Source organism: Uniformispora flossi, from assembly GCF_049534875.1.
Taxonomy (GTDB): domain Bacteria; phylum Actinomycetota; class Actinomycetes; order Streptomycetales; family Streptomycetaceae; genus Yinghuangia; species Yinghuangia aomiensis.
Genome location: NZ_JBMULZ010000010.1, coordinates 172,598 through 276,345, shown reverse-complemented (window position 1 = coordinate 276,345; position 103,748 = coordinate 172,598). Strand labels below are relative to the sequence as shown.

At 71.8% G+C, this 103,748-nt stretch carries 88 protein-coding genes and 5 tRNA genes; 30 read left to right on the top strand and 63 right to left on the bottom strand.

Translation table 11 applies throughout. The features are described 5' to 3' along the window. Positions 1 to 107: 107 nt before the first annotated feature. Complete coding sequence (locus ACPA54_RS23025; protein ID WP_345673307.1) at positions 108 to 602, bottom strand: DUF3145 domain-containing protein; 495 nt, start codon at positions 600 to 602, stop codon at positions 108 to 110. Between the two features lie 690 nt (positions 603 to 1,292). On the opposite strand from ACPA54_RS23025, the gene ACPA54_RS23020 reads away from it, so the two are divergent. Beyond that, positions 1,293 to 2,273, top strand: a complete 981-nt coding sequence (locus tag ACPA54_RS23020) for an SGNH/GDSL hydrolase family protein (protein ID WP_423532630.1) — start codon at positions 1,293 to 1,295, stop codon at positions 2,271 to 2,273. A 334-nt stretch (positions 2,274 to 2,607) separates the two neighbouring features. Here the strand turns inward: ACPA54_RS23020 and ACPA54_RS23015 are convergent. Further along, positions 2,608 to 2,681 (bottom strand) — tRNA-Ile (locus tag ACPA54_RS23015). Positions 2,682 to 2,905: 224 nt separating this feature from the next. Continuing rightward, positions 2,906 to 2,978: transfer RNA gene (locus ACPA54_RS23010), tRNA-Asn, on the bottom strand. Between the two features lie 291 nt (positions 2,979 to 3,269). Here ACPA54_RS23010 and ACPA54_RS23005 point away from each other — a divergent pair. Then, on the top strand, positions 3,270 to 3,560 hold the full coding sequence (locus ACPA54_RS23005; protein ID WP_423532628.1) for a hypothetical protein: 291 nt from the start codon (positions 3,270 to 3,272) through the stop codon (positions 3,558 to 3,560). Positions 3,561 to 3,621: 61 nt separating this feature from the next. Here the strand turns inward: ACPA54_RS23005 and ACPA54_RS23000 are convergent, their stop codons facing one another. The 3 genes from ACPA54_RS23000 to ACPA54_RS22990 form a co-directional block, all read right to left on the bottom strand. Next, positions 3,622 to 5,094: an FGGY family carbohydrate kinase gene (locus ACPA54_RS23000; protein ID WP_423532626.1), complete on the bottom strand. Its 1,473-nt coding sequence runs from the start codon at positions 5,092 to 5,094 to the stop codon at positions 3,622 to 3,624. Positions 5,095 to 5,223: 129 nt separating this feature from the next. After that, positions 5,224 to 6,345 (bottom strand): RNA polymerase sigma factor, encoded by a 1,122-nt coding sequence (locus ACPA54_RS22995; protein WP_423532686.1) that lies wholly within the window; start codon positions 6,343 to 6,345, stop codon positions 5,224 to 5,226. A gap of 166 nt (positions 6,346 to 6,511) precedes the next feature. Further along, a complete protein-coding gene (locus ACPA54_RS22990) occupies positions 6,512 to 7,252 on the bottom strand; it encodes a TetR/AcrR family transcriptional regulator C-terminal domain-containing protein (RefSeq protein ID WP_423532624.1) in 741 nt (246 codons plus the stop codon). Positions 7,253 to 7,388: 136 nt separating this feature from the next. On the opposite strand from ACPA54_RS22990, the gene ACPA54_RS22985 reads away from it, so the two are divergent. Both ACPA54_RS22985 and ACPA54_RS22980 read left to right on the top strand, forming a co-directional pair. Next, positions 7,389 to 8,042: an NADPH-dependent FMN reductase gene (locus ACPA54_RS22985; RefSeq protein WP_423532622.1), complete on the top strand. Its 654-nt coding sequence runs from the start codon at positions 7,389 to 7,391 to the stop codon at positions 8,040 to 8,042. A 33-nt stretch (positions 8,043 to 8,075) separates the two neighbouring features. Then, positions 8,076 to 9,521: a DHA2 family efflux MFS transporter permease subunit gene (locus ACPA54_RS22980; protein WP_423532620.1), complete on the top strand. Its 1,446-nt coding sequence runs from the start codon at positions 8,076 to 8,078 to the stop codon at positions 9,519 to 9,521. 30 nt (positions 9,522 to 9,551) lie between these two features. On the opposite strand, the gene dnaG is transcribed toward ACPA54_RS22980, so the two are convergent. The 25 genes from dnaG to ACPA54_RS22855 form a co-directional block, all read right to left on the bottom strand. Next, positions 9,552 to 11,447, bottom strand: coding sequence for a DNA primase (gene dnaG, locus ACPA54_RS22975; RefSeq protein ID WP_423532618.1), 1,896 nt, complete (start codon positions 11,445 to 11,447; stop codon positions 9,552 to 9,554). Positions 11,448 to 11,531: 84 nt separating this feature from the next. Next, entirely contained in the window at positions 11,532 to 11,972 is a 441-nt protein-coding gene (locus tag ACPA54_RS22970) for a GNAT family N-acetyltransferase (RefSeq protein WP_423532616.1), read from the bottom strand. Positions 11,973 to 12,135: 163 nt separating this feature from the next. After that, on the bottom strand, positions 12,136 to 13,491 hold the full coding sequence (locus ACPA54_RS22965) for a deoxyguanosinetriphosphate triphosphohydrolase (protein WP_423532614.1): 1,356 nt from the start codon (positions 13,489 to 13,491) through the stop codon (positions 12,136 to 12,138). A 120-nt stretch (positions 13,492 to 13,611) separates the two neighbouring features. Continuing rightward, the gene (locus ACPA54_RS22960) at positions 13,612 to 14,412 is read right to left on the bottom strand and encodes a YdcF family protein (RefSeq protein ID WP_423532612.1); all 801 of its coding nucleotides are present in this window, start codon (positions 14,410 to 14,412) and stop codon (positions 13,612 to 13,614) included. Between the two features lie 135 nt (positions 14,413 to 14,547). Beyond that, on the bottom strand, positions 14,548 to 15,390 hold the full coding sequence (gene whiG, locus ACPA54_RS22955; RefSeq protein WP_423532610.1) for an RNA polymerase sigma factor WhiG: 843 nt from the start codon (positions 15,388 to 15,390) through the stop codon (positions 14,548 to 14,550). Beyond that, entirely contained in the window at positions 15,365 to 16,408 is a 1,044-nt protein-coding gene (locus ACPA54_RS22950; RefSeq protein WP_423532608.1) for a tyrosine recombinase XerC, read from the bottom strand. The genes whiG and ACPA54_RS22950 overlap by 26 nt, the downstream gene beginning before the upstream one ends. Before the next feature lie 591 nt (positions 16,409 to 16,999). After that, on the bottom strand, positions 17,000 to 18,193 hold the full coding sequence (gene dprA / locus ACPA54_RS22945; RefSeq protein WP_423532606.1) for a DNA-processing protein DprA: 1,194 nt from the start codon (positions 18,191 to 18,193) through the stop codon (positions 17,000 to 17,002). A 4-nt stretch (positions 18,194 to 18,197) separates the two neighbouring features. Then, entirely contained in the window at positions 18,198 to 19,898 is a 1,701-nt protein-coding gene (locus ACPA54_RS22940) for a YifB family Mg chelatase-like AAA ATPase (protein ID WP_423532604.1), read from the bottom strand. A 1-nt stretch (position 19,899) separates the two neighbouring features. Then, a complete protein-coding gene (locus ACPA54_RS22935) occupies positions 19,900 to 20,364 on the bottom strand; it encodes a YraN family protein (protein ID WP_423532684.1) in 465 nt (154 codons plus the stop codon). 274 nt (positions 20,365 to 20,638) lie between these two features. Beyond that, positions 20,639 to 20,965 (bottom strand): DUF2469 domain-containing protein, encoded by a 327-nt coding sequence (locus ACPA54_RS22930; RefSeq protein ID WP_345673291.1) that lies wholly within the window; start codon positions 20,963 to 20,965, stop codon positions 20,639 to 20,641. A gap of 76 nt (positions 20,966 to 21,041) precedes the next feature. Continuing rightward, entirely contained in the window at positions 21,042 to 21,626 is a 585-nt protein-coding gene (locus tag ACPA54_RS22925) for an NUDIX hydrolase (protein ID WP_423532602.1), read from the bottom strand. Between the two features lie 94 nt (positions 21,627 to 21,720). Beyond that, a complete protein-coding gene (lepB, locus tag ACPA54_RS22920; RefSeq protein ID WP_423532601.1) occupies positions 21,721 to 22,917 on the bottom strand; it encodes a signal peptidase I in 1,197 nt (398 codons plus the stop codon). Between the two features lie 88 nt (positions 22,918 to 23,005). Next, positions 23,006 to 24,061: a signal peptidase I gene (gene lepB / locus ACPA54_RS22915; protein ID WP_423532599.1), complete on the bottom strand. Its 1,056-nt coding sequence runs from the start codon at positions 24,059 to 24,061 to the stop codon at positions 23,006 to 23,008. Beyond that, positions 24,054 to 24,764: a signal peptidase I gene (gene lepB / locus ACPA54_RS22910; protein WP_345673538.1), complete on the bottom strand. Its 711-nt coding sequence runs from the start codon at positions 24,762 to 24,764 to the stop codon at positions 24,054 to 24,056. Before lepB (ACPA54_RS22910) ends, lepB (ACPA54_RS22915) begins: the two co-directional genes overlap by 8 nt. Before the next feature lie 2,541 nt (positions 24,765 to 27,305). Next, the gene (rplS, locus tag ACPA54_RS22905; RefSeq protein ID WP_345673537.1) at positions 27,306 to 27,674 is read right to left on the bottom strand and encodes a 50S ribosomal protein L19; all 369 of its coding nucleotides are present in this window, start codon (positions 27,672 to 27,674) and stop codon (positions 27,306 to 27,308) included. A gap of 161 nt (positions 27,675 to 27,835) precedes the next feature. Beyond that, a complete protein-coding gene (trmD, locus tag ACPA54_RS22900) occupies positions 27,836 to 28,645 on the bottom strand; it encodes a tRNA (guanosine(37)-N1)-methyltransferase TrmD (protein ID WP_423532597.1) in 810 nt (269 codons plus the stop codon). Continuing rightward, positions 28,642 to 29,238: a ribosome maturation factor RimM gene (gene rimM / locus ACPA54_RS22895; protein ID WP_423532595.1), complete on the bottom strand. Its 597-nt coding sequence runs from the start codon at positions 29,236 to 29,238 to the stop codon at positions 28,642 to 28,644. Before rimM ends, trmD begins: the two co-directional genes overlap by 4 nt. Positions 29,239 to 29,395: 157 nt before the next feature. Then, on the bottom strand, positions 29,396 to 29,635 hold the full coding sequence (locus ACPA54_RS22890; RefSeq protein ID WP_235052715.1) for an RNA-binding protein: 240 nt from the start codon (positions 29,633 to 29,635) through the stop codon (positions 29,396 to 29,398). A gap of 4 nt (positions 29,636 to 29,639) precedes the next feature. Continuing rightward, positions 29,640 to 30,098 (bottom strand): 30S ribosomal protein S16, encoded by a 459-nt coding sequence (gene rpsP / locus ACPA54_RS22885; protein WP_345673285.1) that lies wholly within the window; start codon positions 30,096 to 30,098, stop codon positions 29,640 to 29,642. Between the two features lie 206 nt (positions 30,099 to 30,304). Then, positions 30,305 to 31,717 carry a proline--tRNA ligase gene (gene proS / locus ACPA54_RS22880; protein WP_423532592.1) on the bottom strand — a complete coding sequence of 471 codons (1,413 nt, stop codon included), beginning with the start codon at positions 31,715 to 31,717 and terminating at the stop codon, positions 30,305 to 30,307. Positions 31,718 to 31,792: 75 nt separating this feature from the next. Then, positions 31,793 to 32,341: a GNAT family N-acetyltransferase gene (locus ACPA54_RS22875; protein ID WP_345673283.1), complete on the bottom strand. Its 549-nt coding sequence runs from the start codon at positions 32,339 to 32,341 to the stop codon at positions 31,793 to 31,795. Between the two features lie 125 nt (positions 32,342 to 32,466). Then, the gene (gene ffh, locus ACPA54_RS22870; protein ID WP_423532591.1) at positions 32,467 to 34,014 is read right to left on the bottom strand and encodes a signal recognition particle protein; all 1,548 of its coding nucleotides are present in this window, start codon (positions 34,012 to 34,014) and stop codon (positions 32,467 to 32,469) included. Positions 34,015 to 34,124: 110 nt separating this feature from the next. After that, positions 34,125 to 36,494, bottom strand: a complete 2,370-nt coding sequence (locus ACPA54_RS22865; protein ID WP_423532589.1) for a [protein-PII] uridylyltransferase — start codon at positions 36,492 to 36,494, stop codon at positions 34,125 to 34,127. Positions 36,495 to 36,711: 217 nt separating this feature from the next. Then, positions 36,712 to 37,050, bottom strand: a complete 339-nt coding sequence (locus ACPA54_RS22860; RefSeq protein ID WP_345673280.1) for a P-II family nitrogen regulator — start codon at positions 37,048 to 37,050, stop codon at positions 36,712 to 36,714. After that, complete coding sequence (locus tag ACPA54_RS22855) at positions 37,047 to 38,387, bottom strand: ammonium transporter (RefSeq protein WP_423532587.1); 1,341 nt, start codon at positions 38,385 to 38,387, stop codon at positions 37,047 to 37,049. The genes ACPA54_RS22860 and ACPA54_RS22855 overlap by 4 nt, the downstream gene beginning before the upstream one ends. A 705-nt stretch (positions 38,388 to 39,092) precedes the next feature. Between ACPA54_RS22855 and ACPA54_RS22850 the strand changes: the two genes are divergently transcribed. The 8 genes from ACPA54_RS22850 (at position 39,093) to ACPA54_RS22815 (ending at position 51,566) form a co-directional block, all read left to right on the top strand. Continuing rightward, a complete protein-coding gene (locus ACPA54_RS22850) occupies positions 39,093 to 40,064 on the top strand; it encodes an ABC transporter permease (RefSeq protein ID WP_423532585.1) in 972 nt (323 codons plus the stop codon). Next, entirely contained in the window at positions 40,061 to 40,969 is a 909-nt protein-coding gene (locus tag ACPA54_RS22845; RefSeq protein ID WP_345673277.1) for an ABC transporter permease, read from the top strand. Before ACPA54_RS22850 ends, ACPA54_RS22845 begins: the two co-directional genes overlap by 4 nt. Positions 40,970 to 41,007: 38 nt before the next feature. Beyond that, positions 41,008 to 42,084, top strand: a complete 1,077-nt coding sequence (locus tag ACPA54_RS22840; RefSeq protein WP_423532583.1) for an ABC transporter ATP-binding protein — start codon at positions 41,008 to 41,010, stop codon at positions 42,082 to 42,084. Further along, complete coding sequence (locus tag ACPA54_RS22835) at positions 42,081 to 43,499, top strand: ABC transporter ATP-binding protein (RefSeq protein WP_423532581.1); 1,419 nt, start codon at positions 42,081 to 42,083, stop codon at positions 43,497 to 43,499. The genes ACPA54_RS22840 and ACPA54_RS22835 overlap by 4 nt, the downstream gene beginning before the upstream one ends. A 331-nt stretch (positions 43,500 to 43,830) precedes the next feature. Then, positions 43,831 to 45,450, top strand: coding sequence for an ABC transporter substrate-binding protein (locus ACPA54_RS22830; RefSeq protein ID WP_423532579.1), 1,620 nt, complete (start codon positions 43,831 to 43,833; stop codon positions 45,448 to 45,450). Positions 45,451 to 45,862: 412 nt separating this feature from the next. Then, entirely contained in the window at positions 45,863 to 47,494 is a 1,632-nt protein-coding gene (locus ACPA54_RS22825) for an ABC transporter substrate-binding protein (RefSeq protein ID WP_423532577.1), read from the top strand. 395 nt (positions 47,495 to 47,889) lie between these two features. Beyond that, positions 47,890 to 49,503, top strand: coding sequence for an ABC transporter substrate-binding protein (locus tag ACPA54_RS22820; RefSeq protein WP_423532575.1), 1,614 nt, complete (start codon positions 47,890 to 47,892; stop codon positions 49,501 to 49,503). Positions 49,504 to 49,976: 473 nt separating this feature from the next. After that, the gene (locus tag ACPA54_RS22815) at positions 49,977 to 51,566 is read left to right on the top strand and encodes an ABC transporter substrate-binding protein (RefSeq protein WP_423532573.1); all 1,590 of its coding nucleotides are present in this window, start codon (positions 49,977 to 49,979) and stop codon (positions 51,564 to 51,566) included. Between the two features lie 89 nt (positions 51,567 to 51,655). Here the strand turns inward: ACPA54_RS22815 and ACPA54_RS22810 are convergent, their stop codons facing one another. Beyond that, positions 51,656 to 53,215: an NsdA family TPR-like regulatory protein gene (locus tag ACPA54_RS22810; protein ID WP_423532571.1), complete on the bottom strand. Its 1,560-nt coding sequence runs from the start codon at positions 53,213 to 53,215 to the stop codon at positions 51,656 to 51,658. A gap of 297 nt (positions 53,216 to 53,512) precedes the next feature. On the opposite strand from ACPA54_RS22810, the gene ACPA54_RS22805 reads away from it, so the two are divergent. Continuing rightward, complete coding sequence (locus tag ACPA54_RS22805) at positions 53,513 to 54,178, top strand: bifunctional DNA primase/polymerase (RefSeq protein WP_345673269.1); 666 nt, start codon at positions 53,513 to 53,515, stop codon at positions 54,176 to 54,178. Between the two features lie 89 nt (positions 54,179 to 54,267). Here ACPA54_RS22805 and ftsY read toward each other — a convergent pair whose 3' ends face one another. Beyond that, positions 54,268 to 55,476, bottom strand: a complete 1,209-nt coding sequence (ftsY, locus tag ACPA54_RS22800; protein WP_423532569.1) for a signal recognition particle-docking protein FtsY — start codon at positions 55,474 to 55,476, stop codon at positions 54,268 to 54,270. A gap of 667 nt (positions 55,477 to 56,143) precedes the next feature. Here ftsY and ACPA54_RS22795 point away from each other — a divergent pair. After that, complete coding sequence (locus tag ACPA54_RS22795) at positions 56,144 to 57,136, top strand: LLM class flavin-dependent oxidoreductase (RefSeq protein ID WP_423532568.1); 993 nt, start codon at positions 56,144 to 56,146, stop codon at positions 57,134 to 57,136. A gap of 167 nt (positions 57,137 to 57,303) precedes the next feature. Here ACPA54_RS22795 and smc read toward each other — a convergent pair whose 3' ends face one another. From smc to ACPA54_RS22780, 3 genes are all read right to left on the bottom strand, one after another. Next, positions 57,304 to 60,936 carry a chromosome segregation protein SMC gene (gene smc, locus ACPA54_RS22790; protein WP_423532566.1) on the bottom strand — a complete coding sequence of 1,211 codons (3,633 nt, stop codon included), beginning with the start codon at positions 60,934 to 60,936 and terminating at the stop codon, positions 57,304 to 57,306. A 283-nt stretch (positions 60,937 to 61,219) separates the two neighbouring features. Then, the gene (locus ACPA54_RS22785) at positions 61,220 to 61,414 is read right to left on the bottom strand and encodes a hypothetical protein (RefSeq protein WP_345673265.1); all 195 of its coding nucleotides are present in this window, start codon (positions 61,412 to 61,414) and stop codon (positions 61,220 to 61,222) included. A 654-nt stretch (positions 61,415 to 62,068) separates the two neighbouring features. Beyond that, the gene (locus tag ACPA54_RS22780; RefSeq protein ID WP_423532564.1) at positions 62,069 to 62,536 is read right to left on the bottom strand and encodes a hypothetical protein; all 468 of its coding nucleotides are present in this window, start codon (positions 62,534 to 62,536) and stop codon (positions 62,069 to 62,071) included. On the opposite strand from ACPA54_RS22780, the gene ACPA54_RS22775 reads away from it, so the two are divergent. Next, the gene (locus ACPA54_RS22775) at positions 62,529 to 62,924 is read left to right on the top strand and encodes a CAP domain-containing protein (protein WP_423532563.1); all 396 of its coding nucleotides are present in this window, start codon (positions 62,529 to 62,531) and stop codon (positions 62,922 to 62,924) included. The two genes, ACPA54_RS22780 and ACPA54_RS22775, sit on opposite strands and share 8 nt — an antisense overlap. A 37-nt stretch (positions 62,925 to 62,961) precedes the next feature. On the opposite strand, the gene mutM is transcribed toward ACPA54_RS22775, so the two are convergent. The 9 genes from mutM to ACPA54_RS22730 form a co-directional block, all read right to left on the bottom strand. Further along, the gene (gene mutM, locus ACPA54_RS22770) at positions 62,962 to 63,846 is read right to left on the bottom strand and encodes a bifunctional DNA-formamidopyrimidine glycosylase/DNA-(apurinic or apyrimidinic site) lyase (protein ID WP_423532561.1); all 885 of its coding nucleotides are present in this window, start codon (positions 63,844 to 63,846) and stop codon (positions 62,962 to 62,964) included. 1 nt (position 63,847) lies between these two features. Then, positions 63,848 to 64,672, bottom strand: coding sequence for a ribonuclease III (gene rnc / locus ACPA54_RS22765; RefSeq protein ID WP_423532559.1), 825 nt, complete (start codon positions 64,670 to 64,672; stop codon positions 63,848 to 63,850). 20 nt (positions 64,673 to 64,692) lie between these two features. Next, positions 64,693 to 64,866, bottom strand: a complete 174-nt coding sequence (rpmF, locus tag ACPA54_RS22760; RefSeq protein ID WP_281472365.1) for a 50S ribosomal protein L32 — start codon at positions 64,864 to 64,866, stop codon at positions 64,693 to 64,695. A gap of 2 nt (positions 64,867 to 64,868) precedes the next feature. Continuing rightward, positions 64,869 to 65,465, bottom strand: coding sequence for a YceD family protein (locus ACPA54_RS22755; RefSeq protein ID WP_423532557.1), 597 nt, complete (start codon positions 65,463 to 65,465; stop codon positions 64,869 to 64,871). A 151-nt stretch (positions 65,466 to 65,616) separates the two neighbouring features. After that, complete coding sequence (locus ACPA54_RS22750; RefSeq protein ID WP_345673259.1) at positions 65,617 to 66,540, bottom strand: ATP synthase subunit B family protein; 924 nt, start codon at positions 66,538 to 66,540, stop codon at positions 65,617 to 65,619. Between the two features lie 70 nt (positions 66,541 to 66,610). Then, positions 66,611 to 67,093, bottom strand: coding sequence for a pantetheine-phosphate adenylyltransferase (gene coaD / locus ACPA54_RS22745; RefSeq protein WP_345673258.1), 483 nt, complete (start codon positions 67,091 to 67,093; stop codon positions 66,611 to 66,613). A 47-nt stretch (positions 67,094 to 67,140) separates the two neighbouring features. After that, complete coding sequence (gene rsmD, locus ACPA54_RS22740) at positions 67,141 to 67,710, bottom strand: 16S rRNA (guanine(966)-N(2))-methyltransferase RsmD (RefSeq protein ID WP_423532554.1); 570 nt, start codon at positions 67,708 to 67,710, stop codon at positions 67,141 to 67,143. Positions 67,711 to 68,116: 406 nt separating this feature from the next. After that, positions 68,117 to 70,414, bottom strand: coding sequence for an ATP-dependent DNA helicase RecG (gene recG, locus ACPA54_RS22735; protein WP_423532552.1), 2,298 nt, complete (start codon positions 70,412 to 70,414; stop codon positions 68,117 to 68,119). 126 nt (positions 70,415 to 70,540) lie between these two features. Further along, complete coding sequence (locus ACPA54_RS22730; protein ID WP_423532550.1) at positions 70,541 to 72,220, bottom strand: DAK2 domain-containing protein; 1,680 nt, start codon at positions 72,218 to 72,220, stop codon at positions 70,541 to 70,543. A gap of 283 nt (positions 72,221 to 72,503) precedes the next feature. On the opposite strand from ACPA54_RS22730, the gene rpmB reads away from it, so the two are divergent. After that, the gene (gene rpmB, locus ACPA54_RS22725) at positions 72,504 to 72,698 is read left to right on the top strand and encodes a 50S ribosomal protein L28 (protein WP_425584759.1); all 195 of its coding nucleotides are present in this window, start codon (positions 72,504 to 72,506) and stop codon (positions 72,696 to 72,698) included. A gap of 151 nt (positions 72,699 to 72,849) precedes the next feature. Here the strand turns inward: rpmB and thiD are convergent, their stop codons facing one another. Beyond that, positions 72,850 to 73,644: a bifunctional hydroxymethylpyrimidine kinase/phosphomethylpyrimidine kinase gene (gene thiD, locus ACPA54_RS22720; RefSeq protein WP_423532548.1), complete on the bottom strand. Its 795-nt coding sequence runs from the start codon at positions 73,642 to 73,644 to the stop codon at positions 72,850 to 72,852. An 80-nt stretch (positions 73,645 to 73,724) separates the two neighbouring features. Next, positions 73,725 to 74,672, bottom strand: a complete 948-nt coding sequence (locus ACPA54_RS22715) for a thiamine-phosphate kinase (protein ID WP_423532546.1) — start codon at positions 74,670 to 74,672, stop codon at positions 73,725 to 73,727. A 258-nt stretch (positions 74,673 to 74,930) separates the two neighbouring features. Between ACPA54_RS22715 and ACPA54_RS22710 the strand changes: the two genes are divergently transcribed. Both ACPA54_RS22710 and ACPA54_RS22705 read left to right on the top strand, forming a co-directional pair. After that, entirely contained in the window at positions 74,931 to 75,167 is a 237-nt protein-coding gene (locus ACPA54_RS22710) for an Lrp/AsnC family transcriptional regulator (RefSeq protein WP_345673536.1), read from the top strand. Between the two features lie 101 nt (positions 75,168 to 75,268). Further along, positions 75,269 to 75,913 (top strand): DUF3515 domain-containing protein, encoded by a 645-nt coding sequence (locus ACPA54_RS22705; protein ID WP_423532544.1) that lies wholly within the window; start codon positions 75,269 to 75,271, stop codon positions 75,911 to 75,913. 40 nt (positions 75,914 to 75,953) lie between these two features. Here ACPA54_RS22705 and ACPA54_RS22700 read toward each other — a convergent pair whose 3' ends face one another. The 3 genes from ACPA54_RS22700 to ACPA54_RS22690 all read right to left on the bottom strand — a co-directional run bounded on the left by ACPA54_RS22700 (position 75,954) and on the right by ACPA54_RS22690 (position 79,124). After that, positions 75,954 to 77,093 (bottom strand): D-alanine--D-alanine ligase family protein, encoded by a 1,140-nt coding sequence (locus ACPA54_RS22700; protein WP_423532542.1) that lies wholly within the window; start codon positions 77,091 to 77,093, stop codon positions 75,954 to 75,956. A 61-nt stretch (positions 77,094 to 77,154) separates the two neighbouring features. Next, the gene (locus ACPA54_RS22695; protein ID WP_423532540.1) at positions 77,155 to 78,171 is read right to left on the bottom strand and encodes an NAD(P)H-dependent glycerol-3-phosphate dehydrogenase; all 1,017 of its coding nucleotides are present in this window, start codon (positions 78,169 to 78,171) and stop codon (positions 77,155 to 77,157) included. After that, positions 78,168 to 79,124 carry a lysophospholipid acyltransferase family protein gene (locus ACPA54_RS22690; RefSeq protein ID WP_423532538.1) on the bottom strand — a complete coding sequence of 319 codons (957 nt, stop codon included), beginning with the start codon at positions 79,122 to 79,124 and terminating at the stop codon, positions 78,168 to 78,170. The genes ACPA54_RS22695 and ACPA54_RS22690 overlap by 4 nt, the downstream gene beginning before the upstream one ends. A gap of 366 nt (positions 79,125 to 79,490) precedes the next feature. On the opposite strand from ACPA54_RS22690, the gene cofC reads away from it, so the two are divergent. Together cofC and ACPA54_RS22680 are read left to right on the top strand one after the other, a co-directional pair. Then, positions 79,491 to 80,129, top strand: coding sequence for a 2-phospho-L-lactate guanylyltransferase (cofC, locus tag ACPA54_RS22685; RefSeq protein WP_423532536.1), 639 nt, complete (start codon positions 79,491 to 79,493; stop codon positions 80,127 to 80,129). Between the two features lie 231 nt (positions 80,130 to 80,360). Further along, positions 80,361 to 80,579, top strand: a complete 219-nt coding sequence (locus ACPA54_RS22680) for a cold-shock protein (protein WP_345673246.1) — start codon at positions 80,361 to 80,363, stop codon at positions 80,577 to 80,579. 1,267 nt (positions 80,580 to 81,846) lie between these two features. On the opposite strand, the gene ACPA54_RS22675 is transcribed toward ACPA54_RS22680, so the two are convergent. From ACPA54_RS22675 to leuC, 4 genes are all read right to left on the bottom strand, one after another. Then, a complete protein-coding gene (locus tag ACPA54_RS22675) occupies positions 81,847 to 82,431 on the bottom strand; it encodes an HU family DNA-binding protein (protein WP_345673245.1) in 585 nt (194 codons plus the stop codon). 78 nt (positions 82,432 to 82,509) lie between these two features. After that, positions 82,510 to 82,827 carry an SCO5555 family protein gene (locus ACPA54_RS22670; RefSeq protein ID WP_345673244.1) on the bottom strand — a complete coding sequence of 106 codons (318 nt, stop codon included), beginning with the start codon at positions 82,825 to 82,827 and terminating at the stop codon, positions 82,510 to 82,512. Positions 82,828 to 83,010: 183 nt separating this feature from the next. After that, positions 83,011 to 83,616: a 3-isopropylmalate dehydratase small subunit gene (gene leuD / locus ACPA54_RS22665; RefSeq protein WP_423532533.1), complete on the bottom strand. Its 606-nt coding sequence runs from the start codon at positions 83,614 to 83,616 to the stop codon at positions 83,011 to 83,013. A gap of 5 nt (positions 83,617 to 83,621) precedes the next feature. Then, positions 83,622 to 85,034: a 3-isopropylmalate dehydratase large subunit gene (leuC, locus tag ACPA54_RS22660; protein ID WP_423532531.1), complete on the bottom strand. Its 1,413-nt coding sequence runs from the start codon at positions 85,032 to 85,034 to the stop codon at positions 83,622 to 83,624. A 221-nt stretch (positions 85,035 to 85,255) separates the two neighbouring features. Between leuC and ACPA54_RS22655 the strand changes: the two genes are divergently transcribed. After that, positions 85,256 to 85,981 carry an IclR family transcriptional regulator gene (locus ACPA54_RS22655; RefSeq protein WP_231778302.1) on the top strand — a complete coding sequence of 242 codons (726 nt, stop codon included), beginning with the start codon at positions 85,256 to 85,258 and terminating at the stop codon, positions 85,979 to 85,981. Positions 85,982 to 86,215: 234 nt separating this feature from the next. Here the strand turns inward: ACPA54_RS22655 and ACPA54_RS22650 are convergent, their stop codons facing one another. From ACPA54_RS22650 to ACPA54_RS22630, 5 genes are all read right to left on the bottom strand, one after another. Beyond that, the gene (locus ACPA54_RS22650; RefSeq protein WP_423532529.1) at positions 86,216 to 86,764 is read right to left on the bottom strand and encodes a hypothetical protein; all 549 of its coding nucleotides are present in this window, start codon (positions 86,762 to 86,764) and stop codon (positions 86,216 to 86,218) included. A gap of 303 nt (positions 86,765 to 87,067) precedes the next feature. After that, on the bottom strand, positions 87,068 to 87,661 hold the full coding sequence (locus tag ACPA54_RS22645; RefSeq protein WP_345673240.1) for a GTP-binding protein: 594 nt from the start codon (positions 87,659 to 87,661) through the stop codon (positions 87,068 to 87,070). After that, a complete protein-coding gene (locus ACPA54_RS22640) occupies positions 87,642 to 88,121 on the bottom strand; it encodes a DUF742 domain-containing protein (protein ID WP_423532527.1) in 480 nt (159 codons plus the stop codon). The genes ACPA54_RS22645 and ACPA54_RS22640 overlap by 20 nt, the downstream gene beginning before the upstream one ends. Beyond that, positions 88,013 to 88,435, bottom strand: a complete 423-nt coding sequence (locus ACPA54_RS22635; protein WP_231778306.1) for a roadblock/LC7 domain-containing protein — start codon at positions 88,433 to 88,435, stop codon at positions 88,013 to 88,015. The genes ACPA54_RS22640 and ACPA54_RS22635 overlap by 109 nt, the downstream gene beginning before the upstream one ends. Then, complete coding sequence (locus ACPA54_RS22630; RefSeq protein WP_423532525.1) at positions 88,432 to 92,280, bottom strand: sensor histidine kinase; 3,849 nt, start codon at positions 92,278 to 92,280, stop codon at positions 88,432 to 88,434. The genes ACPA54_RS22635 and ACPA54_RS22630 overlap by 4 nt, the downstream gene beginning before the upstream one ends. 554 nt (positions 92,281 to 92,834) lie before the next feature. Here ACPA54_RS22630 and ACPA54_RS22625 point away from each other — a divergent pair. The 6 genes from ACPA54_RS22625 to ACPA54_RS22600 all read left to right on the top strand — a co-directional run bounded on the left by ACPA54_RS22625 (position 92,835) and on the right by ACPA54_RS22600 (position 95,957). After that, positions 92,835 to 92,999 carry a hypothetical protein gene (locus ACPA54_RS22625; RefSeq protein ID WP_423532523.1) on the top strand — a complete coding sequence of 55 codons (165 nt, stop codon included), beginning with the start codon at positions 92,835 to 92,837 and terminating at the stop codon, positions 92,997 to 92,999. Positions 93,000 to 93,123: 124 nt separating this feature from the next. Further along, positions 93,124 to 93,906, top strand: a complete 783-nt coding sequence (locus ACPA54_RS22620) for a fumarylacetoacetate hydrolase family protein (RefSeq protein ID WP_423532521.1) — start codon at positions 93,124 to 93,126, stop codon at positions 93,904 to 93,906. After that, complete coding sequence (gene gltX, locus ACPA54_RS22615; RefSeq protein WP_423532519.1) at positions 93,899 to 95,398, top strand: glutamate--tRNA ligase; 1,500 nt, start codon at positions 93,899 to 93,901, stop codon at positions 95,396 to 95,398. The genes ACPA54_RS22620 and gltX overlap by 8 nt, the downstream gene beginning before the upstream one ends. Before the next feature lie 217 nt (positions 95,399 to 95,615). After that, positions 95,616 to 95,687: transfer RNA gene (locus ACPA54_RS22610), tRNA-Gln, on the top strand. Between the two features lie 84 nt (positions 95,688 to 95,771). Beyond that, a tRNA-Glu gene (locus ACPA54_RS22605) sits at positions 95,772 to 95,844 on the top strand. A gap of 37 nt (positions 95,845 to 95,881) precedes the next feature. Continuing rightward, positions 95,882 to 95,957, top strand: a tRNA-Glu gene (locus ACPA54_RS22600). A gap of 132 nt (positions 95,958 to 96,089) precedes the next feature. On the opposite strand, the gene cimA is transcribed toward ACPA54_RS22600, so the two are convergent. The 3 genes from cimA to ACPA54_RS22585 all read right to left on the bottom strand — a co-directional run bounded on the left by cimA (position 96,090) and on the right by ACPA54_RS22585 (position 100,614). Beyond that, positions 96,090 to 97,685 (bottom strand): citramalate synthase, encoded by a 1,596-nt coding sequence (cimA, locus tag ACPA54_RS22595; protein WP_423532517.1) that lies wholly within the window; start codon positions 97,683 to 97,685, stop codon positions 96,090 to 96,092. 449 nt (positions 97,686 to 98,134) lie between these two features. Further along, positions 98,135 to 99,235, bottom strand: a complete 1,101-nt coding sequence (locus ACPA54_RS22590; RefSeq protein WP_423532516.1) for a branched-chain amino acid aminotransferase — start codon at positions 99,233 to 99,235, stop codon at positions 98,135 to 98,137. Positions 99,236 to 99,561: 326 nt separating this feature from the next. After that, complete coding sequence (locus tag ACPA54_RS22585) at positions 99,562 to 100,614, bottom strand: 3-isopropylmalate dehydrogenase (protein WP_423532514.1); 1,053 nt, start codon at positions 100,612 to 100,614, stop codon at positions 99,562 to 99,564. Positions 100,615 to 100,721: 107 nt separating this feature from the next. Here ACPA54_RS22585 and ACPA54_RS22580 point away from each other — a divergent pair, with 107 nt between their 5' ends. From ACPA54_RS22580 to ACPA54_RS22570, 3 genes are all read left to right on the top strand, one after another. Beyond that, the gene (locus tag ACPA54_RS22580) at positions 100,722 to 102,047 is read left to right on the top strand and encodes a hypothetical protein (RefSeq protein ID WP_423532512.1); all 1,326 of its coding nucleotides are present in this window, start codon (positions 100,722 to 100,724) and stop codon (positions 102,045 to 102,047) included. A 125-nt stretch (positions 102,048 to 102,172) separates the two neighbouring features. After that, entirely contained in the window at positions 102,173 to 103,063 is an 891-nt protein-coding gene (locus ACPA54_RS22575) for a helix-turn-helix domain-containing protein (RefSeq protein WP_423532510.1), read from the top strand. Further along, positions 103,060 to 103,242, top strand: coding sequence for a DUF397 domain-containing protein (locus tag ACPA54_RS22570; RefSeq protein WP_423532508.1), 183 nt, complete (start codon positions 103,060 to 103,062; stop codon positions 103,240 to 103,242). Before ACPA54_RS22575 ends, ACPA54_RS22570 begins: the two co-directional genes overlap by 4 nt. A 58-nt stretch (positions 103,243 to 103,300) precedes the next feature. Here the strand turns inward: ACPA54_RS22570 and ACPA54_RS22565 are convergent, their stop codons facing one another. Further along, positions 103,301 to 103,489 carry a hypothetical protein gene (locus tag ACPA54_RS22565; protein ID WP_423532681.1) on the bottom strand — a complete coding sequence of 63 codons (189 nt, stop codon included), beginning with the start codon at positions 103,487 to 103,489 and terminating at the stop codon, positions 103,301 to 103,303. Positions 103,490 to 103,748 lie beyond the last annotated feature (259 nt).

Sequence of the window (103,748 nt, the reverse complement as noted above, 5' to 3'; positions counted from 1 at the left end):
TGCCCCCCCCCGGGCTGGACCCCACCACAACCCCCCCAATCACGCGGCCCCGGGGGGGGGCCCCCCCCCTAGGGCCCCCCCCCCCACCGGCGTTTTCGTCCTCCCGCTCACACCACCTGGTGCAGCCACCTCACCGGCGCACCCTCACCCGCGTACCGGAACGGCTCCAGCTCGTCGTCCCACGGCTTGCCGAGCAGCCGCTCGATCTCGCGCTGCAGGTCGACCTCGCCGCGGGCGGCACGTGCCAGCACCGCGCGCAGCCGGTCCTCGGGGATCAGGATGTCGCCGTGCGCACCCGTGACCGCGTGGAAGATGCCCAGATCCGGGGTGTTGCTGTACCGCTCGCCCTCGGCGCCCGGCGACGGCTCCTCGGTCACCTCGAACCGCAGCAGATGCCACCCGCGCAGCGCGGACGCCAGCTTCGCCGCGGTCCCGGGGCGGCCGTGCCACGACATTTCGGCACGCAGCATCCCCGGCGCGGCCGGTTGGCGGACCCAGTCCAGGCTCAGGCGCACACCAAGAACGCCCTGTGCGGCCCACTCGACGTGGGGGCACAGCGCGCGCGGCGCGGAGTGCACGTACAAGACTCCACGTGTCGTCACTGGGACCTCCAGGCTAAGGACGAGGTTCGCCTTCCCCAGCGGCCTCGGTCTTGCCTTGGTCTCGTGCGCGACGCGGGTGTCCGTCGTTGCGTCCGTCTGCTGCTTGTCCCGCTGCTCCTACGATTCGGCCAGTGTGCTTCCTACGTGCGGTTTGCGCCTTTCATTGTGCCTCACGCATCCCGGAAGCACCACGCGGAACAATCACTCTCCGTGTGCACTGCCCGTGTGCTGCTAGGAATACACCGCTCATCCGACAATCAAACGTCACGCACAGTCTCGGAACTGTGAGTCACTGCACTCACCCTGCCCCTCGCTGTGCATCCTCATCCCTCGACAATCGAGCATTCACCCGAAGGGATGACATACCGTCAAGAGGGGCCGTGGCAGGCAACCTCCTGCGGCAGCCCCGGATTTCGGGCGGCTCCTCCGAGAGTAGGGGCCGCCGCGCGGATCCGCAGGGGTATCCCTCCGCGAATCCGCACCCGGCGACGACGAGTGCGGCACCACAGCCGCACCGCGACGGCGCGCGACAGGACGCGCGGCGAGCACCTGGGAGGGGAAAACGTGGGCGGGGGCATCACCGGGGGAACCGCACGCACGCGCGGGACCGACACCACAAACACAGCACACCGTCCGACAACACAGCTGCAGGGCGACCGAAGCGGCACCGGCCGCGTCCGGATCCCCCGCATGCGCATGGCCGCCGCCTGCCTGGCACTGACCGCGACGGCGACCGCCTGCTCCGACGCGACGAGCGGTCCCCGCGCCGCCTCCCAGGCCGGCTCCCAGGCCGCCTCGGGCCCGCAGAGCGCCCAACCGGCCGCCGGTACACCCACGATCCCCGCCCAGGCCGCCCCCGGTGCGCGGGCGGCCTCCCAATCCCCCGCGGCCGCGGCGAAGCCGACGGTCTACCCGTCCACCCGCGCGGCCGCCGCGCCGCTCGCCAAGCCCCGGTCGATGGCCGCGCTGGGCGACTCGATCACCCGCGGCTTCGACGCCTGTTCCCTCCCGTTGAAGGACTGCCCCTCGAAGTCGTGGGCGACGGGCGACGACGTGGACAGCCAGGCCAAGCGCCTCGGACTGCCGTCGAACGCGGTCTTCAACGACGCGCGCACCGGCGCCCGGATGTCCGAACTGGCCGACCAGGCCAGGGTCGCGGTCGGCCAGCGCGTCGAATACGTCACTGTGCTGATGGGTGCCAACGACGCGTGCCGGGACAAGGACGCCGACATGACGCCCGTCGCCGACTACGAACGCCAGTTGCGCAACGGCCTCGGCGTGCTGCGGCAGGGGTTGCCCGGCGTGCACGTCCTGGTGGTGAGCGTCCCCGACGTCGGCCGCCTGTGGGAGGTCGCCCGGGGCGAGTCGTTCGCGCGGACGGTGTGGTCGACGGCCGACGTGTGCCAGTCGATGCTCGCCGACCCGATGGACAGCCACCCGGACTCGCTGGCCCGGCGGCAGCGGGTGCGCGACCGGATCACCGCCTACAACGATGTGCTGCGCCGGGTGTGCGGCGAGTGGTCCGGGCAGTGCAAGTACGACGGCGGCGCGGTCAACGCGCAGCGGTTCGGCAAGAACGACCTGAGCCACTGGGACTGGTTCCATCCGAACGGCCAGGGCCAAGGCGTCATCGCGGATCTGACGATGCGCGAGGGCTTCCGCTGGCAGTAGTGCCCGCCGCCGGTCTCGCCGCAACCCCGGCCGTGACCCTGGGTGTCCGGCCTGCGGTGCCGGTAACGCTGCAGAGCCGCCTTACGGTCAAACGCCACCCGAACGCCAGACACCCGTTGGAGTGAAAGGTCGCAGACCACAGCAATGCGGGTTGCTAAGCTCGCGGGCGAAGCGCGACAGTAGCCGAACAAACACAATACGTGACCATGTGTGGGTTTCCCGGGCCGGTGCCCGTTGTCGATTCGACGGAAACCCCGCGGTGTCGACGCGTCACGCGCCTCGCTTCGATCGAGGTGCGCTGTCGTGATGCCCGACGGCTGTCGAGTGCTGCGAGTAGGGCGGGTGGGACTCGAACCCACGACCGAGGGATTATGAGTCCCTTGCTCTAACCGGCTGAGCTACCGCCCCGTGCCGTCCGTTACCGGTATCGGCCTCGGCAGCATAGCCGTTGATCGCCTTCCGCTGCGCGGCGGGATTCCGCAGGGGGTCCGTGAACGCCGGTTCCGGCACGGTTTCTCCGTCCCTCGCAGGTGTGAACCTGGCTGTGGGACCCCCGGATTTCCCGGCTTCTCGCGGTGGGCGGCAAAAAGCCCCGGGGCCGTGGGCCGCGGGGCTGGAAGCTTCCTGTGAAGCTCCCCCGACTGGACTCGAACCAGTAACCTGCCGGTTAACAGCCGGCTGCTCTGCCAATTGAGCTACAGGGGATTGCTCTGACCGCTTGGGTTTCCACCGCGGCGGTCGCTGCGTGGAATACATTAGCGCACTCCGGGGGGTGCCTTGCACACCGGTTTCCGGGGCGGACCGGGTGCCCGCGGGAGGCGGGGTGTGCGGGCCCGCGGCGGCCGGACTGGCAGACTCGCGACCGGCCCCGATCCCCGTGCCGGTACCGGGCGGTTTCCGGCGCGGTTGCCCCGTGCCGCCCGCGGGTAGTCGTGCTCACGCGGCACGGGACAGTACGGGCCCCCGCATTCGCACACCACCTCGGAGGGACTCCTCATGGGCACCCGCATCACTTTCGTCGCCGGCCTGGCCGTCGGGTACGTCCTGGGCGCGAAGGCCGGACGCGAGCGCTACGAGCAGCTCGCCAAGGCGACGCGCAGCTTCGTCGACAGCACGCCGGTGCAGAGCGCCGGACATGCCGCGGCGGGCTTCGGGCGCGACGCGAGCGGCAAGGCGGTCCAGAAGATCGGCGAGCACCTGCCGGAGCGCGTAGGCCGCCACCTGCGCCACGACGGGCACTCGCACAACGGCTCGTCGGCCCACGGCCGCTACGACGACGGCCTGTAGAGCCACCGGTCCGGCGAGGCGCCGGTCGGCGAAGGGGCCGGGCCCGGCCGCCCGTTGCGGGTCAGTTGCGGCGGTGCCGTCCGGGGTTGGGGGCCGCGTCCGCGGCGGCCGCCTCGGGGTGCAGCCGGTTGCGGACGTCGCGGTACTGCTCGCGCACGGCCGTGCCGATCGCCGCGTCTTCGTCGGACAGGACGGTGAAGTCGGCGCCGGGGCGCGGCCAGGCCGGGACGTCGGGCTTGCCGGAGAGTGCCCAGGCGGCCTGCCGGGCGACGCCCAGGGCGGCGGCGCGGGCGGAATCGGCGGGGTCGGGCACGGCGACGGGCAATCCGAGCAGCATGGGGGCGACCGCGCGGACGGCGGCGGAGCGGGCGCCGACGCCGACGAGGACGGCGCGTTCGACGGGGACGCCGTTGCGGCGCAGGACGTCGAGCCCGTCGGCGAGCCCGCACATCATGCCTTCGGTCGCGGCGCGGGCGAACGCTTCGGGCGTCATGCTCTCGCGGTGCAGGCCGGTGAGGGTGCCCGCGGCGTGCGGGAGGTGGGGGACGTCTTCGCCGTCCAGGTAGGGCAGCATGACGAGGCCGCAGGCGCCCGGGGTGGAGCGCAGCGCGAGTTCGTCGTAGCCGGCGGTGTCGACGCCGAGCATGGCGGCGGCGCCGCGCAGCACGCGGACGGCGTTGAGGGTGCGGACGAGCGGCATGCGGCGGCCGGTGGCGTCGGCGAGGCAGACCAGGGCGGGTCCGGCGTCGAGGGGGATCTCGTCGTGGACGGCGAAGGCCGCGCCGGAGGCGCCGACGGCCACCACCACGTCGCCGTGTTCGAGGCCGAGACCGAACGCGAGGGCCGCTTCGGCACCGGCGCCGGCGGAGATGAGGACGCCTTCGGGCGTGCGTCCGGCGGCTTCGCCGGGGGCGACGAGGCGGGGTAGGCGCAGGGCGCGGCCGAAGGCGCGTTCGGCGAGGTCGTCGCGCCAGGTGCCGGTTTCCGGGGACCAGTAGCCGGTGGTCGACGCGTCGGACCGGTCGGTGGTCAATTCGGCGGGGCAGCCGAGGAGTTGCCAGGTGAGCCAGTCGTGCGGGAGGGCCGCGGCGGCGACGCGGGCGGCTTCGTCGGGTTCGTGGCGGGCGAGGCGGCGCAGGTGGGAGACGGCGGTGGTGTGCGAGGGGACGAGGCCGGTGGCGTCGTACCAGGCGCCGGGCCCGCCGAGTTCTTCGGCGAGTTCCGCGGCGGAGCCGGATGCGCTGATGTCGTCCTGGGGCAACGGAGGTGCCACGACGACGCCTTGGCCGTCGAGGGCGATGAGGCCGTGGCCCTGTGCGGTGACGCCGATGGCTTCGACGCCGTCGAGGGTTCCGCCGCCGGCGGCTTCGCCGAACGCGCGGAGCCACGAGACGGGGTCGCCGTGGGCGCCGTCGGCGAAGCGGACGACGGTCTGCCGCAGGACGGTGCCGTCGTCGCCGTCGCAGACGACGATCCGGGCGGACCGGTGCGAACAGTGGACACCGGCGACGAGGCGACCGCGCATGCTGACCATGGGCGCAGTTTAGGAGGGCGCGCGGACGCTTTCGGAATGACGGCCGAAGACGTGTGCGGCGGGGTCGATGGGGCTGGTGGGACTACCGGCGGGACTACTGGCGGGACTGCCGGCCGGACGGTGCCCGGACTAGGTGTCGAGATAGCCGCGGAGTTGGTCGGCGTAGGAGCGGTCGCGGAGTTTGTTCAGGGTGCGGGATTCGATTTGGCGGATGCGTTCACGGGTGACGCCGAAGTGCTGCCCGATTTCCTCGAGGGTGTGGGGGCGGCCGTCGGTGAGGCCGTAACGGAGGCGGACGACGTTTTGCTCGCGGTCGCCGAGGGTGGCGAGAAGCGCTTCGAGGTGTTCGCGGAGGAGGATGCCGGCGGCGGATTCGGCGGGTGAGGCGGCGTCGCCGTCTTCGACGATGTCGCCGAGGAAGACGTCGTCTTCGCCGACGGGGGTGTGCAGGGAGACCGGTTCCTGGGCGAGCCGGAGGACTTCCACGATGCGCGTGGAGTCGAGGTCGAGGATGGCGGCGACGTCGGCGGGCGTGGGCTCTTCGCCGCGTTCCTGGGCGAGGCGGCGTTGGACGCGGATGACCCGGTTGATGAGTTCGACGACGTGGACGGGGACGCGGATGGTGCGGGCCTGGTCGGCGAGGGCGCGGCTCATGGCTTGCCGGATCCACCAGGTGGCGTAGGTGGAGAACTTGTAGCCGCGGGTGTAGTCGAACTTCTCGACGGCGCGGATGAGTCCGAGGTTGCCTTCCTGGACGAGGTCGAGGAGGCCGAGGCCGCGGCCGACGTAGCGCTTGGCGATGGAGACGACAAGGCGCAGGTTGGCTTCGATGAGGCGGCGTTTGGCGGCGGCGCCGTCGGCGGCGAGGCGTTCGAGTGCGGCGCGCAGGGCCGGGTCGAGGTCGGGGTCGCGGTCGGGATCGTGGTCGGGGTCGTGTGGGCGCCGGGCGAGTTTCTCCTCGGCGAACAGCCCGGCTTCGACGGCGCGGGCGAGGTCCACTTCATCGGCGGCGGTGAGCAGCGGGACGCGGCCGATCTCGCGCAGGTAGAGCCGCAGGAGGTCGGCGGCGGGCCCGTGGCCTTCGTCGCGGGCGGGGGCCTCGGGAGGGTCGTCGTCGCCGGGTTCCGGTGCCGGGGCGGTACCGGGCACGAGCGGCGGGCCGGGGGGTTCGGGCGCGTCGTCCGGGTGCTGCGGGGGCGGCCGGCCGGGCGCCTCCGCGCGCCGTGGGGTGGGCTGCGGCACGTTCCCCAGTTTGCGCCACTGTGCCCCGGAACCGAAGACTCCGGGAGCGGTGAGATGGGCTAATTTGCCCGTGCCGCAAGGGGACTGGACGATTTCGCGGTTCGGCGTGGCGCGTCGGGCCCGGCCGGTCGGCGGGCGGCCCGGATACGGGGACGGGACTGGGGACGGGCGGGCTCTAGATGCCGAGGCGGGCGGCGAGGCCGTCGAGGACGCAGTCGAGCCCGAAGTCGTAGCGCCACGCGAAGTCGTCTTTGCGGCGGGCGGTTTTGGTGTAGTCGCGGTAGGCGGGGTAGCGGCCGGTTTCCATGAGCCAGTTCATGCGGGGGCCGTAGGCGTCGCGCAAGTCGTCGCCGTCGGACCAGTTCTGGCGTTTCATCAGTTCGCGCTGGCCGATTTCGTCGGCGAGGGCGCCGCGGATGTAGGCGCGGACGGTCTGGACCGCGGCCATGGCGGTGTCGGCGTCGAGGCCGGCCGCGGTGAAGGCGCCGAGTGCGGCGTCGATCTCGGCGACCACGTTGGGGGTCAGGGTGACGACCTGGGTGGCGGTGAGTTCGAGGATCCAGGGGTGCCGCAGGGCGGTGGTGCGGCTGCGTTCGGCGTGGGCGCGCATGGCGCCGCGCCAGCCGGGGGCGGGGGCGGCCGGGGGGCGGGCGGCGAATGCGGTGTCGAGCATCAGCTCGAAGAGTTCGTCCTTGCCCGTGACGTAGCGGTAGAGGGCCATGGTGGTGACGCCGAGGTGGCCGGAGAGCTTGCGCATGGAGACGGCTTCCAGGCCTTCGGCGTCGGCCATTTCGACGGCGGCGGCGGCGATCGAGGCGTGGCTGAGCGTGGTGCGGGGGGCTTTGGCGGGGCGTTCGATGCGCTCCCAGAGGGTGGCCGGTTCGGCGGGCTCGGGATTTGCGTGCTGGGGGGCCATCGGGTGTCCCTTCGGTCCGCCGGCCGGGGCGCCGGTGCGTACACCGTATCAACTGCTGTACACCGTACACAGTGATGTGTACGGTGTACTCACATCGATAACGGTGTACACACAATGCTTGCCCGGAGGTCCTCCCATGTCCGCATCCACCACCACTCCCGCCGCGGTTTCCGTCGCCGCGTCCGCCGCCCCGGCCGGCGGCTCCGCCGACCGGCTGCGTCTCGCGGTGATCGTCGGCAGTACCCGCGGCGGCCGGTTCGGCCCGACGGTCGCGACGTGGCTGTCCGGGATCGCCGCCGAGCGCGACGACCTCGACGTCGACGTCGTCGACCTGGTCGCGACGCCGCTGCCGTCCGCCATGCCCGGCTACGGCCAGGCCCCCGACCCCGCCGACGCGGCGCTGCTGGCCGCGGTGACCCCGCGCTTGGCCGCCGCTGACGCGTTCGTCGTGGTCACGCCCGAGTACAACCACAGTTACCCGGCGGCGCTGAAGAACCTGATCGACCTGCACTTCGCCGAATGGCAGGCCAAGCCCGTCGGCTTCGTCGCCTACGGCGGCCTGTCCGGGGGCCTGCGCGCGGTCGAGCACCTGCGCCAGGTCTTCGCCGAGCTGCACGCGGTGACGGTGCGCGAAACCGTCAGCTTCCACGGCGCCGCCGCGACGTTCGACGGGCCCGAGCCGCGCGATGCCGAGAGCTGCGGGAAGGCGGCACGGACGTTGCTGGACCAGGTCGTGTGGTGGGCGCGGGCGCTGCGGGACGCGAAGGCCGTGCGCCCCTACGGGTCGTGACCGGCAACGGCATCGGCCAGGAGGGGCAGGAACATGGACACGGACGTCAACCGTCCTGAATCGGCGCCGACCGGGGCGCTGCCGTCCGCCGAAACGGAGCCGCTGGAGAGGCGGCTGCTCGCGACCGCGCTCGTAGTCGTCCTCGGTATGGCGATGACCGGGCTCGACATGACGGCGGTCAACGTCGCCTTGCGGCGGCTGTCGGGGGACTTCGGGGCGTCCATCACGACGGTGCAGTGGGTCGCGACCGCGTACACCCTCGCGCTCGCCGCGGTGATTCCGGTGACGGCGTGGGCGATCGGCAGGTTCGGCACCCGGCGGCTGTATTTCGCATCGGTGGGTGCGTTCCTGGCCGGGTCGGTGCTGTGCGGGATGGCGTGGTCGGTGGAGTCGCTGATCGCGTTCCGTGTGGTCCAGGGCATCGGCGGCGGGATGATCATGCCGGTCGGCATGACGATCATGACCCGGCGGGCCGGGAACCAGGTGCCCCGGATCATGGCAATTGTCGGCGTGCCGATGCAGTTGGGGCCGATGCTGGGCCCGCTGGTCGGCGGCTGGCTCGTCGACGCTGCGTCGTGGCGCTGGATCTTCTACCTGAACCTGCCGTTCGCGGTGCTTGCGCTGGTGCTCGCCTCCCGGTTCCTCGACCACGGCGACGCGCAGCCCGGCAAGCCGCTGGACCTGGTCGGCTTGGTGCTCCTCTCCCCCGGCCTGTCGGCGCTGCTGTACGGCCTCACGACGGGCGCGCACCGCGGCGACTTCGGCTCCGTGTCGGCGGCACTGCCGACGGCTGTCGGGGCGGCGCTGGCCGTCGCGTTCGTCGTCCACGCGCTGCGGTCGCGGAATCCGCTGATCGATCTGCGGCTGCTGCGGCGGCCTTCGGTGCGGGCCTCGGGCGGGGCGCTGGTGCTGTTCATGTGCGGGTTCTTCGGGATGCTGCTGCTCGCGCCGCTGTATTTCCAGACGGTGCGCGGCGAAAGCGCCATGGCGACGGGCTTGCTGATGCTGCCGCAGGGCGTCGGCACGCTGGCGACGATGCCGGTGTGCGGGCGGCTGCTCCCCCGGGTGGGGCCGCGACGGCTGCTGCTGTCCGGGCTGTCGCTGTCGGCGATCGGGCTGGGGGCGTTCGCCGTGCAGGTCGGCGCGGGTGCGGACGCGCCGGTGTGGGGACTCGGCGCCGCGCTGTTCGTGACCGGCACGGGCATGGGCTTCACGATGATGCCGACGATGTCGTCGGCGGTGTCCGGCCTGCCGCAGGAGGAGATCCCGGCGGCGAGCACGATGCTGGCGATCACCCAGCAGGTGGGCGCGTCGATCGGGACGGCGTTCCTTTCGCTGATCCTGGCCCGGTCGCTGGCCGGGCAGGCTGCGGCCGACGCGCCCGACGCGTTCCAGGTGGGTTATGCGGCGGGCATCGCGATCCTGCTGCTGGCGCTGCTGCCCGCGACGCGGGTGGCCCGGAGCCTCACCCCGCCCTGAGGCCGCCCCGCAACCGCCCGGGGGCCGCGGCTAGAGCGCCGCGGCGCCGTTGTCGAGAAGGGAACGGCGGTACTTCTCCAGGTCCATCAGTTCCTGGAAGGTCGCCGCGTAATCCTCCGGCGCGGCGGCCGGGTCGAGCCGCTGGAGCCGCGACTTCACGTCGGCGATGCGGGCGTCGGCGGAGTAGACCCGCAGGCTGACCAAGCACCCCCCCGCATAGACGTCGTCCGGCACGCGGGACTGGTAGGGCGCCTCGACCGCCAGTTCCGTGACCAGGGCCCGCACCGTGTCGTCGGCGGCGGCCTCGCGGACTGCCGGGATCCACCCTGTCTCGACGGCAGGGCCGTTGAGGCCGCCGGCGGTGTCCATCGCGGCGCGGACGGCGGCGTAGGGCGGCACCGTGAACTCGTCCACACCGAAGCCGTCGAACGCCCACGCGACCAGCCCCGGGTACTGCAGGGCGAGCTTGAGGACTTCGCGCTGCACCGTCTGGCGCGTGTCGCGGCCGTCCGCCGGGCGGCTGCCGCGCGGCACGGCGGCCGCCCGGTCCGGCGGCGCGCTCTCGGCCGCGGCGCCCTTCGTGGCGCGTTCGCGTTTCCAGCGGGCGAGTTGCGCGACGCGGCCGACGACGAACCGCTCGTCGAGGAACCCGAGCCACGAGTCGAGGCGGACGGCGTAGGTGTGCCGCAGGGCCTGGTCCTTGATGTCCGCGACGATCGGCGCCGCGGCGTCCAGCGCGGCGACGCGGCCTTCCGCGGTGCCCAGGTCGTGGCCTTCGATGCGGCTGCGGATCGCGAACTCGAACAGCGGCACGCGCGAGTCGACGAGGTCGCGGACCGCCTGGTCGCCCTTCGTCTGGCGCAGGTCGCACGGGTCCATGCCGGAGGGCTCGACGGCGACGAACGTGCGGGTGACGAACCGCTGGTCCTCCTCGAACGCGCGCAGCGCCGCCTTCTGCCCCGCCGCGTCGCCGTCGAAGGTGTAGATGACCTCGCCGCGGAAGCCGTCGCTGTCCATGAGGAGGCGCCGCAGGACCTTGATGTGGTCCTCGCCGAACGCCGTCCCGCACGTCGCGATCGCGCCGGGCACGCCCGCGAGGTGGCAGGCCATGACGTCGGTGTAGCCCTCGACGACGACGGCCCGGCCGGACTTGGCGATGTCCTTCTTGGCGAGGTCGAGGCCGTACAGCACCTGCGACTTCTTGTAGATCGGCGTCTCGGGGGTGTTGAGGTACTTCGGGCCGTTGTCGTCGTCGCGCAGCCGCCGCGCGCCGAAGCCGATGACGTCGCCGCCGATGTCGCGGATCGGCCACATCAGGCGGCCCCGGAACCGGTCCATCGGGCCGCGCCGGCCCTCGCTGGCCAGGCCGCCGGTGAGCAGCTCCTGCGGGGTGAAGCCCTTGCCGCGCAGGTAGCGGACGAGGTGCTCCCAGCCGGCGGGCGCGTACCCGATCCCGAAGTGCTCGGCGTCGGCCTGGGTGAACCCGCGGTCGGCGAGGAACTGCCGCGCGATCATCGCCTCGGCCGAACCGAGCTGCTCGGCGAAGAACGCCGCGGCGGCGCGGTGTGCCTCGACGAGACGGGTCCGCTGGCCCTGCTGGCGGCCGGGCGTGTAGCCGCCTTCCTCGTAGCGCAGTTCCACGTTGTACTGCGCGGCCAGCCGCTCGACCGCTTCGGAGAAGGTGAGGTGTTCCACCTTCTTCACGAACTCGATGACGTCGCCGCCCTCTTGGCAGCCGAAGCAGTGGAAGAGGCCTTTGGCGGGGGCGACGTTGAACGACGGCGACTTCTCGTCGTGGAACGGGCACAGGCCTTTGAGGTTGCCGCCGCCAGCGTTGCGGAGCTGGAGGTGCTCGCCGACGACCTCGTCGATGCGGGCCGCCTCGCGGACCCGCTTCACATCCTCGTCCCGAATCCGGCCCGCCATGCGGTCGAGTTTACGGCCCCGGACCGACGGGGCGGACGGGTGGGAGGGGGCGGGCGGAGCCGGTCGGGACCGGTCGGGGACCGGTCAGACGGCGGGGACGTCGTAGGTGAAGACGTAGTGCGGGACGTGGGTGGGCGGAGTGGTGAACTCGTCGCCGACGGCCTTGAAGCCGAGGTGCTCGTAGAACCCGCGGGCGGACGTGCGGCCGTTGCACCACACGAGCGTGGCGCCGCGGGCGGCGCACTCGGCGAGCCCGGCGCGCAGGACGGCGGCGCCGTAGCCCTGCCCGCGGACCTCGGGGTCGCTGGCCATGCCGCGGAAGCGGTGGGCGGGGGTGCCGTCGAGGGGGTCCGGGAAGAACGTGACGCAGCCCACGACCCGGTCGGCGTCGTCGTACGCGGCCAGGTGGAACGTGCCCGGGAGGGCGTCCTCCGGATACACCGCGGTCTCCCGCGGGAGTCCGGCGCGCAGGACCGACCAGCGCAGGTCGAAGATCTCGGCCACGGGGACGGGTTCGATGCGCACGGGGGCTCCGGGTTTTTGCCTGCGGGTTCTCGGGAGGTGCCGGGCCGGGTCGCGGCCGGGCACCATCCAGCGTCGCACAGGCGTCAACCGGGTGGTGCGGGAGGGGCGGGCGGAGTGGGTGGGACAGAGCACGGAGGGGCGGAGGTGATGGGGCGGGTGCGGGTCAGGGCGTGCGGCGGCCGACGGCGCGGTGCAGGACGACGGCGGCCTCGTCGGTGAGCGAGGCGACCTGGTCGACGACCACGCGGAGGCGGGCGGCGGCGTCCGGGGCGGCCGCGTAGTCGGGGCGCAGCGCGGGGTCGAGGGTGTCGGGGGCGCCCGCGGCGAGCATCTCGACGAGTTCGGTGACGATGGTGCGCTGCCGGATGCGGAGCTGTTCGAGGTCGGCGCGGCCCATCACATAGTGCGCGGTGAGGGCTTTGAGGACGGCGCATTCGAGGCGGGCGTCGCGCGGGACGAGCAGGTCGGCGGCGTAGCGGATGCCCGGGACGGGGCCGAAGTAGGCGCGGGTCTCGGTTTCCGCGGCCAGGCACAGGCGGCCGATGAGTTCGCTCGTGGTGTTCTTGAGCCCGGCTTGCGCGCGGCGCGACCCGTCGAAGGCGCCGGGCCAGAACTCGGTGGCGAGGAGGCGGTCCAGCGCGGCGCCGAGTTCGTCGTCGGGGGCGAGGGCGTAGCGGTCGGCGGCGAGCGCGAGGACGGCGGCGCGTTCGCCGGGGGCGGCGAGGCGGTCGAGGTCGATGCGGCCGGAGTAGACGGCGTCCTCGAAATCGTGGACGGAGTACGCCACGTCGTCCGACCAGTCCATGACCTGGGCTTCCAGGCTGCGGCGGCCTTCGGGGGCGTCGGCGCGGATCCAGGCGAAGACGTCGAGGTCGTCGTCGTAGACGCCGTAGGTGCGGACGCCTTCGCGGCGCGGCCACGGGTATTTGAGCACCGCGTCGAGGGCGGCGCGGGTGAGGTTGAGGCCGACGCTGCGGAAGGTGTGGGCGGTCTCGGTTCCGGTTCCGGTTCGGGTTTCGGTTCGGGCGTCGGTCGCGGGTGATGGTGCGGGTGCGGGTGCGGGTGCGGCGAAGGTCTTGGGTTCGAGGCGGGTGAGGAGGCGGAGGCTTTGCGCGTTGCCTTCGAAGCCGCCGCAGGCTTGCGCGGCGCGGTCGAGCGCCAGTTCGCCGTTGTGCCCGAACGGCGGGTGTCCGAGGTCGTGTGCCAGGCAGGCGGTTTCGACGAGGTCGGGATCGCAGCCGATTGCCTGTCCGAGTTCGCGGCCGATCTGACCGCATTCGAGCGAATGCGTCAGGCGGGTGCGCGGCACCTGCCGACCGTCCGGCGGGCTCTCGCCCGGCACCACGACCTGGGTCTTGCCGGCGAGCCGACGGAGGGCCGCGGAGTGCAGGACGCGGGCCCGGTCGCGTTGGAAAGCCGTCCGCCCGGCGCGTTTCCCCGGCTCGGGCACCCACCGCTCCTGGTCGCTCTCGCGGTAGGCGGTCTGGGCGTGGACGGGGAGCCTTATCCGGTCGGACATGCGTCCCACGGTAAGGAGTCGGGCGGACATCGGAGGTCAGCCCACGCCGGAGTCTGCGGGGAATTGATCGGATATGACCGCACGGTCGGCGTGCGGCTCCGGACTTGGCGGCGGGGGCGGTCAGATGACGCCGTGGCCGAATCCGGAACTGCGACGGAAGAGCCACCAGTGCAGGTAGGCCGCGGTCTCGCGGGCGATGTACGCGAGTTGCGTGGCGCGGCTTTCGACGGCGGGGCCTTGCCGGGCCGGCGAGGTGGCGGCGTCCAGGCCGGCGGCGCGGGCCATCGAGTGGGAACGCAAGGCATGCCAGGGGTCGGTGACGATCACCAGGCTGTGCCAGTGGTGGCGGTGCATCGTGGTGGCGACGGCGGCGATGCTCTGCAGCGTGTCGGAGCCGACCGGGACCGCGAGCCTGCTGCTGGGGGCGACTTCGCGGTCGACGAGCCGGCGGCGGCCTGAGCCCGCTTCGATGAAGCGGTCGCCGGGCTGGTTGCCGCCGACGGTGATGATCCGTGGGGCGGCGTTCTCGCGATAGAGCGCCGGCGCGTGCTCCAGGCGGGCGCGGAGGACGGGCGAGGGACGTCCGTCGTTACTGGCTCGCGCCGAGGACGAGGATCGCGTCGACGGACGGGCGGTCGTCCTGGCGGGCGACCCACCAGACGCGGCCGGCGGTGCCGAGGACGGTGGCGAGGAGGGCGCAGAGCGTCCAGCAGGCGATGCGGCGGAGTCGGCGGAGGAGGGGGTGGTTGGCGGGTGGGGCGGCGGCGTTGGTGTCGGGGTCGGCGTCGGCGTGGGTGTCGGCGGTGGTTTCGGTGGGGGCGGGGACGTGGTGGGCACCGTCGCGGGGCAGGCGTGCGCCTTGCGGGTGGCGGGGGGTGCGGTACGGCGCGGGGTGGGGAGGCGGAGACGCGTGCGGGGCATTGGGGGGAGCTTATTGCTTGGGAGTAATCGATCCCTAACAGATTGTGACGATCCGGTCGCCGGGTGGGGTGATGGGTTTGCGACGTGGCGGCACCGGCCGTCCGCGGTGGGCGGACGGGCGGAGGCGGGCGGGGTTCAGCGCATGTCGGCGAGTTTGGTGCGGAGTTGCAGGACGGCCTTGGTGTGGATCTGGCAGGTGCGGCTCTCCGTCACGCCGAGGACGTGGCCGATCTCGGCGAGCGTGAGGCCTTCGAAGTAGTAGAGCGTGACGACGGTCTTCTCCCGCTCCGGGAGGGCGTTGATGGCGCGCGCGAGCAGGTGGCGCATCTCGCGGGCCTCGGCGACCTCGACCGGGTCGTCCGCGGTGGTGTCTTCGAGGGTGTCGACCAGGCTCAGGCGGTCGCCGGTTTCCGACCCGGCGTGCAGGAGTTCGTCGAGGGCCATCACGTTGACGAGGGACAACTGGCTGAAGATGGCCCGCAGATCGTCGAGCGAGATGCCCATTTCGCGGGCGACTTCGGCTTCGGACGGGGTGCGGGTGAGGCGCGCTTCGAGGGTGGCCATCGCCTGCTCGACGTTGCGTGCCTTCTGCCGCACCGAACGGGGGATCCAGTCGAGTGCCCGGAGTTCGTCGATGATCGCGCCGCGGATGCGGCTGATCGCGTACGTCTCGAACTTGATCGCGCGGTCGAGGTCGAACTTCTCGATCGCGTCGATGAGGCCGAAGATGCCGTACGAGACGAAGTCCGCCTGGTCCACGTTCGCGGGCAGGCCGACACCGACGCGGCCCGCGACGTACTTCACCAGCGGCGAGTAGTGCAGGATCAGGCGCTCCCGGAGCCGTGGGTCCCCGGACAGCTTGAACTCGCGCCAGAGGGCGTCCAGCGCGCGGTTCGGGTCACCACCGCGCGTGCCGGCCGCTTCGGGCTCGGACACGGTTGTGGTGGTGCCGTCACGCCCTGGGATGTGCTTGGGCATACGTGGCCTTGAGTCGTTCCACCGAGACGTGCGTATAGATCTGCGTGCTCGCGAGCGTAGCGTGACCGAGCAACTCCTGAACGCTACGAAGGTCCGCGCCTCCTTCGATCAGGTGGGTCGCGGCGCTGTGCCGCAACCCGTGCGGGCCGAGATCGGGCGCGTCCGGCACGGCGGCCAGGCGCCGGTGGACGAGGTCCCGCACGGCCCGCTGGTCGAGGCGGCGGCCCCGGACGCCGAGCCACAACGCGTTGCCGCTGTGCGGCTTGCGGAACTCGGGACGGCCTCGGTCCAGCCAGGCGGACACGGCACGCACGGCGGGGAGACCAAGGGGGACGGTGCGTTCCTTGCCGCCTTTGCCGAGGACGCGTATGACGCGGCGTTCCAGGTCGAGGTCGGATACGTCGAGGCCGACGAGTTCGCCTACGCGGATGCCGGTGGCGTAGAGGGTTTCGAGGAGGGCTTGGTCGCGGAGGGCGAGGGGGGTTTCGGGGGCGGGTTCGGGTTCGGTTTCGGGGTCGCGCATCGCCACCGTTTCGGGGTCGGTCTCCCCCACCCCCGCCTCCGAGCAGGGCTGCGGTTCGGCCGTGTCGGCCCGGCTCGGCCGCGGGCGGTCGAGCAGGGCGCGTGCCTGGTCCTGGCGTAGGACGGCAGGCAGCGGCCGGTGTGCTTTGGGCGTGGCCAGCAGCGCACCCGCGTCGGCGTCGGCGATGCCGTTGGCGGTGAGCCAGCCGGTGAACGCCCGCGCGGCGGCGGCACGGCGCGCGATGGTGGTGCGCGCACTGCCGAGGCTGGTCATGCGGGCCAGCCAACTCCGCAGCACGGCAAGGTCGATCCCGCGCGGCGATGTCACGCCCATCCGGCGGGCGTGCTCGAGCAGCGCGGCAACGTCCCCCGCGTAGGCGCGTACGGAATGCGCCGACAATCCGCGCTCGGCCCGCAGATGCCGCGTGAAGCGTTCGGCGGCATCGGCGAGTTCGGCAGGCATCGGGACAGCGTCGCTGCGCTCTGCGGGGACCATGCCCCAACGTTGATCAGTCGATCGGTCGCGGTCAAGCACCGCCACGGGTAGTGGGCGCGGCCCACGCCCCAGCGCACGCCTCCACGCGCCCCCTCCAGGACTGTTGCCGATCGGCACCATTCCGATCAGGTGCGATCAACTGCGGTCATCGGGCCATCGAGGACCGCCTCCCGGGGAACGCAGCGAGCCGACAATGGCATTTGCATACGTGCTCGCCTCGCAGCTGCCCGTGCTTGGGCGCCTCTGTCGTGTGTCGGACACCACGCGCGGCGCTGCCCGGTCGCCGGGGCACCAGGAACCCCCTTCGACGTCATTCCGGACCGTGGTGTCGTGCACGTGGTGGGGCAAACGAGCCCGGGGACACGAACAGGGCGACTCCGCAGCGCGATTGCCGAAGCCTCCGCACGAACGCAGTGCGCGCGCAGTCCACGCAGGCCCGTCGTGCCGGCTGCTGTACGCGGCGAACGCCTCCGCCCCATCCGGCTCGTGCGCCGACGCGCCGTCCGGACCCCGTGGCGCACGTTCGATTCCCCTGGCGCACGAGTCGGCCGATGACGGGGCCAGCCCCGGCGGCTTACCCGCTCCGGGCCGTCACATCGCCTCGCTTTCGGGTCCGTTCGGCAGCGCGCCGGTTCGGGCCGGGGTGTTGGCATCGGGTGGGGTGGCGCGGAGCCACAGGCGGGTGGGGCCCGGGAGTGTGTCTTGTGGGGTGGCTAGGCCCAGTTCGCGGAGGGCTTCGAGGTAGGTGGTGATGGCTCCGGGGGCGATGCCGGCGGCGCGGGCGATGGCCGGGGGCGGCAGGGGGCGGAACGGGGAGACGGCTTCGAGGACGCGTAGGAGGTCGGGTGGGAGGCGGTCCCAGGGACGGGCCGGGCCGGCTTTGCGGGGGGCGAGGTCTTCGCCGATGCGGCCCAGGTGTTCGAGGACTTCGGCGGCGCTGGTGACCACGTAGGTTTCCTCCTCGCGGAGCAGTTGGTGGACGCCGGCGGATTGCGGCGAGGTGATCGGGCCGGGGACGCCCATGACGACGCGGCCGAGGGCGTCGGCGCGGTGGGCGGTGATGAGGGCGCCGCTGCGTACGGCGGCTTCGATGACGAGGGTGCCGGGGGTGAGTGCGGCGATGACGCGGTTGCGTTCGACGAAGCGGATGCGGCTTGGGGAGCTGCCGGGTGGGAGTTCGCTGACGAGGGTGCCGACTTCGGCGATGCGGGCGAACAGGCGTTCGTGGCCGCGCGGGTACGCCACGTCGATGCCGCAGGCGAGGACGGCGATGGTCAGGCCGCCCGCGGCGAGGGCGCCTTTGTGGGCGGCCGCGTCGATGCCGTAGGCGCCGCCGGAGGCGACGCACCAGCGGGCTTCGGCGAGTTCCCGGGCCAACTCGTAGGCGGCGTAGGTGCCGTAGTCGGTGCCGGCGCGGGAACCGACGACGGCGACGGAGCGGAGGGCGGCGTGCCGGAGTCGGGCGGCGCCGCGGGTCCACAGGCCGAGGGGGCGGGCGTCGCCGAGGTCGTCGAGTTGGGTGGGCCAGCCGCGGTCGCCGGGGATCACGAACTCCCCGCCGAGGCGGGCGACCGCGGCGAGGTCTTCGGCGGCCGCGGCGCCGCCGAGTCGGACGCGGTAGCCGCCCGGGTCGCGGCGCCGGAACTCGGGTGGCAGCGGTCCGTCGCCGTGCAGGACCCGGAGGACTTCCTGCGGGCCGTGGACCCGGACGGCGGCGCCCATGGCGGTGTCGCCGGGTTCGGCGATCCGGGCGAGGGCCGCGCGGGCGACGTGTTCGTCGTTCATGGGGTCACTCCTCGGTGTCCCATTCGGGCCGGTCGCGGCGTTCGCGGTCGGCGTCGAGCGTGGCCAGTTGGGCGAGTGCGGCCTGGGTGGCGTCGGATTCCGGGAGTGCGCCGCCGGCGGGGGCGAGCAACTCGGCGGCGGTGCCGCGCGGTACGCCGGTGCGGAATTCCAGGGCGGCGTCGACGTCGGCCGTGCTCGGCCGGTCGCGGCCGGAGAGGTCGGCGATCGTCCAGGCGACGCGGAGGACGCGGTCGAGGCCGCGGGCGGTGAGCATGCCGCGCTCCAGGTCGCGGGCGGCGGAGGTGAGGGCGTCGGGTGCGAGGCTCCAGCGGGTGCGGAGTTCCCGGCCGGGGACTTCCGCGTTGAGTGCCCACGGGGTGTCCGCGTACCGGCGTGCGGCGCGTTGGCGGGCTTCGAGGACGCGGGCGGCCACGTCGGCGGTGGACTCTCCGTCACCTGTGGGTGCGAAGAGTTCGGCGCGGGACACCGGGTCGACGGTGACGCGGACGTCGATGCGGTCGAGCAGCGGCCCGGACAGCCGGGACAGGTACTTGGCGCGCATCGCCGGCGAGCACGTGCAGTCGAGGCCTTTGCCGGCGAACCTCCCGCACGGGCAGGGGTTCGCGGCGAGGACGAGCAGGAACCGGGCGGGGAATCTGAGGGTGCCGACGCTGCGTGCGACGGTGACCAGGCCGCTTTCCAGGGGTTGGCGCAGGGCGTCGAGGACGCGGGTGCTGAATTCGGGTGCTTCGTCGAGGAAGAGGACTCCGTGGTGGGCGAGGGAGACGGCTCCGGGGCGGGGCAGGCCGTTTCCGCCGCCGACCAGGCTCGGCATGGTGGCCGAATGGTGCGGTGCGCAGAACGGCGGTGCGGCGACGAGCGGCCGGTCGGGCGGCAGGGTCCCGGCGACCGAGTGGACGGCGCTGACCTCCAGGGCGGCGGGCGGGTCGAGGGGCGGCAGCAGGCCGGGCAGGCGCTCGGCGAGCATGGTCTTCCCGGCGCCGGGTGGTCCGAGCAGGTACAGGTGGTGTCCGCCCGCGGCGCACACTTCGAGGGCGCGGCGGGCGCGGCGCTGTCCGGCGACCTCGGCGAGGTCGGGTGGCGGCAGGCCGGGGCCGCTGATCAGCATCGTGCCGACGGTTTCCGGGTCGGGCCCGGTGACCGCCGGGAGCGGCGGTTCGTCGGGCGGCGGGAGGCCGCGCAGCACCGCGAACAGGTGCCGGAGGGATCGGACGCCGAGGACCTCGATGTCCGGCACGAGGCGGGCTTCCACGGCGACGGACTCGGGTACGGCCACCCGGCCGCACCCGGCTGCGGCAGCGGCCATGACGGCGGGCAGGATGCCGCGGACCGCGCGTACCCGGCCGTCGAGCCCGACCTCGCCGATCATGATCAGGTCGGCGAGGAGTTCCGGGTCGATCTTGCCGTTGGCGGCGACGATCGCGCAGGCGACGGCCAGGTCGAAGCCGCTGCCGGTTTTGGGGACGGTGGCAGGGGTCAGGCCGACGGTGATGCGGCGGGGCGGCCATTCCTCGCCGGAGTTGACCAGGGCGGCGCGCACCCGGTCGCGGGATTCGGTGACCGACTTGTCGGGGAGTCCGACGAGGTTGAAGACCGTGAGGCCGGGTTCGATGTCCGCTTGGACTTCGACGACGACGCCGTCGACGCCGAGCAGCGTCACCGAGCGGGTACGGGCGAACACCATGTCAGCACGCTCCCCTCACGTGCTCGACGCGGGCGGCGCCGCGGTGCGAGGGCAGCACGGCGACCAGGTCGATGCGGACGTCGCAGCCGGGGGCGGCGAGGTCGGGGTGTTCGGCGATCCAGCGTTCGGCGAGGCGGCGTAAGCGTTCGGCTTTGCCGGGGGTGACGGCGGCCAGGGGGTGCTCGACCGCGGGGATCCGGCGGGTCTTCACCTCGCAGACGACCAGGGTCGGGCCGTCGCGGACGACGAGGTCCAGCTCGCCCAGGGCGCAGCGCCAGTTGCGGGCGAGGACGACAAGCCCGGCGTCCGCGAGGAAACGGGCGGCGACGCGCTCGCCGTAGTCGCCGATGGCGGCGTTGCGGGTGGTGGGGGTGCGGGTCGTGGGGGTGCGGGGTTTGGGTGTGCGGCCGGCTCCGGGGCCGACGGGGGTCTCGCCGGCGGATTCGGCGCGGGTCGTGGCGCGGATTTCCGGGCTGTGCCGGTCGGGCGTGCGGGTCATGAGGACCACCTCCGCGACGACCATGACGGGTCGGGAGGGAGACACGCAGCTTCAAGATCGCCAAGGCTGTGGACAACCCCAGCCTGTGGATAACTTCCGACGCCGGAACCGGAGATCGGCTACTTTGCGACACGGCGTGACCCGGCGGTCACGGCAGGCCGCGACCGCCGGAAGGTGGGTGGGGGAGGGGGGCCCACAACGCAAGCACAACGCTCAGCTGTCCGCCCTCCCCCGTCTCCCCCTACGTCCCGAACCCCTCATTCCCCGACGGCATCTCCAAGTCGCTCTTCGTCAGCTCCTCGACGTTGACGTCCTTGAAGGTCAGCACCCGCACGTTCTTCACGAACCGCGCCGGGCGGTACATGTCCCAGACCCACGCGTCCGCCATGGCGAGTTCGAAGAACACTTCGCCGTCGGCCGACCGCACGTGCAGCTCGTATTGGTTGGTGAGATAGAAGCGCCGCTCCGTCTCGATGACGTACTTGAAGAGGCCGACGACATCGCGGTACTCGCGGTAGAGCTGAAGCTCCATCTCGGTCTCGTACTTTTCGAGATCCTCCGCACTCATGCGCGCCCCTCGCTCCTGCGCTTCGCTGTCGCATCCATTGTGTACCGGCGGGCGGCCCAGGCCGACGCCCTGCCGCTCAGTTCCACCACTCGAACGGCTCGTCCACCAGTTCCCCGGCCAGGAAGCGGGGCAGCAGCTCGGGCAGCCGCCCCGGGTAGAAATGCTCCCGACTCGACACGATCTCATCCACGGTCCACCAGCGTGCGCCGACATACTCGTCGACTTCCTCCTGGGTCCATCCGTGCGCGTCGATCTCCGGGGCCTCTCCGGCCACGTGCGCCGCGACCACGTATTCGTGCTGTACACGGCGGAACTCGCCGCGTGTCCACGTCGAGCTGCGCCGCCATATGGGTGAACCGACATCGGCGGGTTCCAGGCGTAGGCCGGTCTCCTCGAAGATCTCCCGGACGGCCGCGTCGACGTACGTCTCGCCCGGGTCCAGCCCGCCACCGGGCAGGTCCCACCAGATCGACGGCCGGCTCTGCGCCACGTTGTTGTTGAACAGCAGGACCCGCCCGGACGCGTCCAGCAAAACCACCCGCACGGCCCTGCGCACCAGGTCCACACGCAGGTCGGCCGGATAGTCGGGGACGGGATGCGGCAGCGCCTCCGGCCACGGATTGACGTGGGCCCGGGGCTGCGCGGCGTCGTTCGAAGTCATTCGCCGATTGTGCACCCGACACGGACGGGCGAGGCCGGTCCCGTACGCGTGTACGGGGCCGGCCTCGCCCGGAGGAGTGCGGATGCGGCACCGGTCAGGCCGGCGGCGCCCCCGTCGTGGCGTCGTCGCTGCGCGTCTCGACCCACTTGCGCCGCCACAGCACCATGGGCACCGCGCCGATGAAGCCGAGGGCCAGCGGCGCGGCCGACAGGCCCTTCTGGTCGAAGGTGTCCGGCACGCCGAGCCAGTGGATCCGGCCGAGCGGCCAGATGACGGTGAACGCGCGGCCGATGACCTCGTCCTTGTCGATGGTCGCGGTCATCGCGTCGCCGCCGGTCAGGTGGGCCCGCGAGTCCCGCGAGTTGCTGCGGTTGTCGCCCATCACCCACAGCCGCCCCTTGGGGACGGTGACCTGGAACGGCGTCTCCGACGGGGCGACGCCCGGCTTCAGATAGGGCTCGTTGAGCGGCACGCCGTTGACCGTGATGCGGCCAGCGGCGTCGCAGCAGGCCACGGTGTCGCCGCCGACCCCGATGACGCGCTTGATGAGGTCCTTCTCGTTCGTGGACGGCATCAGGCCGACGAACGACAGCGCCGTCTGCAGACCGCGCACGAACCCGTTGCTCGACTGGTCGGGGGTGCCTTCCAGCCACGGGTCACTGCCGCCCGGATCGTGGAAGACGACGACCTCGCCGCGCTCCGGCTCGGCACCGAACCACGGCGTCAGCTTGTCGACGAGCACCCGGTCGCCGATCTGGATGGTGTCCTCCATCGACGCGGACGGGATGGAGAACGCCTGCACGAAGAAGGTCTTGATGATGAGCGCCAGCACCAGCGCGACCGCGAGCAGCAGCGGAAGTTCTTTCCAGAAAGAACCCTTCTTTGCCGGCTTCTTGGCCCTTCCTTTACGGCCGCCTGGGGCTGCGGGCTCCTCTGTCGACTCCTCGTCGCGCGGCCCGCCGGGCGGGGGAACCGCCGCTCCGCCGTTCTTGCCCAGGTCCACCGGAGTGTCCGCGTCGGGCGCGGCGCCGTTCTCCGACCGGGCCCCGGACTCCCCGGGGGCCTCGCCCGGGTGCGGGACGCCGGGGCCGTCCGCGCCCTCGTCCGGTCCGCCGGACCCGTTCCCGGGCCCTGGACCGGCCGGGCCCGCCGGGCTGCCGGCCGGGGTGCCACCGGGCGTTCCGCCAGGTACGGAGCCGCCCGGCTCGGGCCGCTGCTGCGGCTCGTCGGGCGTACGACCGGGTTCGTCGTCTCCACCTGCGGATCGTGCTCCGACCACGACTTCCCCCACGGCGCCTCCTCGTACCTGTGCCGGCGGCGCCCGGCGCGCGGGCTCGCCGACCATCCGTCCATCGTCATGCTTCGTCTGCGGGCGCGTTTCACGAGCCCGGTCGGTGCGCGTGGACATCCCGGCTCCGCGGGCGCGAGCGTACACGCCGACGGAGCAGGATCACCGGAACGGCACCCGTCAAGCCCATAACGACCGGAACGCTCGGGAGAACCGCGCTCGCAGCACTCGATTGGGTAAATTTCCCGGCGTCCGCGAACGTGCCGGGCACCGGGAGGGTCCGCCAGCGGCCGACCGGCCAGGCGACCGTGAAGGCGCGGCCTACGACGTCGTCCTCCGAGATGGTGCCCTGGTAGGGCCGGTCCTGGTGTGCCCGGGAGTCCGCGGAGTCGCCCCGGTGGTCCCCCATCACCCACAGGCGGCCCTTCGGCACTTTGACCGAAAAAGGCAGATTGGACGGCGCGTTTCCGGGATAGATGTACGGCTCGTCGAGCGGTACGCCGTTGACCGTCACGCGCCCCGACGGATCGCAGCACGCGACCGTGTCGCCGCCGACCCCGATCACCCGTTTGATGAGGTCCTGCTCGTCGTTGGCCGGCGTCAGGCCGACGAAGACCATCGCCTGCTTCAGCTGCTTGATGCCCGGCGGCGGATCGTTCTTCGGCTTGTGCTGGAGCCAGCCGCCCGGGTCGCGGAACACCACCACCTCGCCGCGTTCCGGCGTGGCGCCGAACCACGGCGTGAACTTGTCCACGAGCACCCGGTCGCCGATGCCGATGGTCTGTTCCATCGAGCCGGACGGGATGAAGAACGCCTGCACGAAGAACGTCTTGATGAGCAGGGCGATCACCACCGCGACCACGACCAGCATCGGCAGCTCGCGCAGCAGCGACGCGGGACGGCGCCGCCGCCGGGTCCCGCCGCGGCCCTTGCCGGACGCCTTGGCGCGCGCGGCGGCACGGCCGGGGCGGGCGGTGCCGTCGGCCGCGGGCACCGGGCGGAGCTGCGCCGTGGTCTCCGCCGCGGACGGTTCCGGATCCGGCGGCTCGGGGCCGGCCGGCGGCGGCGGGGCGGGTTCGGGGGCGGCCGTACGCTCGCGTTCCTCCCCGGGACGGGACGACGTGCGGGGCTTGCCGCGCTTACCCACGGCCCCGATCCGACGGCGGCCCCGCCGCCGCGACCGGTCCGGACGCCAGCCGCGGGGGCGGCTCCTGCCGGTCGATACCGGGTTGGGAGAACGTCGCGGGCCGGTGCACCCCGCCCATCCGGCCGATAGGCCAGATGATCCACTCGACGCGGCCGATGACCTTGTCCTCCGGGACGAAACCACCGCCCGGCTGGCCCATGTGCTCCCGCGAGTCCGCCGAGTTGCCGCGGTGGTCGCCCATCACCCACAGCTCGCCGGCCGGCACGACGACGTCGAACGGGATCGTCGACGGCACGTCGCCGGGGTAGAGGAAGTCCTTCTCGTCGAGCGGTACGCCGTTGACCGTGAGGCGGCCCTGCGCATCGCAGCACACCACGTGGTCGCCGCCGATGCCGATCACGCGCTTCACGAAGTCCGTCTCGTCGGACGACCCGAACCCGAACATCGACCCGAACGCGTCGACGGCCTTCCCGATCGGATTGGACGGCCCGCCGCCCTTCCCATCGAACGTGAACACGTCGGTCCCGTCGAACACCACGACGTCACCGCGCTTCGGATGGTCACCGAACGAGTAGGCCAGCTTGTTGACCAGCACCCGGTCGCCGATCTCCAGCGTGTTCTCCATCGACCCGCTGGGGATCACGAACGGCTGCGCCACCCACGTATGCAGGACGAGCACGACGACGAGCCCGAACGCCAGCATCAGCGGCAGCTCGACCCAGGCGGGCAACCGCCGCCGCTTCCGCGGCGCATCGGCTTCGTCGGCGTCGTCGGTGTCCGTGTCGTCGGTGTCCGTGTCGTCGTCAGGTCGGGTCTTGACGAGACTGGCGACGTCGCTGTCCGCCGTCTTGGGCTCGACGACGGGGGCGGCGGAGGCGGACGCGGCAGCGGACGTGGCGGCGGGGGCGGTCGCGGCGGCCGCCTCGCCGACATCCGCATCAGCGGTGCCGCGAGCCGTCTGGGCCGTGCCGGACCGGGTCGCGCCCGCGGACGTGCGCGGGGGTGTGCCGTGGTCGGCACTGTCGGCGGCCGCACGTCCGGTGTCGGCCTCGACAGCGGGCTTCGGCTTGTCGTCGGTGGACCGGGGCTCCTCGGCCTCGGGCTCGGGCTCGGGCTCGGGCTCGGCCTCGGGCTCGGGCTCGGCCTCGGGCTCGGGCTCGGCCTCGGGCTCGGCCTCGGGCTCGGGCTCGGGCTCGGCCTCGGGCTCGGCCTCGGGCTCGGGCTCGGCCTCGGGCTCGGCCTCGGGCTCGGCCTCGGCCTCGGCCGAAACTCCGCTGCCGTCGGCGTCGGACTCGGACGCGTCGGCCGTGGCCTTCGCCTTGCCCTCGGCCGTCGGTGCCGCGTCGGAATCCGGACCGGACCCGTCGACGGCCCCGGTGTCGGCTTCGACTTCGGCACCCGCGGCATCGGAAGCGCCATCGCCCGCAGCGGGCGCGGCATCGCCGGAATCCGCCTCGTCGGACTCGGCGTCGGCGTCGGATTCCGCGTCGTCGCTGACGTCGCCTTCGGGCGGGGCAGCGGCGGCAACGTCATCGTCGTCGGCAGTCTTGTCGACGCCATCGGGCAACGAGCCGTCCGCCGAGGCAGCTTCGGCCGTCTCGGAGCCGTCGTCGGCCTCGCGGCCGTCCGCGGATTCCGGCGCTCCGGCCGCGGCGCCCACCGCGGCGCGCTGTTCCTTCGGCGCGGTTGGCGCAGCAGCCCCCGCGGGGCGGCGGGAGGCCGGCTCCGAACCGGCGGACTTCGGCGGGCGCGCCGCGGCGTCGGAGGAACTCCCCGACACCGCGTCGTCATCGACCGACGCGCGCTCTTCGTCGGCGCGCGCCGTCGGCGTCTCGGCGTCGACGTGTGAAGCCGAGGACTCGTCGCGGGCTTGCGCAGCCCCGTCGCACTCCCCCGACGCCGCACGCGGCCGGCGCGCGGACTCGTCGGCCGAGTCGGCATCACCCGCGCCGGTCACGCCCGCTCCGGTGGGCTTGGCGCGGCCCTCGGAGTCGCCGGACGTTCCCGACGCAGGCACCCGGTCCTGCTCCGCCGTCGCCGGACGAGGGCCCACGCGACGAGCCTTCGGGCGCGCCTTCGGCTGCGTCGCGGGGGCGGCTTCGGCCTTCGTCCCAGCCGAGGCCCCCGCGCCTTCGCGGCGGTCGGCATCCGCGTCGGCAGCCGCGGAGTCCCCCGACTCGGCGGACTTCGACGGCTCGGGCACCCGCCCCTGCTCCGCAGTGCGCGAAGACGGGCCTGCCGCGCGGGTTTTGGGACGCGCACGAGACGTCGTCGCCGTGGCGGCTCCGGCGTCGGCCGCCGTATCGCCGGCCCTCGCCGCCGCGGCCGTCGAGCCCCCACTGCCGTCGGCATCCGGCGCGGCAGCAGCGGACTCCCCCGGTTCGTCACCACCCTCGGAGTCTGCGGACTTCGACGGCTCAGGCCCGAGCCCCTGCTCCGCGGTCGCCGAAGAAGCCCCCGCGCGACGAGCCTTCGAGTGCGGCGTCGACGTGGTCGCTTCGGCGTCGGCGGAACGCGCGGCGGATTCGGCGCCCACGTCCGCACCACCACCGCCGTCGGTGTCGGCGCCCGTGTCCGCCCGACTCCGCATGGCTGCGATCGCCGTAGGACGCCTCCCGTCCGCTGCGGCATCACGCGAGGCGGACGAGGACACCGCGACCTTGTCCGCCGCGACCGTCGAGCCCGCACTGTCGTCGGCGTCGGCGTCGGCGTCGGCGTCGGGCACGGTGGCCGGGCCACTCGCGCTCGCGCGACCGTCGGAGCCCGTGGAGGTGGTCAACGCGCCCGCGGCACCCCCCTCCGCGCTGTCGTCGCCCTCGGCCCCCGCCGACCCAGCCGACCGTTCCCGGGACTTCGCGCTCACGGTCGAACCCTTGCCGTCCACGTCGGCGGCTCGGGGTCCAGACCGGATCACCTCGGTGTCCTCGGTCGCCGACGACCGCACCCGTCGCTCGGTGGCGTCCGCCATCGGCCCGGTCCTCGCTCCCCCGCCGTCTGTGGCCTTCGCCTTGTCCGGATCCGCTTCCGGATCGGGGTCGGAATCCGCCTCGGCCGCCGGTCCCCGGGCATGCGTCGGCCGCGGCTCCGGGGGCCCTCCTTCGGAGGTGCCGGTGGAGCCGCGGCCGGGGGCCGGGTCGGCGGGCTGCGGGGATGTCCCCGTTGCGACCGTGCGCGCTGCGTCGTCCATCGCGGACGAGCCTAGTCGGCTCGTCTTCCCGCCTCTGCGGTACTACGCCAGGTTCGGTCAGACCGTGGTGCGGCCCGAAGCGTCGCGCTTCTCCTTGATCTTCGCGGCCTTGCCGCGCAGGTCGCGCATGTAGTAGAGCTTCGCGCGGCGGACGTCACCGCGGGTGACGACCTCGATCTTCTCGAGGACCGGGGTGTGCACCGGGAAGGTGCGCTCGACGCCGACGTTGTAGCTGACCTTGCGGACCGTGAAGGTCTCGCGCACACCGGAGCCCTGGCGACGCAGGACGAAGCCCTGGAAGACCTGGATACGGGACTTGTTGCCTTCGATGACGCGGACGTGCACCTTGAGGGTGTCACCCGGGCGGAAGGCCGGGATGTCGTCGCGCAGGGAGGCTGCGTCGAGGCCGTCGATGATGTTGGCCATGGTGGCGTCGCTTTCTCGCAGGTGCCACAGGTCACCCACGGATCTCGTGGTGTCTACGGAAGTGGGTCGCAGACCGTCGAGGTGGCACTCCCCCTGTGGCAGGGGCACCTCCGGCACACGTCCTCGCGGGGCGCCGGATCAGGTCGTACGACAACAGCCATTCAGTCTGCCACAGGGGTGGCGTCCGGAAGAAACCGGCCGTCGTGCTCGGTCCAGCCGAGCGCCGCGAGGGTGGCCCGGTCGTGCTTGTCGAGCGTCTCCGCGGCGAGGCGTTCGAGCAGGTCGGGGCGGTTTTCCGCGGTGCGCCGCAGGGCTTGGTCGCGGCGCCAGCGGGCGATCGCGCCGTGGTTGCCGGACAGCAGGACCGGCGGGACGGCGCGGCCGCGCCATTCGGCGGGCTTGGTGTAGACGGGCCCTTCGAGGAGGTTCGCCATGGCGCCGGGGGCGAAGGAGTCGTCGCGGTGCGATTCGGCGTTGCCGAGAACACCGGGCAGGAGCCGGGCGACGGCTTCGACCATGACCAGGACGGCGACCTCGCCGCCGGCCAACACGTAGTCCCCGATGGAGACTTCGTCGACGCGCATGCGCGTGGCGGCGTCGTCCATGACGCGCCGGTCGATGCCTTCGTAGCGGGCCGGGGCGAACACGAGCCACGGTTCGGCGGCGAGTTCGACGGCGAGTTCCTGGGTGAACGGCCGCCCGGACGGAGTCGGCACGATCAGCCGCGGCACCGGGTCGGCGCCGGGCGGAGCGATTTCTTCCAGGGCCGCGGTCCACGGCTCGGGCTTCATGACCATGCCGGGTCCGCCGCCGTACGGGGTGTCGTCGACGGTCTTGTGCACGTCGTGCGCCTGGTCGCGGAGTTGGTGCAGGCGGACGTCGAGGAGGCCCTTGGCGCGGGCCTTGCCGACGAGGGACACGTCGAGCGGGGCGAGGTACTCGGGGAAGATCGAGACGACGTCGATCCTCACGACGTGCCGTCCGCACCATCCGGGGCATCGGGGGCATCCGCAGCGGTCGGGGCCGCGTCGCGTGCCGATGCGACCTCGGCCTCGTCCGGCTCGATCAGCCCCGGCGGCGGCGTGAGGACGAGCCGCTGTTCGGCGAGGTCGATCTCCGGGACGATCTCCTCGACGAACGGCACCATCACCTCGCGCCCGTCCGGCCGCCGCACGATGAGGAGGTCCTGGGACGGCAGGTGCGCGATCTCGTGCACCTCGCCGACGAGCGTGCCGTCGGCCAGCACCGCATCCAGGCCGACGAGCTGGTGGTCGTAGAACTCCTCGGGGTCGTCCGGGAGTTCCTCCGGGTCGACCTCGGCGATCAGCAGCACGTTGCGGAGCGCCTCGGCCGCGGTGCGGTCCGGGACGCCCTCGAAGCTGAGGAGCAGGCGCCCGCTGTGCACCTTGCCGGCCGCGATGGTCAGCGGGCCCGCGGACGGCGGGTCGGTGGCCAGGACGGCGCCCGGCGCGAGCCGGAGCTCCGGTTCGTCCGTGCGGACCTCGACGCTGACCTGGCCGCGGATGCCGTGCGCCCGGCCGATCCGGGCGACCACCAACTGCACTGGATTCTCCTTGCGGGACACGCGGGGTCCCGTGAAAAGGGGTGGGGTCCCGGGAAAAAACGGGTGGCCCCCCACATCGGATGGACAGATGTGGAGGGCCACCCGTGCGTCTGAACGGGTCTGCTCGCTCGCGCCGGCCCGGGAGGCCGGCGGCGGGTCAGCGCACCTGGTCGACGTCGACGAGGTCCACGCGGACCCCACGGCCGCCCAGGGCGGTGACGACGGTGCGCAGCGCCCGCGCGGTCCGGCCGCCCCGGCCGATGACCTTGCCCAGGTCGTCGGGGTGCACGCGCACCTCGAGGATGCGGCCCCGGCGCAGGTTGCGCGCCCGGACCTTCACGTCGTCCGGGTTCTCGACGATTCCCTTGACCAGGTGCTCAAGGGCCTCTTCGAGCATGGGGTCAGCCCTCGCTCGGCGCCGACTCGGCGGACTCGGTCGCCTCGGCAGCGGGAGCCTCGGCCGCGTCGGCCTTCTTCTCCTTCTTCGCCTTCGGCGTGGTGGCGCCGTCCTTCGGCTCGTCCGCGGCTTCCTTGGCGGCGGCCTCGAACACGGCCTTCTTGTCGGCCTTCGGGGCGGCGACCTTCAGCGGCTCCGGAGCCGGCAGGCCCTTGTACTTCTGCCAGTCGCCGGTGAGCTTGAGGATGTGCGCGACCGGCTCGGTCGGCTGGGCGCCAACGGACAGCCAGTACTGGGCCCGGTCGGAGTCGACCTCGATGCGCGAGGGGTTCTCCATCGGGTGGTAGATACCGATCTCTTCGATCGCGCGGCCGTCACGCTTGGTGCGGGCGTCGGCGACGACGATGCGGTAGTGCGGGCTGCGGATCTTGCCCAGGCGCTTCAGCTTGATCTTGACTGCCACGAGTGTGGTGTCTCCTGCATCTTGACGTGGGTGAGCGACCGCGTCGTCACGTGGGGACATGAGGACATACCGGTCGTGGACACGAAGTCATGCGGAGAGAGGGTCCGTCAATGCTCCGGGTACTCAGCGGGCCATTCTGCCAGACGTACGCCCCGGATCCCAATTCGCGGGGTCCGGGGCGTACGTAGGTGCGGCAAGCGGCCCGGTCAGTAGGCGCGGGCCAGGATCGCCACGTTGCCGGGCTGGTCGTCGGCGTCCGGGACGTCGCCGTCGGCGGTGACGAGGCAGCGGACGGACACGCCCTGCTCGGCGAGCTTGGCTTCGCCGGCCGGGCCGAGATCGGCCCACGGCATGCGCGCCCAGCCGGTCGTGGCGGCTTCGACGGCCTCGTCGATCGAGGCGACGTCGACGGTGCGGGCGATGCGCCGCTCGGCGGACTGGCGGAGCAGCAGGTCCTGGTCCTCGGCGAGGACGGCGGCGACGGTGTCGACGGCGGTGTCGAGGGTGACCGGGCTCTTGCCGCCGGCGATGCGGCGGGCCAGCATCGCGGTGCCGCCTTCGAGGTCGCGCGGGCCGATCTCGAGGCGGACCGGGACGCCCTTCAGCTCCCAGTCGACGGCGCGGCGGCCGAACGGGGTGTCGGTCTTGTCGTCGACGACGGCGCGGATCCCGGCCGCCTTGAGGCGGTCGCCGAGGTCGCGGACCGCGGCGAGGACGGCGTCGTCGCCCTTGATCGCCATGACGACGGCCTGCACGGGGGCGAGGCGCGGCGGGATGCGGAGGCCGTTGTCGTCGCCGTGGCTCATGATCAGGCCGCCGACCATGCGGGTGCTGACGCCCCACGAGGTCTGCCACGCGTATTCGCGTTCGCCGCTGTCGGCGAGGTACTGGATGTCGAAGGCCTTGGCGAAGTTCTGGCCGAGTTCGTGCGACGTGCCCATCTGGAGGGCCTTGCCGTCGCCCATCATGCCTTCGAGGGTGAGGGTGTTGATGGCGCCGGCGAAGCGTTCGCGGGCGGTCTTGCGGCCGAGGACGACGTCGATGGCGAGGACGTTGCGCATGAAGTCGCCGTAGACCTGGCGGTGGATGCGCGACGCGTAGGCGCGGGCGTCTTCGTAGGAGACGTGCGCGGTGTGGCCTTCCTGCCACAGGAACTCGGTGGTGCGCAGGAAGACGCGGGGCCGCAGCTCCCAGCGGACGACGTTGGCCCACTGGTTGATGAGGAGCGGCAGGTCGCGGTACGACTGCACCCACTTCGAGATGTACTCGTTGATGATCGTCTCGGAGGTGGGGCGCACCACGACGGGTTCTTCGAGCTGCTTGCCGCCGCCGTGCGTGACGACGGCCAGCTCGGGGCTGAAGCCTTCGACGTGCTCGGCTTCGCGCGTGAGGTAGTTCTCGGGGATGAACATCGGGAAGTACGCGTTCTGCGCCCCGGCGTCCTTGATGCGCGCGTCGACTTCGGACTGCATCCGCTCCCACAGCGAGTAGCCGTACGGTCGGATGACCATGGTGCCGCGCACCGGTCCGTTGTCCGCCAGTTCGGCCTTGCCGATCAGGTCCTGGTACCAGCGCGGGAAGTCGTCCGCCTGGGGGGTGAGGATGGGAGCCTTTGCCATGAGGCCACATGGTACGGGCTCCGCCGTCCCGCTCGGACCGCGCCGGCGGCGTTCCGGGCCGGGGGCGGCGGGGGTTCAGCCGAGGCCGGCCCACTCCTCGGCGGTCATCGCGAAGCGCTCGTGGTCGCGCCACGCTCCGTTGATGTGGATCATGCGGGGCGAGAAGCCTTCGCGGCGGAAGCCGAGGCGTTTCGCGAGGGAGATCGAACGGTCGTTCCCGGGCTGGACGTTGATCTCCAGGCGGTGCAGGTCGAGGCCGCCGCGTGCGGCGGGGGTGAAGGCGCGGTCGACGACGAGCTTGAGGCCTTCGGTCATGCGGCCGGTGCCCGCGTAGGGGAGGTAGGCGTCGTAGCCGAGGGTGGCGTTGCGGAATCCGCCGCGGGCGATGTTCGCCACGTTGATCTTGCCGGCCAGGCCGCCGTCGTCGAGGTCGACGACGAGGTAGGTGCACATGGTCGGGCCCTGGGCGGCGAGGATGTCGGGGAAGCCGTCGGGGCGCGCGGGGTTCCAGCGGCTGATGAGTTCGATGGAGCGCAGGACGGCGTCGCGGTAGGCGGGGGCGTCCTCGTCGCGGACCTGGCGGATGCCGACGCGGAATCCGGGCTTCGTGTACACGGCGGTCATCGCCGAACTCTATCCGCCTGACCTGCAACGGGGCGGATTGCGCGGGGGCGCGGGCGCCCCGGGCGGCCTTCCCCTCCGCGGCCGGGCGGGCCGGGCGCGCGGGGGAAAAGCCGCTCGGGTGCGGACTACTTGAGGTAGTCCTCGAAGCCCTTGGGGAGTTCGAAGGAGCCCGGGTCGGTGTCGCCGCCGGCCGGGAGCTGGAAGCCGCCCGCGGCGCGCTCTTCGCGGCGCTTCGCGGCTTCGAGTTCCTCCTGCTTGCGCTTCATCGGGTTGCCGGACTGGCGCTTGCCCTTGGCCTGCTTGGGGGCCTTGCCCTTCTTCTTGGCGCCGCCCATGCCGGGCATGCCCGGCATGCCGGGGAAGCCGCCGCCGCGGGCCATGGAGGTCATCATCTTGCGGGCTTCGAAGAACCGCTCGATGAGGTTGTTGACCGCGGAGACCTCGACGCCGGAGCCCTTGGCGATGCGGGCGCGCCGCGACCCGTTGATGATCTTGGGGTCGTCGCGTTCGGCGGGGGTCATCGACTTGATGATCGCGGCGACGCGGTCCAGGTCGCGGTCGTCGATGCTGTCGATCTGCTCCTTCATCTGCCCCATGCCGGGCAGCATGCCGAGGAGCTTGGAGATCGACCCCATCTTCTTGACCTGCTCCATCTGCTGGAGGAAGTCCTCCAGAGTGAAGTCTTTGCCGCCCTTCTGGATCTTCTCGGCGGCCTTGAGGGCGACCTCGGCGTCGTACTTCTGCTCCGCCATCTCGATGAGGCTGAGCATGTCGCCCATGCCGAGGATGCGGGACGCCATGCGGTCCGGGTGGAACGCGTCGAAGTCGTCGAGCTTCTCGCCGTTGGAGGCGAACATGACCTGGCGGCCGGTGACCTGCGCGACGGACAGCGCGGCACCGCCGCGGGCGTCGCCGTCGAGCTTGGACAGCACCACGCCGTCGAAGCCGACGCCGTCGAGGAAGGCCTGCGCGGTGACGACCGCGTCCTGGCCGATCATCGCGTCGACCACGAAGAGGATCTCGTCGGGGTTGACGGCGTCGCGGATGTCCGCGGCCTGCTGCATGAGTTCGGCGTCGATGCCGAGGCGGCCGGCGGTGTCGACGATGACCACGTCGTACTGCTTGGCGCGGGCGAACTCGATGGAGTCGCGGGCGACCGCGACCGGGTCGCCGACGCCGTTGCCCGGCTCGGGCGCGTAGACGGAGACGCCCGCGCGCTCGGCGACCACGGTGAGCTGGTTGACCGCGTTGGGGCGCTGGAGGTCGCACGCGACCAGCAGCGGCTCGTGCTTCTGCGCCTTGAGCCACTTGGCGAGCTTGCCGGCGAGGGTGGTCTTGCCCGCGCCCTGGAGGCCGGCGAGCATGATCACGGTCGGCGCGGTCTTGGCGAACCGCAGCCGCCGGGTCTCGCCGCCGAGGATGCGGACCAGTTCCTCGTTGACGATCTTGACGATCTGCTGGGCGGGGTTCAGCGCCTGCGAGACCTCCGCGCCGCGGGCGCGCTCCTTGACGTGCGCGACGAATTCGCGCACGACCGGCAGCGCCACGTCCGCTTCGAGCAGCGCAACCCGGATCTCGCGCGCGGTGGCGTCGATGTCGGCTTCGGAGAGCCGGCCCTTGCCGCGGAGGTTCTTGAAGGTCGCTGCGAGGCGGTCGGAGAGAGTGTCGAACACGTCGGCAGAGGTCCTTCGTCGCGGGGAATGGGAGTGTCGTCCGCTCCAGCCTACCGGGGGGCCGCCGGGGCCGGGGCCAGGCCGGTGCCGGGGCTCCCCCGGCACCGGGGTCAGGTCAAGGCTTTCTCCACCGCCTTGGCGACCTGCTTGGCGGTGTCCGGGGCCAGCGGGTTGCCGTCGGCGCCCACGATGTAGAAGGCGTCGACGGCGTCCGCGCCGTGCGTGCCGACCCGGGCCTGGCGGACGCTGACCCGGGCGCCGGCCAGCGCCTGCCCGATGCGGTGCAGCAGGCCGGGGCTGTCGTGCGCGCGGACTTCGAGGACGGTGGCGGTCTCCGAGACGCCGGGGACGACCTCGACGCGCGGTGGGTTGGGGGCGGTGCCGCGGCGCGGCGCGTAGGCGGCTTCGCGGGCGGCGAGCTTGGCGGCGACGTCGAGGCCGCCTTCCAGGGCGCGGCGGATGTCCTCGCGGACGGCCGCCGGGTCGGGCAGCGCGCCGAATTCGGTCTCCACCGTCCACACCGTGATGCCGGTGCCGTCGACGACGTCGGCGGCGGCGGAGCGCACCGTGAGCCGGTGCAGCGCGAGGACGCCCGCGGCGAGGGCGAGCAGGCCGACCCGGTCGGGGGCGGCGACGGTGACTTCGGCGCCGTAGGACAGCGGCTGGAGGGTGACCGCGAAGCCGCCTTCGGTCTGGCCGGCGAGGCGCAGCCGGGCGATGTCGACGGGCGGTGCGGTGGAGGCGGGCCGGCCGGCGAGGACGGCGCGGGTGCGGCGGACGAGGTCGCGGCACAGGGCGTCGCGCCAGTCGCTCCAGGCGGCGGGGCCGGTGGCGGCGGCGTCGGCTTCGGTGAGGGCGTGCAGGAGTTCGAGGGTCTCGGTGCTGCCGACGGCTTCGGCGAAGGTGTGGACGGTGACGGGGTCGTCGAGGTCGCGGCGGGTGGCGGTGTCGACGAGGAGGAGGTGGTGGCGGACGAGGGTGGCGATGACGTCGACGTCGTCTTTGGGGAAGCCGATGCGGGCGGCGGCTTCGCGGGCGATGACTTCGCCGCTGATGCTGTGGTCGCCGGGCCAGCCCTTGCCGACGTCGTGCAGGAGCGCGGCGACGAGGAGGAGGTCGGGGCGGGCGACGCGGCGGGTGTGGGCGGCGGCCTGGACGGCGGTCTCCACGAGGTGGCGGTCGACGGTGAAGCGGTGCACGGCGTTGCGTTGCGGGCGGCAGCGGACGCGTTCCCAGTCGGGCAGCAGCCGGGTGACCAGGCGCCGCGATTCGAGGGCTTCCCAGACGGGCAGGGCGCTGCGGCCGGCGCCGAGGAGGGCGACGAAGGATTCGCGGGCGGCGGGCGGCCACGGGTCGGGCAGCGGGGCGCATTCGACGGCGAGGCGGTCGACGGCGTGCCGGGACAGCGGGACGCCGTGCTGGGCGGCCGCGGCGGCGGCGCGGAGCAGGAGGACGGGGTCGCGGGAGGGCTGGGCGCCTTGGGCGAGGACGGCTTCGCCGCCGTGTTCGACGACGCCTTCGGCGAGGGGGCGGCGTTCGGGACCGGTGGGTCGGGCGTTGCGGCCGCGGAGGACGCGGCGGATGGGGCCGGTGCGGGCGGCGAGGACGCGGTCGACTTCGCGCCAGGTGACGTCGGAGGCGTAGGAGACGGCGCGGGCGGCTTCGGAGACGCGGCGCAGCAGGGTGTCGGCGTCGAGGAGGCCGAGGGCGCGGGCGACGGTGTCCTGTTCCTGGAGGAGGAGCCGGTCGGCGGGGCGGCCGGTGGCGAGGTGGAGGGCGTCGCGGACGTCGAGGAGGGTGGCGCGGGCGGCGTCGGCTTCTTCGTGGGGGGCGTCGGCGACCCAGGAGGCGGAGATGGCGCGGAGGGCGGCGAGGTCGCGGAGGCCGCCGCGGGCGTATTTGAGGTCGGGTTCGAGGAGGAACGCGAGTTCGCCGTGCTGTTCGGCGCGTTCCCGGCAGGCGTCGCGGAGTTCGGGGAGGCGTTTGGCGGCGCCGGTGCGCCAGGAGGTGAGGGCGGTGGTGCGGATGCGGGCGGTGAGGTCGGGGTCGCCGGCGATATGCCGGGCGTCGAGGAGGCCGAGGTGGACGCGGAGGTCGTCGTCGGCGGCGCGGCGGACTTCGTCGGGGGTGCGGACGGCGTGGTCGAGGGAGGTGCCGGAGTCCCAGACGGGGTACCAGACGGCGTCGGCGAGTTCGGCGATGCCGGGGCGGCCGTCGTGCACGAGGACGACGTCGAGGTCGCTGCCGGGGGAGAGTTCGCGGCGGCCGTAGCCGCCGACGGCGACGAGCGCGATGCCGGCGCCGGGGGCGGCCGCGGCGCCTGCGGTGGGGCCGGCGGCGGCGTCGAGGAGTGCGGCGAGCCAGCGGTCGGCGAGGTCGGAGAGGGCGCGGCGGCGTTCGGCGGCGGGGCGGTCGGCGTCGCCGAGGAGGGCGGCGCGGTCGCGGGTGTAGCGGTCGGTGGGGGGGCTCGGGCTCACCACGGGCGGCCTCCTGGGGTGTCGGCGGTCGGTCGGGGGTTCCCGGCGCCCGGCGCGGCAAACGCGCGTTGGGCCGATCTCCTCGGTACGCGCGGGTGTGCGGGGTGAGGAGGGTGCGGCGCGCGGGACGCCGCGAGCCCGCACGCCGGTGTGGCGGTGCGGGCTCGGGGCGCAGGCATTGCGGTTTCCGGTGCGTTCCGGTGCGGGGGTCGCGGGGCGCTCAGAGCGCCTCGGGTCCGCGTTCTCCGGTGCGGACCCGGACGACGCTGTCGACCGGGACGATCCAGGCTTTCCCGTCGCCGATCTTGCCGGTGCGGGCGGCCTTGACGATCACTTCGAGGAGTTCTTCGGCGTCGTCGTCGTCGGTGACGACCTCCAGGCGGACCTTGGGGACGAGGTCGACCTGGTATTCGGCGCCGCGGTACACCTCGGTGTGGCCGCGCTGGCGGCCGTAGCCGCTGGCTTCGGTGACGGTGATGCCGTGGACGCCGTACGCCTGGAGGGCGTTCTTGACGTCGTCGAGCCGGTGCGGCTTGATCACCGCGGTGATGAGCTTCACGCGTCCACCTTCGATTCGGCCGCTGCGGAGCTGCTTGCGGCAACGTGGGCCGGGGCCGGCCGGAGGGAGCCGCCCATGGTGGCGAAGTCGTAGGCGGTCTCGGCGTGTTCGACCTGGTCGATGCCGGTGACCTCGTCGTCTTCGGCGACCCGGAAGCCCATGGTCTTGTCGATGACGAAGGCGATGGCGTAGGCGAGGACGAAGGAGTAGACGAGGACGATCGCGGCACCGGCGGCCTGGCGGCCGAGCTGCTCGGCGCCGCCGCCGTAGAAGAGGCCGGCCTTGGCGCCGTTGGTGTAGACGGTGCCGACCATCTCCTTCGTGGCGAACAGGCCGATGAGGAGGGTGCCGACGACGCCGCCGACGAGGTGGACGCCGACCACGTCGAGCGAGTCGTCGAAGCCGAACTTGTACTTGAGGCTGATGGCGAGGGCGCACACGCCGCCCGCGATGAGGCCGATGGCGATCGAGCCGAGCGGGCTGACCGAGGCACACGCGGGGGTGATGGCGACCAGGCCGGCGACCGCGCCGGACGCGGCGCCGAGGGTGGTGAAGTGGCCGTCGCGGATCTTCTCGACGGCGAGCCAGCCGAGGACCGCGGCGGCGGTGGCGACCTGGGTGTTGACGAACACCATCGACGCGGAGCCGTTGGCGCCGAGCGCGGAGCCGGCGTTGAAGCCGAACCAGCCGAACCACAGGAGGCCCGCGCCGAGCATCACGAACGGCACGTTGTGCGGCCGCATCGGGTCCTTGCGCCACGACACGCGCTTGCCGAGCACGAGTGCGCAGGCCAGGGCCGCCGCACCGGCGTTGATGTGCACCGCGGTGCCGCCGGCGAAGTCCATGACGTGGAGCTTCGCGTTGATGAAGCCGTTCGGCGAGAACACCCAGTGCGCGACCGGGAAGTAGACCAGGGTCGACCACACGGCGACGAACAGTGTCCATGCGGTGAACTTGGCGCGGTCCGCGATGGCGCCGCTGATCAGCGCGGGCGTGATGATGGCGAACATCAGCTGGAACGCGACGACGGCGATGATCGGGACACCCGAGGTGCCCCACTGCCCGTCCGTCATCGAGATGTCGTGCAGCGCCCACTGCTTGAAGCCGCCCCAGACGGTGCTGCCGTCGGGCGCGTCGTTCGCGTTGCCGAAGGCGACGGTCCACCCGTAGAGGATCCACAGGACCGTGACGACCGCGATGCAGATGAAGTTCATCATCAGCATGTTGAGCACGCTCTTGGCCCGCACCATGCCGCCGTAGAAGAACGCCAGGCCCGGCGTCATCAACAGGACGAGTGCGGCGCTCACGAGTACGAAAGCGGTGTTACCCGTGTCCATACTCCGCCTCTCTTCTCCGGTGCCCCGGCCGACCTCCGGGGCTCATGGGAAGAACCTTCGGGGCGTGAGGTTTCACGGCGTGTCGCGGCGTGTTTCGCGGGGGTGACGGTTCCCGCACGAGTGTTTCGGCGGTGTGAACGCCCGCGCACGGCCCGCGCTGGGGTCTCCGACGGCGGGATCCGGGGGGTCCGCGCGGGCAACTCCGGGGCGCCGCGGGCGGTTTCCGGACAGCGGGCGCGGACGTGCGGGTCTCGCGCGCGCGGGCGCGCGCAGAAGAAGGGACCGCGGGGGACCGGCGGGAGAGGTCACCGTACACCTGTCCGGCCGGCCTCCGCGCACGTACCTCGGCGTACGGATCAAGGTGGCACCGAGTGCCGTCCGCGGCACGCCGTGACAGGCGGGCAACTGCTGGTCAGAGGGGCAATAGGGGTCCCGCGGGAATAGCCCGGACGTTCCCGACGGGCTGGTTGGTAAAGCCTGGCGGGGACAGTGAGACCGATCACGGGAATGCATTGACATTGATCGCACTCACTGCCGTAATTAATCACCGCGCTTAACTGACGGACCGTCAAGGCACGTGTCACCAGGGCCTCCGACCCCCGTCACCGCGGATGCGCAGACTGTCCCAATATCCGTCCCGATATCGGTCTCCACGAGTCAGCCGACCTGAAGCCGACCAGACCCGCGAGAGGGGGTGACGCCGTCGTGTGGCGCCTGCTCGGTCGCAAGGTCCTCCATCTGATTCCGGTGTTGTTCCTGGTCACGTTCGCCACCACAGCGATGCCCGAGATGATGAAGCTCGGGGATTCGAGCAAGACCCCGGTCGCCGCCAAGCTCACCCCGGACATGACGCCCGCGGACGTGAAGGCGCTCGAAAAGGAATACGGCTACGACAAGCCGCTGTTCGAGCGCTACACGGACTGGGTCGGCGACGCCGTCACCGGCGACCTCGGCAAGTCGATCGCCACCGACCAGCCCGTGATGGAGTCGATCAAGGAGCGCTACCCGGCGACCCTCGAGCTGGCCGTCACCGCGCTGTTCATCGCGTTGCTCGTGGCCGTTCCGCTGGGTGTCTGGTCCGCGGCGAAAGCCGGGCGATTGCCCGACAAAATCATGGGCGGTATGTCGTCGGCGCTGCTGGCCGTTCCGCCGTTCATCAGCTCGGTCCTGCTGGTCTACCTGTTCGCCGCGCCCGGCACGCTCGGACAAGTCTTCCCGAATACCGGGTGGGCGAAGTTCTCCGAGGATCCGGGCGGCAACATCGAGTACCTGATGCTGCCCGCGATCGTCCTCGCGCTCGCGGAAATCCCCCAGTTCCTGCGGCTGCTGCGCAGTGACATGCTCGGCACGCTGCAAGAGGACTACATCCTCACGGCGCGCTCCAAGGGCCTCTCGACGCCGTACGTGCTGTTCCGGCACGCGCTGCGGCCGTCGTCGTTCTCGCTGATCACCATCTCGGGCCTCACCCTGGGCCGGCTCATCGGCGGCACCGTCATCGTCGAGGTCTACTTCAGCATCCCCGGCCTGGGGCAGAGCATCGTCGGGGCCATCCAGGCCAACAACGACGTACCTGTCGTGCAGGGCACCGTCGTCGTCATCGCGGTCGGATACGTCCTGCTGAACGCACTGGTCGATATCGGTTACATGCTGATCGACCCGAGAGTGAGGGCGCGATGAGCCTCGTCGAAACCGAGAACAGCCTCGGCCTGACCGAGTCCGGCGTGGAGTCGCCGGGCGAGGCCGCCGCGGAGATCAAGGCCAAGAAGAAGCGGCCGGGGATCCTCTGGTACCTGTCGCTGGGCTGGATCGGCATCGTGATCCTCATGGTGCTGTTCGCCGACCTGCTGCCGGCCGAGTACGACAAGCCGATCGGCGAGTCGCACCTGGCGCCGTTCCAGTCGTGGCCGGAGTTCCTGGGCACCGACTACCTCGGGCGCAGCACGCTGACCCGGATCGCGCTGGGCGCCCGCACGTCGCTGATCGTGGCGACCGTGCCGGTGGCCCTGGGCATCCTGATCGGCGGCCTGCTCGGGCTCGCGTCCGCGTATTTCCGCGGAACCGTCGAAGCGATCGTGGACATCGTCGCGGACGCGCTGCTCGCGTTCCCGCCGCTGCTCCTCCTGCTCATGCTGGCGTCGGCGTTCAAGCCGCCGTCCGTCTGGAACATCACCGCGGGCCTCGCGGTGCTGGCCGTCCCGGGCTTCTACCGGCTCACCAAAGCGAACGCGATCGCGCAGTCGAAACGCGAGTACGTCGTGGTGGCCCGGGCGATGGGGGCAAAGCCCGGCCGGATCATGTTCCGCGAGCTGATGCCGAACACCGTCGCGGTGATCCTGTCGTACGCCGTCATCGTGATGGCCGTCATGATCGTCGCGGAAGGCTCCCTGTCGTTCCTCGGCGTCGGTGTCCCCGACCCCGAGCCGAGCTGGGGCGGCATGGTGTTCAAGGAGAAGGACGCGCTCGAGGACGCGCCCGGCCAGGTGTTCATCCCCTGTGCCGTGCTCTTCCTGACGGTGTTCTCCCTCAACGTCATCGGCGACCGGCTGCGCGCGAAGTTCGACGTGCGCGAATCCAACCTCTAGCCGCCTGACCAGGCGCTTTCGACGGACGGACCGTATTCATGGATCGGAACAAAGACGCCCCCGCGTCGGACGTCCCGCTGCTGGAGGTCGCCGACCTCAAGGTTCACCTCAACACCCCGCGCGGCCTCCTCAAGGCGGTCGACGGCGTGTCGTTCCGCATCGCCCGCGGCGAGACCCTGGGCCTGGTCGGCGAGTCCGGCTCGGGCAAGTCGATGCTGGTGCGTTCGCTGATGGGCATCAGCCCGTCGATCGCGAAGATCAGCGGCAGCGTCAAGCTCGACGGCGACGAACTGGTGGGCATCCCGCGCAAGCAGGCGCGGAGCATCTGGGGCAACCGGATCGCGATGGTCTTCCAGGACCCGATGACGTCGCTCAACCCGGTCGTGCGCATCGAGCGCCAGCTGACCGAGCCGATGCGCGAGCACATGGAGATCTCCCGCGCGGACGCGAAGGTCCGCGCGGTGGACCTCCTCAAGCAGGTGGGCATCCCGGAGCCGGAGAAGCGGGCGAAGCAGTACCCGCACCAGCTGTCCGGCGGCATGCGCCAGCGCGTCACCATCGCCATGGCGCTGGCCTGCGACCCCGACCTGCTGATCGCGGACGAGGCGACCACCGCCCTGGACGTGACCGTGCAGCGGCAGATCCTGGACCTCCTGGAGGAGATCCAGGAGGACCGCGGCATGGGCATGATCCTGGTCAGCCACGACCTCGGCGTGGTGGCCGGCCGCACCGACGAGATCGCCGTGATGTACGCGGGCCGCATGGTGGAGCACTCCCCCACCGACGACCTGTTCGTGCACCGCCGGCACCGCTACACCGAAGCGCTCCTGGCCGCCGTGCCGCGCCTGGACGTGCCGAAGACGATGCGGCCGAGCCCCATCGCGGGCAGCCCGCCGGACCTGGTCACGTTCAAGGGCGGCTGCGCCTTCGCGGCACGCTGCGACACCGCCGCGGACGTGTGCCACACCGAGCGCCCGGATCTGCGGGCGAACGGCAATCCGCTGCACCTGTTCGCGTGCCACCACCCGGTCGGCGAGGACGAAGCCTTGGACGTCCCGGTGACCGTCGGGGCGGGAGCAAGCACCAGCACGGAGACCAAGGAGGTCTCGGCATGACCGCCGGCAAGAAGAAGACCACCGCGGCCGCCGCCAAGACCAGGGCCAAGTCCGAGGAAGCCAAGTCCGAGGAAACCAAGGTCGAAGAAGCCAAGGCTGAGGACGCCAAGACCGAAGAGGTCAAGGCCGAAGAAGTCAAGGCGGGCGAGGCGAAGAAGGACGACGCCAAGGCCGACGAGACCAAGGCGGACACGGAGAAGGCCGAAGAAGCCAAGGCCGAGGAAGCCGACGAGGCCAAGGCGGACGACGCCAAGGCCGAGGAGAGCAAGGCCGACGAGGCGAAGAAGGACGACGCCAAGGCGGAGGACGCCGAGTCCGAAGCCGCGTCCGAGGCCAAGTCCGAGTCCGAGGCAGAGGCAGAGAAGGCCGACGACGCCGAGGTCCCCGCCGCCGAGTCCGCGAAGGTCCCGGCGAGCCGCGAGGCGGTCGACGACGACATCCTGCTCACCGTCTCCGACCTCGTGCAGCAGTTCCGGGTGCCCGGCGGCGTCATGAACGCCGTCGCGGGCGTCGGGTTCGAGCTGAAGCGCGGCAAGACGCTCGGCCTGGTCGGCGAGTCCGGCTGCGGCAAGTCCACGCTCGCGCGGGCGATCCTGCAGCTCACCAAGCCCACCAAGGGCTCGGTCGTGTTCGACGGGCAGGACCTGACCAAGCTGAACAAGGAAGGGCTGCGCGTCATGCGCCGCCGCATCCAGATGGTGTTCCAGGACCCGATCTCGGCGCTCAACCCGCGCCGCAAGATCAAGGACATCGTCGCCGAAGGCCTGGTCATCTCCGGCACGCCCAAGGACGAGGTCGCGCCGCGCGTCGCCGAGATGCTGCGCAAGGTGGGCCTGGACCCGGAGTTCGTGTCGGACCGCCGTCCGCACCAGTTCTCCGGCGGCCAGTGCCAGCGCATCGCGATCGCGCGCGCCATGGTGGTCAACCCGGACCTGCTGATCTGCGACGAGCCGGTCGCGTCCCTGGACGTGTCGGTGCAGGCGCAGGTGCTCGACCTGCTCGACGACATGAAGGCGTCCACCGGCGTCTCGATGATCTTCGTCGCGCACGACCTCGCGGTGGTCCGGAACATCAGCGACGAGGTCGCGGTGATGTACCTGGGCAGGATCTGCGAGACCGGCGACACCGACGCCATCTACGACAACCCGGCGCATCCGTACACGCGGGCGCTGCTGGACGCCGTGCCCGCCCCGGACCCCGGCGCCGAGCACTCCGGTCCGGCGCTCAAGGGCGAGATCCCGTCGCCCATGCGGCCGCCCACCGGCTGCCGGTTCCGGACCCGCTGCCCGCTCGCCACCGACCGGTGCGCGGACGAGGTTCCGCAACTCCGCGAGGTCGCCCCGGGGCACCGGGTGGCCTGCCACTTCCCGCTCGTCGGAGAGAACGCGGAGGAGGCGGTCGCCGCCTCCGCCTGACCGTACGTCAGAATCATCCACGCACGTCCGCCGTACGCCGGACCGCGAAGCCACCACGGCTCCGCGGTCCGGCGTACGGCGTTTCCGGACCAAGGCACGAATCACCGCCAACCAACCGGAATGCCACGGAGATTGCCGTCCACACGTCGACACGTGTCACCCCGTGGCGCCTAGCACCGCCAGTACCGCCCTGCACTTCCGAACCACCCGCGCATGTGTCCGGCGCCGTCGACGACGGGCGCCGGACGCGCGGGGAGCACGTAGCAAGTCGCACCTCCATCGGTACCACCGTCCGCCCCCGGACGGGCAATGCGTTAGGACGACCCCAGCAGTGGCTTTCGCACGACCTGAGATACAGCCGTCACACACCTTCCGCTACCGCTACCGGCGCGCTTCGCTGCGCAAGCCGCTGGTGCTCATGGCGGCCGCAGGCACCGTTCTCGTCGCCGCGTGCGGCGACAACGGCACGACCAGCCCGCAGGCCGCAGGAACGCCGAAGGACGGCGGCACGATGACCTTCCTGCTGCAAAGCGAGGCACGCGGACTGGATCCGTTCACCGCCTCGTACAACAACGTCGTGGACGGCAACCGCATGGCCGCCATCTACGACGAACTCGTCTGGGCCGACCCGAACACCGGCACGGTCCACCCCCAGCTGGCGGAGAGCCTGCTGCCGAAGGAACCCACCGCCAAGGTGTGGATGCTGACCCTGCGTCCCGACGTCAAGTTCACCGACGGCACCCCGCTCGACGCCAACGCCGTCAAGGTGAACTGGGACCGGCACGCCGACCCGAAGGTGCAGTCGCAGCAGAACGCCGCCGCGGCCGGCCTGGACACCGAGGTCGTCGACGACACCCACCTGCAGATCACCCTGCCGGAACGGAACGCGAACTTCGACCGCATGGTCGCCACGCAGCTGACCTACATCGCGTCGCCGAAGTGCATAGCCAGCCAGAAGTGCGCGGAAAACCCGGTCGGTGCGGGCCCGTTCATGCTCAACCCGGGGAACTGGCACAAGGGGCAGTCGCTCACGCTGGACCGCAACCCCACGTACTTCAAGAAGGGCGCGCCCTACCTCGACCACGTCGTGTTCAAGGTCGACCCCGACCCGGGGCACGCGGTCGGGGAACTCAAGGCGGGCCGCGCCGACGCCACATCGACGATCGACCCGATGGTGGTGGCCCAGGCCCGCGACGGCGGCCTCGGCACCGTCTCGGTGATCCTGTCCGGCGGCCAGATGATCTCCTTCAACACCTCCTCCGGGCCGTTCTCCGACCCCGACGCGCGCCGCGCGGTCGCGAACGCGCTCAGCGCGGACGCCATCAACCAGCAGATCTTCGACGGCACCGGGGCCGTCGCGCACGGCATTTTCTCGTCCTCCAGCCCGGTCGCCAACGACCAGCTCCAGCAGCCGAACAACAACCCGGACGAGGCGGCGCGGCTGTTCGCGAAGGTCACCGCGAACGGCAGCAAGCCGCTCACCGCAACGCTGATCATCCCGAACGCGCCGAACACCGTGAAGGTCGCGCAGTACATCCAGCAGACCCTGGCGAAGTACCCGGGCGTCAAGCTGAACGTCGAGACGCTCGACGTCCCCACCTTCATCACCCGGTCGAACATCGAACGCCGCTTCGAGGTCAAGATCGACCAGATCTGGCTCCCGGACCCGGAGCCGATCCTGGTCGGCTTCCTGCGCGGCGACAGCTTCTCGAACTGCTGCTTCTACAAGAACCCGGCGGTCGACCAGGCGCTGATCGCCGCGCGTACGACGATCGACAACACCGTGCGCCGCGACGCCTACACGCAGGTGCAGATCGCGCTCAACCGCGACGTGCCGTTCTGGGTGTACCAGGAGGCGATCGGGACCGCGGTGTTCGCCTCGCGGATCACCGGTGTGAGCCTGCACAGCGACGGCGTCGCCCTGTTCGACCGCATCGGCCTGCGCCGCTGACCCGCGCCGCCGACGGCGGACCAGAGCGCATGAATCCGCGCGAAACGTCCTCGGCGTGTTCGTCGGGTGACGGCCGAGAACACTCGACGGTGGACCCGACTCGTCTGAGGCAGTAGAAAGGGGCAGCCCGCATCACGTGACGAAGCAGGCCGGGCCGCCGCGTCCACGGCGGCCCGGCCTCCGCGTATCCGCGGCCGGGCGGGGTTCCGTCCTCCGGGAACCCGCCCCCACCGCGCACCCTCCACGGTGCGCGGCATGCACGAAGCACGACCCAGCACCGCCGAACCACCAACGCACCACCCGGCTTGCCCACGGTCTGCCATCCCCCGACGGTCACCGTGCAGCTGCCGGTATCGCGCACCACCGCCGCCCGCGGCAAACGGACGGCCCGTCAGGTGAAGGTTGGCCAGCAGTGACTCGTACTTCCCGCGCTATCCGAATACCCGCGCCCGCGCGGCGGAACACCGCGTTCCGCCAGGGCCGGTCTCTCGCGGCCACGGTCGTCGCCGGCGTCCTCCTCGCCGGATGCGGCGGCGGCAGCGACACTCCCCCGACGCCCGGCGGCACGCCCAAGCAGGGCGGCTCGCTGACGATGACCGTGCCGGGCGACGCGGCGAGCTTCGACCCGGCCCAGACGTCGTTCGTCGCCGCGGCGGACGGCAACCGCATGTCGGCGGTCTACGACGCGCTCGTGGTCACCGACCCGGCGACCGGGACCGTGCAGCCGCAGATCGCCGAGCGGCTCGCCCCCGACGGCAACAACATGTTGCAGTGGGACCTCACCATCAAGCCCAACGTGACGTTCAGCGACGGCACGCCGTACGACGCCGGCGCCGTCAAGGTGAACTGGGACCGCCACAAGGACATGAGCATCGGGTCGTTCCAAAGCATGGCCGCGATGAACATCAAGGCAGTGGCTGTCGACGCGACCAACCCGCTGCTGCTGCACATCACCTTGAACACGCCGAACGCGAACTTCGACCGCATCGTGGCCCGCAACCTGTCCTTCATCGCGTCGCCGAAGGCCATGGCCGATCCCGGCAAGCTGAAGGACCACCCGGTCGGCGCCGGGCCCTTCATGCTCAAGGAATGGGTGCCCGGCCAGAAGCAGGTGTTCGCCAAGAACCCCAACTACTGGCAGAAGGACAAGGGCCTGCCCTATCTGGACCAGATCGTCATCAACGTCGACATGGACGTGAAGCGCGGGGTCGAGAGCCTCGGCAAGTCGTCCGACCTGATGGTGACCGTCGACCCGGCGAACATCGGGCTCGGCAAGAGCAACGGCCTCGGCGTCGAGGAGATCCACCTCAACGGCGGCGCGATGGTCCTGTTCAACAACCTCAAGGGGCCGTTCACCGACGTGCGGGCGCGCCAGGCGGTCGCCTACGCGCTCAGCGGCGCGGAGATCAACGACAAGTTCTACAACGGCGCGGGCACCCCGGCGAAGGGCATCTTCGGCTCGGCGTCCCCGCTCGCCAACAACCAGCTCTCGGCCCCGGAGAACAACGCGGACAAGGCCAAGGAGCTGTTCGACCAGGTGACGAAGAACGGCACCAAGCCGCTTCAGTTCACCTACATCACCCCGTCGGCGCCGACGACCGTGGACGTGGCCCGCTTCATCCAGCAGAAGCTGAGCACTTACCGCGGTGTGGAGATGAAGATCCAGCAGGTGGACATCCCCACCTACATCCGCACCGTCCGCAAGGGCGGCGAAGGCTGGACGGCGGCGGTCGGGCAGCAGTGGATCGACGACCCGGAGCCGGGGATCTACGACCTGCTCCACGGCGGCCTCGCGGCGTTCGGCAACTCGGCGGGCTACGACAACGCCGAGGTGAACAAGGCGCTCGAAGCGGCCCGCCTGACGACGGACACCGCAGACCGCCGCGACGCCTACACGCGCGTCCAGACGCAGCTCAACGACGACATGCCGTTCTGGGTCTACCAGGAGGCCGTCTCCGCGGCGCTCTTCACGCCCAAGGTGACCGGTCTCCAGCTGTTCAACGACGGTCTGGTGCGCTGGGAGCTGATCGGGCTGCACAAGTAGCCCTCCCAGGCGGCTGAGCCGCCTGTCCGGCAGCGGAATCCGCGCCGCCGGACGCCCTCGGCACGGGGGTGTCCGGCGGCGCCGCGCGTCCGTGCCGGGGGCGGAATCCGGACGCTGTGACTCCGAGTGCCGCCGATCACTGGAACATCAGAATCTGACGATGTAACAGATTCGGCTCGACAACAAACTTTCCCGCGTTAAGCACCTACGGTGGCCCTCACGTTCGCGACGCCCCGCACGTCGGCGCCCCGGACGCGCACCGCGCAGTTCCATGCTCCACCCCTCGCCCCACCCCGCCGCGCCGCCTCCCGGGCCGCGCGGCGGACCGCACGGCAGCACGATCTGGCCGGCCCCGGACCGGCCCGCCACGTACTCGCCAGGAGGAGGCAGTAACGGTGTCAGCACGACGCAAAACACGCATCGGGATCGGCGGTCTCGGTGGTCGCCGCGGAGCGGCGATCGCGGGCCTGGTGGCCCTTGGCCTCGCCGCCACGGCCTGCGGCAGCGACGCGAAGGACAAGACGAGCGACGACAAGTCCAACGGCGCCACCGCGCCCGCTGTGCAGGGCGGGCACCTGACCATGCTCGCCGTGCAGGACTCGGCGGCCTTGGACCCGTTCCGCACGTCCTATGTCGCGGTCGCCGACGAACCGCGCATGGCCGCGCTCTACGACCCGATGTTCTACATCGACCCGAAGACCGGCAAGGTGACGCCCTTCCTGGGCGAGTCGCTCACGACCGCGGACAACGGCGCCACATGGCAGCTGAAGCTGCGCCAAGGCGTGCAGTTCAGCGACGGCACTCCGTTCGACGCCGCGGCGGTGAAGCTCAACTTCGACACGCACGCGAAGTTGGACACCCACTCGGTGCACGCCGGTTCGGCGATGATGTTCACCAGCGCGGTGACCGACCCGCAGACCGTCACGCTGACCCCGGTCGGCGGTCCGAACCCGAACCTGGACCGCACGGTCGCGTCGGAGCTGACCTACATCGAGGCGCCGTCCGCCATCAACAAGGGCCCCGAGGTGTACGGCAGCCAGCCGATCGGCGCGGGCCCGTTCGTCCTCAAGAGCTGGCAGCGCGGCAGCGTCCAGGAGTTCGAGCGCAACCCGAACTACTGGCAGAAGGACAAGGGCCTGCCGAAGCTGGACGGCATCAGCGTCAAGAACGTGCCGGACATCCAGCAGCAGTACACCAGCGTCAAGTCCGGTCAGGCGGACATCTTCGTCAGCTCGGACCAGAAGCTGCTCTCCAAGGCGAAGAGCGAGCTGAACGTCGCCGAGTTCAAGACCGACGGCGGCCAGATGGTGCAGTTCAACCTGGCGAAGGCGCCGTTCAACGACCCGCGGGCGCGGCGCGCGATCGCGCTGGCGCTCGACCCGACGGAGATCCCCAAGACGCTCGACAACGGGTACGTCCCGGCCACGGGCTACTTCAACTCCTCCGGCCCGTTCGTCGACCCGGCGGTCAAGCAGCCGGCCCCGAACAAGGACGAAGCGCAGAAGCTCTTCAACGAGCTGGCCGCCGAGGGCAAGAAGGTCGAGTTCAGCTACCTGGTGCCGCAGAACCCGTCGTCGGTGAAGGTCGCCGAGTTCATGCAGAGCCGCCTGCGGCAGTTCCAGAACGTGACGATGACGATCGAGTCCCTGGAGATCGGCGCGTACATCCAGAAGTACGCGATCAAGCGGGACTTCCAGGCGATGCTGTTCCAGCAGTGGGTCGTCGACCCGGAGCCGACGGTGTTCAACTCGTTCTACTCCGGCAGCTTCCTCAACTTCATCGGCTGGAAGAACGCGGACGCGGACAAGGCGCTGCTGGCGGGGCGGATGAGCACCGACCCGGCGGCACGGAAGCAGGCCTACTCGGACCTGCAGAAGGCGATGGCGGCCGACCTGCCGATCTGGGTGTACGCCGAGTCGTCGAACGGTCCGATCTTCAGCACCAAGATCACGGGCGTGGAGCAGTACAACGCCGGCGTGTTCTTCATGGACCGGATCGGCCGGAAGTAGCCCCCGACCCCCGGGCCGGGCACCCGCCCCGGGGGTGACGTTCGGCAAGCATGCGGCGCCCCTCCGTGCATCGGAGGGGCGCCGCTGCGCGTCCGGACCCCGCCGAGAAGCTTGACTGTGTAACAGATCGGCTTCGGGCACGTGCAACTTGCGCCAACTATCCCTACGGTGACCCAGAGCACGCGGTGCACAGGATCGGTGATCTTGCGCACATCGCGTTTCCCCCGGAGCAGAACAGCCCTCGTGACTGCCATGCTCCACACGTGTCACCCGGCAGCCGTCCGACGGCCGCCGGCGCGCGGCTCCCCGGCTCCGCGGTCCCATCCCGCCGCCCAAGCTCCCGGCCGCATTTCTGCAAGGTCTCACAGCTATACGGCTCGACAGCTCCACGGTTCCCCCTGCTCCACAGCACGACAGCACCAACCGACCGGACCCGGTCCGGTCGTCATGTTCTCGGCGGAGGTGGCAAGACGGTGTCAGCACGACGCACGGCAGCACGGCGCACCATGCAAGGCACGGCAATACCCGCACTGATCGCGGCGCTCGCGTTGACCGCGACCGCGTGCGGGGGCAACGACAAGAAGTCGGACAGCTCGTCCGGCGGCGGTACCGCCAAGAACGGCGGCAAGATGACGATGCTCGCGGTCCAGGACTCCAAGTCCCTGGACCCGTTCCGCGCGTCATATGTGGCGGTGGCGGACGAGCCGCGGATGGCGGCCCTGTACGACCCGCTGGTCTACATCGATGTGAAGACGGGCAATGTCACCCCGTTCCTGGCCGAGTCGCTGACCACCGCCGACAACGGCGCGACCTGGACGCTGAAGCTGCGCCCCGGGGTGCAGTTCAGCGACGGCACGCCGCTGGACGCGGCAGCCGTGAAGCTCAACTGGGAGACCCACGCCAAGCCGGAGACGGCTTCGGTGCACATCGCCGCTGCGGCCCGCCTGGGCCTGGAGGTCGTGGACCCGCAGAACCTCAAGATCACCCCGGGGACGGGCCCGAACCCGAGCTTCGACAAGATGGTCGCCACGCACCTCACCTACATCGAGGCGCCGTCGGCGATCAACAAGGGCCTCGACAGCGCCGGCACGCAGCCGATCGGCGCCGGCCCGTTCATGCTCAAGTCCTGGACGCGCGGCAGTGAGCAGGTGTTCGTCAAGAACCCGAACTACTGGCAGAAGGACAAGGGTCTGCCGAAGCTCGACGAACTGTCGATCAAGAACGTCCCGGACATCCAGCAGCAGCTGAACTCGGTCAAGTCCGGCCAGGCCGACATCTTCCACAGCTCGGACCCGAAGCTCCTCGCCGAGGCCAAGTCGTCGGTGCAGTCGCAGGTCAAGGAAGACCTCGGCGGCCAGTACATCGGCTTCAACGCCGCCAAGGCGCCGTTCGACGACCAGCGTGCCCGGCGCGCGATCGCTCTCGCGCTCGACCCGGCCGAGATCCCGAAGACACTCCAGAACGGCTACATCCCGGCGAAGAGCTTCTTCCCGCAGGCGTCGCCGTTCTTCGACCCGCAGTACGTGCAGCCCGCGCCGAACAAGGACGAAGCGCAGAAGCTGTTCAACGAGCTCGCGGCGGCCGGCAAGAAGGTCGATTTCACGCTCCTGGTGCCGAAGAACCCGTCGTCCGACAAGGTCGCCGAGTTCTTCAAGAGCCGGCTGAGCACCTTCGAGAACGTGTCGATGAACATCGAGTCGATCGAAATCGGCCAGTACATCCAGAAGTACGCGATCCAGAAGGACTTCCAGGGCATCCTCTTCCAGCAGTGGCTGGTCGACCCGGAGCCCGACATGTTCAACACCTTCCTGTCGCAGAGCCCGATGAACTACTTCGCGTGGAAGAACGCGGACGCGGACGCCGCCCTGATGGCCGGCCGCACGGCCACCGACCCGGCCGCCCGCAAGAAGGCCTACTCGGACCTCCAGAAGGCGATGGTCACCGACCTGCCGATCTGGGCGTACGCCGAGTCGCAGGTGGGCCCGATCTACAGCAAGAAGGTCACCGGCGTGGAGATGTACAACACCGGCACGGTCTTCATGGACCGCATCGGCCTGTCGTAACCCCGCCCGCGGCGCTTCGCCGCGGACCCGGAACCGGGGCGGCGCCCCTCCGCAACGTGCGGAGGGGCGCCGCCTTTTCTGAGTACGGGTCACACCTGCGGGAACGGCGCCTCGGGCAGTTCCGCGGTCAGCCGGTCGACGAGCGACCGGACGGCGGCGGTGTCGCCGAACCGGTCGACGGCGCTCCGCACGGTGCGCCGCAACCGCGTCGCCAGCCGGTCCGACCGGACCCGCCCGGCCAGGTCGAGCGCACCGGCGGCGGCCTCGCACGCGGCGTCCGCCTCGTGTTCGAGGACGTGCACCGACGCCAGGCCGATCAGGCCGAGGGCGAGCGAACGCGCATAGTCGGGGGTATCGGCGAACAGCCGCACGGCCTTCTCCATCGGCGGCCGGGCGCGTTCCGCCGGTCCCGCGCTGCGGTACGCCAGGTCGCGGTACGCGTGCCCGGCCTCCGCCGCCAGCTCCGCCTCGCCGAAGTACCGGATCCAGTCGGGCTCCGCGGATTCCCCCGCGTCGGCCGCGAGCTGTTCGGCGAGGACGAGCGAACGACGGCACTTGTCGGCCTGCGCGAGCCCGGCGTGGGCCCGGCCTTCGACCGCGTAGAGCATCGCCTGGGTGCGCGGGCCCGCGCTGTCGCGGGCGCCGTACTGCGCGAGGTGGACCAGCTCCAACGCGTCCGACGGGCGGTCCAGGTGAATCATCTGACGGGCCATCACGCCGAGGACGTTGGCTCCGAGCGGCCGGTCCCCGGCTTCCTTGGCGGCGTGCAGCGCCAGCACGAAGTACTTCTGCGCGCCCGGCTGCATGCCGACGTCGTAGGACATCCAGCCGGCCAGCAGCGCCAGCTCTGCGGTGAGCCGGAAGAGCCGGTCGCGGACCGGGAGCGGATAAGCGTCCTGCAGCAGGTCGGTGACCTCCTGCAGCTGGCCGACCACGGCCTTGCGCCGGAGGCCGCCCCCGCACTGCATGTCCCAGTCGCGGAACAGCCGCACGGTCTCTTCCAATTGGTCCAGCTCGCCGGCCCCTATTCGGCCCGGGGCCAGGGGGGCACGAGGCGGCAGCGGCGGCACCGGGGTGGGGGCGAGCCACCGCTGCATCGGCTCGACCAGCGCCGGGCCCGCCGACAACGCCAGGGACGCGCCGAGGAACCCCCGGCGGCCCAGCATGAGGTCGCTGCGCGAGAACTCGCCGAGCAGGTCCACCACCGACTCGGGCGACCACGGCAGGTCGACGCCGGAACCGGTGAACAGCGCGCCCGGCTCCTTGAAGCCGAGGTCCTCGACGGCGACCACGCAGCCGAACTGCTCGCTGAACAGCTCGGAGATGATGCGCGGTATCGGATCGCGCGGCTGCTCGCCGTCCAGCCACCGCCGCACGCGCGACGTGTCGGTGCTGACGTGCAGGGCGCCCTGCCGGCGCGCGCGGCGGTTGACCTGGCGCGCGAACTCGCCCTTGGACCAGCCGGTGCGGTCGAACCACGACGCGAGGCGGTCGTTGGGCTGCTTGCCCGACCCGGAACGGCGCGGCTCGCCCGCGGGCCCGGCGGCGAACGACTCGCCCGCGGGCTCCGCGAACGGGTCCTCGGGGACACCGCCGGGGCCCTCGGCCCGGGCGGCGAATCCTGCGATCTCGGCTTCTGCGATTGACACCGGATTCTCCCCCTGTGCACTCCACACCGTCGTGCCCGGTTCCCTTCGGTCGCCCAACGGATGTCCCGGGGACCGTGCGCAATGTCCCGTATGCCGAAAGTAACCCCGGGAGCGGCGGCCAAGCGGGCGAACGGGAAAACGCCACTGTTCGCCACCCCTTGCGCCAGGGTCACCGCAGGGGGCTCGCACGCTTGACTGGTAGTCGACCGGCAACCGCCCACCGCCGCTTCCGCCGCAGCTCCGCCGCGGTTGCGTAGCGGAGCCGTAACCAAAAGTGACGGGAGCCGTTGGGAGGTCATGGACATCATGCTCGGATCGCGCCGACGCACCCGCACGGCCCTGTGGCAGGCGGTGTCGGAGTATGTCGAGCAGCGGAACTGGCCCGTCGCCCAGGGAACCTACCTGGTGCGGGACGGGCGCAGCACGCGCTGTTCGTGCGGCCGCGCGGCCTGCGCCGCCCCCGGCATGCACCCGTCCGACCCGGAGTGGTCGGCGCACGCGACGACCGCGCCCGCGGCGGCACGCTACCTGTGGTCCCAGTGGCCGGACAGCACCGTGGTCCTGCCGACCGGGCGCGCGTTCGACGCGATCGGCGTCCCGGCCCCCGCGGGCCGCCGGGCACTGGTCCGGCTGGAGCGCATGGGTACGCCGCTGGGGCCGGTGCTGGAGACCCCGACCGGGCGGCTGTTCTTCCTGGTCGCCGCCGGGGCCGCGGGCGAACTCCCGCACCTGCTGTACCAAATGGGCTGGGACGACGCGGAACTCGACCTGCGCTGCCACGGCGAGGGCGACTACATTTTCGCGCCGCCGTCACCGCTCGGCCTGCTCGGCACCGCGGAGTGGATCCGCCCGCCCGACGACACCCGCGCGCTCCCCGAGGCGCGCCTGCTGCTCGGCACCCTCGCCTACGCCTGCCACAGCAACAGCCCGCGCGCCGGCCGCGGGCTCTGGCTCGCCTCCTGAACCGAGCAGCACTTCCCCGGACATGCCGAAGGGCCGACGACCTCGCGGTCGCCGGCCCTCTTGTGTTGCGTGTGCCGTGGTGCGGGCGGTCAGTCGCCGATCAGCGCGTCGACGAACGCGCTCGGCTCGAACGGCGCGAGGTCGTCCGGACCCTCGCCCAGGCCGATCAGCTTGACCGGGACGCCCAGCTCGCGCTGCACGGCGACCACGATGCCGCCCTTGGCGGTGCCGTCCAGCTTCGTGAGCACGATGCCGGTGATGTTGACGACCTCGGCGAAGACCCGGGCCTGCACGAGGCCGTTCTGGCCGGTGGTGGCGTCCAGGACCAGCAGGACCTCGTCGACCGGGCCGTGCTTCTCGACGACGCGCTTGACCTTGCCCAGCTCGTCCATGAGGCCGGTCTTGGTGTGCAGGCGGCCGGCGGTGTCGATGAGGACGGTGTCGACGCCCTCGGCGATGCCTTCCTTGACCGCGTCGAACGCGACGGACGCGGGGTCGCCGCCCTCCGGGCCGCGCACGGTGCGCGCGCCGACCCGCTCGCCCCAGGTCTGGAGCTGGTCGGCGGCCGCGGCGCGGAACGTGTCGGCGGCGCCGAGCACGACGGTGTGGCCGTCGGCGACGAGGACGCGGGCGAGCTTGCCGGTGGTGGTGGTCTTGCCGGTGCCGTTGACGCCGACGACCATCAGCACGCCGGGAGCACCGTCGGCGGCCTTGGTGGTGGTCAGCGAACGGTCGTAGTCGGTGCCGACGAGCGCGAGGAGCTCCTCGTGCAGCAGGGCGCGCAGGTCGGCGGGGCTGCGGGTGCCGAGGACCTTGACGCGGGTACGGAGGCGTTCGACGAGTTCCTGGGTGGGGGCGACGCCGACGTCGGCGGTGAGGAGGGTGTCCTCGATCTCCTCCCAGGTGTCCTCGTCGAGGTGCTCGCGGGACAGCAGGGCCAGCAGCCCCTTGCCGAAGGTGTTCTGCGACCGGGCGAGCCGGGCCCGCAGCCGCACCAGGCGGCCGGCCGTCGGCTCGGGCACCTCCAGCGCGGGCGGCGCCTCTTCGAGGGTGTCCGGAACGGTGGCCGCGCCGGCCTCGTCGGCTGCGGGCGGCGCCTCGGTCTCGGGCAGGTCGAGCGTGTCGATTCCGCGGCGCGGCGGCTCGGGCAGCTGCTGCGCGTCCTCGCCGACGCTCGGCTCGACGGGGGTGCGGGGCGGAGGCGGTGCGACGGAGCCGCGGCGCGAGCCGACGACGAACCAGCCGGCTGCGCCGAGCACCACGACCGCGATGACGACGACAAGGATCAGAGTTTCCATAGGAGCCCCAGTCTCCCAGACACCCTCCCGCCAACCGAACCTCGGACACGACGCGCAGAGGACGCGAGGCGGGCGCCGCGAACGTGGGCAGGGAAAGCGCGGGTCAGGCGCGGGGCCGGGCGCGCGGGCGGCGGGCGCGGAGGTCCGAGGCAGGCCCCGCGGCCGGGGCCACGATGCCCGGAACCTCGGACACGACACAACGCCGCCACCATCGGCGGTCGCCGGGTCGTGGCCGACCGGACCCGCGGTGGCGGACGGCGCGGTCGGCAGTCGGCGGTCGGGCACGGCCGCGAAACCCGCACCGCGGCCTGTCCCGCAGCGCGGCAAGGCCCCCCACTCACAACCGCACCGCACGACCCGCGCCCCACCACCCGGCGCTCCCCCGCCGCCGCTTCGCTGTGCGGCCCGCCCCGTCCCCCCTCTCATTTCCCCCGCCGCTCCGCGGCCCCACACCGGCCCGGTTCGGGGCATTCCGGTGGGTTCGCGACCGCGTCAAGGGGACCTGTGCCAACAACGTGGTGGGGAGCGGCAAGTGCGGGGTCTGTCAAGGCGTTGAATCCTGACTGGGTGTCAGATAGCTTGCCGGGGCCAAGCATGCTCCCGGGTCGCCCGGCCGCGCGAAAAACGCGCCGGGGCCGGCGGGACGATCGGAAGGTGTGCAGCCCCCATGGCAGTGACGAATCTGCGGTTCAACCAGGTGACTCCCGGTCTGGACCGAGCCGACGTCCAGTCCCGCTACAAGGCCACCATCGAGATGGCCAAGTTCGCGGACGCGAACGGGTTCGACATGATCAGCCTGGAGGAGCACCACGGCGCGGAGAACGCCTGGAGCCCGTCCCCGCTCAGCACCGCGGGTGCGATATTCGGCGCCACCGACCGCATCGGCGTGATCATCTGCGCGCTGCTCGCCCCGCTGTACGACCCGATCCGCCTCGCCGAGGACATCGCCGTCCTCGACAACATCAGCGCCGGCCGCCTCTCGATCGTCGCGGGCCTCGGCTACCGCCCCGTCGAGTACGCGGGCCTCGACCGCGAGTGGACCCGCCGCGGCAAGATCCAGGACGAGGTCCTGGAGACGCTCCTCAAGGCCTGGACCGGCGAGGAGTTCGAGTACCGCGGCCGCACCGCCCGCGTCACCCCGCGCCCGTTCACCGACCCGCACCCGATGGTCATGGTCGGCGGCACCGCCAAGGCCTCCGTGCGCCGCGCCGTGCGCCTGAAGCTGCCGTTCTACGCCGCGGCGAACATCCCCGAGCTGGAGTCGTACTACTACGAACTCGCGGCCGAGCAGGGCTTCGAGGGCGGCTTCGCGGTCATGCCGCCGGCCTCCACGAAGATGATCTACTGCACCGAGGACCCCGACAAGGCGTGGGCGGAGTACGGCAAGTACTTCCTGCACGAGGCGGAGACCTACTCGAGCTGGCAGACCGCCGACATCGAGTCGGCCGTCGAGTCGCACGCGCACACCGTCGACGACCTCCGCAAGGAGGGCATCTACACCTGCCTCACGCCGGAGGAGTGCATCGAGATCGGCCGCACCGGCGGTCTGACCGACGCCCTGATCCTGCACCCGCTGTGCGGCGGCCTGCCGATCGACGCCGGCTGGGCGAGCCTGCAGCTGTTCAACGACAAGGTCATGCCGCACAACCACCCGGAGTGACCGGGCGCGCGGCAGCCTGACGAGCCGCACGGACAGAACGTGAGGGCGGCCGGATCACTCCGGCCGCCCTCACGTTTTCCACCGTCCGAAGCCGGAAGCCCAAAGCCGGAAACCCGAGACCGGAAACCCGAGACCGGAAGCCCGCAGCCCGGGAAGCCGACCGCCGCTCAGCCCGCGGCCGCAGGCTCCGGCACCGCCGACGGCGCCGCCTCGGCACCGTCGCCCGCGTCCTCGTCCTTGATCAGCCGCTGGCTGATCACCGTGGTCACGCCGTCACCGCGCATGGAGACGCCGTAGAGCGCGTCGGCGACCTCCATCGTGCGCTTCTGGTGGGTGATCACGATCAGCTGCGAACTCTCCCGCAGTTCGGAGAAGATCCGGATGAGCCGCTGGAGGTTGGTGTCGTCCAGCGCGGCTTCCACCTCGTCCATGACGTAGAACGGGCTCGGCCGCGCTTTGAAGATGGCGACCAGCAGCGCGACCGCGGTCAGCGACCGCTCGCCGCCGGACAGCAGCGACAGCCGCTTGACCTTCTTCCCCGGCGGCCTCGCCTCGACCTCGACACCGGTGGAGAGCATGTCGTCCGGGTCGGTCAGCACCAGGCGGCCTTCACCGCCCGGGAACAGCCGCGAGAACACGCCTTCGAACTCGCGTGCGGTGTCGTGGTACGCCGACGTGAACACCTGCTCGACCCGTTCGTCGACCTCCTTGACCACGGTCAGCAGGTCGCGCCGGGTGTTCTTGAGGTCTTCGAGCTGCTCGGTCAGGAACTTGTGGCGTTCCTCCAGCGCCGCGAACTCCTCGAGCGCCAGCGGGTTGATCTTGCCGAGCTGGACGTACGCCTTCTCCGCCGCCGCCAGCCGCTTCTCCTGCTCGGCCCGCACATACGGCCGCGGCTGCGCCTCCTTCGACTCCGGGTCCCGGACCTCGCCCTCCGCGGGCGGGGTCGGCGGCACCAGGGTGTCCGGCCCGTACTCGCCGACGAGACCGGCCGCGTCCATGCCGTGCTCTTCGAGCGCCTTGGCCTCCAACTGCTCGATCCGCAGCCGCTTTTCGGTGCGCAGCATCTCGTCGCGGTGCACCGAGTCGGTGAGCTTCTCCAGTTCCGCGGCGAGTTCGCGGACCCGGCTGCGTTCCCGCGCGAGGTCCTGTTCACGGACGGCGCGGGCGCGTTCCGCGGCCGAGCGTTCGGCTTCGGCGCGGGCGAGCGAGGCTTCCGCGAAGCGCAGCAGGGTCTGGGTGCCGGCCAGCACGGCGCCCGCGACCCGGGCTTCGACGGCCATGCGTTCGCGGCGTTCCGCGGCCCGCGAGCGCGCTTCGCGTTCCATGCGCGCGCCGCGGTCGAGCGAGTCGGCGCGCCCGGACAGCGCTTTGACCTGTTCTTCGTGGGTGCGTACGGACAGCCGGGCTTCCATCTCGGCCTGCCGCGACGCGGTGGCCTCGGCGGCGAGCCGGTCGCGGGTGCCCGAGTCGGGCTCCTCGTCGTCCGGCATCTCCTCGGCGGTTTCGAGGCGTGCGGACAGCTCTTCGAAGGCGAGCGCGTCCTGTTCCTTGGCGGCTTCGGCCTTGGCGACCGCCCCGGCGAGCCGTTCGGCTTCGCCCGCCGCGGCGCGGGCTTGGCCGCCGAGCCTGCCGAGTTCCTTGGCGGCCGCGGACCGGGCCTTCTCGATCTCGCGGCGTTCGGCGGTCAGCTGTTCGACGGCGGCGGCCGCGTCCTTGCGGGCCGCGGTCGCCGCGGCGAGGTCGTCCTTGGCCGTCGCGCAGCGGTCCACGAGCGCGTCCAGCCGGGCCGCGGCCTCGTCCACGGCGGCCTGCACTTCGAGCAGGCTGGCCGCGGACGCGGAGCCGCCGTGCGCGAAGTCCGCACCCAGCAGGTCCCCCTCGCGGGTGACGGCACGAACCCCGGGAACCGCGGCGACCAGTGCCGCGGCGGCTTCGAGGTCGTCCACCACGGCGACCTTGTCGAGCAGCCGGTGCACCGCGCCGGCGATCTCCGGCGGCGCGGTGAGCAGCCGCACCGCGTACGTCGCGGACGCGGGCAGGCCCGGCCAGTCCGCCGTCCCGTCGCCGTCGTCCGCGCCGCCGACGAGCAGTCCGGCCCGCCCCGCGTCGTCTTTGCGGAGCAGTCGCAGCGCGTCGGCGGCGGTGTCGACGCCGTCCACCGCGACGGCGTCGGAGGCCGCGCCGAGCGCCGCGGCGACCGCGGTCTCGGCGCCGTGCTGCACGGTGACCATCGCGGCGACGGTGCCGAGCACGCCGGACAACCGGTCGCCCGCGGCGAGCAGTGCGCCCGCGCCGTCCTTGCGGTTGAGCCCGAGTTCGAGGGCTTCCTTGCGGGCGGTGACCGCGGCGCGTTCGCGTTCGGCTTCCTTCTCCGCGTCGCGGGCCGCGGCCAGGGCGTCCTCGGCATCGGCCAGCATCGCGCGGGCTTCCTCGAGTCGGCCTTCGACGGCGCCGCCGTCTTCGCCGTCGTCTCCCCCGCCGACTTCGGCTTGCAGCGCGTCGAACTCCTGCTGCGCGGCGGCGGCCCGGGCCTGGGCGCCGGTGAGGGATTCGGTGAGCCGCCCGATCTCCGCCTCGGCACCGGCCACCCGGGTGCGGGCGGCGTTGACCTGTCCGGCGAGCCGGGCAAGGCCTTCGCGCCGGTCGGCGATCGCCCGCGCCGCGGCCTTGAGGCGCTTCTCCTCTTCCCCGAGGGCGCGTTCGAGTTCGCCGCGCCGCTCGGTGGTTTCGGCGAGCTGCACCATCGCCTCTTCGAGGGCTTCCTTCAGCTCCGCCTCGGTCTCGCGGATGCGGGCGGCCTCGCGCTCCATCTCCTCGGGGTCGCGGCCGCGGCGTTCCTCGGCGGGCTGCGCGGTGGCGTGCTTGACGCGCTGCTGGGCGAGTCCCGCCGTACCGCGCACGCGCTCGGTGAGCGAGGAGAGTTCGTACCAGGTCTCCTGGGCGCGGGCGAGCCGCGGCGTGAGCGCCTTGACCTCTTCTTCGAGCGCGGCTTCGCGGGCCTGGACTTCGCCGAGTTCGCGTTCCGCGACGGTACGCCGTTCGCGCAGCGCGGCCTCGTCGGCGATCTCCTCGTCGAGGTTCTTGCGCAGCGTCACCAGGTCGTCGGCGAGCAGCCGCAGCCGGGCGTCGCGCAGGTCCGCCTGGATCGACGCCGCCCGGCGGGCGACCTGCGCCTGGCGGCCGAGCGGCTTGAGCTGGCGGCGCAGTTCGTTGGTGAGGTCGGCGACCCGGGTGAGGTTGGCCTGCATCGCGTCGAGCTTGCGCAGCGCCTTTTCCTTGCGCTTGCGGTGCTTGAGGACGCCGGCGGCTTCCTCGATGAACGCGCGGCGCCCCATCGGGTCGGCCTGGAGCACCGAGTCGAGCTGGCCTTGGCCGACGATGACGTGCATCTCGCGGCCGATGCCCGAGTCGGACAGCAGCTCCTGGATGTCGAGCAGCCGGCAGGTGTTGCCGTTGATCTGGTACTCGGAGCCGCCGTTGCGGAACATCGTCCGCGTGATGGTGACTTCGGTGTAGTCGATGGGCAGCGCGCCGTCGGTGTTGTCGATGGTGAGGCTGACCTCGGCGCGGCCGAGCGGGGGACGTCCCGCGGTGCCCGCGAAGATGACGTCCTCCATCTTGCCGCCGCGCAGCGACTTGGCGCCCTGCTCGCCCATGACCCACGACAACGCGTCGACGACGTTGGACTTGCCGGAGCCGTTCGGCCCGACGACGCACGTGATGCCGGGCTCGAACCGCAGCGTCGTCGCGGACGCGAAGCTCTTGAATCCGCGGAGGGTGAGGCTCTTGAGGTGCACCCGCCGCAGCGTACCCGGACAGGTCGGGCACGACCCGGCAGAACCGCGAACCCGACGGCGTGTCGGAAGGGGTGTGACCTGGGAAGTGACGGGGTATCACGTCACCACGGCGGGAGACGAGGGGGAACCGGGGGAATTCAGGGGATGGACCGGGGGAAGCGGGGGTAGGGTCGAAGCGCACGGACACCCGGTACGGCACAACACCGGTACGGCACAACACCGGCACGGACTTCCGGAAACGACAAAGGGACGCCGAAGCGTCCCTAGGGTTATCGGATCGAACTCACGCCCGAGAGAGCGCGGGCTCGACCTCCACTACGTCGAACCGATCGTCCGCAGCGGCGTACAGCGCGTCGTTCTCGGCCCGGACTCGGACCAGTTCCGTTTCCAGGTCACGGACACGCTGCTGCAACCGCCGCATCTCGGAGATCAGTCGCGGGTCGGGGCCGCCGACGTAGCCGAGAAGCGCCTTCGCCATTAGAGGGTCCTCCACGCTGAGTAACCGACCGGCATCCGCGGGTCGCGATTACGCACCCAGCCACGTGGCTCCTGATAGGGTGCGCGGGCTTCCAGCGTCGCACCAAAAGCGCAGCAGGTCAATATGATCACGGCGCGATAACTGAACCGTCACCCGGTCGGCGGTCATACCCACGCGGACGGGCCGGTTGTCGTCTGGCTGTACGAGATCATCAATTCTCTTGCCAGTCAAGAAGTTATGAGAGACTCGCGACGCGCGCGCGGGTCTTTTTTCAAGCCCGCGAACGAGCCGTTTTTGTGCCCGGCCGCCAATCGCCTCGGCCGCCCCGGACGTCGCAACACTATCGCGGACGATCATGAATCGCGCAGGCCACAGGCTTCCCGTTCACCCCATCCGCATCTCGGGCATCACGGGCAAGGCCCCCTTCGGACGGGGCACGTCCCGCGCGAGCGCGCCCCACGCGGTCGCTCCGGTGCTCTAGAGTCACCCCGCAGGCTCACTCGAACGAGTGACTGGCGGCGGGCGGATACGTCCGAACGGCCCCCCTTGCAGGGCCGGTTCGCCGACCATAAGGCGCAGGCTCGGTATGGCCGTCTGCAGATCCCCGCGTATGCCCGGGACTTCGGACGGACCTGCCACCGCCGGCGAAGGGAGTCATGTGGCCCGGCACAGCCGATCGGCAACCCGTGCTTCGTCCTCCGACCACCGCGCGCAGCGCGGACACCGCAAGCGGCGGCGCCGGTTCGGGCCGATTTCCGTCGCCGCTCTGCTGCTCGCCGTGGTTCTCGGCGCGGTCGGATTCCGGTACGGCGTCGGCGGGTCCGGCTCCGGCGGCGGCGCGTCTTCGGCCGCCGGCGGAGGCCCGAGCGCGCCGGGACCGAGCGGCCCGGCGGCACCGGCGGACGTGCGGGCTGCGGGCGGCGGTCCGGGCACGGGCGTGCAGTCCGCGTTGCCGGCGTCCGCGACGGGTCCGGCAAGTGGCGGCGGCCCGACGACCGCGTCGGCGACCGCGGTGCAGAGTTCTTCGGCGCCGCCGTCGGCTTCCCCGTCCGCGACCACCGCGCGCCCGGCCACGTCGTCGGCGCCCACGCCGCGGTCGCCCGCGACGAGCGGCGTGTCCACGGGAACGGACGCCAAGTCGTACGAGGACCAGGTCCTCTCGCTGGTGAACACCGAACGCGCCAAGGCCGGCTGCGGCCCGGTCAAGGACGACACCGCGCTCCGCAACCTGGCCCGCGCGCACAGCGGGGACATGGCCGACCGCGGCTACTTCTCGCACGACACCCCCGAAGGCAAAACCCCGTGGGACCGCGCGAAGGCGGCCGGGATCGGCTACCTGGGGGCGGAGAACATAGCCCGTGGCCAGAAGACGCCGGCCGCCGTGATGGAGGCGTGGATGAACAGCCCGGGGCACCGGGCGAACATCCTGGACTGCTCGCTCACCAAGCTGGGCGTGGGTGTGCGGATGGGCGGCGAGGGGCCGTGGTGGACGCAGGACTTCGGGCGTTAGCCGGTCGGCTGCGTCCTCACACCGAAACGGCCGGGCCTCACACCGAAACGGCCGGCCGGGGCCGTCGCGGGCTCCGCTGGCAGTTCGGGCAGAAGTAGCTCGACCGGTTCATGAACGAGATCCGCCGGATCGGCGTCGCGCACCGGTTGCAGGGTTCGCCCTCGCGCCCGTAGGCGTCCAGCGACCGCGAGAAGTACCCGCTCTCGCCGTTCACGTTCACGTACAGGCTGTCGAACGACGTCCCACCGACCGCGAGCGCGTCCGTCATCACGGCCCGCACCGATGCGAGCAGCAGCGCGGTCTGCGGCCTGGTGATCGTGGCGGTGGAGCGTGCGCCGTGCAGCTTCGAGCGCCACAGCGCCTCGTCCGCGTAGATGTTGCCGATGCCGCTGACCAGCGACTGGTCGAGCAGGGCGCGCTTGAGTTCCGAGTCGCGGCGGCGCAGTGCGGCGTGGAAGGCCGTGTCGTCGAAGCGCGGGTCGAGGACGTCGCGGGCGATGTGCGCGATGGACGGCGGCAGCTGCGCGGCGTTGTGCTCGACGGCCATGCCGCCGAAGGTGCGCTGGTCGACGAAGCGGAGTTCGCGGCCGCCGTCGGTGAAGGTGAAACGGATGTGCAGGTGCTTCTCGCGCGGCGCGTCGGGTTCCTGCACGAGCAGTTGGCCGCTCATGCCGAGGTGGGCGAGCAGCGCGTCCGACGGGGTGTCCGCACCGGGCGCGGTCAGCGGCAGCCACAGGTACTTGCCGCGCCGGAGGGCGCCGGATACCCGGCTGCCCACCAGCACGGCGGTGAAGTCCGCAGAGCCCGCGGTATGGCGGCGCACCGCGCGCGGGTGGGTGACCTCCACGCGCGCGATGGTCCGGCCGACGATCCACCGGTCGAGGCCGCGGCGTACGACCTCGACCTCGGGCAGCTCGGGCATGTCAGGAAGTCACCGGCGTACCGGTGGACGATCCCGTGTCGGACGGCCTGGGTTCCGCGGACTTCGCCCGTGCCTTGCCGCCGGTCTTGGCGGGTGCGGCGGGTGCTCCGTCGACGGGTGCCGAACCGTCGCCGAACTGCGCGCGGATGGCACGCCAGGCGCTCTCCGCGGCCTGCTGTTCGGCTTCCTTCTTACTGCGGCCCACGCCGGTGCCGTAGTCCACGCCGCCGACGCGGGCGAGCGCGGTGAAGGTCTTCTCGTGGTCGGGTCCGGTCTCGGAGACCACGTACTCGGGGACGCCGATGCCGGTCGCGGCGGTGAGTTCCTGGAGGCTGGTCTTCCAGTCCAGGCCCGCGCCGAGACCTGCGGACGCCTCGATGAGCGGGTCGAACAGCCGGTGTACGAGTTCGGACGCGGCGTCCAGGCCCTGGTCGAGGTAGACCGCGCCGATGATCGCTTCGAGCGTGTCGGCGAGGATCGAGGACTTGTCGCGTCCCCCGGTGCCCTGCTCGCCACGGCCCAGGCGGATGAACCGGCCCAGGTCGAGCTTGCGTCCGACGCCCGCGAGGGCGCGCGAATTGACCACGGCAGCACGCAACTTGGCGAGCTGCCCTTCGGGCAGCTCGGGGTGCGCACGGTACAGCGTGTCGGTGACGACAAGCCCAAGCACCGAGTCGCCCAGGAATTCCAGGCGCTCGTTGGTGGGAAGGCCACCGTGTTCGTACGCATACGAACGGTGTGTGAGTGCGCGCTCCAGAAGGGCGGCGTCGACTGTCCAGCCGAGCCGCCCTTCCAGATCCGCGTACTGCGCGATCGAGTCCGTCACCGGGATGACCTGCCCGGGGTTCAGACCTCGAGGACCTGGCGGCGGTTGTAGGTGCCGCAGGTCGGGCAGGCAATGTGGGCCAGCTTCGGCTGACGGCAGCTCTCGCAGGTCACCAGGTTGGGGGCGACGGCCTTCCACTGGCTGCGGCGGTGGCGGGTGTTGCTGCGCGACATCTTCCGCTTCGGAACAGCCACGGCTACTTCTCCTGGTTCTCATCGGCGCGAGACGCGCCAGTGTCGTCGGCTTCGGCGGTCGATCCGTCGAAGAGGCCCTGCAAAGCCGCCCACCGGGGGTCGGCGGATTCGTGCGCGTGACCGGGGTTGTCGTCGAGCCGTGCCCCGCATTCGAGGCACAGTCCGGCGCAGTCGTCGTTGCACACCGGGGTGAGCGGCAGTGCGAGCACCACCGCGTCACGCAGCACCGGCTCCAGGTCGAACATGTCGCCGGAGAGCCGGGGGGCGTCTTCCTCGGCGTCCTCGTCCGGGTAGACGTACAGCTCCTGGAAGTCCACGCGGAGCTGCTGCTCCACGGGGTCCAGGCACCGGACGCACTCACCGGCCAAGTCCATCTCGGCCACGCCCGTGATCAGCACCCCGTCGATCACCGATTCGAGCCGGAAGTCCAGCTCGACCGGAGAGCCCTCGGGGACGCCGATCACCTCGATCTTCATGTCCGCCGGCGCCGGCACTTCGCGGGACGACTTGCGCATCGACCCAGGCCGACGGCCCAGCTCGCGTGTGTCCACGACGAGCGGGTTGCGGGGGTCCAAGCGTTCCAGAGCGTCCTGCCTCATGCGAGTCCACCTCCCCCGGGAACGAAGGAGGTGCGGCGGTCATGATTGCCGGCCCCGGGGTCGCCACAACGGGCATCCCGAGCAGGGCCGGTCCACAAGCCTATCGCACGTGCCGCCCAACCCCCCAAACGGGTCAAGCGGGGTCCGGGGGTCAGCCGCCTTGGCGGCCGTCCTGCTGGAACTGGCGCACGTCGATGAGGCTGGTGTCGAAGAAACTGGTCTCGTCGAGTGCCGCATCGTACCGCTGCTGGACGTGCCCGCCCTGCTGGGGGACGGCGCCGGGCTGGCCGCCCGGGTACTGCGGCTGCTGGTACTGCGGGACCTCGTAGCCGCCGGACTCGTAGCCGCCCTGCTCGTAGCCGGACTGCACCGCGGGGTAGGCGCCGCTCTCGTAGTAGCCGCCCTGCTGGGGGCCGCCGGTCTGCGCGTACTGCGGCTGCGGCTCGGGGAAGCCCTGCTGGGCGGGCAGCGACGGGGCCTGGGGCGCCTGCTGGGGCTGCGGCGGAGCCTGGCCGAGGAACGGGGCGTCGTCGCCGCCGTCGAGGCGCGCGGCGAGGCTGCCGACCCGGTGCTCGCCGGTGCCCTCGGCCTCGTCCTGGGCCTTCAGGTACTCGCCGAGGTCGTCGATCGCCTTGCGGCCGCGCATCTTGTCGCGGCCGCGTCCGACGGCGGACAGTGTCTTGGTGAGCACGACCTCGAAGTTGGCGAGCTTCTGGTCGACGTAGTCGTCCGCTTCGCCGCGGATGCGCTCGGCTTCCAGGCGGGCGGCGGTGAGGATGCGCTCGGCCTCGGCGTAGGCCTCGCGGGCCACGTCGGTGTCGGCGATCAGCGCGCCGCGTTCCTCCTGCGCGCCGGCGACCAGGCGCTCGGCTTCCCGGCGGCTCTCCTCCAGGACCGCGTCGCGGTCGCTGAGGATGCGCCGGGCCTGGTCCATTTCCGCCGGCAGGAGACTCTTCACCTCGTCGAGGCGGGCGATGACCTCGGCCCGGTTGACCACACACGACGCCGACATCGGCATCGAACGGGCGCTCTCGACCAGCGCAATCAGCTCGTCGAGCTTGGGCTGCACGTCCACGGGCGTTGCTCTCTCTCCTGGTGCCGGTCCGACACCACAGCGTACGAGCAGAAACCGTGTCCGGGGTCGGCTAGTTGTCGGCCAACCGATCGGTAAGTCGCCGGAGCACGGTGGGCGGGACGAGCCCGGAGACGTCGCCGCCGTACGTCGCCACCTCTTTGATGAGGCTGGACGACAGGAAGCTGTACAGCGGGTTGGTCGCCACGAACAGCGTCTCGACCTCGGTAAGACCGTAGTTCATCTGGGCCATCTGCAACTCGTAGTCGAAGTCGGTGACCGCGCGAAGGCCCTTGATGATGGCGGGGATGCCGTGCGTCCGGCAGAAGTCGACCAGGAGGCCTTCGAACGCCTCGACCTTGACGTTGCCGTACTGGGCGGTGACCTCTTCGAGCATCTCGATGCGCTCTTCGATGGTGAACAGGCCCGAACGCTTGTTGCGGTTGAAGCCGATGGCGACGTACACCTCGTCGTACAGCGTCGACGCGCGGCCGATGATGTCCAGATGCCCGTTGGTGACCGGGTCGAACGACCCGGGACAGACGACTCGGCGCACGGGTTACTTCCCCTCGATCGCTGGTGCCGCAGGTGCCGCGGGCGCGGTTAGGCGCGCGCGGCGCGACCGTACCAGAGCGTCGCTTCGCCGTAGCGGCGGGATCTGATCTCGGCGAATCCGGCGGGCCAGGCGAACGCCGCGTCGCGGGTGGCGCGCTCGACGACGACGAGGGCGTCGTCCGCCAGCCAGCCGTGCGCGGCGAGTTCGGTCAGCAGGTCGGCCACGTCGGCGGCGGGGAGGGCGTAGGGCGGGTCGAGGAAGACGATGTCGTACGGCTCCCCGGGGGCCGGTTCGGCCGCCATCCGCTCGGCACGGGCCGCTCGCAGTTCGGCGCCGGGCAGCTTGACGGCGGCGATGTTCGCGCGGACCGCTTTGGCCGCCGCCGGGTCGGCTTCGACGAGCAGGGTGTGCGCGGCGCCGCGGGACAGCGCTTCCAGGCCGACGGCGCCGGATCCGGCGAACAGGTCGAGGACCCGCGCCCCGTGGAAGGTCCGGCGCAACGACACGAGCGTGGAGAACAGCCCTTCGCGGGCCCGGTCGGAGGTGGGGCGGGTGCCGTCGCCCGGCGGCACGGACAGCCGCCGCCCGCCGGCGGCGCCGCCGATCACGCGCGTCATCGGCAGGCCTTCGGGGCGGGGGTCGCGGAGAACATGCGGCCAACGCTAGCGCGCCACCGCACCGCCACCGGACGCCGGACGCGGGGCCGACGTGAGGGCCGGACGCGGACGAAGCGACGCGACGGACGGACTCGGCAGGGGCCGACGGCTCCCGCACAGCGCGCCCCACGCCCGAGCCGCGCTCCGCACGTCGTGCTGTCGCGCCCTCGACGCGAGCCTGCCCGGCAGCCGCGCCCCACCCTCGACTCCCACGAACCCGGGGTGGACACAGAGGCCGACAGCGAGGGTTGACGCTTTCCAGCCGGAGCGCCCCCCGTGCCCCGGCTGGGTGCCCGCATCGTCGCGCTCTCCCCCGGCGTCGACCTGACCGCCGCGCGCCCCTGCTCGCACGAACGCACCCCGTGGCTCACCCCTTGTCCAGGTACTCCGCCTGTTCCTCGTCCAACAGGCTGCCGAGGGCGCTGCGGAGTTCCGGATGCCGGGTGAGCTGCGGGTCGGCGGCGATGATCTCGGCGGCTTCCTCGCGGGCCGCGACGATGACGTCCTCGTCGCGGACGACGGCCAGCATTCGCAGCGAGGAGCGGCTGCCGGACTGGGCGTCGCCGAGGACGTCGCCTTCGCGCCGCTGCTCGAGGTCGATGCGGGACAGCTCGAAGCCGTCGAGGGTCGCGGCGACCGCGTCGAGGCGTTCGCGGGCGCTGGTGGCGCTCGGCATGTCGGTGACGAGGAGGCAGAGTCCGGGGGCGCTGCCGCGGCCGACGCGGCCGCGGAGCTGGTGGAGCTGGGAGACGCCGAAGCGTTCCGCGTCCATGATCACCATGACGGTGGCGTTGGGGACGTTGACGCCGACCTCGATGACGGTCGTGGCGACGAGCACGTCGACTTCGCCGACGGAGAACCGCCGCATGATGTCGTCTTTGGCGTCGGGCGTGAGGCGGCCGTGCAGGATGCCGACGCGGAGGCCCTTGAGCGGCCCGGTTTCCAGGGCCTTGGCGACGTCGAGCACGGCGAGCGGGGGCCGCTTCTCGGCCGCTCCCCCGTCGTCGCCGTCGGCGCCGATGTCGTCCGGGTCGTCGAGGTACGCCTCGGGCGGCAGGTCGTCGGCGGCGTTCTTCGTGGCCTTCTTGGCCTTCTGGGCGTTCGCAGCCTTCTTGTCGTTCGCAGCCTTCTTCTTCGCCTTGGGGTCGTCGAGGTCGTCCCCGATGCGCGGGCAGACCACGTAGGCCTGGTGCCCCTTCCCCACTTCCTCGCGGACCCGCTCCCACGCCCGGTCGAAGAAGTTCGGCTTCTCCACCGCGGGCACCACGTGCGTCGCGATCGGCGACCGCCCGGAGGGCAGCTGTGCGAGTACCGAGGTCTCCAGGTCGCCGAACACCGTCATCGCGACGGTGCGCGGAATCGGCGTCGCCGTCATGACCAGCAGGTGCGGCGGGCGTTCCGCCTTGCCCCGCAGTGCGTCGCGCTGCTCAACCCCGAACCGGTGCTGCTCGTCGACGACGACCAGCCCGAGGTCGTGGAACTTCACCTTGTCCTCGATGAGCGCGTGCGTCCCGATGACGATCCCGGCTTCGCCGGTCACCAGGTCCAGCAGCGTCTGCCGCCGCGCGGGCGTCCCCATCGACCCGGTGAGCAGCGCGATCTTGGTCCCCGTCTCCGACCCGCCCAGCACCCCGGGCCCCTCGGCCAACGGCCCGAGCATCTCCACGATCGACCGGTGGTGCTGCTGCGCCAGCACTTCGGTGGGCGCCAGCATCGCGGCCTGCCCTCCGGCGTCGACGACGGTGAGCATGGCCCGGAGGGCGATGAGCGTCTTGCCGGCGCCCACCTCTCCCTGCAGGAGCCGGTGCATGGGGTGTTCGGCGGCGAGATCGGCCTCCAGTTGTTCGCCTACCTCCACCTGGCCGTCGGTGAGGGTGAAGGGGAGGCGGGCGTCGAAGGCGTCGAGGATGCCGCCGGGGCGGGCGGTGCGGGGGACGGCGGTCTGGGTGCGGGCGGCCTGGCGGCGTTGGGCGAGGGCGATTTGGAGGACGAAGGCTTCGTCCCACTTGAGGCGGTCGCGGGCGGCTTCGACTTCGGCCCAGGTGTTCGGCTTGTGGATCCAGTCGAGGGCTTGGCGCAGGCCGGGCATGCCGCGTTTGGCGAGCAGTTCGGGTGGGAGTGGGTCGCCGACCTCGCCGAGGGTGTCGAGGGCGACGCGGACGCATTGGGCGATCTTCCAGGACGGCATCGACGCGGCGGCCGGGTAGACCGGGATGAGGGCTCCGGCGAAGAGTTCCGCGGTGCCGTCGTCCTCCTCGGCGTTCATCAACTGGTAGTCGGGCTGGTTGAGTTGGAGCTCGTCGCGGAAGCGGGCGACCTTTCCGGCGAAGAGGCCGCGGAGCCCGGGGCGGAGTTCGCGTTCGCGCCAGGCCTGGTTGAAGAAGGTGAGTTTGAGCTGTCCGCGGCCGTCGGTGACGACGACTTCGAGGAGGTTGCCGCGGCGGTTCCGGAACTGGCGGTTGGTGACCTTGGCGATCTCCGCCATGACGGTGATGTGCTCGTCGACTTCCAGGCGCGACAGCTCGGTCAGACGGCCGCGTTCCGCGTACCGGCGCGGGTAGTGCCGCAGCAGGTCGCCGAGGGTGGCGAGGTCGAGGGACTTGGCGAGCACCTTCGCGGTCCGGTCCCCGACCAGTTTGGCCAGCGGTTCATCGAGGCGGGACATGGCGGCGGAGGCTCCCTGGCGGACGACGGAGGGCTGCTCGCGACGTTACCGGGCGGCCCGGACAGCCGCGGGCAAGGCGCGGCGGGGCCGCTCGGTCGGGGGATGCCGCGGAAAGCCGGCGGAAAGCTATTCGACCCCGATGAGCAGCGGATACACCGACTGGCCGCCGTCGTACACGACCGCGTCGACCTCCGGCCGTCCCTGCCGGGCGCCGACGAGGAGGGTGTCGGCGAGCCGCGGGTCGAGGTGGGCGCCGGTGACGAGGGTGACGAGTTCGCCGCCGCCGGCGAGCATCCGGTCGAGGACGGTGCGGGCGGTGGCGGCCAGGTCGCGGCCGATGACGGCGATGTCGCCGTCGATGATGCCGAGGATGTCGCCGGCCTGGCAGACGCCGGCCATGGTCCAGGCTTCCCGGGTGGCGGTGGTGAGGGCGCCGTAGCGGGTGGCGCCGGCCGCGGAGGTCATGCCGACGACGTCCTGGTCGAAGCGGCGGCCGGGTTCGTGGACGGCGAGCGCGGCGATGCCCTGCACGGCGGCCTTGGTGGGCACGACCTGGACGCGGATGCCGTACGCATATGCCGCCTGCTCGGCCGCGACCGCGGCGACGGCGTGCCCGTCGGGGTCGTTGGGCAGCAGGACGACTTCGCGGGCCGCGGTGGCGCGGATGGCGTCGACGAGGGTGCCGGTGGACGGCGCCCGTCCCGGCCCGGCCTCCACGACGTGCGCGCCGGCCTGGGTGAACAGCGTCGCAAGGCCTTCGCCCTGCACGACGGCGACGATGGCGCGTCCGGTGACGGCGAGCATGTGCTGGTGTCCGACGACGGCCGGGGACACCGCGAGGTGGGTGATGCGGATGCGGTGCGGGCGGCCCGCTTCGATGCCGGCCTCGACGGCGGCGCCCGCGTCGTCGACGTGCACGTGGACGTTCCACAGGCCTTCGCCGCCGACCACGACGAGGGAGTCGCCGAGCCGGTCGAGCCGGTCGCGCAGCGCGGGAACGGCGTCGTCGGGAGCGTCGAGGAGGTAGATGACCTCGAAGCCGGGCGCGGGCTCGGTGTCCGCGCACAGCACCGTGTCGGTCTCCGGGCGCAGCGGGACGGGGACGTGCGGGCTGCGCGGCGGGCGTTCGCCGGTGACCACGGACACCAGGGCGTCGAACAGGACGCACAGGCCGCGTCCGCCCGCGTCGACGACGCCGGCCCGGCGCAGCACGTCGAGTTGTTCGGGGGTGCGGACGAGGGCGGCGCGGGCGGCTTCGGCGGCGCCGCGGACGACGGCGGTGATGTCGCCCGCGGCGGCGGAGGCGCGTTCGGCGCCTTCCGCGGCGGCGCGGGCGACGGTGAGCATGGTGCCTTCGACGGGTCGGGCGACGGCTTCGTAGGCCTCGTCGGCGGCGCGGCGCAGGGCGCGGCCGAGGACGGCGCCGCTGGCGCGCGGGTTGTCGTCGGCGAGGGCGGCGCGGTATTCGGCCTCGACCTGGTCGGCCATGCCGCGGAGGAGCTGGCTGAGGATGACGCCGGAGTTGCCGCGGGCGCCCATGAGCGCGCCGTGCGCGAGGGCGCGGATGGTCTCCGGGAGGCCGGGCGCGGCGGCGTCCGGGCGGTGGTCGCCGAAGAGTTCCTCGACTTCGGCGCTCGCGGCTTCCAGGGTGAGGAAGAGGTTGGTGCCGGTGTCGCCGTCCGGGACCGGATAGACGTTGAGTGCGTCGATCTCCTCGCGGGCGCGGCCGAGCTGGTGCAGCCCGGCCCGGCACCAGCGGCGGACCGCCGGAGCGTCCAGCTCTCCCAGCACGCCCACCTCGGTCATCTCCTCGTTCCCGGCCCGCGTCCGCCCGTCGCTCGCGGCGTGTGCAGCGTATCTGCCGGACCGCGGGCGGGATGCGGCAGTGAGCGGGGCGCCGTGGTGCTCGCCGACCCGCCGGAGGGGGCGGTGGGCGATGCGCTAGTCTGATGGTGAAGCGTGACGAGTGCGGCGTATTTCTGCGTCCGCACGCGGATTGGCATCCCCACCCGCTCGTCGGTTACTCTTCCTCGGTTGCCTGGCACCTGCCGGCACGTGAACGTACGCGCAATCCTTATTCGTCTTTGGAGTGTCTCCCGTGGCTGCCAACTGCGACGTCTGCGGCAAGGGGCCGGGTTTCGGCAACAACATCTCGCACTCGCACCGCCGCACCCGCCGTCGCTGGAACCCGAACATCCAGACGGTCCGCGCGGTTGTGGGCGGCACGCCGAAGCGCCTGAACGCCTGCACCTCGTGCATCAAGGCGGGCAAGGTCACCCGCTAACACCGGTTTTCCACGGCCGGGCCACCTTCGGGTGGTCCGGCCGTCGGTGTTTTCCGGGGACATGGTGCGCGTGGACCGCTCCTCCTGCTTGTTCCCTCGGGGTGCTTCCCGGGCGTGGTCCGGTTCTCCGCGACCACGCCCGCGGCGCGGGTCAGCCGCGGAAGCGCCACCCGTGGTCGACCGGGCCGATTCCGGCGCCGAGCGGGAAGCCCTGCCGGATGGCGCCGGTGACGTAGTCCTTGGCGGCGGCGACGGCGCGCGGCACGTCGCGGCCGAGCGCGAGGTGCGAGGCGATGGCGCTGGCGAGGGTGCAGCCGGTGCCGTGGGTGTGCCGGTTGTCGTAGCGCTCGCTGCGGAACCAGTGCTCGCGGGTGCCGTCGAACAGCAGGTCGGCGGCTTCGCCTTCGAGGTGGCCGCCCTTGACCAGCACCCAGGCCGGCCCGTATGCGAGGACGGCTTCCGCGGCGGCGCGCATGTCCTGCGGCCCGCGGACCTCGACGCCGGTGAGCTGGCGCACCTCGAACAGGTTCGGGGTGACGACCGTCGCGGTGGGGAGGAGCTTGGTGCGGACCGCGTCCAGGGCTTCCTCGGCGAGCAGCGGGTCGCCGTGCTTGGACACCGACACCGGGTCGACGACGACGGGTGCGGGCAGCGGCGCGAGGAGTCCGGCGACGGTCTCCACGAGGACGGGCGACGCGAGCATGCCGGTCTTGACCGCCTGGACGCCGATGTCGTCGACGACGCTGCGGAATTGCGCGGCGACCGCCTCCGCGGGCAGTTCCCAGTAGCCCTGCACGCCCAGCGAGTTCTGCGCGGTGACCGCGGCGACGACGCTCATGCCGTGGACGCCGAGGGCGAGCATGGTCTTGAGGTCGGCCTGGATGCCGGCGCCGCCGCCGGAGTCGGATCCGGCGATCGTGAGCACGCGGGCGGGAATCTGCACCATGCGATCAGCGTAGAACCCCAGGTCGGCGGGCTGCGGGGCGGGGCCGACCGGTCGCCCGCGAACCCGTCGGCGCGGCCGGTTCAGCCGCCGAAGTGGTCCCATCCCCCGGTGCCCGCCCATTCGGCGCCGTCGACCGTGACGCCGTCGCCGGGGTGGACACGGCCGATGACCCGCCAGCGCGCGCTGAGTGCGGTGCCGGGCGGGAACGTCGCCACCAAAGCGTGGTCTTCTCCCCCGGTCAGCACCCAGTTCAGCGGGTCGACGCCCAACGCGCGGGCGACGTCGCGCATCTGCGCGGGGACGTCGAACAGGTCACTGACCAGGTCGACGCGGACCTGCGACGCCCGCGCCAGGTGTCCGAGGTCGGCGATCAGTCCGTCGCTGATGTCGAGCATCGCGGTGGCGCCGAGCCGGGCGGCGGCCGGGCCGGCGTCGTACGGCGGTTCGGGGCGCCGGTGGGCTTCGACGAACGCCCGCGGGTTGCGGTGGCCGTGGCCGAGTATGGCGAGCCCGGCGGCGGACCAGCCGAGCCAGCCGGCCACCGCGACCAGGTCGCCGGGCCGGGCCCCGGCACGGGTGACCGGGGCGCGGCCCTGCAGGTCGCCGAGCGCGGTCACGGAGATCATCACGGCCGGGCCGCGGACGACGTCGCCGCCGGCCACGCCCGCGTCGACGACGGCGCATTCGTCGCGGAGCCCGTCGTACAGTTCGAGCGCCCACGCCACCGGGAGTTCGGCGGGGCCGACCAGGCCGATGAGCAGGGCGGTGGGCTGGGCGCCCATCGCGGCGACGTCGGCGAGGTTCTGCGCGGCGGCTTTGCGGCCCACGTCGTAGGCGGTCGACCAGTCGCGGCGGAAGTGCCGTCCTTCGACGAGCAGGTCCGTGGTCGCCACGACACGCCCGTCGGGTGCGGCCACCACGGCGGCGTCGTCGCCGGGGCCGAGCGGCACGTGCTTGCCGGGGGGCACGCGCTCGGTCAGCGCCCCGATGAGACCGAACTCGCCGAGATCACCGAGCGTCCCGCTCATCTATGGACCCGTCCTCTACGGAAATCGATCGGAATCGGGAGGATTCCGTCGTCGTGATGGGCCGCCGGCGGGGGTGCCGACGGTGCCGCCGCACCGCGGGGGTGCGCCGGCGTGCTGGTGCGGGTGCCGCTCCTTCGGCGCTGTGGTCGCGCACGGCGCCGCGGTCGACAATGGTGGCATTCGACCGCACCGCTCCGCGCGGTACGGTGTCGTGGCTCCGAGAAGATCCCCTCAATCCTGGCGCGCCGGGAGGCCGTGGTGGTACAGGCATACATCCTGATCCAGACCGAGGTCGGGCGGGCGGCGGCGGTGGCCCGGCAGATCGCCGGGCTGCAAGGCATCACCTCGGCGGAGGACGTGACCGGGCCGTACGACGTGATCGTGCGCGCGCAGGCCTCCGACGTCGACGAACTCGGGCGGCTGGTCGTCGCCCAGGTCCAGCGCGTGGACGGCATCACCCGCACGCTGACCTGCCCGGTGGTAAATCTGAGCTGATTCCGGGGGCCGTCCACGCCTCCGTCCGCCCCTGTGTCCGCGGCCGTCCCCCACCCACCCGGTGCCGGGGCGGCCGCGGTGCTGTGCCTACCATCGTCGACGTGCCGAAAACCGCCACCGACGACAGCGCCGCGAGCGCCGACCGCACCGACAGCGGGACCGCGGCCCGCCGTTCCGGGTCCGCCGCCGAGGCCACGCCGCGCCGCCGCGAGCCGCGGGCCGCACTGCGGTACGGACTGCCCATCGGTGCCGCGGCACTGCTGACCGCGGGTTCGCTCACCGCGATGGTGCTGACCGCGGGCGACGGCGCGGTGTCGGTCGCGGTGCCGCAGCCGCCGGCGGGCGCCGTCCGGGACTCGGTCGAGACGGTGTGCCGGGCGCTGAGCGCGCGGCTGCCGTCCGACGTGCTGGGCGCCAGGACGCGGGCCACGTCCCCCGAATCGGACCTGACCGCGGCGTGGGGCGACCCCGCGGTGGTGCTGCGCTGCGGGGTGCCGAAGCCGGTGTCGCTGCGGCCGGACAACCCGAACTACGACCCGGGACAGAACGTCGCCGGTGTGAACGGGGTGAACTGGACGTTCACGTTCCTCGGCCAGGGCAAGGGGACCCGGTTCACGACGCTGTACCGCGAGGTGAACGTCGAGGTGACGGTGCCCGCGTCGTACGGCCAGCCGACCGGCCCCCTCACCGCGTTCGCGGACGCGGTGAAGGCGACCGTGCCGGCCACCATGGGCGACGATTCCTGAGGCTCGCGCACGCTGGGCCCGGTGCTTCGGCCGGGCCGGTTCAGCGCAGCAGCGAGTTCGACCGGGCGAGGGCCGCACCGATGAGGCGGTCGACCAGCTCCGGGTATTCGACTCCGGTGGCCTTCCACATCTGCGGGTACATCGACACCGGCGTGAAGCCCGGCATCGTGTTGACCTCGTTGATGACCCAGCGTCCGTCGTCCAGCAGGAAGAAGTCGACGCGGGCGATGCCTTCGCAGCTGAGCGCGTCGAACGCGGCGACGGCGAGCTGCTGCACCTCGGCGATCTCCGCCTCGGTCAGGTCGGCGGGCACGTCGGTCTCGGTGACGTCGTCGAGGTACTTGGCCTCGAAGTCGTAGAACTCGTGGTCGCCGCGCACCCGGATCTCCGCGGGGAGGCTGGCCGCCGGGCCGTCCGGGCCCTCCAGTACACCGCATTCGATCTCGCGGCCGTGCAGCATGCCTTCGACGATGACCTTGGGGTCGTGCTTGCGGGCGGTCTCGATGGCCTCGTCGAGGGTGTCGAGGTCGTGCACCTTCGTGATGCCCATGCTCGACCCGGCGCGGGCCGGCTTGACGAACACCGGGAAGCCGAGGGCCGCGACGGACTCGCGGGCGGCGGCCGGGTCGCGCTCCCAGTCGCGCGGGCGGATGGTGACGTACGGGCCGACGGGCAGGCCGAAGCCGGTGAACACCCGCTTCATGTACTCCTTGTCCATGCTGACCGCGCTGGCCAGCACGCCGGAGCCGACGTAGGGCACGCCCGCGAGTTCGAGGAGGCCCTGGATGGTGCCGTCTTCGCCGTAGGGGCCGTGCAGCAGCGGGAACACCACGTCGACCGCCCCGAGCACGTCGGTGACCTCGCCGGTGTGCAGCACGGCGATGTCGCGCTGCGTCGGGTCGGCGGCGAGGACGACGGAACCGCCGGGCTCGGCCACGTCGGTGACGTCCGGGAGCTTGCCGGCGGTGCCGATCGCGAGGCGTTCCGCGGCGTCCGCGACCACCGCCCAGCGGCCGTCCTGGGTGATGCCGAGCGGCAGCACGTCGTACTTGTCGCGGTCGATCGCGGACAGCACGCTGCCCGCCGTCACGCACGAGATGGCGTGTTCGGAGCTGCGGCCGCCGAACACGACGGCGACGCGGGGCTTGGTGGCACGGGAGGTGGCGGTCACGTCGTTCATGGTGGCCAAAACACTACTGCCACATTTGTACGACCGCTGGGGCGGCCGGGGCGACGCGCCGTCAGCCCTCGTAGCGTTCCGGCCGTTCGGGCTTGGCGCTGCGCGACATGAGCTCGCGCATGCACACGTAGGGCGCCTTGCCGTCGCGCACGATGGACACGACGGTGTCGACGATCGGCATCTCGACCCGGTGCCGCCGGGCGAGATCCTGCACGGCGATGCAGGACTTGACGCCTTCGGTGGTCTGCTTGGCGGCCGCGCCGGCTTCCGCGACGGTCATGCCGCGGCCGAGGTTCATGCCGAAGGTGTGGTTCCGCGACAGGGTCGAGGAGCAGGTGGCGACCAGGTCGCCCAGTCCGGCGAGGCCGGCGAAGGTGTGCTGGTCGGCGCCCATCGCGGCGCCCAGGCGCATCGTCTCGGCGAGACCGCGGGTGATGAGCGACGCCTTGGCGTTGTCGCCGAGTTCCATGCCGTCCGCGATGCCCGCGGCCAGGCCGATGACGTTCTTGACGGTGCCGCCGAGTTCGCAGCCGACCACGTCGGTGTTCGTGTACGGGCGGAAGTACGGCGTCATGCACGCGGCCTGGAGGCGCCGCGCGACGTCCTCGTCGGCACACGCCACGACCGTCGCGGCGGGCAGCCGCCGGGCGACCTCGGCGGCCAGGTTGGGTCCGCTGACGACCGCGACGCGGTCCGCGCCGACGCCCGCCACCTCGCCGATGACCTCGCTCATCCGCTTGGCGGTGCCGAGTTCGATGCCCTTCATCAGGCTGACGAGCACAGCGTCGGGGGCGAGCAGCGGCGTCCACGCGGTGAGGTTCTGCCGCAGAACCTGGGCCGGGACGGAGAACAGCGCGAAGTCGGCGCCCGCCGCGGCCTTCGCGGGGTCGGTCGTGGCCGTCACCAGGTCGGGGAGGCGTACGCCGGGCAGGTAGTCGGGGTTCTCGCGGCGGGAGTTGATCGCGTCGACCACGTCCGGGCGGCGGCCGCACAGCGTCACGTCGCAGCCCGCGTCCGCCATGATCATCGCGAAGGCGGTCCCCCAGGAGCCGGTGCCGAACACCGCAGCGCGCGTCACGCGGCGCCGCCTTCGGTGTCGGCGGCCTTGGTCGCGTCGGCTTTGGTGGTATCCGTCTTGGGTTCGTCGGTCTTGGGTTCGTCGACCTTGTCGACCTTCTCGACCTTCTCGGCCTTGTCAGCCTTCTCGGCCTTCTCGGCCTTCTCGACCTTGTCAGCTTTGTCGGCCCGCGGGTCGTCGGCCTTGGTCGCCTCGGTTGCGGGGGCGTCGGTTGCGGGTGCATCGGCTTCTGCCGTCTTCGGCTTGGCGGCCTTGCCCTTGCGGCGCTGCTCGCGCGGCGGGACGGGCTCTTCGCGGAGAAGGGCGAGCAGTTCGGTGACCGCGTCCATGATCTTGTCGGTCGCGCCGCGGAGGACCTCGGAGGTCAACTCGCGGCCGCGGAACTCGTCGAGGTCGACGGGCGGGCCCGCGATCACCTTCATGGTCTTGCGCGGGAACAGCTTGGGGCGCTTGGCGTACGGCGGCAGCAGTTCGTGTGCGCCCCACTGGGCGACCGGGATGACCGGCGCACCGGTGGTCAGCGCGATGCGTGCGGCACCGGTCTTGGCCTGCATCGGCCACAGCGCCTTGTCGCGGGTGATCGTGCCCTCGGGGTAGACCGCGACGCAGTCGCCCTTGTCGACGGCGGCCACGGCGGCGCGGAAGGCCAGCGCGGCGTCCGCGGAGTCGCGGAACACCGGGATCTGGCCGGCACCGGTGATGATGCGGCCGACGACCGGGATCTTGAAGAGCGAAGCCTTGGCCAGGAAGTGCGGTTCACGCCCGGAGTCGTACTGGAAATGCGCGTACGTGAGCGGATCGACGTAGCTGATGTGGTTGACCGCGGTCACGAAGCCGCCTTCGGCCGGGATGTGCTCCATGCCCCGCCAATCGCGCTTGGTGAACAGCAGGAGCACGGGTTTGACCACCACGACCACGACGCGGTACCAGAAGCCGATCCTTCTGCGGGCCATCTGTTTGCGAGCCTCCTGAGTCGTGGTGCGCCGTGTCACTGCTCACACAACCGGCGCCCTGGCTGACCGGATGCCGATTATGTACAAGGGAACACCATGGGGTGATCTCCCCCGGGCATTACCCCCCGGGCCCCGGCGGACGTCCGTAGTTTCCCGTGCGGGTCGTCGTGATGTCGAGAAAGGTCCTCGTCGTCAGGACCCCGCCCGGTCGGCGCGGCGGTTCGGACGAGATCCGAGGCTCTCGCACGGCATTCGGCACCGGCCGGGCATATATGCGGTCCAAGGGGACGGAAAACGGTCGGAAAGCGGTCGGAAATCGGCGTTGCGCCGGACCCGTACGGAATGGCTGGGGAGGGTGAGGCGGAGATGCGATGGCGACTCGTCGTGCCCGTCAAGGCGCTGCCGCGCGCGAAGACCCGGCTGGCGCCCGCGACCGGCGAACACCGCACCGGCCTTGCGCTCGCGTTCGCCGCGGACACGGTGCGCGCCGCCCTGGCGTGCGCGGAAGTCGACGGCGTCCTCGTAGTGACGGACGACGCGCTCGTGAGCGCCGCTGTGCGGGCCGAAGGAGCCGAGACCGTCCCGGACACCCCGGGAGGCCTCAACCGGGCCCTGGAACAGGGCGCCACAGCCGCCGTGGGGCGCTGGCCGCGGTCCGGGGTCGCCGCGCTGTCCGCCGACCTGCCCGCACTGCGCTCCGCCGAACTGGCGCGCGTCCTCCGCGAAGCCTCCCGCCACCCCCGGGCCTTCCTCCCCGACGCGGCCGGAATCGGCACCACCTTGCTGGCGGCCGCTCCCGGGATTCCCCTGGCGCCGGCCTTCGGCGGCGCGTCCCGGGCCCGCCACCGCGCGTCCGGCGCCTACGAACTCGCACTCGCGGACGTGGACTCGGTACGGCGCGATGTGGACACCGGCGAGGACCTGGCCGCCGCGGCGGAGTTGGGGGTGGGCCCGCGCACGGCGGGGGTGCTGCTGGGGGTGGCCGTGGGGTTGCGCCGCGGGTGAGGCGGGGGTGGCGGAGCCGTACGCGGTGTCCGGGAGTTGCGGGCGGCGCGGGGTCGAGGGGGCGCCGAGGTGCTTGAGTCGGTACAGAGCGCGGGTTGGGCTTGAGGGTGTCGGGGCCGGAGTCCGCATGGTGTGGCGGGGAGCGGCCTGAAGGGGCGGGAGCGGCGGCGTGCCGTCGGCTCTGGTTCGCCGCGCGGTAGGGCGTGGGCCGCGGGCCGTAGGCTCGGCCGTATGCAGGGAACCGTGCACACCTTCGACCCCGCCACCCGTTCGGGGACCGTGCTGCTCGACGACGGGACGCCGTTGCCGTACCCGGCGTCGGCCTTCGACGCGTCGGGGTTGCGGCTGCTGCGGCCTGGACAGCGCGTGCGGCTCAAGGTCGAGGGCGAAGGCGCGGAGCGCGCCGCGGTGTTCCTGACCATCGCGACGATGTCCGACCCGTTCGTCTGACCCGGCTCCCCCGCTGGGCCGAACGGCCCAACCCCGGAAGTCGCTTGTCTCCCACGGGAACCACCGACCGCAGGCGCACCGCGCACCCCGTTAGCCCACCCGGGTACCCCCGAACGGCACCGGCACGCAGGGCCACAGCCTGCCCGAGGCCAAGCCGCGCCTGCGAACTCCGGGCGGGGAAAGGCTTTTCACCACCCGGATGGCGTAACCGACCGCCGTAGTCGGCCAGGGGACACGCCGCGGGCGCTCGGCCGGCTCGACGGCGCCGGAAACTCCACGACGGCCGCATTCCCGCCCCGCCAGGGCTCGTTGGCGACCGGCGCCGCACCACGCGCCCCATCAACCGCTCCCCCTCCGCTGCCAGTTCGGCGACGACGCCAGGCCGTGCAGGCACCGGCCCCGGGGCCAAGCACTACGCCGTCCAACACCGGCCGCAGGCACCCCGCCCGCCCGGACCACCGACTGGCCGCTACGGAGCCACCCGTTCGGCCCATCCACCCCGCGCTTCCCGGGACACTGCACGAACCCCCTTGCCCTTCACGGCAACCGAACGACCGGCCCGACCTCGCGAGAGATGCAGCCTGCGTCGGCCGCCCTCTGCAGCGCAGCGTGGGCGGGAAGTCCGCGTAGCCCGGCGGCGCGTGGGCGGCCGGCGCACGGACGGCCGCGAACCACGTCCTCGCCCAAGTCGACCGGCTCCCGGCCCCTCCCCCAAGCCCGTGCCTTTTCCTCTGCCCGACCCCACCCCTACGCGGCCCAGCCCACCCCGGACTTGCCCCCGCCGCGCCTCGCCCGGGCCACAGCCCTCATGCGCCTCCGCTCGACCCCTGCCTCCCGGGCCCAACCCACACCCACCCGGCTCAACCCGTTCCCGACTTACCCCACGCCGCACCCGCACTGCGCCGCGGTCCCCGCGCACCCCAGCCCGCGGCTCCGCGCGCGCCGGCCCCGCACCCACTCGGCCCGACGCGCCACGGACTTGCCCCACGCCGAACCGCACCGCACCGCAGCCCTCACGCGCCCCAACCCCCGCCCTGCGGCGCGCGGCACCGCCCAGCCGAGGCCCTGGCCCCGCGCCGGACTTACCCGCCGGCACCCTCGCACAACGACGACAGGCCGGGCCCTATGGGAAGAAGGGCCCGGCCTGTCGACAGGGGTGCTGCTGTCCGGTTCGGTTCCGGCCGTGCTCGGGAAAGTTCGGCCGGGGTGCCGTCCGGAGACGGCGGGTTCTGCGGTCAGGACTGGCGCAGAGCCGCCGCGGTGTCGCTTACTTCGCCCGCTTGGAGGCGGTCTTCTTGGCCGTGGACTTCGCCGCGGTCTTCTTGGCCGCCGTGGCCTTCGTCGCCGTCTTCTTGGCGGTGGCCGCCTTCTTGGCGACGGTCGCCTTCTTCGCCGCCGGCTTCGCGGCCGCGGTCTTGCGGGTCGCGGGCGCGGTGGTCTTCGCGGCGGTGGTCTTGCGGGCGGTGGTGGCCTTCTTCGCGGCCGACTTCTTGGCGGCGGTCTTCTTGGCCGCCGAGGTTCCCGGACGCGGGGTCGGGCTGGCCTTGGCCGCCGCGCTGCCGGACTTCGGGAGCTTCTTCGCGCCCGAGGTGATGTCCTTGAAGCCCTGGCCCGGGCGGAAGCGCGGGATCGCGGTCTTCTTGACCCGGACGCGCTCGCCGGTCTGCGGGTTGCGGGCGTAGCGGGCCGCCCGGTCCACCTTCTCGAACGAGCCGAACCCGGTGATGGACACGCGGTCTCCGCCCGCGACCGCGCGGATGATGGCGTCGAGGATCGCGTCCACCGCGTCTGCGGCGGCCGCGCGGCCACCCAGTCGGTCCTGGACCGCCTCGACAAGCTGAGCCTTGTTCACGTCTTCCCCTTCGAAAACCGATGCCGTATCAGATAGTCCGGCATTGGGCACGCTAAGCGCCCAATTGTGCTGAAGCAATTACCGAACGGACGAATCACCCTTGTGTCGCAACGGATTACAGACCTCGGCGGTGTCCGCAGCCCGCGCGGACTCCTCGTCCAGCTCGTCCATGAGCTTGGTGAGACGCCGTGCGGCGTCCGCCAGATCGTGTTTTGCGGCATCGGTGACGACAAGGAGGCGGCGAACCAGCGCCACTTTCGCGCCGTCCGGTATGTCGAGCTTACGCACCCGCGCATGGGCATCCTTCAACCGGGTGGCGAGTTCGGCGTATAGCCGGACTTCGTCGGGGCTGTCGGGATGCGCGGGTTGGTCCACACCGTGATTGTGACAGCTCATCCGACAATGGGCCTGTTGAGCCGGATCGGCGGAACCTCCTTACGCCCGGCCGGAAAAGCCCGAAGCGGCGGAGTGCGTGAGCACTCCGCCGCTTCCGCAAGGGAGTTGGCCTGCCTCAGGGTTGGCCCTGACCTGGCCGGAATCCGCGCGCCGCGGGACCCGGACGGGGCCCCGCGGGAGGGGTCAGACGGTCTGCGTCCGGGGCAGCCAACTCGGCCGGGTCGCCTCGAAAGCGGTGACGTCGGCCTCGTGCCGCAGGGTCAGGCCGATGTCGTCCAGGCCCTCCATGAGCCGCCAGCGGGTGTAGTCGTCGATCTCGAAGTCGGCGGCCACGGCGTCGTCTCCCGCCCCGGCCCGGACCTGCCGCGCGTCGAGGTCGACGGTGATCTCGACGGTCGGGTCGGCCTCGGTCAGCGCCCACAGGCGGTCCACGGTCTCCTGCGGGAGGACGACCGTCAGCAGGCCGCCCTTCAGCGAGTTGCCGCGGAAGATGTCCGCGAAGCGCGAGGAGATGACGGCCTTGAAGCCGTAGTTCTGCAGCGCCCATACGGCGTGCTCGCGCGACGAGCCGGTGCCGAAGTCGGGTCCGGCGACCAGCACCGTGGAGCCCGCGCGCTCCGGCCGGTTGAAGACGAACTCGGGGTCCTTGCGCCAGGCCTCGAACAGCCCGTCCTCGAAGCCGGTCTTGGTGACCTTCTTGAGCCAGTGCGCCGGGATGATCTGGTCGGTGTCGACGTTGCTGCGGCGCAGCGGCATCGCCGTACCGGTGTGCGTGACGAACGGTTCCATGGGGATCAGACTCCAGCGGCGGTCAGGTCGGCGGGCGCGGCCAGGCGGCCCAGGACGGCGGTGGCGGCGGCGACCTGGGGCGAGACCAGGTGCGTGCGGCCGCCCTTGCCCTGGCGTCCCTCGAAGTTGCGGTTGGACGTGGACGCGCTGCGCTCGCCGGGGGCGAGCTGGTCCGGGTTCATGCCCAGGCACATCGAGCAGCCCGCGTAACGCCATTCGGCGCCCGCTTCGGTGAAGACCTTGTCCAGGCCTTCGGTGACGGCTTCCAGCGAGACGCGCACCGAGCCGGGGACGACGAGCATGCGCACGCCGTCGGCGACCTTGCGGCCGCGCAGGATGTCGGCGACCGCGCGCAGGTCTTCCATGCGGCCGTTCGTGCACGAGCCGACGAACACCGTGTCGACCTTGATGTCGCGCAGCGCCTGGCCGGCGGTGAGACCCATGTACTCCAGGGCCTTTTCGGCGGCCTGGCGCTCGGACGGGTCGGTGAACGAGTCCGGCTGGGGCACATTCGCGGACAGCGGCGCGCCCTGGCCCGGGTTGGTTCCCCAGGTGACGAACGGCGCCAGGTCGGCCGCGTCGATGACGACCTCGTGGTCGAATTCGGCGTCGTCGTCGGTCTTCAGCGACGTCCAGTACTCGACCGCGGCGTCCCAGTCGGCGCCCTGCGGGGCGTGGTCGCGGCCCTTGAGGTAGGCGAACGTCGTCGCGTCCGGCGCGATCATGCCGGCGCGGGCGCCCGCTTCGATCGACATGTTGCAGACGGTCATCCGGCCTTCCACGGACAGGTTCCGGATGGCCTCGCCGCGGTATTCGATGACGTAGCCCTGGCCGCCGCCGGTGCCGATCTGCGCGATGACCGCGAGGATCAGGTCCTTGGCCGTGACCCCGGCGGGCAGTTCGCCGTTGACCGTGACGGCCATCGTCTTGAACGGCGCCATGGGCAGCGTCTGGGTGGCCAGCACGTGCTCGACCTGGCTGGTGCCGATGCCGAACGCCAGCGCGCCGAACGCGCCGTGCGTGGAGGTGTGGCTGTCGCCGCAGACGACGGTCATGCCCGGCTGGGTCAGGCCCAGCTGCGGGCCGACGACGTGCACGACGCCCTGCTCGACGTCGCCGAGCGAGTGGATCCGGACCCCGAACTCCGCGGCGTTGCGGCGCAGCGTCTCCAGCTGGACCCGCGACACCGGGTCGGCGATGGGCTTGTCGATGTCGAGGGTGGGGGTGTTGTGGTCCTCGGTCGCGATCGTGAGATCGGTCCGGCGGACCGGGCGGCCGGCCTGGCGCAGGCCGTCGAAGGCCTGCGGGCTGGTCACCTCGTGCAGCAGGTGCAGGTCGATGTAGAGCAGGTCGGGCTCACCTTCAGCACGACGCACGACGTGTGCGTCCCAGACCTTCTCCGCGAGTGTCCGTCCCATCGCTGTCCCTCCGGTCGGCGTCGTTGCCGACTTTCCTGTGTCGTGTGTGCCGGGACCCGCGTCCGGCGGCGTCCCGCCGTCCCGGTCGTTCCGGCGGCGGTGCGCACGGCCCGCTTCCGCGCCACCCACCCGCGGCGCACAGTCCCTGCGTTTCGCACTCTGCCATCATGCCTGTCCGATATGGACTTGCGTCTCGTCATTCGAGACGGCAATATCAGAGCATGGACAACTCTAGCGGAGTCGGCGTGCTCGACAAGGCCGCTGTCGTGCTGGCCGCGCTCGAAGCCGGTCCCGCGACGCTGGCGGGCTTGGTCGCCACGACCGGACTGGCCCGACCCACCGCCCACCGCCTCGCGGTGGCGTTGGAACACCACCGTCTCGTCGCCCGGGACATGCAGGGACGCTTCGTGCTCGGTCCGCGTCTGGCGGAGCTGGCCGCGGCGGCCGGCGAGGACCGGCTGCTGGCCGCCGCGCACCCGGTGCTCGCGCACCTGCGCGACGTCACCGGGGAGAGCGCGCAGCTCTACCGGCGGCAGGGCGACATGCGCGTCTGCGTGGCGGCGGCCGAGCGGCTGTCCGGGCTGCGGGACACCGTGCCGGTGGGCAGCACACTGCCGATGAAGGCCGGCTCGGCGGCCCAGTGCCTGCTCGCATGGGAGGAGCCCGAGCGGCTGCACCGCGGGCTGCAGGGCGCCCGGTTCACCGCGACCACGCTGTCCGGCGTGCGGCGCCGCGGCTGGGCACAGAGCATCGGCGAGCGCGAACCGGGCGTCGCCTCGGTCTCCGCGGCGGTGCGCGGCCCCAGCAACCGCGTCGTGGCGGCCGTGTCGGTGTCCGGTCCGATCGAGCGCCTCACCCGGCACCCGGGCCGGCTGCACGCGCAGGCGGTCATGGAGGCCGCGGCGAAGCTGTCGGACGCGCTGCGCAAGGCCCAGGTCGACGTCTGATCCGGCGGGGCGGGCCGGTTCGCCCCCCTGTCGACCCGGCCTCCGTCGACTGTACGTCCGTCACCGCCGATCCGGCGTCGAGCGGCGAAATCCGGACACGCCCACGGTGCCCCCGCGGCGTCGCGCACGCGTCCCCCGGGGCGCCGCACAGGCCCCCGGAAACACGTCCGGCGCGCACCCCCAGTGAGGCGCACGCCGGATCACGGCACGGTTACGGTGTGGTCAAGTCGACTCTCACGCGTCAGGGTCGAAGGTCTTCCATCCGTCGCCCCACGGGTCGTCCGCCGGGCCTCCCGCGGCGTCCAGCGGAGGGTGGCCGGGGGCCGGCGACTGCCCCTTGCGGGACTTGTCCGCGGTCGGCTTGCGCACCGGCGGGAAGGCCGCCGCGGCGGGCGGCTCGGCCTTGCGCGCGGGCTTGGCGGCCGACGCGGCGGGCTTCGCCGCCGGCTTGGCGGCCGGTGCCGCGGGCTTGCCGGACAGCGGCGCCGTCGGCAGCGGGCTGGGCGCCTTCATCGGGTTCGGCGGCACGAGCGGAAGCGGCGCTTCCGCTCCGGACCGGGCCTGTTCGCGGCCCGAGACGAAGCTGTCGAGCCGGTTGCGCACGTCCTGCGGATCTCGGGACAGGCCCAGCGGAATCGCGGGCATCACCCCCGCCACGACGTCGGCCGCCGCCCCCGGGACCAGGTTCGCCTGCGGCAGCCGCCGCGGCAGTCCCGAGTTCGTCGTGCCTTCCACCACCGGCTCACGCGCGGCCAGAGCTGCGCGCCAGCTGTTGTCGTCCACCGAACCCCCATCTCGGTTCGTCCGCCGTCGATTTACACCATGATCAGTTGCATATCGATTGGGCAACGGAAATTGCTGCCTCGACAGTAGCAACGCCCGACATGACGTGGGGGTTCCGGGGTCCGCGATCTCTGACGTTGTCACAGTTCTGTGAAACTTCCGCACGATCGGACCACAGCACGCGCAAGCACCGATGGCCGGAAACCACCCCCGGAAAAGCCGATCGGGCGGACTCCCCGGCTGGGGAGTCCGCCCGATCCGCCGCGTTTCCGCGGACGCCCGCGGCAGAGCCGCGGTGCCCGACTAGCGCAGCCGCGCCATCAGCGCGTGCTCGACCAGCGTGATCAGCGTCGACTTCGCCGACTCGCGGCGCCGTGCGTCGCAGCTGACGATCGGCGTCTCGGGGCCGATCTGCAGGGCCTCGCGCACGTCGTCCGCGTGGTGGGTCTGCAGGCCGTCCCAGCAGTTGAGCGCGATGATGAACGGCAGCCCGCTGTTCTCGAAGTAGTCGATCGCGGGGAAGCAGTCCGCCAGACGGCGGGTGTCCACGATCACGACCGCGCCGATCGCGCCGCGCACCAGGTCGTCCCACATGAACCAGAACCGGTGCTGCCCCGGGGTGCCGAACAGGTAGAGGATCAGATCCTCGTCCAGGGTGATACGCCCGAAGTCCATCGCGACGGTCGTCGTCGCCTTGTCCGGGGTCGCGGCGATGTCGTCGATTCCCGCGCTCGCGGAGGTCATCACGGCCTCCGTACGCAGCGGAGCGATCTCCGAGACGGCCCCGACCAGGGTCGTCTTGCCCACGCCGAAGCCGCCCGCGACGACGATCTTGGCGGAGGTCGTGGAGGACCGCGGTGCCGGGACGCCGCCCGGGCTAGAGCTTGCGAAGTCCACTGAGCACCCTTTCGAGCAGCGACACGTCCGGCTGCCCCTGGTCGTTCCCCGGCTGATGGATGACCACGAGTCCGGCCTCGGCGAGGTCCGCGACCAGCACGCGGGCCACGCCGAGCGGGATGGAGATCAGGGCCGAAATCTCGGCGACCGACTTGACCTGCCGGCACAGATCACAAATGCGCTGGTGCTCGGGCAGCAGGCCAGGCGGGTTCGCCACCTGGGGTGTGGTGGTGACCAACGCTTCCAGCGCGAGCTGGTAGCGCGGCCTGGTCCGTCCACCCGTCATGGCGTACGGGCGGACCAGGGTCTCGTGGAACTCCTGGTCCCCGTGATCGGACATCTCCGGATGAGTCATCGCGGCAGGGCACCTTGGAGTTCTGCGCGAAGAGCCGGAGTGAGGACCGTGCCGGCGCGGTCCACCAGCAGGGCCATCTCGTAGCCGATGAGGCCGATGTCGCACTCCGGCGAGGCCAGTACGGCCAGCGAGGACCCGTCGGAGATCGACATGATGAACAGGAAACCCCGTTCCATCTCGACCACCGTCTGCGTGACGTGCCCGCCCTCGAAGATGCGCGACGCACCCTGGGTCAGGCTGGTCAGGCCGGATGCCACGGCGGCGAGCTGGTCCGCTCGGTCCCGCGGGAAGCCCTCGGACAGGGCGAGCAGCAGGCCGTCCGCGGAGACCACGACCGTGTGGGACACCCCGGGGGTGTTGTCCACGAAATTCGTGATCAGCCAGTTCAGGTTCTGCGCGGCCTGGCTCAACTCAGTCATGCCTGCTCCTGGTTGTTCTGGTCACGAGGCTGCGGGGCCGATCCCCCGGCCCCGGCAGTGCGACCCTGCTGAATGCCTCGGCGGAAGTTTGTCAGGCGACCCCGCACGTCGTCAGGGTTGCGCGAAAGTCCCGGACCACTCTGCGGCGGGACGGGCGCCGGACCGGCCGGCGTACCCGGGACACTCGGTGCGGCCGGCATCGCCGGACGCGCCGCGGGGGCGGCACCGTCCACTCCGCCGGGCACCAGGTTCGCGCGCGGAACACGGCGCGGCAGACCGGCCGTCGTCGTTCCGCCCGAGGCGGGCTCGCGGACGGCCTCGGCCGCCCGGAAACCCTCGTCTCCGGCCGAATACCAGCCGGACTGCACCGCTTCCGGTGCCTGCTCGGCCGGCGCTGCGTGCGCGGCCTGGCGGGGCACCGGCTGCCCGGGCGCCTCCGCCGGAGCGGCGGGGCCCGCGTGCGAGCGGCGCGGGAGGCGACCGTCGGGGTCCGTGCCGCGCTGCGGCAGCAGCTCGTCCGTCCCCTCGTCGACCGGCTCGTCGACTCCGCCGCGGCCCGCGCTGCGCACCTGGGCGGCGCGCATGCGGCCGCCGCGGCCGGTGCGGCGGTGGAACCAGTCCGACTCGAGCGTGTCGAAGATCGGGGACCGCTCGTCCTCGACCGTCATCGGCACGGCCGGGGCTTCCAGCGCGTTGACCGGCTCCTGCGCGGGCAGTTCGCGCTGGGGCTGCGGCATCGGGACCGGCTGCGGGACGCCCGGCGCCCGGACCGGCTCCGGCCGGCCCGCGAGGCCGTGGCCCGCATCGTGGCGGCCGTCCTGCGGCTGCCCGGGCATCCCCGGGCCGTCGCGGAACATGCCGCGCTGGTCGGGCGCGTCCTGCTGCGGACGGCCCGGCGCCGGCTGGCCCTCGCCACCGCGGTGCAGCGCACGCGGCTCGCCTTCGCGGCGGGCCGGCATCGCCGGCTGGCGCAGCGCGGGAAGCGCGTCGCCGGCCGTCGGCTGCGCCTGGGCGCGGGTCGCCTCGGGACGCCGCTGGGGCGCCTCGTAGGCGGGCATCTGCGCGGGCGGGGCGACGGGGGCGAGGCCCTCGTAGTCCTGCCCCGGCTGGCCCTGCTGACCCGGCTGGCCCGGCTGGACCTGCGGGGTCTGCTGGGTCTGCCACGCGGAAGCGCGCTGCTGCTGCGGGTCGGCCACCGGGTAGGCCCCGGTCTCCGGACCGCGGCGCGGCAGACCGGCGGCCCGGTCGTTGCCGCTGTGCTCGGCCGGCTCCTGGTCGAACTGGGGCTGCGGGTACGCCTGCTGGTCGTACTCGCCGCGCCCGTAGCCGGGCGCCTGGCCGAAGTCCCCGACGGCCGGCTGCTGCTGCGTCCGGTCGTACTGCGGGCGTTCGTACGCGGGCTGCTGCTGCGTCTGCTGCGGCAGCGGCTCGCCGTCCCGGAACGGGGACGCGAACTGTGCGGTGCCGGTCCGGGGGTCGTCCGCACGCGGCGGCTGAGGCGCTTGGGGCGCCTGCGGGGCCACCGGGGCGAACGGGTTGTCCGGGTCGGCCGCGGGGGTGAACGGCGTGCCGGGGAACGGCGTGTCGTGCGTGGCCGGGCCCTCGCCGAACATCGACGCGGGCTCGTAGCCCGACGGCTGCCCCGCCGGGTTCGCCTGCGGCATGGCGGACGTGTCCGACAGGCCGTTGGCACCGTTGGCGGTGTGCGCGCCGTTGGCGGTGCCACCGCGCTGCGGCAGCAGGCGCGGCGGCTCGCTGCGTCCGGCCTCCGGGCCGGGGCGCTGCGGGCCGGGCGCGGCCGACGCGGGCAGCGCCGGCATTTCCTGCGACGAGGTGAGCGCGTCGGGCTGCCAGCCCTTCTCCACCGCGGGGCGCTCGCCGGTGTTGCCGTTCTTGTCCCAGGCGCCGCCGGGGCGGTCGCCCTGGATCAGCTCGATGGGGAGCATGACCAGCGCGGTGGTGCCGCCGCCGTCGCCGGGGCGCAGCTGGACGCGGATGCCGTGCCGGGTCGACAGGCGGCCGACCACGAACAGGCCCATGCGCCGCGATATGGAGACGTCGACCACCGGCGGCCGGGCGAGACGCTGGTTCGCGTCCGCCAGGTCGTCGCCGGTGAGGCCGATGCCGTTGTCGTGGATCTCGATCAGCGCGCGGCCGTCCGGAAGGATGTGGCCGGTCACGCGGACCTTGGTGTGCGGGCTGGAGAACGTGGTGGAGTTCTCCAGCAGCTCGGCGAGCAGGTGCACGAGGTCGTTGACCGCGCGGCCCGCGATGTCGGTGGTCGGCAGCGCGCCGAGTTCGACGCGCTCGTACTGCTCCACCTCGGAGGCCGCGGCACGGAGCACGTCGACCAGCGGGACGGGGCGGGTCCACCGGCGTCCGGGCTCTTCACCCGCGAGGACCAGAAGGTTTTCACCGTTGCGGCGCATACGCGTCGCGAGGTGGTCGAGCTTGAACAGGTTGGCGAGCTGGTCCGGGTCGGCCTCGCGGTTCTCCAGGTCGGAGATGAGCGCGAGCTGGCGCTGGATCAGGCTCTGGCTGCGGCGCGACAGGTTGACGAACATCGAGTTGACGTTGCCGCGGAGGAGCGCCTGTTCGGCCGCGAGGCGGACCGCTTCGGCGTGGACCGCGTCGAAGGCGCGGGCCACCTGGCCGACTTCGTCGCGGGTGGCGACGCCGATCGGTTCGACCGTGAGGTCGACGTCGCCCGGCTCGGACTCGGACAGTCGGCGAACCGTTTCCGGCAGCCGCTGTTCGGCGATCTCGAGCGCGCTGCGGCGCAGCGTGTTGAGCGAGCGGACCAGCGAACGCGCCACGATCACACCGAGGATGATCGTGATGAGCAGCGCCGCGACGACGAGCACGGTGTTGATGAGGGCTTCCTGGCGAGCGTCGTCACGCAGGCTGTCCGCCTGGGTGAGCAGCTCGTCGCCCATCACCGTCTCGACCTTCATCAGCTCGGTGACCTTGCCGTTGGTCAGCGCCCAAGCGCTGTCCGCGGAGAAGCCCGGTGTCGCGCCGATGCCCTTGGTGGGTTTGTCCTGCGGGTTCATGGCGGCGTTCACGTTGACGAGCAACGCCATGACGTCGCCGGCCTTGCCCTTGGCGGCCGCGGAGTCGTACATCTTGCGCGACGATTCCGTGGCGATCGACTTGAACTTGCGGACCGCCTCGTCGTCGGACGGGATGATGCTGCGGAAGCCTTCGCGGGCGTCCGCGAAGGCTTCGTTCGGCTTGGCGCCGTACGCGGCCAGAATCGCGCGCTCCACCGAGGCGTAGGCCTTCAGTTCGCCGAACAGGCCGAGGGCGCGGGCGCCCTGGATCAGGTCCGGGTCGCGGGTGATTTCCGGCGCCTGCTGGTTGATGGCCAGCAGTTGGATGATGATCTTTTGGTAGTCCTGGATCGTGATGAACGGCGTACTGCTCTGGTACGCCGACTTCCGGATCGTGCCCAGGTTGCCCATCTGGGTGCGGATGGTCGCGGTCGTCGCCTTGATCAGCGGCAGCGAGTCCATGTCCAGCCGGGCGAATGCCGCCTGCAGGCGGTCGTACTGGTCGTTCGTCTGCTTGTAGAGACCCTGGATCGTCTGGTTTGTCTCGGCGCTTGCGCCGCCCATGATCAGCGGGGCGCTTTGGTCGCGCTCCTCCTCCAGTGCCGCGACCAGCGTCGTGGACTCGTTGATGACGTCGCCGGCTTTCTGCACGACGTCCATCTCACGCGTCTTGTCCACGGAAGACTGGATGCGCAGGCCACCGAGCAAGGCCGCGACGACGACCGGCAGCAGCAGCAGCGCGGTGATGCGCGTGCGGATGCGCCAGTTCTTGATGGAGAAAAGCAGCTTCAACCGCGAAGGAGCCGCAGGGGCTCGACTGGCGGTTGGCTCTTGGGGCGGGCGCATGTCTGCGGACCCGGCAGCGGCCGGGGCTTCCGCGGAATCCTGCTGCCTCTTCCGACGTCCCTGCACTAGCTTCGCAACCTCTTGTGACCAGTCGTTGACCCGCCGGATCGGCGAGGCTTGTGTGCGGAGATCCCGGACGGGACCGCGCTTGGGAACCACCCCCGTGGTCGCACGCATTTCAGCACAGCACAAGGGCCGCAACAAGATAGCGGGGTCGGGAAAAATCCGGACACCGGAGAAGTGGCCGAGTCAATACCTTTGTCCGATTCCGACCCGTTATTACCGGCTGCTTTCGGACAAATCGACACGGGTTTGACGCGAATACCGGGAGGTCAAAATCACAGGTTTACCCAGGAACTCCGTCACGTATCGCAGGCAAGCCGTCACAGACCGCTACCCTATCGCTTTCGCCCGCCTCGGATTGCTGTAACCAACAGTAACCTTGATATTCAGAGGCTTCCGCCGAACCCGCCGAAATCGAAGGGACGGATCTTTCCGCCATGGGCCTGAGCACGCACCGCACCAACACCGCCAACCCGCGCCGCACCCAGGTCGACACCGTGCCGGTCCGTCCCCAAGACGCCGCCGACGACGCCGTGCAGCCGCCGGCCACCGGCCCGACGGCCAACCCGCGCCGCACCAACCTGGTCGAGCTCCAGGACTGAGCGCGCCCAGCGCCCGCGCACCCGGACGGGCCTCGGCGGCGGTAATGCGGCGGAGGCCCGCGGCCGGCCCGGGATAGCCTGGGGACGACCTACCAGCCCCCGACTCATACCGAGGTTGCGGCCCGTGCGCATCGTCAGGTTCTCCACCGGCGACTCCTTCTCCTTCGGCGCGGTGGGGAGCCCGCGCGAGCAACCCGGCGAGCTGGTGGTCGCCGAACTCGACGGCCACCCGTACGGCGGCATCTGGCTCACCGGACGGACGTTCCCCCTGGCCGACGTGCAGCTGCTCGCTCCCGTGCTGCCCAGCAAGGTCGTCGGCATCGGCAAGAACTACGCCGACCACGCCGCCGAGATGGGCGGCACGGTCCCCGAGGTGCCGATCGTCTTCCTCAAGCCGTCGACCGCGGTCGTCGGCCCGGACGCGCCGATCGTCTACCCGGAGATCTCCACCGAGGTCCACCACGAGGCCGAACTCGCCGTGGTCATCGGCCGGCTGTGCCGCGACGTGCCCGCCGAACGCGTCCCCGAGGTCGTGTTCGGCTACACGTGCGCCAACGACGTCACCGCCCGCGACCTCCAGCGCAGCGAGGGCCAGTGGGCCCGCGCCAAGGGCTTCGACACGTCGTGCCCGCTCGGACCGTGGGTGGAGACCGAACTCGACCCGTCGGACCTCGCCGTGACCTGCACGGCCAACGGCGAGACGCGGCAATCCGGCCGGACCTCCGAGATGGTCCGCAGCATCACCGACCTGATCGTCCACGTGACGGCCGCGATGACGCTGCTCCCCGGTGACGTGATCCTCACCGGGACCCCCGCGGGCGTGGGCCCGCTCCAGGTGGGCGACGAGGTCGCCGTCACCGTCGAAGGCATCGGAACTCTCACCAACAGGGTGATCAAGCGTGGCTAGCGAGCCCCAGGGCGCCGATGTGCGCGTCCGTTTCTGTCCCTCCCCGACCGGCAACCCGCACGTGGGCCTGGTCCGGACCGCGTTGTTCAACTGGGCGTTCGCCCGGCACAACGGCGGCACCTTCGTCTTCCGCATCGAGGACACCGACGCCGCGCGCGACTCCGAGGAGTCGTACGAGCAGCTCCTCGAAGCGCTCAAGTGGCTCGGCTTCACGTGGGACGAGGGCCCCGAGGTCGGCGGGCCGCACGAGCCGTACCGCCAGTCGCAGCGCATGGACATCTACGCGGACGTCGCCAAGCGGCTGCACGAGGGCGGCTACGCCTACGAGTGCTTCTGCACCGCCGACGAACTCGAGCAGCGCCGCGAGGCCGCCCGCGCGGCCGGCAAGCCGTCCGGCTACGACGGCCACTGCCGCGACCTGTCCGCGACCGACATCGACGCGTACCGCCTGGAAGGCCGCGAGCCGATCCTGCGGTTCCGGATGCCCGACCGCACCATCACCTTCACCGACCTGGTGCGCGGCGAACTCTCCTTCGAGCCCGAGCACGTGCCGGACTACGGCATCGTGCGCGCGAACGGCAAGCCGCTCTACACGCTGGTGAACCCGGTCGACGACGCGCTCATGGAGATCACCCACGTGCTGCGCGGCGAGGACCTGCTGTCCTCGACGCCACGTCAGGTCGCGCTGTACGAAGCGCTCGCCGCGATCGGCGTGGGCAACGGGACCACGCCGCGCTTCGGCCACCTGCCCTACGTCATGGGCGAGGGCAACAAGAAGCTGTCCAAGCGCGACCCGCAGTCCTCGCTCAACCTGTACCGCGAGCGCGGGTTCATCCCCGAGGGCCTGCTGAACTACCTGTCGCTGCTGGGCTGGTCGCTCGCGGCCGACCGCGACTACTTCTCCGTCGAGGAGATGGTGGCCGCGTTCGACATCGCCGACGTCAACGCCAACCCGGCGCGCTTCGACCTGAAGAAGTGCGAAGCCGTCAACGCCGCGCACATCCGCGACCTGGCGCCGGACGACTTCCGCGACCGGCTCGTTCCGTTCCTGCAGGGCGCCGGCCTGCTGCCCGCGCGGCCCACCGCCGCACAGCTCGAACTCCTCGGCAAGGCCGCGCCGCTCACCCAGGAGCGCATGGTCGTGCTGAGCGAGGTCGTCGGCATGCTCGGCTTCCTGTTCGTCTCCGCCGAGGACTTCGCGCGCGACGAGGCGGACGCCGCCAAGGTCCTCACCGCGGACGCCGTGCCGGTCCTCGAGGCGTCCATTGCGGCGCTGGAGAAGGCCGAGTGGGCGACCGACCCGATCCAGGCCGCGCTCCGCGAGGCGCTCGTCGAGGGCCTCGGCATCAAGCCGAAGAACGCGTTCACGCCGCTGCGCGTCGCGGTCACCGGCCGCCGCGTGTCGCCGCCGCTGTTCGAGTCGATGGAACTGCTGGGCCGCGACACCACGCTGGAGCGGCTCCGCTCGGCGCTGGACGCGACCCGCGCCTGACACTCCTCCGAACGCCCCGGAAAGCCGCCTCCGGCGGCCTCGGAGCAGGGTCCGGAAGCCCGGTCCGCCGGGTGTGCGCACCGCCGTCCGCGGCGGTGCGCACCCGGCTCCGGAACCCGTTTTGGTGGCGACCGCCTGATCGGGTAAAGTTCTACTCGTTCCGCCGCCGAGGCGAACGGAACACCGGCGAGATCCCCCCAAACAGGGGGTCGTGCTTTGGGGTATGGGGTAATTGGCAGCCCGACGGATTCTGGCTCCGTTAGTCTAGGTTCGAGTCCTGGTACCCCAGCTGTGTCTCCGCAAGGAAAGACACAGCTGGAGATCGTGAAAACGGTCGACAGTGTTGTTTATGCAAGTGTGTGATGTGCGTAGCGGCCCCGTTGTGTAGCGGCCTAGCACGCCGCCCTCTCAAGGCGGTAGCGCGGGTTCGAATCCCGTCGGGGCTACGCGAACCGGAGCGGTCCCAGGGCCGCTTCGGGCTAGGGCCCCGTTGTGTAGCGGCCTAGCACGCCGCCCTCTCAAGGCGGTAGCGCGGGTTCGAATCCCGTCGGGGCTACCAGAGCAATCCCTCACCGGTCCGGTGGGGGATTTTTGGCATTCCCGGGCCGATCGGCCGAGCGGCCGACGGGTCGATTCGCCGCGTGCAGCCGAGAGCCGCGCAGCAGGCGCTGCGCGGCTCTCGGACGGGCTGTCAGGCTTCGGTGGAGGGCGTCAGTCCGGCCTTGAGGAGACCGTACGTGTACGCGTCCTCCAGGGCCGCCCACGAGGCTCCGATGACGTTCTCCGCGACGCCGACCGTGCTCCACTCGGTCTTGCCGTCGCTGGTCTCCACGAGGACCCGGGTGATGGCGTCGGTGCCGTGCCGGCCTTCCAGCAACCGGACCTTGTAGTCGACCAGTTCGAACGAGGCCAGCTCCGGGAAGATCCGCTCCAGCGCGAGCCGCAGCGCGCGGTCGAGGGCGTTGACGGGGCCGTTGCCCTCCCCCGTCGCGACGATCCGCTCGCCCTTGGCGTGCAGCTTGACCGTCGCCTCGTTCACCTGGCCACCGCCGCCGCGCAGTTCGCTGATCGCCCGCCACGACTCGAGGGTGAAGAAGCGCTCGCGCTTGCCCATCACCTCGTCGCGCAGCAGGAGTTCGAACGACGCGTCGGCGGCCTCGTAGGTGTAGCCGTTGGCCTCGCGCGCCTTGACCTGGTCGACGACCCGGCCGACCAGTTCGCGGTCGCCGGACAGGTCGTAGCCGAGTTCCTTGCCCTTCAGCTCGATCGACGCGCGGCCGGCCATGTCGGACACCAGCATGCGCATGTCGTTGCCGACGAGCGCCGGGTCGATGTGCTGGTACAGGTCGGGGTCGACCTTGATGGCGGACGCGTGCAGGCCGGCCTTGTGCGCGAATGCGGAGATGCCCACGTACGGCAGGTGGGTCGACGGCGCGAGGTTGACCACCTCGGCGATGGCGTGCGAGATGCGGGTCATCTCGCGCAACCGGCCCTCGGGCAGCACCTGCATGCCCTTCTTCAGCTCCAGGGCGGCGACGATCGGGAACAGGTTGGCGTTGCCGACCCGTTCGCCGTAGCCGTTCGCGGTGCACTGGACGTGCGTGGCGCCGCCTTCCACCGCGGCGAGCGAGTTGGCGACCGCGCAGCCGGTGTCGTCCTGCGCGTGCATGCCCAGGCGGGCTCCGGTCTCGGCCTTGACCCGGGCCACGATCCACTGGACCTGGCTGGGCAGCATGCCGCCGTTGGTGTCGCACAGCACGACGACGTCGGCGCCGGCTTCGGACGCGGTGCGGACGACCTGGGTGGCGTACTCCGCGTTGGCCTTGTAGCCGTCGAAGAAGTGCTCGCAGTCGACGAACACCCGGCGGCCCTGGGCGCGGAGGTGGGTGACGGTGTCGCGGACCATCGCGAGGTTCTCGTCGAGGGTGGTGCGGAGCGCGAGGTCCACGTGCTTGTCGTGCGACTTGGCGACGAGGCACACCACCGGGGCGCCGGAGTCGAGGAGGGCCTGCACCTGCGGGTCGGCGGCCGCGGTGGTGCCCGCCTTGCGGGTCGCGCCGAACGCCACGAGCTGGGCGTTCTGCAGGTCCAGCTCGGTCTTGGCGCGCTCGAAGAACTCGGTGTCGCGGGGCACGGCGCCCGGCCAGCCGCCCTCGATGAAGCCGACGCCGAACTCGTCCAGGTACCGCGCGATGATGAGCTTGTCGGCCACGGTGAGGTTGATGCCCTCACGCTGCGAGCCGTCGCGCAGGGTGGTGTCGAAGACGTGGAAACTGTCGTCGGTCATGTCCGTGGGCTCCTGAGATTTCAGGTGACGTCGGGTGGCGGTCCGAATGGCGTGCGGTGCCGGGTGCTGCCGGTGGAGCGGGGTTGCCGGTGCTGCGGTGTGCCGCCGGCCGGCCGCGGGTTCCCGGGTACGGGTGCCGCGGCCGCGGCGTGGCCCGCGCGCGCTGCCGGCCGGGGGGTGTCCGGCCAAAACAAAAGACCCCTCGCGGTCGCGAGAGGTCTGCGTGCGGGCGGTGGGCTGGAAACGCTGCCCCTGGGTGGGGGTTCAGCCCGGTGCCGGCACGCTGCGGCTAATAATGAGCCACTGATGCACGTTGGGCAGTCTGCCACACGATCCGCACGCCGGTATCCAGGTCTCACCATTCGGGCGTCCCGCCTACGCGCGGCAACCGGGCGGGAGCAGTTGCGCCCGCCCGGTGTGACCAGCGCGGATCCCTGCCGGGGCGGGGATCAGACGATCTTGTGCTGCCACCCGTGCGTGTCGGCTTCGGCACCCGTTTGGATGTCGAGGAGGGCCTTGCGCAGCTCCATCGTGATCGGCCCGGCGCCGCCGTCGCCGACGGTCCATTCGGCGCCGGTGGACTTGACCGAGCCGACCGGGGTGATGACCGCGGCGGTGCCGCAGGCGAAGACCTCGGTGATGGTGCCGTCGGCGTTGCCCTGCTGCCAGTCCTCGACCGAGAGGCGGCCTTCCTCGACGGCGTAGCCGCGGTCGGCGGCCAGCTGCAGCAGCGAGTCGCGGGTGATGCCGGGGAGCAGCGAACCCGTGAGGGACGGCGTGACGATGGTCGCGTCCTTGCCGCTGCCCTTCACGAAGTACAGGTTCATGCCGCCCATTTCCTCGATCCAGCGGCGCTCGGTGGCGTCCAGCCAGACGACCTGGTCGCAGCCCTGCTCGGCGGCCTGGGCCTGGGCGACGAGGGAGGCGGCGTAGTTGCCGGCGCACTTGGCGGCGCCGGTGCCGCCAGGGGCGGCGCGCACGTACTCCTTGGACAGCCAGACCGAGACCGGCTTGACGCCGTTGGCGAAGTAGGCGCCGGCCGGGGAGGCGATGACCATGAAGAGGAACTCGTTCGACGGGCGCACGCCGAGACCGACCTCGGTGGCGAACATGAACGGGCGCAGGTAGAGGCTCTGCTCCTCGGCGCCGGGCACCCACGCCTGGTCCTGGCGGACGAGCGCGTCGACGGCCGCGACGAACAGCTCCTCGGGCAGCTCGGGCATCGCGAGGCGGCGCGCGGACGCCTGGAAGCGCTGGGCGTTGGCCTGCGGGCGGAACGTCGCGACGCCGCCGTCGGGCTGGCGGTAGGCCTTGAGGCCTTCGAAGATGGACTGCGCGTAGTGCAGCGTCATGTTCGCCGGGTCGATCTCCAGCGACGCGTACGGCACGAGCTGGGCGTCGTACCAACCGCGCCCGGCGCTCCAGCGGATCGTCACCATGTGCTCGGTGAAGATCCGGCCGAAGCCGGGGTTCGCCATGCGGGCGGCGCGCTCGTCGTCGGAGAGCGGGGTGGCGGTCGGCTTGAGGTCGATCGTCGCGGGGGTCGTCATGAGTCCAGTGTCCTTCACCGAGGGATTGACAGGAGGCATCGAGTCTCGGGACCGCAAGGTGGTGCGGGTGCACGGCTGTGCGCCCTTCACCTACGGGATACCCGGCTTCTCCCCTGGCCCTCGGCCGGGGTGCCGCGTCTCGGATCAGACGTTAACGCACGTTCGCCGGGGCGGGACAGGCGCGGGCGGCCGTCGCGGCGCCGCCCCCGGGGCGGGCGGGGGCGGTGCCGATACGGCGGAAGAAGCCGGGGTGCTCACTGAGCGGCCGGGGGCTTCCGGGCGCGCGCCGACGGTCCCGTGTCGGCGGGTGTCCTACGACCGGCTGCTCAGCCGGCTACTCGCTTGGCGATCGCGTCGCCGATCTCGCTGGTGGAGCGGGTGCCGGACGAGGAGCGCTCGGCCAGGTCGGCGTCCACGGCGGCCTCGACGGCGCGGGCCGCGTCGGTGTGGCCGAGGTGCTCCAGCAGCATGGCGACCGACAGGATCGTCGCGGTCGGGTCGGCCTTGCCCTGGCCGGCGATGTCCGGCGCGGAGCCGTGCACCGGCTCGAACATCGACGGGAACTCGCCGGACGGGTTGATGTTGCCGCTCGCGGCCAGCCCGATGCCGCCCGCGATGGCGGCGGCGAGGTCGGTGAGGATGTCGCCGAACAGGTTGTCGGTGACGATCACGTCGAAGCGCTCGGGCTGCGTGACCATGAAGATGGTCGCCGCGTCCACGTGCAGGTAGTCGGTCGTGACGTCCGGGAACTCGGCGGCGACCTGGTTGAAGACGCGGCTCCACAGGTGGCCGGCGTGCACCAGGACGTTGTTCTTGTGGACCAGCGTGAGCTTCTTGCGCGGGCGCGCCTGGGCGCGGGCGAAGGCGTCGCGGACCACGCGCTCGATGCCGAACGCGGTGTTGAGGCTGACCTCGGTGGCGACCTCGTGCGGGGTGCCGGCGCGGAGCGTGCCGCCGTTGCCGACGTACGGGCCTTCGGTGCCTTCGCGGACCACGACGAAGTCGACCTGCGCGTCCGCGCCGAGCGGCGACACGACGCCGGGGCCGAGCTTCGCCGGGCGCAGGTTCACGTGGTGGTCGAACGCGAAGCGGAGCTTCAGCAGCAGCCCGCGCTCGAGCACGCCGGACGGCACCGACGGGTCGCCGATGGCGCCGAGGAGAATGGCGTCCTTGCCGCGCAGCTCGTCGAGGACGCTGTCCGGCAGCGTCTCCCCGGTGCGGTGGTACAGCCGGGCCCCGAGGTCGTACTCGGCGGTCTCCAGGGCGACGTCGGCCGGCAGGGCCGCGGCGAGGACCTTGAGTCCTTCGGCGACGACCTCCTGGCCGATCCCGTCGCCGGGGACCACTGCGAGACGGATGCTGTTGGCGCTAGCAGACATGAATCGGACCTTACTCCCGGTCCCAGCTTTCGACACGCCGAGTCCGGATTGTGGACCGCGGGCCGGACGACTGGCTTTGGCGGGCGGACGGTGGCTACGTTCCGCTCATGTCTCCAGTTTCCCGCAAGCGCAAAGCGAAGTCCGGAGCCAAGAAGGCGACCGGAGCCCCGACGATGCGGAGGCAGGGAGCCGACGACATCCGCTCGCTCAGGACACTTTTCGGCGGCGAATCGGAGCCGCCGACGTGGTGGGCCGCGTCGTTCCGGCGCGTGCTGGACGGCGCGGCGATACTGGTCGCCGCACCGGGGCCCCTGGCCCTGGAGAACGCCGGCGTCGACCTGCTGGGTGCGGCGATGTGCGACGCGCTGCACACCGAGCAGGACGGTTTCGACTGGCGGCAATGGCTGGCGGAACTGGTCGGTGCCGCGGAAGCACGCGCGGCCGAGCCGGGGGTTCGGCGACTCCTTCATGTCGTCGAGGGGACGGCGGACGCCGCGGAGCGCAAGCGTGTTCGCAGGATCTTGGGCGACACGCGGCGGACGATCCCGACGGACGGCGACGGAGCGCCGTGGCTGCGGACGGTTCCCGCCGCCGCCCCTACCGGCGAAGTGGCCATGTTGACCGACGTCTACGGCAGCCGCATGGGGCTTCTCGTGGAATGCGCGTATCCCGCGCCGGACGCGGCAGGGAAGCCCAAGGGGCCGCTGACGGCCGATCGCCACGTGCTGCTCGTGGACGTCGACACGTGCGCCGCGGTGGCGATGGTCGTCGATGCCGCAGTGTTCGCGGACATGGCGGACGCGGCGGCGCATTGGCGCCGGGTGGTGGGGCCCGCGGCTGCGCAGGCTGCCCCCGAACCGGCACCGGCGGAGATCGTCGCGGAACTCTGGTACGAGGCCGGGCAGGCGGAAACGTGGTCCGGAGCGTTCGGCGGCGAGACACCCGAGGTGGTGGCGAACACGTTCCGGGTACGCCGCCGTATCGCCGACCTGCGGCCGGCGTTGGCCAAACGCGGCGTCGCCTTGCGGCCGCTCGACCACGCGGCGCGGTGGGAACCGCCGGTCGACGAACTCCTCGACGCATTCCTGGACTGGCGCGACCGGTCCGGACGCGCCGCGTTCTCGGCGCGCGAGTCGGAAGCCGCCGCGGGGCTGATCCACGACTGGACCGAGGGCGGTCTCCCGACCGTCCATTTGACGGCTTCCCCGCACCGCGTCGCGACGGCGCGGGAGCGCATCGGCCAGGACTGGGCCCGGGGGCCGGAGCGCGACACCGCTCTCACGTTGCTCCCGGAGTGGACCGAGTACGTGCTGGCCCAGGCGGGCACACCGCCCGAGTTCGCCACGCCGGCGCTGGCAGTCGCGCGAGGCGGGGTGTATCCACACCTCGACGACACCGGCCGCGTGCCGTTCTCCGAGCCGGTGGTGGAGTAGCCGGGTTTGTGAAGAAATCGCATTCCTGGCGGCGGGTGCGGTGCAGCGGCCCTACCGTGTCCGACAAGGAGCGCGATACGTTCCGTTGCCATTCGAGCGCGGACCGCTGTCATCGGGGGTTACGGATGGCTGATTCCGACGGCGCCGACCCGAGGGTCGGCGAGGGCCCGGAGTTGGGCTCGATCCACGAGGACGGGGATGCGGCCTCGGACTTCTTCCGCGCGCTGGGCCGCCAGGTGCGGGTGCTGCGCGAGCGGAAGGGCTGGTCGCGACGCGAGTTCGGCAGCCGGATCGGCTACGGCGAGGACCAGATCACGTCGCTGGAACTCGGCCGGCGGGTCCCGCAGGAACAGTTCCTGAACAGCGCGGACGAGTTGCTGGACGCCGACGGGTTGTTGAAGGCAACGACGGAGGACGTCGCGCGGGCGAAGGCTCGGGCGAAGGTGCGGCATCCGGCGTGGTTCCGGGATTACGCGCGACTGGAAGCGCAGGCGGTCGAGCTCGCCTACTTCAGCACGCTGACATTCCCCGGCATCATGCAGACCGAGGCCTATGCTCGGACGCTGTTCGCAGGCCATCGTCCGATTCTCGACGATGCAACGATCGAGGAACGGATCACTGCGCGATTGGCTCGGCAGGAGATCTGGCAGCGCTGGCCGCCGCCAATGGTGAACTGCGTGATCGAAGAGTCGGTGCTGCGGCGGCCGCTGGGCGGAGTGGCTGTGCTGCGAGGGCAGTTGGAGCGGCTGCTCGAGCTTGGGAACCTGCGATGGTGCGAGATCCAGGTCATGCCGATCGCTTGCGAGGAGCACCCGGGCGTGGCCGGCCCCTTCACACTCATGCACTTCAAGGACCGCGCCCCAATTGCGTACGTCGAAGTGCATGACGTGAACAGGCTCATCACCGACCAGTCCAACGTTCATGTCCTGGCGACGAAATATGGCAGCATCCGAGCCAAGGCCCTCACGCCGGAGGCCTCGTTGTCGCTGATCGTCGAGATTCTGGGGGCACTGTGAACGCCATCGACAAGTGGGTCAAGAGCAGCCACAGCAGCGATGAGGGCGGCGAGTGCGTCGAAGTGGCCGCACACGTTCGCAGCACACGCGTCCGCGACTCCAAGAACCCCGCGGGTCCCCGGCTCGCGTTCCCCGTCAGCGCGTGGGCGGAATTCCTCGGCGGCTCGCTGCACCGCTGATCCGCCCGAGCACTCCGCGGCCCGTCGCCCTCCCCGAGGGATGACGGGCCGTCGCTGTTCAGCGGCGTTCGCCGGCCATGTCGCCGCCGTTGTCACGGCGGTCGAGGGCGCGCTGCAGGGCTTGGGCGACGTTCTTGCGGGTCGTTTCATCCATGGTGCACTCCACGAGGCGAGAGCGGGCGGGACGACGCGGCCCCGGCGCGGATTCGGCGGGGTTACGGGTCGCGAGAGCACGGCACGTGCACAGAACGCGGACGGGCCTCGTGGGCGTGATGTCCTGAAGATCCCACCCAAACCGGGAGTTTCGGCAAGGTAGGACGTTCTAGTAGTTGTACGGTAAGCGACCGCGTGGGGCGCTGTCCGCAATTTACTCGGAGTTCCTACTATCCGAGACGCCGGCTACTCCAGCGGAGTCGCGCGAATACGCGAACGGCCCCGGAGGCGGATGCCTCCGGGGCCGTTCGGAATTCTGCGGATGTGCGCTGTAGGTGGCCGGTGGATGAGCC

Excerpts from the sequence above, each read along its gene's own strand:
- proS (WP_423532592.1), bottom strand. The coding sequence starts at position 31,717 with ATGGCAAAGGCTCCCATCCTCACCCCCCAGGCGGACGACTTCCCGCGC.
- ACPA54_RS22580 (WP_423532512.1), top strand. The coding sequence starts at position 100,722 with ATGTCTCCAGTTTCCCGCAAGCGCAAAGCGAAGTCCGGAGCCAAGAAG.
- recG (WP_423532552.1), bottom strand. The coding sequence starts at position 70,414 with ATGTCCCGCCTCGATGAACCGCTGGCCAAACTGGTCGGGGACCGGACC.
- ACPA54_RS22785 (WP_345673265.1), bottom strand. The coding sequence starts at position 61,414 with ATGGCGAAGGCGCTTCTCGGCTACGTCGGCGGCCCCGACCCGCGACTG.
- ACPA54_RS22690 (WP_423532538.1), bottom strand. The coding sequence starts at position 79,124 with ATGGCCCGCAGAAGGATCGGCTTCTGGTACCGCGTCGTGGTCGTGGTG.
- ACPA54_RS22835 (WP_423532581.1), top strand. The coding sequence starts at position 42,081 with ATGACCGCCGGCAAGAAGAAGACCACCGCGGCCGCCGCCAAGACCAGG.
- ftsY (WP_423532569.1), bottom strand. The coding sequence starts at position 55,476 with ATGGAAACTCTGATCCTTGTCGTCGTCATCGCGGTCGTGGTGCTCGGC.
- ACPA54_RS22840 (WP_423532583.1), top strand. The coding sequence starts at position 41,008 with ATGGATCGGAACAAAGACGCCCCCGCGTCGGACGTCCCGCTGCTGGAG.
- rplS (WP_345673537.1), bottom strand. The coding sequence starts at position 27,674 with ATGGCCAACATCATCGACGGCCTCGACGCAGCCTCCCTGCGCGACGAC.
- ACPA54_RS22990 (WP_423532624.1), bottom strand. The coding sequence starts at position 7,252 with ATGGCCCCCCAGCACGCAAATCCCGAGCCCGCCGAACCGGCCACCCTC.
- ACPA54_RS22925 (WP_423532602.1), bottom strand. The coding sequence starts at position 21,626 with ATGACTTCGAACGACGCCGCGCAGCCCCGGGCCCACGTCAATCCGTGG.
- ACPA54_RS22795 (WP_423532568.1), top strand. The coding sequence starts at position 56,144 with ATGGCAGTGACGAATCTGCGGTTCAACCAGGTGACTCCCGGTCTGGAC.
- ACPA54_RS22950 (WP_423532608.1), bottom strand. The coding sequence starts at position 16,408 with ATGGTCCCCGCAGAGCGCAGCGACGCTGTCCCGATGCCTGCCGAACTC.
- ACPA54_RS22755 (WP_423532557.1), bottom strand. The coding sequence starts at position 65,465 with ATGAGGCAGGACGCTCTGGAACGCTTGGACCCCCGCAACCCGCTCGTC.
- ACPA54_RS22635 (WP_231778306.1), bottom strand. The coding sequence starts at position 88,435 with ATGACTGAGTTGAGCCAGGCCGCGCAGAACCTGAACTGGCTGATCACG.
- ACPA54_RS22965 (WP_423532614.1), bottom strand. The coding sequence starts at position 13,491 with ATGTCCGACCGGATAAGGCTCCCCGTCCACGCCCAGACCGCCTACCGC.
- ACPA54_RS23005 (WP_423532628.1), top strand. The coding sequence starts at position 3,270 with ATGGGCACCCGCATCACTTTCGTCGCCGGCCTGGCCGTCGGGTACGTC.
- leuD (WP_423532533.1), bottom strand. The coding sequence starts at position 83,616 with ATGGAACCGTTCGTCACGCACACCGGTACGGCGATGCCGCTGCGCCGC.
- mutM (WP_423532561.1), bottom strand. The coding sequence starts at position 63,846 with ATGCCCGAGCTGCCCGAGGTCGAGGTCGTACGCCGCGGCCTCGACCGG.
- ACPA54_RS22985 (WP_423532622.1), top strand. The coding sequence starts at position 7,389 with ATGTCCGCATCCACCACCACTCCCGCCGCGGTTTCCGTCGCCGCGTCC.
- ACPA54_RS22655 (WP_231778302.1), top strand. The coding sequence starts at position 85,256 with ATGGACAACTCTAGCGGAGTCGGCGTGCTCGACAAGGCCGCTGTCGTG.
- ACPA54_RS22590 (WP_423532516.1), bottom strand. The coding sequence starts at position 99,235 with ATGACGACCCCCGCGACGATCGACCTCAAGCCGACCGCCACCCCGCTC.
- ACPA54_RS23020 (WP_423532630.1), top strand. The coding sequence starts at position 1,293 with ATGCGCATGGCCGCCGCCTGCCTGGCACTGACCGCGACGGCGACCGCC.
- ACPA54_RS22930 (WP_345673291.1), bottom strand. The coding sequence starts at position 20,965 with ATGAGTGCGGAGGATCTCGAAAAGTACGAGACCGAGATGGAGCTTCAG.
- ACPA54_RS22700 (WP_423532542.1), bottom strand. The coding sequence starts at position 77,093 with ATGAACGACGTGACCGCCACCTCCCGTGCCACCAAGCCCCGCGTCGCC.
- ACPA54_RS22940 (WP_423532604.1), bottom strand. The coding sequence starts at position 19,898 with ATGGTGTTCGCCCGTACCCGCTCGGTGACGCTGCTCGGCGTCGACGGC.
- ACPA54_RS22575 (WP_423532510.1), top strand. The coding sequence starts at position 102,173 with ATGGCTGATTCCGACGGCGCCGACCCGAGGGTCGGCGAGGGCCCGGAG.
- rsmD (WP_423532554.1), bottom strand. The coding sequence starts at position 67,710 with ATGACGCGCGTGATCGGCGGCGCCGCCGGCGGGCGGCGGCTGTCCGTG.
- ACPA54_RS22680 (WP_345673246.1), top strand. The coding sequence starts at position 80,361 with ATGCAGGGAACCGTGCACACCTTCGACCCCGCCACCCGTTCGGGGACC.
- ACPA54_RS22845 (WP_345673277.1), top strand. The coding sequence starts at position 40,061 with ATGAGCCTCGTCGAAACCGAGAACAGCCTCGGCCTGACCGAGTCCGGC.
- ACPA54_RS22585 (WP_423532514.1), bottom strand. The coding sequence starts at position 100,614 with ATGTCTGCTAGCGCCAACAGCATCCGTCTCGCAGTGGTCCCCGGCGAC.
- thiD (WP_423532548.1), bottom strand. The coding sequence starts at position 73,644 with ATGGTGCAGATTCCCGCCCGCGTGCTCACGATCGCCGGATCCGACTCC.
- ACPA54_RS22980 (WP_423532620.1), top strand. The coding sequence starts at position 8,076 with ATGGACACGGACGTCAACCGTCCTGAATCGGCGCCGACCGGGGCGCTG.
- ACPA54_RS22805 (WP_345673269.1), top strand. The coding sequence starts at position 53,513 with ATGGACATCATGCTCGGATCGCGCCGACGCACCCGCACGGCCCTGTGG.
- leuC (WP_423532531.1), bottom strand. The coding sequence starts at position 85,034 with ATGGGACGGACACTCGCGGAGAAGGTCTGGGACGCACACGTCGTGCGT.
- ACPA54_RS22855 (WP_423532587.1), bottom strand. The coding sequence starts at position 38,387 with ATGGACACGGGTAACACCGCTTTCGTACTCGTGAGCGCCGCACTCGTC.
- ACPA54_RS22715 (WP_423532546.1), bottom strand. The coding sequence starts at position 74,672 with ATGAGCGGGACGCTCGGTGATCTCGGCGAGTTCGGTCTCATCGGGGCG.
- ACPA54_RS22670 (WP_345673244.1), bottom strand. The coding sequence starts at position 82,827 with ATGAGCTGTCACAATCACGGTGTGGACCAACCCGCGCATCCCGACAGC.
- ACPA54_RS22890 (WP_235052715.1), bottom strand. The coding sequence starts at position 29,635 with ATGCTCGAAGAGGCCCTTGAGCACCTGGTCAAGGGAATCGTCGAGAAC.
- ACPA54_RS22730 (WP_423532550.1), bottom strand. The coding sequence starts at position 72,220 with ATGACCGAGGTGGGCGTGCTGGGAGAGCTGGACGCTCCGGCGGTCCGC.
- lepB (WP_345673538.1), bottom strand. The coding sequence starts at position 24,764 with ATGCTGGCGTTCGGGCTCGTCGTCGTGCTCGTCCTGCATACGTGGGTG.
- whiG (WP_423532610.1), bottom strand. The coding sequence starts at position 15,390 with ATGCCCAAGCACATCCCAGGGCGTGACGGCACCACCACAACCGTGTCC.
- dprA (WP_423532606.1), bottom strand. The coding sequence starts at position 18,193 with ATGAACGACGAACACGTCGCCCGCGCGGCCCTCGCCCGGATCGCCGAA.
- cimA (WP_423532517.1), bottom strand. The coding sequence starts at position 97,685 with ATGACCGACGACAGTTTCCACGTCTTCGACACCACCCTGCGCGACGGC.
- ACPA54_RS22625 (WP_423532523.1), top strand. The coding sequence starts at position 92,835 with ATGGGCCTGAGCACGCACCGCACCAACACCGCCAACCCGCGCCGCACC.
- cofC (WP_423532536.1), top strand. The coding sequence starts at position 79,491 with ATGCGATGGCGACTCGTCGTGCCCGTCAAGGCGCTGCCGCGCGCGAAG.
- ACPA54_RS23000 (WP_423532626.1), bottom strand. The coding sequence starts at position 5,094 with ATGGTCAGCATGCGCGGTCGCCTCGTCGCCGGTGTCCACTGTTCGCAC.
- ACPA54_RS22960 (WP_423532612.1), bottom strand. The coding sequence starts at position 14,412 with ATGCCCCGCACGCGTCTCCGCCTCCCCACCCCGCGCCGTACCGCACCC.
- dnaG (WP_423532618.1), bottom strand. The coding sequence starts at position 11,447 with ATGGCGGGCCGGATTCGGGACGAGGATGTGAAGCGGGTCCGCGAGGCG.
- ACPA54_RS22875 (WP_345673283.1), bottom strand. The coding sequence starts at position 32,341 with ATGACCGCCGTGTACACGAAGCCCGGATTCCGCGTCGGCATCCGCCAG.